Consider the following 112,944-nt stretch of genomic DNA (forward strand, 5'->3'; position numbering starts at 1 on the left):
GCCCGGGTGCAGGCGCAGCGGGTGAGTGCGCTGTCACTCGACCCGCACCGCCCGGCGGTGATGCTGCTGGCCCGGCCGCTGCCCGAGGACCCCGCCCGGGCGCTGCCGCTGGTGGGCCCGTTGGTGCCGGCCGAGGCGGGCAGCGTGCCGGTGTTTGCCAGCGAAGCCTTTGCCAGCCTGTACGAGGCACCCGCCGGCAAGACGGTGCAGCTGCCGCTCGGCGCGCAGGGGCACCAGCCGGTGCAGGTGCGTGGTGTGTGGCGCGACTACGCCCGCCAGCATGGCGCGGTGCTGATGGCCCTGGACGACTACCGCCGCCTCACCGGCGACATGAGCGTCACGGACCTGGCACTGTGGCTGGGACCGGGTGCCGACATCGCGGCGGTGGAAACCGGCCTGCGCCGCGCCGCCGGCGATGCGCCGCTGGCGCTGGCCACCACCGCCGAGCTGCGGGGCATGTCGATGCGGCTGTTCGACCGCAGCTTCGCCGTCACCACCTACCTGCAGGCAGTGGCCATCGCGATCGGCCTGGTCGGCATTGCCGCCAGCTTCTCCGCCCAGGTGCTGGCACGCCGCAAGGAATTCGGCATGCTGGCCCACCTGGGCGTGACCCGGCGCGAGGTGCTGACGCTGGTGGCCGCCGAAGGCGCGGTGTGGACCGGCGCCGGCGCGCTGCTGGGTCTGCTGCTGGGCCTGGGCGTGAGCGTGGTGCTGGTGCATGTGGTCAACCCGCAGAGTTTTCACTGGACCATGGAGATGACGGTGCCCGTGGCGCGCCTGGCCGCCCTGTGCGGCGCCGTGCTCGCGGCCGGCACCCTCACCGCGGCCCTGGCCGGCCGGGCCGCCGCGGGACGCGACGTGGCACTGGCGGTGAAGGAGGACTGGTGATGAAGCGGCGCCACTGGCTGCTGTATGCGCTGGCCGCGCGCCCGCTGTGCACGGCCGCCGCGGTGGACGATGCACAGGGGGTGACGCGGCGGGCGCTCGCCTTCCCGCGCGACCACGGCGCCCACCCCGAGACCCGCACCGAGTGGTGGTATGTCACCGGCCGCCTGCAGGCCGAACGCAGCGCCGACGTGTTCGGTTTCCAGGTCACCTTCTTCCGCTCGCGCACCGACGTGCCGGCTGACCACCCGAGCCGCTTTGCCGCGCGCCAGCTGCTGTTCGCACACGCTGCACTCAGCGACCTGCCGCTGCGCCGACTGCGCCATGACCAGCGCATCGCACGCGAAGGCTTCGGCATTGCGCAGGCCGCGCGCGAGGACACGGGGCTGGTGCTGCGCGATTGGAAACTCTCGCGCCAGGCCGCCGGCCGCTACCGCGCCGAGGTGGCCAGCGACTCCGCCGGCTTCGCCTTGCGGCTGGACCTCACGCCCACGCAGCCGCTGCTGCTGCAAGGCGACGCTGGTTACTCCCGCAAGGGGCCGCTCGAAACACAAGCCAGCCACTACTACAGCCAGCCGCAGCTTCAGGTGGCCGGCGAGCTGCGCCGCGACGGCCGCACCCAGGCCGTGGCCGGCACCGCCTGGCTGGACCACGAATGGAGCGACACCCTGATGCCGCCCGACGCTGTCGGCTGGGACTGGATCGGCATGAACCTGGACGATGGCGGCGCGCTCACCGCGTTTCGCCTGCGCCGCCCGGAGGGCAGCGGCCTGTGGAGCGGCGGCAGCCTGCGCCGCCCCGGCGCCGCGGCGCAGGCCTTCGAAGGCCCGCAGGCGGTGCGCTTCACACCGCTGCGGCACTGGACCAGCCCCGCCAGCGGCGTGACCTATCCGGTGCAGTGGCGGGTGGAGTCCCCCGCGGGCAGCCATGAGGTGCGTGCGCTGCTGGACGCGCAGGAGCTGGACAGCCGGGCCAGCACCGGCAGCATCTACTGGGAAGGCCTGTCCGAACTGGTCGACGCCAACACCGGCCGGCGCCTGGGCCAGGGGTACCTCGAGATGACCGGCTACGCGGGCGCGTTGCGGCTCTAGCGGGCGGTGTAGGCATCGCCCTGCACCGGGTTGCGCTGGCTGCTGGCAGCCGCGACAAGGGGGTTTCCCTAAAGTTCCCTCATCGCAGCCCGGGAGTTTCCCGGTGCTCGCCCGACCCGACAAACACGACAGGACCTTGTTTGAACGCCGCACCCTGGATCACCGCTGCCGCCCTGCTGCTCACCTGCGCCTCGCAGGCCGCGGCGCCGGTGACGCCAGTGCGCAGCATGGACCCGCAGCGCCTGGCCGGCACCTGGTACGAGGTGGCCCGGCTGCCCGACCTGCGGCAGGCCACGTGCGCCAGCGACGTCACCGCGCATTTCGAGCTGCGCCAGGGCGACCGGCTCAAGGTCACTCAGACCTGCCGCACGCCCACCGGCCGGCTGGAGACCGACGTAGGCCTGGCGCGGCCCGACACGCAGGACGTGCGCCACGCCGCGCGCTGGAAGGTCTCCTTCCTGCCCCGCTGGCTGCAATGGCTGCCGGTGGGCCAGGGCGACCTGTGGGTCGTGATGCTGGACCCCGCTTACCGTTTTGCAGTGATCAGCGAACCGACACGCCAGCACCTGTGGGTGATGTCGCGCTCGCCGAAGCTGCCGGCCGAGGACCTCGGCCGCATCGTGGACCGGCTCACCGCCGATGGCTATCCGACGCGGCAGCTCACGCTGACGCGCCAGTCCGCCGTCGTGCGGGAGATCGGTCCGGACCAGGCCGTGCCCTTCACGGGTCGGCCGCGGCTGATCGTGCGGCAGGCCGCCGCGCGCAACGCCGCTTAACCGTGAAAGGAGCTCTCACCATGAAGCAAGAACTCAACACCCTGACCCGCCCCGCCGCCCTGGCGGCCGCCATCGCCATGGCCTTCTCGCTGGCCGCCTGCAACCGCGCTGGCGACGACCGCACCGCCGGCCAGAAGGTGGACGCCGCCGTCGAGCAGACCCGCTCGGCCACCGACAACGCCAAGCAAGAGGCCAGCACCGCCGCCACCGACATCAAGAACGACACCAAGGCCGTGGCCAACGAGGCCAGCGACAAGGTGGCCGACGCTGCCATCACCGCCTCGGTGAATGCCGACCTGGCCAAGGACAGCGACCTGTCGGCCCTGAAGATCAACGTGGACACCAACAACGGCCACGTCACCCTGCACGGCAGCGCCCCCAGCGAGGAGGCCAAGCAGCGCGCCACCAAGCTGGCGAGCAACGTCAAGGGTGTGACCAGCGTGGACAACGAGCTGTCGATCCAGAAGTGATCGGCTGACGATTCCGCGGACCGGTTCAGCCCCAGTGCGGCTGCGCAGGTGCGGTGCGGCGTGGCGCCCAGCGGCCCACGCCGTTTTTCATGGGCGCCCGGGCGCCACGTGACGGGTTGCCTGTGTGCGACCATCGCCTGCGACACCGCACGCGCTTCCCGCCTTGACCGCTTCCGCCCTCTTCGCCCACCCCTCCTTCATTCGTTTCTGGGCCGGCCGGCTGGCCGGCACCATGGCCAGCCAGATGCTGATGGTGGCCGTGGGCTGGCAGATGTATGAACTCACCGGCAGCGCCTGGGACCTGGGCCTGGTGGGGCTGTACCAGTTCGTGCCCGCGCTGGCGCTCACGCTGGTGTCCGGCCATGTGGCCGACCGCTACGACCGCCGCCGCGTGGTGGCCGCGGCCCTCGCCTTGCAGACCCTGGCCGCCTTGCTGCTGGTGCTGGCCACCGGCCAGGGCTGGGCGAGCCGGTCGCTGATCCTGGGTGTGTCCTTCGGGCTGGGCGTGGCCAAGGCCTTCCAGATGACATCGCAGGCCGCGCTGGCGCCGCTGCTGGTGCCGGCGGCGCTGCTGCCACGTGCGCTCGCATTCAATTCCGCCGGCATGCAGGTGGCCATCATCGGTGGCCCGGCCTTGGGCGGCCTGATCTATGCGCTGGGCGCGGCAGTGGTGTACGCGGTGTGCGCGGCGCTGTTCGTCGCCGGCACCGTGCTGATGCTGAGCGTGCGGCACGAACACGCCCCCGGCCCGCGTGCGCCGGTGACACTGGACACGCTGTTCGCCGGCGTGCGCTTCATCTGGCAGCGGCCGGCGGTGCTGGGCGCGATCTCGCTGGACCTGTTCGCGGTGCTTCTGGGTGGCGCGACGGCGCTGCTGCCGATCTTTGCGCGCGACATCCTGCATGTGGGGCCCTGGGGCCTGGGCCTGCTGCGTGGCGCGCCGGCAGTGGGCGCGCTCGTGATGTCGGTGGTGCTGGCACGCTGGGCCATCCAGCGGCGCGTGGGCCATGTGTTGTTCGCTTCAGTGGCGGTCTATGGCATCGCCACACTGGTGTTCGGCGTGTCGACGGTCTTCTGGCTGTCCTTCGCGGCCTTGTTCGTGGCCGGTGCAGCCGACATGGTGAGCGTCGTGATCCGGCAGTCGCTGGTGCAGTTGGACACGCCCGACGAGATGCGTGGCCGTGTGAGTGCGGTGAACTCGGTATTCATCGGTGCGAGCAACCAGCTGGGTGAGTTCGAGTCCGGCGCCACCGCAGCGTTGCTGGGGCCAGTGGGCTCGGTGTTGCTGGGCGGCGCAGGCACCTTGCTGGTGGTGGTGCTGTGGATGCGCTGGTTCCCGCAGCTGGCGCAGCGGCAGCAGTTGACCGAGGCGCGTTAGATCGCCAGCGCAACGATGCGGGCCCGCACCAACGGGCCCTCCACGACCAGCTCCGCCACCGTCACCGGCAGCTTGAAGCGCCGCGGGCCGGCACTGCCCGGGTTGACGTAGAGCACACCATTGCGCTGCTGCACCAGCGGGCGATGCGAATGGCCTGACACGACCACGCGGATGCCCGCCGCGGCGGGGTCGATATCCAGCTCCTTGAGGTCATGGAGCACGTGCAACCGCCAGTCCGCCATCAGCACCGTTTCCGTGGCTGCGATCCCCTGGGCCCACGGCGCTCTGTCGTTGTTGCCACGCACCGCCGTCAGCGGCGCCAGCTCACGCAATGCCGCCAGGATTTGCGGCCCGCCGATGTCGCCGGCGTGGACGATGTGGTCACTGCCACGCAGGGCCTCCAGCGCCTGCGGGCGCAGCAGGCCATGGGTGTCGGAGATGAGGCCGATGCGCATCACAGGCGGTGCGTGCCATGCATCCGCTGGTGCAGCCTGCAGGCGCGCAAGCGCTGGACACCGCCCATCGCGCCCTCACCCGCCCTCGAAGCGCACGCACTGCTGGCGCACCACTTCGGGCAGGAACTGCTGTTCGCGCTGGATGTCGCGCAGCCAGGCCGCATCGCTGCCCAGCGGGTCGCGCAGCATGTCCAGCAGGTAGTGCAGGCCTTCCTCGGCGCCCAGCTCCACGGCATGCGCGCCCACGCGGTGGATGGTCTCGCGGATCAGCTCGCGCAGCGGCCGGTGTTCGGCGCTGATCGGGTCCACCACCTCGCCGTCCAGCCCGAAGCGGCAGGCCTGGAAGCGGTTGTAGGTGTAGACCAGGTAGTCGTCCTCCTGCGGCTGGAAGGGCCGCTCGGTCATCAGCCAGCGCGCCACGCACTGCAGGTACGACGCGATGGCTGCGGCCTTTTCCACCGTGAGCGGCGTGTCCATCACCCGCACCTCGATCGTGCCGAATTCGGGCTTGGGGCGGATGTCCCAGTAGAAGTCCTTCATCGAGGTGACCACGCCGGTGTGGTGCATCTTGTCGAAGAAGACCTTGAAATCATCCCAGGTGAGCAGGAACGGCGCACGGCCTGAGAGCGGAAACGCGAACACCGAATTGAGCCGCGCAGACTGGAAGCCGGTGTCATACCCCTGGATGTAGGGGCTGGAGGCCGACAGCGCGATCACATGCGGCACGAAGCGCGACATCGCGTGCAGCAGCCACAGCGCCTCGTCGGCATTCGGGCAGCCGATGTGCACATGCTGGCCGAACACGGTGAACTGCTTGGAGAGATAACCGTACAGCTCCGACACCTGGCGAAAGCGCGGTGTGTCAAAGATGCGGCGCCGGCTCCAGTCCTGGAAGGCATGCGTGCCGCCGCCGGCCAGGCGCAGGTCGAGCTGGCCGGCGCAATCGACCAGGGCATCGCGCACCTCGCGCAGCTGTTCGATCACCATCGCGTGGTTGGTGCAGATGCCCGTGGACAGCTCGATCATGCTGCTGGTGATCTCCGGCTTCACGTCGGCCATCAGCTTGCGCTTTTCGATCAGGCGCAGCAGGTCGGCGGCGCCGGAGGTGAGGTCGTAATCGTGCGAATTGACGATCTGCAGCTCCAACTCGACACCGAGCGTGAAGGAGTCGGAGGAGGCGAAGGTTTCTAGACTCATGGATGTTCGTTCGGGGTGCGGTGCGCTGCAAAGGCGTGGGCGGGCATCGAGCTCATGAAGACAGCCTCACGCATGAGCATCGGCCTCACCCGCGAAGCGCAATCCATACAGCAACACCAGCGGTCCCGCCAGCTCGACCAGTGCAATGGCGGCCAGCAGCAAAGGCATCAGCACCGCGCCCGGTTCCGGGTGCGCAGCCGCGAAGTCCAGCCCGATCAACCAGCCGGTCGCCGACAACGGCAAGGTGCCCGCCACCAGGCAGCCGGCCTGGCGCCATGACAGGCCGCTAGGGCGCGCAAGCACCGCCACCGCCACACCCTTGGCAGCCAGGCGCACCAGCAGCAGCACCGCTGCGATTCCACCGGCCAGCAGCACCATGTTGAGCGAGCCGGCCGAACTCACGGCCACGAACAGCACCAGCACCAGCACGCCGCCGGCGGTGCCGAAGTGGCGCGGCCACACCCAGGGCCGCTCGCTGCGGTTGCGCAGCCACAGGCCGGCCAGCAGCGGCACCAGCAAGGTGGACAGTTGCAGGGTCTTGGCGACCACCAGCGCCAGCAGCACGCAGCCCAGCAGCAGCACGGTGGAGTTTTCGTTGCGCAGGTCCAGGCGCCGCGCGATCGTCGCGATCGCGCTGCCCAACAAGGCGCCCAGCAGCAGCGAGCCGGCAAAGGACACCAGCGTGGGCAGCAGCGTGTGCTCCCAGCTCGCAGGTTCGCTGAGCACCAGCCCGGCGCTCAGCAGCTTGGCGGCCAGCAAGGCGTACAGCGTGTTGAGCGTGCTCAATACGATCAACCGCTCGGTCACCTGCCCCGCGGCACCCGACTCGCCCACCACCCGCAACACAACCGCGGGTGACACGCTCATCGCCACCACGGCAAAGGCGGCGGCCGCGCGCGATTCAATGCCCAGGAACAGGCCGGTGCTGTACACCGCGACGCCTGACAGCAGCGCTTCCAGCAGGCTGGTGGCCAGCAGGCGCTGGTTACGCCGCAGCCAGCGCAGGTTCACGCGCGCACCGGTCTCGAACAACAACAGGGCCAGCGCCACGTCGATCGCCAGCCGCAGCGACGGCTCGCTGCCCTTGGCGCCGATGTTGCCCACGGCCAGCACGCTGCCTATCGCGCAGTAGCCGATCAGGCGCGGCCAGCGCAGCAGGCGCCATGCGGCCTCGCCCAGCAGGGCAGCGAGCACGAGCAGCAGCGCCACACCCATCAAGGTGTCGGTGCGCAGCGCCCAGGGACGCGTGATCAGCGACCACAGCGCATCGGTCATTCAGAACCCCCTCGTGTTTGTTTAGGACCTGTTGACAGGTCCTCGGAGAAAACCGCGGAGGATGCGGCACTTGGCGTGCCTGAGGGGTCAGCGTGCGGTAACAGGCGCTTCAGCCCACCAGGCCGACAAATCGCGTTGCAGCTTTTTCAGGTCGGCCTCGCGGGTGTACATCATGTGGCCCGCCTCGTAGTAGTGGTGCGTGATGCGGCTGCGCACCTCGGGCGTGATGTCCAGCTGCGCGAGCGAATAGTCGCTGGCGCTGTAGGGCGTGCCCAGGTCGTAGTAGCCGCTGGCCACCAGCACGCGAAGGTGCGGGTTGCGGCGCAGCGCACGCGCCAGGTCGGCGCTGGTGCTGGCGAAGGCGTTGCCCTTGTCCTCGCCGCGGTTCCAGTTCCACTGCTTGTGCACGTCGAACGACAGGATCTCGTAGCGCCGGTCGGTCGGCAAGCCGAGCTCCGCGAAGTAGGCCTGCGCGGCCATGGTGTAGGGGCCGGCCAGGGCTTCGATGCCGGGATCGAACTCCCATTCGCGGCTGCGGCTGGCCGCCATCGGGCCGGTGACCCGCGCTTCCAGCCGGCCCACCATGCGGCCCTGGTCGCGCAGCAGCTCGAAGAAGAAGGTCTGGTCGCTGATGCGCAGGTTCTTTTCTTCCACCAGCGCGGGCTTCAGGCCGGTGAGCTCGGCCACACGGGCCACGATGCGGCGGCGCTCTTGTGCACCCAGCCGTGCGCCGGCGTGCAGGGCCTTGAGGTAGTCGTTGAGCACGAATTCCTCGGCGGCTGCGCGCGCGGCAGCGGGCGATTCGGCCTGGGGGCCCTGCAGCATGCCGTGGTACTGCGCCACGCAGGCAAAACCAGGCAGGAAGAGTTCATAGGGGAGATCGTTGCCAGGGGCGAACACCAGCGTCTGCAGGTCCATCGCGCAGGAGATCAGGATCAGGCCTGACAACGGCACGCCTTCGGTCTGCAGCTTGTCGGCCAGCGCGGCACCGCGCGTGGTGCCATAGCTCTCACCGGCCAGCAGCACCGGCGAGGCCCAGCGCTTGTGGCGGCTGAGCCAGTGGCGCACGGCTTCGGTGAGCGTGGCCACGTCGCCGTCCACGCTGAGCGCCTTCTTGCGCACGTCGTCGCTGGCGGCCACCGAATAGCCGGTGTGCGGCGGGTCCACGAACACCAGGTCGAAGTGCTCCAGCCAGGTCAAGGGGTTGTCCTGCACCGCATAGGGCGGGCGCGGCATGCTGCCGTCGTCCTCGATGCGCACGCGCTTGGGGCCGAGCGCCCCGAACTGCAGCCACACCGACGAAGAACCCGGCCCGCCGTTGAAGGCAAAACACACCGGCCGCTCGCCGGGCGTGGCGCCCTTGAGCAGGTAGGCGGTGGTGAAGATCGCACACTCCGCTTCGGCATGCGCACCCTCGATGCCGGCGGCATGCGTGGGCATGTAGGCGGCCGACACGGTGTAGTCCAAGGTACGGCCATCGGCCAGGCGCACGCTGGCGTCGTGCGTGACGGTGGCCTGCTGCAGCAGCCGGTCGACGAGCTCGCGCTGGCGCTTCCTGGCTTCTTCGGTGGCTGCGGGGGTGGCGTTCGCTTGTGGCGTCGTCGCTTCGCTCATGGCCGTTGTCCTTGCGTGATGACAGTGACGGACGAGTGTAACGAGCGTGCAATCCGCACGCCCCGGCGCGGCAGTTTTCGAGCAGAGGCCGGAATACGTGGTTGACGCTCACTTCATCGCAGCGCCACAGCGAGTACCTTTGCAGGCGCGCACTGGAGTCAGCCGAATGGTGGTGGCCGAAACCGCTTTTGTGAGGAACGCCCCGCTGCCCGGGTGGGCGCAGCCGCTGCCGTTGCCACCCGCCGAGCTGATCGCCGGCCGCCCGCCGGTGCTGGTGCACCTGGCCGACACGCAGCTGTGGGCGGGCGACACACCGGCCTACCTGGTGAACCGGGCCGAGCAGGTGGACGACGCGGGCGCCTTGAGCCAGATCGGCCAGATCGCGCTGCACTTCAACCCGGAGTACCAGCGCTTGCTGCTGCACCGTGTGGCCATCGTGCGCGAGGGCGCGGCGATCGACCACACCAGCAACGTGCCGGTGCGCTTCCTGCAACGCGAGGCCGGGCTGGAGCAGGGCGTGGTGAGCGGCGTGACCACGGCCAGCATGGTGCTGCCCGATGTGCGCGTGGGCGACACGCTGCACCTCACGTACACCATCGAAGGCGAGAACCCGATCTTCAGTGGCCACTACGCCGGCTGGGCCGGTTGGGACCAGAGCCACCCGGTGGTGCTGCGCCATGTGTCACTCACAGCACCCATGCAGCGACCCATCCGCTGGCAGTGGGTGGGCGACCGGCCAGGCGACCGGCCACTGCCGGTGGAAAGCGAGCACGGTGGCTTGCGGCGCCTGAGCTTCGAAGGCCGGCGCCTGCCCGGCGTGGCCTTCGAGCCCTACCTGCCGCGCGATGCCTATCCGCTGCGCTGGCTGCAGTTCAGCGAGTTCGGCAGCTGGGCCCAGGTGGCGGCCTGGGCGCGCGGCCTGTTCCCGGCCGATGCCCCGCTGCCCGCCGCGCTGGGGCCGGTGATGCAGCGGCTGCGCCAGCTGCCCACCCGCGAGGAGCAGGTGTCGCAGGCGCTGCAGTGGGTGCAAAACGAGATCCGCTACTACTCGGTGTCGCTGGGCGAAAGCTCGCACAAGCCGCACAGCCCCGCCGAGGTGGTGGCGCAACGCTATGGCGACTGCAAGGACAAGTCCTTCCTGCTGGCGCGCATGCTGCAGAGCCTGGGCATCGACGCCCACCCGGCCCTGGTGGCGGCGCAGACCCGGCAGGCGCCGCTGAAGCTGCTGCCCTCGCCCGAAGCCTTCGACCATGTGATCGTGCAGGTGCGCCTGAACGGGCGCGACTTCTACCTGGACGCCACACGGCTGGGCCAGAGCGGCCCGCTCGAACACATGGGCCAGGGCATGGAGGATGCGGCGGTGCTGGTGGTGGCGCCCGGGGTGACGCACCTGGCCCGTGTGCAGTCGCCCAACCGCGCGCAGCTGTTCGCCAACGAGCTGCATGAGCGCTATACGCTCGCACGCCTGGGTGAGCCGGCGTTGCTGGAATCGGAACAGCACTGGTTCGGCCTGGGCGCTGAATCGCTGCGCGTCATGCTGGGCCGCATGGACCCGCAGCAGCTGGCGCACTGGGCCCTGGGCCGCTATGACCGGCGCCATCCCGGCCTCACGCTCGAAGGCCCGCCGCAGGTGGTGCATGACGCGCAGCTCAACCGCCTGAGCGTGATGGCGCGTTACCAGGTGCCCCGGCCGGCCACCGAGTCCGGCGGCGAATGGAGCCTGCGTTTCCTTGCGTCCAACCTGCAGGGCGCGTTTGTCATCCCCGACACCCTGGCGCGCCAGCTGCCGCTGGCCGTGCCCTCCTTCCCGGGGCGCATGCATTACGTGGTCGAGGTGCGCTGGCCCGACAGCGTGAGCCAGGTGCTCACGCCCCAGACGGAGCGGCTGGACACGCCGCACTTCGACCTGCAGGTCACCCGCAGCATGCGCGGCCCGCGGGCGCGCGAGACGGTGTGGCTGCAGCCGCGTGTGGCCGCCGTGCCGGCCGCCGAACTGCCGCAGCTGCTGGAAGACATGCGGCGCATCGACGAGCTGGTGCACAGCCGTTTCACGGTGCTGCCGCAGGACGGCGGCGACACCGCTGCGGCCGCCCCGGCCAGCCTGCAGCAGCGCCTGGCCAGCCAGTTGCAGGCCCAGGCCGAGCGCAGCGGGCGCGCAATCGCCCGAGGCCATCTGCAGGCTGAGGACCTGGCGGATGCGCACTGCCTGCGCGCCGAGGCGCTGGCCGAGCTGGGCGACGGCGAGGCGGCCCTGCAGGACGCCGAAGCCGCGGTGCGCCTGGCGCCGGCGCTCGCACGCGCCTGGGCCTGCCGCGGCAAGGCCTTGTGGGCGCTGGGCCGTTTTGCGCCGGCGGATGCGGACTTCAGCCGCGCCTTGCAACTCGACGGCGAGCCGTTCACCAGCTATCTACACCGCGGCCAGGCCCGCTTCTACCAGGGGCGCTTTGAACAAGCGGCCGAGGACTTTGCCCGTGCGGCTGCACAAGCTGGCGAAGAGGCCCAGCGGCTGCATGCGCTGGTGTGGCAGGGCTGGGCGCTCAAGCGCCTGGGCCAGGCGTTGCCCGCGCAGCTGCAGGCCGCCGCCGCACAAGGCCCGCACACCGCCTGGCCGCGCCCTGCCCTGGCGCTGCTGGCCGGCACCCTGAGCGCCGACGAGCTGCTGGCCCAAGCGGGCAATGCACAGGGCGATGCCCGCACGCTGGCGCTGGCGGAAGCCTGGTTCACCGTGGGCCAGCACCACCTGGCCCACGGTCAGGCGCACCAGGCGCGCAACGCGTTTGAGAAGACGCGCGAAGCCGGCGTGATGCGCTACGCCGAACACGCCGCGGCGGGCTTCGAACTGCAGCGGCTGGCTGCAGTGCGCTGAAGCCCGCGCCGGGTTGACTCAGCGCACGAAGCGCCCGTTGCGCCCCACCATCGTCAGCTCGATGAAGCGTGATGCATTGCGGCCCGGCTCGTGGAAGCCGATCTCGAAACCGCCCAGGTCCAGTTTCTTCAGGCCGTACACCGCATCGATGAAGGCCGCGCGGCTGAGCTTGGGGCCGGCGCGCTTGAGCGCCTCGGCAAACACCCGCGCATTGATGTAACCCTCCAGCGCCAGGTGCGACGGCTCCAGCCCCGCGCCCTGCGCGCGCCAGGCCTGGAGGAAGTCGCGTACCACCGGCACCACGCCGTTGGTGGGCAGCGGCACCACCTGGGTCATCGCGATGCCCACGCCGTCGTCCTTCAGTGCGTCCAGCGTGGCTGCGGTGCCCATCACCGACAGCGCATACAGCGGCATGCCCTTGCTCTCGCGCCGGATCGCCTTCACGAACTGGATGGTGGGCTTGCCCGCCAGGCCGACGAACACCGCCTCGGGCTGGGCCTGGGCCACCTTGACGGCGGCCGCGTCGGCATCCGAAGCGTCGTTTTCCACCGTCACCGCGATCACCGCGGTCAACTTGCGCCGCGCGATCGCGCCCTGCGCGGCCTGCGCCACCTCGGCACCGAAGGAGTTGTGCTGCGACACGATGGCGATGCGCTTGATGCCCACGGTGGCCAGGTGCTCGATCAGGCGCTCGGTTTCCTCGGGGTAGCTGGCGCGGATGTTCATCACCTGCCGCATGCCGGCCGGCCGCGCCGAGGTGGCACCGGTGAGCGGCGTGAACAGTGGCATGTCGGTGGCCTTGAGCAGCGGCAGCACCGCCTCGATCATCGGCGTGCCCATGCAGCCGAACATCGCGAACATGCCGGGGTCGGCCATGAAGGACTTCATGTTGGCCAGCGACCGCTGCACGTTGTAGCCGTCGTCCTTGCCCACCAGCTCCAGCTGCCGTCCATGCACGCCGCCCGCGGCATTGATGGCCGCGAAGCACGCCTTGGCGCCCAGGTGCATTGCCTTGCCCAGCTCGGCCAGCGGGCCGCCCAGGTCCACCGACTGGCCGATGCGCACCGTGTCGCTGCCTTGCGCCATCGCGCGGCCGGCCAGGCCGCCGGCGGCCAACGCACTGGCTTGCGCCACGAAGGCGCGGCGGGAAATGCGGAATGCCGTGGAAGCTGCCATGTCGTGTCCTGCAGTGGTGACTGGCGGGCAGCTTAGGAAGCCGGTCACGCGAACATTGTCGTGAGGACGACAGAGGCGGGCTTCCCCGCATGGGGCATTCCCGGAGGGCGCCGCGGCCGTGGGCCGCAGTGCGATTTACGTCACGCCCTGGAAGCCGCCGGAGCGCAAGGTGATGACCAGCGTGTCGCGATGCGCGCCCTCGCCCACCGGCTGGATCGGCGTGGTTTCATGCACCACGCGGGCATCGTCCAGCAGCAGCGTGGTCCACGGCTGGCTCATGGTGAAGCGCAGCCCCTGCGGGCCATCGGCCTCGAACACCCGCGTCTCGCCGCCCTTGACCTGATGGCGCTGCACCAGCAGCACGGCCACCAGGTCCACGCCGTCGCGGTGCGCGCCTTCGGGCGTGGGGCGGCCGATGCCGTCGGTGGTGTCGATGCGGAAGGGGTGCGCCTCCACATACCAGGGCTGAGCGCCCTTGAGCGCACTGGCCCGTTCGGCCAGCACACGCAGCAGGCGCGGCCACGCCGGCAAGGCCAGCATCGCGGGGTCCATCGGCTCGAACCAGCGCTCGATGCCGCCATGCAGGGCGTTGTATTCGATCGGCTGCCAGTGCGCGCGATGCGGCACCTGCGTCACCTGCCCGCCGTCCACCACGAAGCAGGAATGCCGGCGCCGCCGATAACGCCCGCCGTCCTTCAGATGGGCATCGGGCGGCAGGTCGTTCCAGAACGGGCGCAACGCGTCGAGGTCGCCCCGCTGCAGGTCGAGCAGCTCACTCAGGCCGGCCGCATCCAGCACGGCATAACCGCGCTCGCGCAATTGGGCGTCCGCTTCGGCGGGCGGGCTGATCGGGGGAGAAAGCAGCATCGACATGGCGGGCGCAGTAGGAAGGTGAGAGCGTGGGTGCGTTGGGCGGTTTCAGTGCCGGCAGGCGGCGGCCAGGTCCATCTTGGGCTCATAGACCTGCGTGCGCACGTCGAGCAGGCCGAGCACCGTGTGGAAGAGGTTGTCATGGTGCGCCGGTTGCGCGGCGCGTTCACGCAGGCAGCGCGGGTCCAGGCCGAAGCGCTGCGCATAACCGGCGGACAGCCACATCACCATCGGCACCCGCGTCTGCTCGCGCGGCGCAATCGCATACGGCAGGCCATGCAGGTAGAGGTTGTTCTCCCCCAGCGACTCGCCATGGTCCGACACATACAGCAGCACGCTGTCCAGCGTGTCGGCCTGGGCGCGCAGCTGCGCGACCAATTGCGCCAGCACATGGTCGGTGTAGAGGATGGCGTTGTCGTACGCGTTGACGATCTGGTCGCGCTTGCATTGGCGCAGGTCGGCGCTTTCGCAGGCGGGCTGGAAGCGCCGGTACGCCGACGGGTAGCGCTTGAAGTACGCCGGCCCGTGGTTGCCCAGCTGGTGCAGCACCATGAGGTTGGGGCCGGTGGTGGTGGCGCGCAGGCGCTCGTCCAGCCCATGCAGCAGGATCTCGTCCAGGCAGCGTTCCCCGTCGCACAGCGCCGGATCGTCGGCCTTGCTCATCAGCTGCTGCGGCAGGCCCTCGCACACCCCCTTGCAGCCGGACTGGTTGTCGCGCCACAGCACGCCCACGCCGGCATGCTGCAGCACATGCAGCAGCGATTCGCTGCCACGGATGCGGCTTTCGTCGTACTGGCGCCGGCCCCAGGGCGAGAACATGCAGGGCAGCGAGGTCTCGGTGTTGGTGCCGCAGCTGTCCACCAGCGGAAAGTTGATCAGGTCGGGCAGCGAAGCGAGCTCCGGCGTGGTCTGGCGCGCATAGCCGTTCAGGCCCCAGTTGGCCGCACGCGCCGTCTCGCCCACCACCAGCACCACCAGCAGCGGCCGCGGGTTCACCGCGCCTGCCCAGCGCGCGCCCAGCGTGGCGTCGGTGCCGATGGGCGTTCGGGGCCTGGCGGCCGCCTGGGTGTCGGTGCGCAGCACGCTGGCCAGCGACACCAGGTAGTTGCCCGGCGTGATGAGGTAACGCACCTCCTTCTGGTTGCGTATCAGCGAAGACAGGTCCTGGAACACCAGCCACACCGCACCGGACGTGGCCAGCAGCGCCAGCAGCAGCGCACCGGCGCGCACCAGCGTGGCGCGCACCAGGCGATCGCGCTTGAGCCGCACCCGCCAGAGCACCAGCAGCGGCAGCCCGGCAAACAGCAGCAGCGTGGGCAGCACGCTCCAGCCCAGCAGCTCACGCGCCTCCTGCACGTCGGTGCGCAGCACGTTGCGCATCATCGACGGGTCCAGGAACACGCTGTACTTGCGCATGTAGTTCACCGCAAATGCCGTGGCGATGAACAGCAGCGCCAGCAGCGGCTTGGCGGTGTAGCGGTTGAGCAGCAGCAACAGCAGCAGCGCCTGCAGCCCGACCAGCCCCACCGCGCAGGCGGCTGCAAACAGCCAGGTGGCCGGGTCGTCCCAGGTGCGCCCGGCGAGCAGCGCGGCCCAGAAGCTGCCGTTGCAGGCGAGCGCGAAGAACAGGCTGGCCACCAGCGCCAGCGTTTCCACCCGCCACTGCGGGCGGGCAGACCACCAGCGGCCGCCAGAAGAAGACAGGAAGGAGGAGATCAAACCCGCAAGGGCCCCAGCGGCCCGTCCGACATGAAAGCCGGACAGCATACCGTCCAGCGCCCGGGCCCGCGGGGGGTCGTAACGCCGTCCGGTGCGTGCGCTGGCTACGCCAGGCCGAACTCCGCCGCCAGCAACTCGTAGGAGCGGCGCCGCAGCGCGGGGTCATGGGCCCAGGTGACGATCACCAGCTCGTCGAGCTCGTAGCGGTCTGCCAGCGCCCGCAGCTTGTCGCCCACCTGGCGCGCGGTGCCCACGGCGGCGTCCTGGCGCAGGGCCTGCACCTGCGCCTGCTCGGCCGTATCCAGCGGGCGCGCCAGCGCCTCCTGCGGCGACGGCAGCGGCCCGAGCCGGCCACGCGCACGGTCCAGGCGCCAGCGCTCCCGGCTGGCAAAGGCGCGCCAGGCGGTGGCCTCGTCATCGGCCGCGAGCGCAAACACGCAGAAGGTGGCCTGCGGCTGCGCCAGGCGGTCGCTGGGCTTGAAGAGGGCGCGGTACAGCTCCAGCGCCGGCCCGGCGCCCTGCCCGTCGGCAAAGAAGTAGGCAAAGGCATAAGGCCAGCCGAGGCGGGCCGCCAGCTGGGCGCCGTAGTCGGAGCTGCCCAGCATCCACAGCGCCGGCATGCCGGGCCCGCGCGGATGGGCAGTGATGCCACGCGACGGATGCTCCGGCGGCAGCTCGCTGCCCTCCAGCCAGGCCTGCAGTTCCTGCACCTGCTGCGGGAAACGTTCGGCCGCATGGCGCGCGTTGGGGTTGAGCGCCTGCGCGGTGCGCATGTCCGAACCGGGAGCCCGGCCCACGCCCAGGTCCACCCGCCCGGGCGCCAGCGCCTCCAGCACGCGGAACTGCTCGGCCACCTTGAGCGCCGAATAGTGCGGCAGCATCACGCCGGCGCTGCCGATGCGGATGCGGCTCGTCTGCACCGCGATCGCGGCCAGCAGCACCTCCGGCGCACTGCCCACGATGGCGGGATGGCCGTGGTGCTCGCTCACCCAGAAGCGGTGGTAGCCCAGCGTGTCGCAATGGCGCGCCAGCGCCACGGTCTCGCGGATCGATTCGTCTTCGGCCCGCCCCGACAGGGCGGTGGATTGGTCCAGCACGGACAGGCGCAGCGTCATCGGCCGAGGATGGCACAGGCGGCCCGGCCCATGCGCCAGCAGGGATGTGGCCCCTCGGCGCGGCGCGGCGACAATGCGCTTCTCTTCACGCGACTGCCCTGCCCGCCTGTGCCGCGCCAACTTGCCCTGTTCACCCTGCTGCTGTCCGCCCTGCCCGGGCTGGCCGGGGCCGCAGGTGCAGCCGCGCCGGTGCACCCGGCGCAGGCCCTGGTGCAGCGCAGCGTGGACGCGATGCGCTCGGACCCGGACGCCAGCCGCCGCCATGCCGAAGAGGCGCTCAAGCTGCTGGCCCAGCAGCCCGAGGCGGACCTGGAGGTGCGCGCCCGCGTGCAGCTGTGCGACTACTTCTCCGAGCGCGACGCGGCGCTGGCCGCCGCGCAGGTCAAGGCCGCCCGCGCGCGCCTGCCTCAGGCCAGGCGTGCAGGCCTGCAAGCCGGCCTGCTGGGCTGCGAAGCGGAGATCGAGGAATACAAGGGCAACTACGGCGCCGCGCTGACGCTGTTCGACCAGGCCGTGCAGACCGCCGAGGCGCAACACGACGGCGAGATGCTGGCCGACGTGCTCTACCAGCGCGGCTACCTGCGCGGCGTGCAAGGCGACTACGCGGCCGGCCTGGCCGACCTGCGCCGCGCCCGCCTCACCTACGAACGCCTGGGCATGGCCGCGCGGGCGGTGACCACCTTCAACGGCATCGCCATCCTCTACAACCGCCTGGGCGACCACGCCCAGGCGCGCCACTACTTCGAGCAGACCCTGCGCGCGCAGACCGCCGACGGCTCCAAGCGCGAGGTGGCCGTCACCCGCCACAACCTCGGCCGGGTGTACGAGAACCTCAAGCTCTGGGACAAGGCACGCGACGAGTTCGAAGCCACGCTGGACCTGAGCCGCCAGCTCGACTACGCCCGCGGCGAGGCTTATGCCCTGCGCGGCCTGGCCAGCGTGCGCAATGCCGAAGGCGAGCCCGCCGCGGCACTGGGCCTGCTGCAGCTGGCCGAGCTGCTGCAAAAGCGGGTGCCGGACGAACGCCTGCGCGCGCAGATCCTGCTGCAGCGGGGCGTGGCGCTGCGCCAGCTCAAGCGGCCCGCGGAGGCGCTGCCGGCGCTGGAAGACGCGCTGGAGATCTTCCGCAAGGCCGATTCGCTGCAGGAAACCGCTGCCACCCAGCAGGCGCTGGCGGCCACGCAGGCCGACGCCGGCGACTGGAAGGCGGCCTACGACACACACGCGCAGTACACCCAGACGCTGGAGCGCTGGCTGCGCAACCAGCTGGACCAGCGCTTCGCCACCCTGAAGGTCGAGTTCGACACCAGCGCCAAGGAGCGCGAGAACGTGCTGCTGCTGCGCGAGAACGCCGCCACCGAGAACGCACTGGCCCAGGCCCGGCGCGCCAGCCGGTTGCAGGTGGCGGTGATCGTGCTGGCCGGCGCTTTGCTGGTGGCACTGGGCCTGCTGGCCCTGCACCAGCGCCGCCATGGCCGCCTGATGAGCCGGCTGGCCCTCACCGACGAGCTCACCGGCCTGCCCAACCGGCGCGATGTGCTGGGCCGGCTGCAGGCGCTGCTGGCGGAGCGGCGCACCCGGCCCTGCGCGGCCGTGATCATCGACCTGGACCACTTCAAGTCGATCAACGACGACTTCGGCCACCTGGTCGGCGACGAGATGCTCAAGGCGGTGGCCGAGGTGCTGCGCGCCGCGGTGCCCGAGCCGGCCTGCGTCGGCCGCCTGGGGGGCGAGGAGTTCATCGCGGTGCTGCCGGACACCGGCGAGGCGCAGGCGCTGCAGGCCAGCGAAACCATCCGCGAGAAGATCCAGGCGCTGGATGCCTCGCGCTGGATGCCGGGCACGCGCCAGGTCACCGCCAGCCTCGGCGTGGCGGTGTCGCGGCCGGGCGAGGACGATCTCACCAGCATGCTGCACCGGGCCGACGAGGCGCTGTACCGCGCCAAGGCGGGCGGCCGCAATCGGGTCTTCGCGCAAGCGGCGTAGGCCGCTTGCGGCCTACGCCGCCTGGGCGGCTGTATGTTCAGCTCCCCCCCGCCCCCTCCGGGAGGGGGCTCCAGCATGACAGCGGGCTCCCTCCAGCCTCCCGCCGAGCGGGAGGCTCCAGTCAGTTCGACCATTGCCGTGTGACGCCTCGGTGACTGTGAGGCCGGGGGCGCGGCACTAGGATGCGCCCTCGCCGATCTCAAGGAGTCTTCCATGGCCAACCCCGCCTCCCTCACCAGCCACCAGGTCCGCCTGGCCGCCCGCCCCGTGGGCCTGCCCACGCCGGCCAACTGGCAGTTCACCGAGGAGCCGGTGGCCGAGCCGGAGGACGGGGGCATCGTGGTCAAGACGCTGGCGCTGTCGCTGGACCCGGCCATGCGCGGGTGGATGAACGAAGGCAAGTCCTACATTCCGCCGGTGGGCATCGGTGAAGTCATGCGTGCCGGCGGCGTGGGCCGGGTGGTGGCCTCGCGCCACTCGGGCTTTGCAGTCGGCGACACGGTGGCCGGCAGCCTGGGCGTGCAGACTTTCGCCCGCTTCGGCGGTGCGGACCTCAAGCGCGCCGGCCTCAACAAGATCGACCTGCAGCTGGGCACCGTGACCCAGTGGCTCAACGTGCTGGGCATGCCCGGCATGACCGCCTACTTCGGCCTCAAGGACGTGGGCCTGCCGCAGGCCGGCGAAACCCTGGTGGTCAGCGGCGCGGCCGGCGCGGTGGGCCAGACCGTGGGCCAACTCGGCAAGATCCTCGGCATGCGGGTGGTCGGCATCGCGGGCGGCGCCGCCAAGTGCGCCTGGGTGGTGAAGGAGCTGGGCTTCGACGCCTGCATCGACTACAAGGGCGGCGCGGTCAAGGACGGCCTGAAGGAGCACTGCCCCCAGGGCGTGGACGTGTATTTCGACAACGTGGGCGGCGACATCCTCGACACGGTGCTCACCCGAATCAACCGCAAGGCGCGCATCGTGATCTGCGGCGCCATCAGCCAGTACAACGCCACCGAGGCCGTCAAGGGCCCGAAGAACTACCTCTCGCTGCTGGTCAACCGTGCCCGCATGGAGGGCATGGTGGTGTTCGACTATGCCGACCGCTACCCCCAGGCGATCGCGGAACTGGCCGGCTACCTGAAGGACGGCCGCATGACCTCGCGCGAGGACGTGGTGCGCGGCGGGGTGGACGCCTTCCCCGACACCCTGCTCAAGCTCTTCAGCGGTGAGAACTTTGGCAAGCTGGTGCTGCAGCTGGCGGACGAGTGAACCTGCAAAAGCACGCGGCAGGGGGCTAGACTGCCCGGCACACCCCTTTGTGTGCCGCCTCCATGTCCCTGCCCGGGCCCCTGCATCTGCTCAGTGAAGCGCCCGCCGCGGCGCTGGCGCCGCATGCGCTGCAAGCCCTGGCCCTGCACAGCCCCAGCGGCCTGGCCTGGCTGGACGCCGACGGGCGGGTCCGCTGGGCCAACCCGGCCTTCCAGCGCATCACCGGCCAGGCCGCACCCGTCGGCCGGCGCATCGACACCCTGCTGCCGGGCGCCGACGAAGCCGGCGCGCCGGCACCCTGGCTGGCCCGGGCGCTGGCCGGCGAACCGCTGGCGGAGCCGGTGGAGCTCGCCTGCCGCCAGGCCGACGGCACCGCACTGTGGCTGTGCGTCGGCCTGGCCGCGATAACGCCCTCGCAGGCCGACGCCGGCTTCGTTGCCACGCTCACCGACCGCACCCGCGAGCACCAGGAACAACAGGAGCGCCAGCGCCTGGCCGAGCTGCTGGACATGGCCCAGGAGTTCGGCCGCATCGGCGTGTGGGAACGCGACATCCGCACCCTGCAAGGCCGCTGGGACCGCCATGTCTTCCGCTTCTGGGGGCTGAAGCCCGGCGAGGCCACGCCGCATTTCGACGAAGCGGCGAAGTCGGTCCATCCGGAAGACAACGCCGCCTCGGTGGTACGTGCCTCGCTGGAGCGCGCCGGCACCTATTCACACCGCTTCCGCGTGCGCGGCGCTGACGGCGTGGTGCGCCTGCTGCATTCGCAGTGGGTGGTGAACAACGGTTCCGACGGCCGGCCCGAGCGCGCCATCGGCATCATGATGGACGACACCGAGGTCTATGAGCTCGCACGCGCGGCCAGCGACGCGCACGAACAGCTCAACATGGCGGTGGACCTGGCCAACATCGCGATCTGGCGCCACGACCTCAGGACCAACCGCATGCACTACAACGCCCGCGCCTGGGAGGTGCTGGACCTGCAGCCGCGGCCGGAAGGGCTGACGCTGGACGAGGTGCGTGCCTTGATCCATCCGGAGGACCTGCCGCAGGTGATCGCGTCGGCCGAGCGTTCGCTGGCCACCGACCAGCCCACCGACATGGAGGCCCGCTACAAGCGCGCCGACGGCAGCTGGCGCTACGTGCTCAACCGCCGGGTGGTGCAGCGCGACGTCACCGGCACGCCGGTGGCCTTTGTGGGCGTGGCGCTGGACGTCACCGAGCAGGTGGAAGGCTCGCGCAAGGCCTACGAGCTGTCGCGCCGCCTGGAAACCGCCGCACGCGCCGCCCACATCGGCCTGTGGACGGTGGAGGTGGCCACCGGTGCCCTGGAATGGAACACCCGCACCTCGCAGCTGTTCGGCCTGGCGCCGGAGCAGTCGCCGCGCAGCTTCGACGAGTGGATGGAGCGCTGTGTGCACCCCGAGGACCGGCCGCGTGTGCGCGAGCTGGCCTTCGGCTGGATCAAGACGGGCGACGACCTGCTGCAGGTGGAATACCGCACCGTGTGGCCGGACGGCACGGTGCGCTGGCTGGTCAACCGCTCCGACGTGGACCGGGTGAGCCAGGGCCGCTACGTGTTCGGCGTGACCCTGGACGTGACCGAGCAACGCGCCACCATCGACGCCCTGCGCGAAGCCAGCGAGCGCTCCGCGCTGATCGCCCGCAGCATCGGCATGGGCACCTGGGAGGTCGACCTGCGCGACGGCAAGGCCTACTGGAACGAGCAGATGTTTGCGCTGCGCGGCCTGCGGCCCGGGCCCGAGCCGCTGCCGGCGGCAGAGCGGCTGGCGCTCACGCACCCGGACGACCGCCATCTGGTGATCAACGCGCTGGACGAGGCGCTGGCGAGCAACCGCCCCGCGACGTACGAGTTCCGTGTGCGCCAGCCCGACGGCAGCTACCGCTGGCTGGCGTCGCGCTCCACCACGGTGATGGACGAACAGGGCCGGCCGCTGCGCCGCATCGGCGTGAACTGGGACATCACCGACAGCAAGAACGCCGAAGCCGCCCGCCATGAAAAAACCCTGGCGCTGCGCGAGAGCGAGGCCAAGAGCCAGTTCTTGGCGCGCATGAGCCACGAGCTGCGCACGCCCTTGAACGCCGTGCTCGGCTTCACCCAGCTGCTGCTCGCTGAAGCGGAGCGGGTGGACCCGATCGTGCTGCGGCTGCGGCTGGGCCACATCCGCTCGGCCGGCCAGCACCTGCTGTCGCTGATCAACGACGTGCTGGAGCTGTCCAGCCTGGACTCCGGCGAGCTGCGCATGGCGCTGGAGCCGGTGCCGCTGGCGCAGCTGGTGGCCAGCACCTTGCCGCTGGTGGAGCGCATGGCCCATGAATACGGCGTGCGGCTGCATTGCGAGCCGCTGCCCGGCCATGCCCTGGCCGACACCATGCGGCTGCGCCAGGTGTTGCTGAACCTGCTGTCCAACGGCATCAAGTACAACCGGCCCGGCGGCCATGTCAGCGTGGCGTGTGGCAACGATGCGCCCGATGGCATGGTGAGCCTGCAGGTGAAGGACAACGGCCGCGGCATGTCGGCCGAGCAGCTGCTGCATGTCTTCGAGCCCTTCAACCGGCTGGGCGTGGAACGCGAGGGCATCGAGGGCACCGGCATCGGCCTGACGATCGTCAAGGCGCTGGTCGAGCGCATGGGCGGCCGCGTGGAGGTGCGCAGCGAGCCGGGCGCAGGCACCGAGTTCAGGGTGCTGCTGCCGCGCGCCGACATGGACGGCCGGGCCCGCCCGGCAGCCATCGAGCCCCCGCCCGCGGCCACCGAGCCGCCGCAGCCGCCTGCCACCCAGCGCCCACCGCGCAGCGGCCGCCTGCTCTACATCGAGGACAACCCGGTCAATGTGCTGCTGGTGAGCGAGCTGGTGGCCCTGCGCCCCGGCCTGCGCCTGGACGTGGCGGCCGACGGCGAAAGCGGGCTGCGCCTGGCGGCGGACATCCGGCCCGACCTGATCCTGGTGGACATGCAGCTGCCGGACATCGACGGCCACCAGGTGCGCAACCGGCTGCGGGTGGACCCGCGCACCGCGCACATCCCGTGCATCGCGCTGTCGGCCAACGCCATGCCCCAGGACATCGAGCGCGCGCTGAAAAACGGCTTTGCCGACTACTGGACCAAGCCGCTGGACTTCAAGGCCTTCCTGGCCGCGATCGACGCCTTGTTCAGCGCGGGCTGAGGCGGCCCGCTGCCGCCGGCTCGGTGGCCGCGAACCAGGGATGCTGGGGCACCTCGTTCGGGCGCAGCACCGGCGTCACGCAGCAGTCGGCCGCATCGAACAGCGGCACCCAGTGCGCCAGCGGCTGGGCAACGATCACCGCGGCCAGCTCGGCGCGCAGGGTGATGGCGTCGCCGCTGGCCGGGCGCTGGCCCAGGGACCAGTGGCGCTGGGCCCAGTCGGGCCGGCCCACCACGTCGCACAGCTTGGCCCAGAACTTCAGCTCCAGCGCGCCCACGGCCAGGTGGCGGCCATCCGCCGTGCGGTAGACGTTGTAGCAGGGGCTGCCGCCGGACAGCAGCCCGCGCCCTGGCCGGGTGGGCGCGCCCAGCGCACGCGCCTCGAAGCGCGAGATCACGTGGTGTTCCCACACCTGGCGTGTCATGGACACATCCACGAAGCGGCCCCGGCCGGTGCGCTGCGCGCCGATCAGTGCCGCCAGCACGCCCGACAGCGCCGCCTGCGTGCCGCCCATCAGGTCGGCGATCTGGAAGTTGGGCACCACCGGGTCGCCGTCCAGCGGCCCGTTCTGGCCCAGCACGCCGGCGAGTGCGATGTAGTTGATGTCGTGCCCGGCGCGCCGGGCAAACGGCCCGTGCTGGCCATAGCCGGTGATGGCACACATCACCAGCCGGGGGTTCACTTCATGCAGCACGGGCCAGCCCAGGCCCAGCCGGTCCATCACGCCGGGGCGGAAACCTTCGATCAGCGCATCGGCATCCCGCACCATCGCCAGCAGGGCATCGCGGCCGGCATCGGTGGCCAGGTCCAGCGTGTGCAGCGACTTGCCGCGGTTGAGGTGCTGGAACAGGCCGCTTTCGGCATCGCTGGCGCGGTCTTCCGGCGACAGCAGCATGTGGCGGGTGCCGTCGCCACCGGCGTCTTCGACCTTGAGCACCTGCGCGCCCCAGTCCACCAGCTGCCGGGTGGCCAGCGGGCCGGGCAGCAGGCGCGTCAGGTCGACGACCTTCAGGCCCTGCAGCGGCGGATCGTCCTGCATGCCCACGTGCGCAGGCCTATTCGAACCGGCCTTCGCGCAGCCACTTGGTGGCCACCCATTTTTCGCCTTCCACCACCGGCTGGCCGCCATGCAGGGTGCGGGTCATGGGGTGCGGGCGGTCGTAGCTGAAGAACACCGCATTGCCCTTGACGGGCGCCACTTCCAGGAACACATCCGGGAACACCGTGCCGCCGCCCTTGGCCGGCGCATTGAGGTACATCACGATGGTGCCCACGCGCTGGCCGCCCCGCTTGAGGATGGTGGCCGAGCCCGGCTGGGCGGGGTCGAAGTAGTCGTGGTGCGGCCGGTATTCCGCACCCGGGCCGTAGCGCAGGATCTGCAGGCCCTCGCCGTTTTCAAGCGGCCAGTTCACCAGCGCCGCGATGCGGGCTTCGATGCGGGCGCACAACGGGTTCTCGCCGCGCTGGAAGAACATGCCTTCGCTGGTGCGGGCGGCGTTGACCTCGCTGCCGCCGGTGTTGTTGTCCACGGTTTCCGAGCGCACCAGGCGCGGGCGCGACAAGGCCACCAGTTCGTCGCACTCTTCTTCGGACAACAGCCCACCGAACACCACCACGCGCGGGTTGCGCATCGTGGCGACGATCTTCACTTCGCGGTCGCCCGCCCACACCGCCCCCGGCGAATCGCGCAGGTCGGGCTCCGGCACGATGGACGGCGGTGGCAGGTTGTTCTGCCGGGCGTGCTCTTCCAGGTGCTGGCGCAAGGTATTTTCCAGCGCCTCGACGGCCACGTCCTCTTCCCAGCCGCTGGCCAGCATGGCCTGCAGCACGGCTTCGGGCTGGCAGCCGGCCTGGGCCTGCGCAACGATCCACTGGCGCAGTTCAGGGGTGACAGTCTGCGGGGTGCTCATGCCGCCATTCTGGCAGCATGAGCGGGCCGCTGGTACGTCTCAGCGCAAGGTGCTGGCGCTCTCGGCCGCAAAGTCAAGGAAGCGGCGCGGCGGGTGGCCGGTGAGCTGGGCCACGTCATCGGTGAGGCCGGCGGCCCAGCCCTCCTTGACCACATGGTGCAGGCTCATGAACCAGTCGATCACCACCGGCGGCATGCCCATCTGCTGCATGGCGGCCTGGGCGGCGGCTTCGGGCACGTCCACGTAGCGCATCGGGCGGCCGCTGGCTTCGGACAGGGCGGCGACCTGCTGGGCGTTGGTGAGCGCCTCCGGCCCGGTGAGGGTGTAGATGCGGCCGGCATGCACAGCAGGGTCGGCCAACACGGCGGCAGCACTCTCGGCGATGTCGCGCACGTCGATCATGCCGATGGCACCGTTGCCGTTGGGTGCATGGTAGGCGCCGGCCTTCAGCTGGTCGGCGTAGTAGTTGACCCAGTTCTGCATGAAGAAACTCGGGCGCAGCAGCGTCCAGCCCAGGCCGCTGCCCTGCACCAGCTCGTCGATGCGGCCCTGCAGCTGGGCGATGGCCACCGGGCTGGCGGCGTCGGCTCCCGCCCCGGAGGACCGCACGATGTGCTTCACGCCCGCCGCCTTGGCGGCCTGCACCGCGTTGCGGGCCAGCTCCAGCTTGTTGGGCACCAGCGGCAGCAGCAGGAACAAGGTGTCGAAGCCGCGGAACACCCGCTCCAGCGACGCCGCATCGGCGAAGTCGCCTTCCACGCTCAACACGCCGGGCACGCTGCGGCCGGAGGGTGAGGTGAGCACGGCGAAGTCGGCCTTGCGCTGCTGCAGCACGCGCACGAGTTCACGGCCGATGTGGCCGGTGGCGCCGGTGACGAGGATGCGGTGGCTCATGGTGTTTCCTTTGGAGGAAGTGGTGCGATGGGCTCACTGTAGGCAGCCGCCACCACGATCGGAAGACATAGAATTTCCAAAGATCTTCAACTTGTGGTTGAACGCATGAAGAACCTGCAGGGCCTGGTGTCCTTCGTGGAAAGCGCGGCCGGCGGCAGCTTCACCGCGGCGGCCGCGCGGCTGGAGCTCACCCCCGCGGCGGTGAGCAAGAACGTCATCAAGCTCGAACAGCAGCTGCAGGTGCGCCTGTTCAACCGCTCCACCCGGCGCCTGAAACTCACCGGCGAAGGCGAGGCCTTCCTGGCCAAGGCGATCGAGGCCCTGCGCCTGCTGGACGATGCGGTCAACGAGGTCACGCATGCGGGCAGCGAGGCCGCCGGCCGAGTGCGCATCTCCGCCGGCATCTCGTTCGGGCGGCGCCATGTGATGCCGCTGCTTCCGGTGCTGGCACAGCAGCACCCGCGGCTGCAGCTGGAGCTGAGCCTCGACAACCGGGCGGTGGACCTGGTGGCCGAGGGCTTTGACATCGGCGTGCGCGGCGGCTTCGTGCGCGATTCCAGCCTGGTGGCGCGGCGCGTGGCCCAGCTGCAGGTGGTGCTGGCCGCGTCGCCGGGCTACCTGCGTCGCCACGGGGTGCCCCGCACGCCGGCGGAGCTGGCGTCGCACCGGCTGCTGGGCGTGCGTTTCAGTTCAGGCCAGGTCGCGGTCTGGCGGTTTCGCAAGGGCACCGGCCGGATCACTGAGTGGGAGCCCGGTGCGCAGGTGTCGGTGTCCGACCCGGATTCGCTGGTGGACCTCGCGCTGGCCGGGCATGGCGTCGCGCAGATCGGGCTGCACCATGTGGCGCCCTACCTGCGCTCGGGCCGGCTGAAGGTGCTGCTGCATGGGCCGCACGATCCCGGTGAGCGCGAGATCGTGCTGCACTACCCGCACCGGCAGTTCCTGAGCACGCGGGTGCGCGTGGTGGTCGACGGGCTGCTGGAGCACTTCAAGGCGGCGCAGGACCTGCACCTGGACGTGAAGAGCCTGCCAGAGGAATGGCTGGCGCAGGCCTGAGGCGGCTGATGGGTCAGCCCGCAAGGCGGCGGCGGAACACCCAGCGGTCGGCGTCCGAGGCCGCCGCGTCGAAGGCATACCCCTCCAGCGCAAAACCTTGCAGCGCCTTGGGTGTTTTCGGCCGCTTGGTGGCCGCATAGCGCGCCATCAGCCCGCGCGCCCGCTTGGCAAAAAAGCTGATCACCTTGTAGCGCCCACCCTTCCAGTCCTCGAACACGCATTCGATCACCCGCGCCTTCAAGGCCTTGCGGTCGGCCGCGCGGAAGTACTCCTGCGACGCCAGGTTCACGATGACCGGCGACGCCTGGTCGGCCAAGCGCTGGTTGAGGTGCTCGGCGAGCGTATCGCCCCAGAAGGCATAGAGGTCCTTGCCACGCGGGTTGGCCAGCGCGGTGCCCATTTCCAGCCGATAGGGCTGCATCAGGTCCAGCGGGCGCAGGGCGCCGTACAGGCCGCTCAGGATGAGCACGTGGTCCTGTGCCCAGGCCAGCGCGGCGGGCCCCAGCGTCTTGCCGTCCAGGCCTTCGTACACGTCGCCATTGAATGCCCACAGCGCGGGCCGGCTGTTGCGCTCGCCGAAGCCCTTGGACCAGGCGGCGTACCGTTCAGCATTGAGCTCGGCCAGCACCGGCGACAGGTTCATCAGCTCGGCAATCTGCGCGGCGGACAGGCGCCTGAGCAGCCTGATCAGTTCGGCCGAACGGTCCACGAACGGCGGCGGCACGGTACGCGCCATCACGGCCGGGGGCACCGGGGTGTCGTAGTCCAGGGTCTTTGCCGGAGAGAGCAGCAGCAGCATGGGCGCGGATTATCGTCAGGCGCGGCTGACAGCAAGTGCAGCGCCGGCCGACAGCGGCGCAAAGCGCGCTTCGGTACGTTGAGGTGTTCTTGCCCCACAGGAGACACACCATGAACCCCAAGCCCGACGAGTCCAACCCCGACATGCAAGGCGAAGGCAACTACGTGGCCGGCCGGCACTACAACGAGGCCACCAAGCAGTTTGTCGAACAAGGCAAGGTGGACGGCGCCGCGGCCGCCGCCAAGCCTGAATCACCCGACGAAGCGCGTGACCTCGAACGCGCGGAGGAAGAAGGCAAGTCGCGCGCCAAGGGCGAGGATCCGCAGCTGAAGCCGAAGTCGTCCGGCGAGGATCAGCAGCGCCCGAAGTAACACCCCGCGCGCCGGGCCGTGCCCACTGGCCCGCACCGTAAGATGCGCGGCTTTGGTCGCAGCAGGAGCGGGAACGGTGGGCACGGGCACGGTGGGCAAGGGCACGGCGGGCAGACGGGGCAGACACGCACTGGCAGCCGCCATGGGCCTGTGCGCGGCCGGGGTGTTGCACGCCGCTGAAGACGCGCCCCGGGTGAACACCCTGCCTGCGTCTGCCCTGTTGGGCGTGGAGCGCCTGGAGCTGCCCGGCGGCGAACGCATGGGCCTGGTGGGCGCGGGATATGTGATGGAGCTGCGCCCCGGCTGGTGGCTGGGCCCGGCGGTGTACGGCGCGGCCACCGGCCGCCGCGGCGGCCTCTTCACCTGGGGCGCCGAAGTGCAGCGGCGCTGGCGCCTGGGCGACTCCTTCGGCATCGCTGCGGGCCTGTATGCGGGCGGTGGTGGTGGCGCAGCCGCGCCGGTGGGCGGCGGCCTGATGCTGCGTCCGCACGCCGACTTCATGTTCGATTTCGGTGGCTGGCAAGCCGGCCTGAGCGCGTCACACGTGCGTTTTCCCAGCGGCAACATCCGCAGCACCCAGTTGGGCCTGCAGCTGATGGTGGAAGACCGTTTCGCGTTCGCACCGCCTGGCCATGGCGGCGAGCGTGTGGCCTTCAGCGGGCGCGGCGGCATCGGCGCCGACCGCATGCACCCCACCGCGGGCGTCTACACCCACCGCAAGGACGCCACCGGCACGCTGGGCTACGTGGGCCTGCGCCTGGAACAGCAGGCCACGCCCGTGCTGGCCGCCACGCTGGAAGCGGCGGGTGCGGCCTCCGGCGGCGCCGACGGCTACATGGAGGCGCTGGCCGGCCTGTCGGCCCAGTGGCCGGTGTTCGGGCCCAGCTTGCGCCTGGGCGTGCGCGGCGCGGCCGGCCTGGCCGGCGGCGGCGCGGTGCACACCGGTGGCGGCCCGATCGCCAAGGCGGCCGTGGTGGCGCGCTGGCAGCCCAGCCCGGCGTATTCGGTGGACCTGGAAGCCGGCCAGGCCAAGGCCTTCAATGGCGACTTCAGCGCCCGCTATGCGCAGCTGTCGCTCGGCATGTCGCTGGGCGACGGCTCCCGCGGCGCCGCGGGCCGGGAACAGCAACAGACGCTGCATGACATGGAGTGGGGCTTCAGCCTGCTGCACTACGGCCGCGCGGCGCGCAAGGACGGCAGCGAACGTGCCATGCAGCTGGTGGCCCTGAGCTTCAATCGAGCGCTGTCGCCGCACCTGTACCTGAGCGGCCAGGCGCACAGTGCGGTGGCCGGCGGCGCGGGCGCCTATTCGGTGGGCCTGGTGGGCCTGGGCGCCCGCACCCGCATCGGCGAGCACTGGAGCGCCGGCGCCGAAGCGCTGGTGGGCGCCGCCGGCGGCGGCGGCGTGGCCAGCCAGGGCGGCGCGGTGGCCCAGCCGATGGCCTGGGTGGCGCGCGACCTGGGCCGCTACAGCCGGCTCAAGCTGGGCGGCGGCTGGATCAAGTCGCGCAGCGGCGCCTTGTCCAGCCCGGTGGCGCAAGTGACCTGGTCGTTCGAGTTCGGCACGCCTTAGGGCAGGCCGCGGTGCCTGCACGCCGGGCACAACGATGCCACTGCGTCATGCGGGCTGAAGCATCGCCCGCCATGGGCGCCGCGCCGGGCGGCTGCCTGGCATGACGAGGCAGACTGCATCGGTGTGCGCCAGCAGCTCCACCGTGCCGTCCCTGGGCAGGTTGTGGCCGCCGCCCGCGGCCAAGGCGATGCGCAACGCGACGCAGCGCTCGGCGATCCACTGCAGCGGCTCGCTGAGCTGCAGCCGGCCCTCGAGCAAGCTCAGGTGGCTTCCGGCCGAAAGATGCAGCGAGACACGTTGCCCGGCGTGCAGCACGAGGCGGGATGGGGGTTCGCAGGTGGGGGACATCGGCGTGGAAATGGCATGGGTTGAGAGGCCTCCACTGTGAAAGCTGGCCGGCCCGCGCAACAGGCACAGCGCGCAGGCGCTGTTGCGCAACAGGCCCCCGATGCGGGCCGCTGTTCCGGTGCGAATCAGCCGCTGCTGTATCTTGTCCAGCCCGCGATGCGCCTTGATGATCGCGGCGCACCTGCCTGAGGGCGCCCTGCCCACGACCCGTGTCCGAGCCTTCTCCCACCCTCTACCGCCAGCTGGCAGACCACTACCTCCAGGCCATTGGCAGCGGTGCACTGGCCGAAGGCGACCGCCTGCCGTCGGTGCGCCGGCTGATGCGCATCCACCGCGTGAGCCTGTCCACCGCGCTGCAGGCCTGCCGCCACCTGGAGAGCAGCGGCTGGCTGGAAGCCCGGCCGCGCCTGGGCTACTTCGTGCGGCGCCCGCGCCGTGGCCAGTTGCTGCCGGCCGCCGAGCCGGGCACTGCCACCGCGCCGGACCGTGCGGCCTACCTCGGCATCCACGCCAAGGTGTCGTCCTTCATCGCGAGCAGCCAGGAGTACCCGGTGCGGCAGGACCTGGCGATGGCCGTGTGCGCGCCCCAGCTGTACCCGGCTGCGGCGTTGGAAGCGGCTGCGCGCCAGGTGCTGCGCCAGACCCCGGCCTTGTTCAGCGCGATGGCCATCTATGGCGGCCATCCGCCCTTGAAGGCAGCGCTGGTGCGGCGCCTGCTCACCCAGGGCGTGCAGGCCGCGCCGGAGGACGTGATCGTCACGCACGGCTGCGTGCAGAGCCTGAACCTGGCGCTGCGCGCAGTGGCCCAGCCGGGCGACACCATCGCGGTGGAGTCGCCCAGCTACTACGGGCTGCTGCAGATCATCGAGAGCATGGGCTTGCGGGCGATCGAAGTGCCGACGAGCCCGCACACCGGCCTCAGCCTGGAGGCGCTGGAGTACACCCTGGACGGGCCGGACCCGGTGAAGGCGGTGGTCTGCATGCCCACCCTGCACAACCCGCTGGGCAGCGTGATGCCGGACGAGCACAAGCAGCGCCTGGTGGCGCTGTGCGCGCGCCGCGACATCGCGTTGATCGAGGACGCCATCTATGCCGACCTGGCCGATGCCAACAGCTCGGCGCCGGTGAAACCGGCCAAGGCCTGGGACCGCACCGGCCACGTGATCCATTGCAACTCGTTCAACAAGGTGCTCTCGCCGGGCCTGCGCCTGGGCTGGATGCTGGCGGGCCGATGGCATGCGCGGGTGGAGATGCTCAAGTACGTGCAGACCCGCTCGGTGGAGGAGTTGGCGCAGCGGGTGGCCACCAACTTCCTGGCCGGCAGCGGGTACGACCGTCACCTGCAGCGGCTGCGCGCCGCACTGCGCTGCCAGCGCGAGGACATGGCCGAGGCGGTGGCGCAATCCTTCCCGGAGGGCACGCGGATGAGCCTGCCGCCGGGCGGCATGATGCTGTGGGTGGAGCTGCCGCGCCCGCTGCGCTCGCAGCGGCTGTTCGAACGTGCGCTCGAGCGGGGCATCCGCGTGGCGCCGGGCTCGCTGTTCTCCAACAGCCAGCGCTTCGACCACTTCCTGCGGCTGAGCTGCGGCTCGCCGGTGACGGCGGACACCCGGCAGGGCGTGGCCGAGCTGGGCGAGATGGCTCGACAGCTGGCGGCGCCGTAGCAGGCCAGGCCCGGATCAGTGGAAATCCCGGCTGCGGGTGCTCAGGCCCTGCAGCAGGTGGGAATGGTCGACCAGCCTGCTGGCCACCAGGTGCTGCACGCCCTTGTCGTTCTGCCACACGCCGTAGACCGTCATCACCCTGGCGGCCAGCAGCGGCTTGCGCTGGGTTTCCACCACGCGCGGCCAGACGATCACGTTCACCTGGCCGGTCTCGTCCTCCAGCGTGACGAAGATGGTGCCGTTGGCGGTGCCCGGCTGCTGGCGGTGGGTGACGATGCCGCTGGCCCGCGCCAGCTGGCCATGGCGGAAGGTCTCGCGCAGCACCACCGCCGGCTCCACCCTGAAGGCCTTGAGCTGCTGGCGCAACAAGGCCATGGGGTGGGTCTTCAGGGTGAGACCCACGCTGCGGTAGTCGGCCATCGTCTCGTCGAACTGCGCGGGCGCGGCCAGCGTCACGTCGGCCTCATGGGTGCGGGTTTGCTGCAGCAGCGCGGTGGCACGGGTGTCGATGCCGGCCACATGCCAGGCCGCCTGGTGGCGGTGGCCGGTGAGGCCGTGCAGCGCGTCGGCCTCGGCCAGCAGGCGCATGTCCTTGGCTGTCAGGGCGGCGCGGCGCGCCAGGTCTTCCGGGTTGTCGAAGGCCCGCTCGGTGCGCGCGGCGACCAGCCGGCGCGCGGCTTCTTGCGAAAACCCGTTGATTCGCGACAGGCCGAGCCGCACCGGCATGGGCGGCGCGAAGAAGGCATCGCGCACCACGGGCCACTCGCCTTCCAGCGTGGACTCCCAGTCGCTCACCCGCACGTCCACCGGCCGCACCTCCACGGCGTGTTCGCGCGCATCGCGCACCAGCTGCGCCGGCGCATAAAAACCCATGGGCTGGCTGTTGAGCAAGGCAGCGAGGAACACGTCGGGGTGATGGCACTTGAGCCAGGAGCTCACGTAGACCAGCAGCGCGAAGCTGGCCGCATGGCTTTCGGGGAAGCCGTATTCGCCGAAGCCCTCGATCTGCTTGAAGATGCTTTCGGCGTAGTCGCGCTCGTAGCCCTTGGCCACCATGCGGCCCACCAGCTTCTCGTGGAAGGGGCCGAGCCCGCCCTTGCGCTTCCAGGCGGCCATGGCGCGGCGCAGCTTGTCGGCCTCGCCGCCGGTGAAGTCGGCGGCCAGCATGGCGATCTGCATCACCTGCTCCTGGAAGATGGGCACGCCCAGCGTGCGCTCCAGCGCAGGCCGGATTTCGCTGGTGGGGTAGTCGATCGGCTGGCCCAGGCGCTGCTTTTCGCGGTTGTTGAGGAACGGATGCACCATGCCGCCCTGGATGGGCCCGGGGCGCACGATGGCCACCTCCACCACCAGGTCGTAGTAGTTGCGCGGCTGCAGGCGCGGCAGCATGCTCATCTGGGCCCGGCTTTCCACCTGGAACACGCCCACGCTGTCGGCCTTGCACAGCATGTCGTAGGTGGGGCGCGGCTGGCCTTCGGGCAGCTCGTCCTCGTTGGGAATGTGGTCCATCTCCACCGTGCGGCCGAGCTTGGCGGACAGCAGGTCGAGCGCGCGGCGGATGGCGCTCAGCATGCCCAGGGCCAGCACGTCCACCTTCAGCAGGCCCAGGCTTTCCAGGTCGTCCTTGTCCCACTGGATCACGGTGCGGTTGTCCATCGCGCAGTTCTCCACCGGCACCAGGTGCGAGATGTTCTCGCTGGCGATGACAAAGCCGCCCGGGTGCTGCGACAGGTGGCGCGGCGTGCCGATCAGCTGCAAGGTCAGCTCGATCCACAGCTTCACCACCGGCGCATTCGGGTCCAGGCCCGCATCCATCAGGCGCTCATCGGTGATGCGGCGGCCGTCGAACCAGTGCTGGTGCTTGGTGACGAGCGCGATGCGGTCCTCGTCCAGCCCGAGCGCCTTGCCCACGTCGCGCAGGGCCGAGCGCGGGCGGTAGCAGATGAGCACCGCGGCCAGGGCCGTGCGGTGGCGGCTGTACTTGCGGTAGATGTACTGGATGACCTCTTCGCGGCGCTGGTGCTCGAAGTCCACGTCGATGTCGGGCGCCTCGTCGCGCTCGGCGCTCACGAAGCGTTCGAACAGCAAGGTGGCGCGCTCGGGGTTCACCTCCGTCACACCCAGGCAATAGCAGACGGTGGAGTTGGCCGCGCTGCCGCGGCCCTGGCAGAGGATCTTCTGCGCGCGCGCCCATCGGACGATGTCCTCCACCGTGAGGAAGAAGGCTTCGTAGCGCTTCATCGCGATCAGCGCCAGCTCCTTCTCGATGGTGTCGATGACCTTCGGCGGCGCACCGTTCGGGTAGCGCTTCGGCAGGCCCTCGTACGTGAGGTGGCGCAGCCAGCTCGTGGGCGTGTGCCCCGGCGGCACCAGCTCCTGGGGGTAGTCGTACTTCAGCTGATCGAGTGAAAACGCGCAGGCGCCCGCCCAGCGCACGGTGTTGTCCAGCCATTCACGCGCATACAGGTTGGCCAGCCGGCCACGATGGCGCAGGTGTTGCTCCGCATTGGGCTGCAGCAGCTCGCCGCAATCCGCCACCGTGCGCTTGCAGCGGATGGCGGTCAGCGTGTCCTGCAGCGGCTTGCGCGAGCGCACGTGCATCAGCACGTCACCCGCGGCCAGGATGGGCAGGCCGGTGTTGGCCTGGACCCGCAGCACCGTGTCGGTCAGCACTGCATCGTGCGGCCGGTCCAGCAGCTCCAGCGCCATGCCGGCGCGGTCACCGAACCAGGTTTTCAGCCACAGCGCGTGGGCCAGCACCGTCTCGAAAGGCTGCGATGCATCGGGCACCAGCAAGGCGCGGCAATCGGGCAGGCCGGCCAGCATGGGCGCGTCGGGCACCTTGCCTTCCACGTCGTCCGGGTGCGCCAGGTACTCGCCCTTCTTCGCGCGCCGCCGCGCGATGGTGATCCAGTGCGACAGGTTCTGGTAGCCGCGCTTGGACGTGGCCAGCAGCACCAGCCGCGCATGCGGCACCGGCGGCTCCTTGTCCTCGCGCGGCGGCAGCGTGAGCCGCATCTCGGCGCCGATGATCAGCGGAAAGCGCTGCTCCTTCGCTTCGTCATGCGCGCGCACCACGCCCGACAGCGAACACTCGTCGGTGATCGCGATCGCGCTGTAGCCCAGCTGCATGGCGCGCTGCACCAGCTCCTCCGGCCTGGACGCGCCGGTGAGGAAGCTGAAGTTGCTGCGGCAGTGCAGCTCGGCGTAGGCGGGCAGCGACATGAACGGCGGCCTTCAGAACCCCTCTCGCTGCGTGCGCAGGAAGGGCCGGTCGATCTGTTCGGCCAGCAGGGCGATGTCGCGCCGGGCCACACCCGCTTGCTCGAAATGCCCGGCCCAGCCTTGCACCACGCCACACACGCGCCGCACCTCGGCCGCGGCTTCGTCCTTCTTCAGCGCGAACAGGCCGTGCATCGACATCGCGTTGTCCAGCGTCGAATCGGCTTCATCCGTGCCCACCCGCATCTGCTGGTAGCCCAGCGCCTGGCCTGAGGGCAGCACGTCGAAAGCCGGTGAGAGCTCCCAGTGCTGGTTGGCATGGACCAGCAGCACATGGTTCTTCTCGTGGTCGTCGGTGTTGTCGATCAGGATGTTGAACACCATGCGGCGAAACAGCTCGCGCATCTGCTGCACGTTGACACCGCCTTCAGCCACGCCGCGGCGGCGCAGCAGCTGTGCGAGTTCCGGATACCCCAGGCGTTCACCAGCGGCCTTGAGCGCCACGCTAGCCGACAAGGCGTGGATGCGCCGCCCACCCTGGCGGTCGAAGCGCTTGACCGCCACCGCATGGCCATCGGCCAGGCGCAGCGGCCGGGTGATGGCGCTGCGGATGCCGGCCGTGGCCGCCAGCGTCATGGACGCATGCTCGATCAGCGGGGAATCGACCGCGTCGCCGTCGGAGAACTTCACCACCCACTGTTCGCCGTCAACCTCGATCAAGGCCTTGGGCCGCGCGCCGCCCATGGTGACACCGGGCGACACCAGCCGCTTCTGCGCTTCGGGCACCGGCTCGTTGTCGAGCACCTTGCGCACCAGCTCGTGGATGGCCTCGGTGTCGGCCAGCGTGGGCAAGGGCCCGAACCGACGCGGCGCGTATTGCTCGCCCGAAGTGGAGACCCCCAGTGCGCCAAAGCGTTCGTCGCCGGCGAAATACAGGAACTCCATCAACGACAGGCGCGGCGGCTTGTCGAGAAAGCGGATCAGGCGCTCGCCCCAGCGGTCGGGCCGGGCGTCGTCCACCGCGCCGGCGGCACTGTCCCGCTCTTGCGGCAGGAATTCGCCGCTCACCAGCGGCAGGTCCTCGCTCAGGGCAAAACCCTGGCGCAGCCAGGTGTCGCTGTAGCGCAGCGACACGCCGCGCAGCGAGCGCACCATCTGCAGCTCGCCCACCAGCACCGGCTGCTCGGGTTGTTGCAGCAGCCAGAGGAAGAGCGTGTCGCGAGGCTGGTAGGCAGCGAGGCCGTTCACGTGCTGCCCTCCTTGCGCCGCACGGCGCGCCGGCGCATGGCTTCCCGCACGTCGAGCTCCAGCGCACCCCGGTCCTTCTCGGGATCGGCCAGGTCCGGCAAGGCCGGCGCACGGCCCATCATCCACAAGGCCGTGGCCAGGATGCCGATGCTCACGCCGGGATCCCCCTGCTCCAGGCGGATCAGCGTAGGCACCGAGACGCCCAGGCGCTGGGCCCACACACGCTGCGATTCCTTGCGGCGGATGCGGGCGATGGCGAGGTGGTCACCCAAGCGGCGCAAGGCTTCAGCAGCGGCCGGCGGCAGGGTGGACAGGGCTTCGGAGGGTTTTGGCATTACATAGATATAGTTTTTTATGCCAGTTTGGTCAAGTTTATTTAAGTTCAACCAAACCTCCCCTGCAGGTACCAGCCGGAGCCCGCATCGTCGTCGTCCAGCGCTGTGGGCAGGCGGTCGCGGTAGATCCAGACCAGCGCGCCGTCGGGCCCCGCGGCGATGAAGTAGTCCCGCTGCGCCAGTGCGCCGTCCCACCAGCCGGTTTCTATGCGCTCGGGGCCGCTCAGCAACTGCAGCGGCTGGCCGTCGAGCAGGGGCTTGAACTGGCGTTCGGGCAGGGGCTCCGGCTCAGGTAGCAACCACACCGGCCGGCTGATGTGAGCCCGCAGGTCCGCGGCGGCGATGCTCCTCCCCAGACAACCGCTTTCAGTGGGCGTCGGCTGCATGGGAGCGAGCACGCCGCTGCACTCGGGCCGGTGGTCTGACTTCAACCTCAGCTGCTGCACCTGCTCGCGCCCCAGCCGGGCCTGCAGGCGCTCGATCAGGCGGGTGAAGCCTTCGCGCTCGCTGCGCGGCGTGGGAAAGAGTTCGTTGTTGGGTGGCGCACCTTTCACCACCTGGCTGCAGTGCAGGCTCAGCTCCAGGGTGGGCGCGGCCAGCACGGCATTCGCCAGGCGTTCGCGCAGCAGCAGTTGCAGGTGCTCAGCGTCGGCCGAGGGTTCGGCCAGGGCCACTTCCAGGGTGCTTTGCTCCGCCACCGAGCGGCCTTCGCGATGGCGCGGCTCATGGTGCATGCGCAGCAGGAAGCGCCCCACCCGCGCATGCTGGGCCTGGGCCCAGGCCACCAGGCGGCGCAGCAGCACGGCGGCGCCATACAGCACCTGCTCGGTGGTGTCGGCGCGGGCAAACAGCTCCAGCCGGCTGTCGAACACCGGCGGCAGGCTGATCCAGGCGCTGGGCTGCGGCTGCAGGCCGTAGGCGCGGTCCAGGTCCTGCAGCAGGCCGGGGCTGAAGCGCCGCGCCACGCCGGAGCGCGGCAGGCTGCGCAGGTCGCCCAGGGTGTGCAGGCCCATGCCCTGCAGCGCCTCCCAGTGTTCGCGCCCCGGCCCCAGCAGCCACACCGGCACACCATCGAGCCGCTGGGCCAGGGCCTTCAGGTCGGTGGTGTGGCGGCCGAATTCGAAACCGGCCTGCCAGCGCGCCAGCAGCAGCGCGCCCAGCGCCGTGGGCGCGGTAGCCACCTGCAGCGCATGGCCCAGCGGCTGCAGCGCGGCCTTCAGGCGCTGCAGCAGGCGCTGCAGCCCGCCGAAATAACGCAGGCTGGCCTGCACCTCCAGCAGCACCCCATGCCCGTCCTCCTGCAGGGCCACCGACGGCGTGAACGCCAGGGCGGCATGGCCGGCGGCCTGCAGCTCGAGGGCGTCGCGCAGGGGGTCGGCTTCACCCAGCACCAGCGTGGGCGCCAGGGCGAGCGCGGTGGCGCGCTTGTGGCCGGGTTTGATGCCGGCGCCGGCCGCCTTGGCGTCCAAGGTGGCGATGCGGTGATCGGCCAGCAGGGCGAGCGGCTGGCCTTGCTGTTCAGCGCCCAGCGTGCTGGCAAAGGATTCCAGCGACAGCAGGGGCAGGTGAACGGCGATCCAGAGCATGGGGGGCGCGCATGGGCGTCACAGGCGGGCCAGCGAGGGTGCGGGCATGTGCGGCGTGGTGTGCTCCACGGCCTGCTGCGGATCGGCGGGCGGCTGGGCCTGGCGCTGCAGCACCTCGGGCAGCACCGGCGCCAGCGCCAGCTGCAGCGGCTGCAGCAGGGTGGGCCCCCGGCGCTTGAGCACCCGCACGGCCAGCTGGTCGGGGGCCGACGGGCTGAGCTGCAGACGCAGCGGCGCAGCGCTGGCCCGGCTTTGCGCGCTGGCATCCCGCAGCACGAAGGCCGGGCCGTCATGCTGGTGGGCGGCCAGCTGCAGGCGGCGCATCACGTCAGCCCGCAGGCGCGCCGGCAGCCAGGCCAGCACCGCGCCCACATGGCCGCTCTTGAGCGCCTGCTCCAGCGCCCACAGCACGTCGGCATTGGGCAGCAGCTCGCGCGCGGCCCCGCGCACGCCGGCGCGGCCCTGCACGATGACCAGCTGCTGCACCGCAATGCCCAGCTGGGCCCAGCCCGGTGCGCACAGGCAGGCCGGCGGGTCGAACAGCATCACCACCCGGCCGGCGGCGGCCACCTGGCGCAAGGCCGGGGCCAGCAGCCGCAGCTCGCCGATGCCGGCATGCGGCAGCAGCAGCTCGCTCAAGGCGCGGCGCGGCCAGCCGCCACCCGGCAGCTCCAGGTCCAGCGCGGGGAAGCCGCTGGGCACGGTGTCATCGCGCCCGCGACCCAGCTGGTGGGCCCGCCACAGCGTGGGGTGGATAGCCTCCGGCGCCAGGCGCGACCGCCCTGCCGCCGGGGGCGCCGGCGGGGCGACGGGAGCAGCAGCAGGCGGGAACAGCATGCGCCAACTGTATGTTCATACAGGTGTTCATGCAAGTCGATTGATTGCCAAAAGCAACCTTTTGGGCCCAGAATCATCGCTTCCAGCCAAGGAATGCCATGTCCACCGCCCTGCCCCCCAGCAGCCTGTCCAGCCTGCCCGCGCCAGCCAGCCTGCCCACCCTCATCGCCCAGCGCGCCGTGCGGCTGCGCGCCTTCAACCGCTTCTACACCCGGCGCATCGGCGTGCTGCAGGAGCGCCTGTTGCACAGCGATTTCAGCCTGCCGGAGTGCCGCGTGCTGTGGGAGCTGGCGCACCACGACGGCGTGACGGCCGCCACCCTGGCGCGCGACCTGGACCTGGACCCCGGCTACCTGAGCCGGCTGCTGCGCTCGCTGAAGGAGCGCGGGCTGATCGACAGCCAGCGCGCCCCGGACGATGCGCGCCAGGCCCTGCTGCACCTCACCCCGACCGGGCGCGACGCCTTTGCGCCGCTGAACGAGCGCTCGCAGCAGGAATCCACCGCCCTGCTCGCCCGCCTGCCCGATGCCCAGCAGCAGCAATTGATGCAGGCCCTGCAGACGGTGGAAGAACTGCTCGGCGCAGGCGCGGCCCTTCCGCCCACCCCGGTGGTGCTGCGGCCGCACCGCCCCGGCGACATCGGCTGGCTGATCTCGCGCCACGGCGCGCTCTATGCCAGCGAATACGGCCTGGACGGCCGCTTCGAAGCCCTGGTGGCGCACATCGCCGGGCGCTTCCTCGAGCAGTTCGACCCGGCGCGCGAAGCCTGCTGGATCGCCGACCGGGCCGGCGAGCCGCTGGGCTGCGTGTGCCTGGTGCAGGCGCGCGACGAGGCCACCGGCCAGCCGGAGCCCGGCACCGCCCAGCTGCGCCTGCTGCTGGTGGAGCCCGCCGCCCGCGGCCTGGGGCTGGGTGCGCGCCTGGTGGCCGAATGCGAACGGTTTGCCCGCCAGGCCGGCTACCAGCGCATCCGCCTGTGGACCCAGAGCGACCTGCAGGCCGCACGCGCCATCTACCGCAAGGCCGGCTACCGGCTGGTGAGCACCGAGACGCACCGCAGCTTCGGCCCGGAGCAGGTGGCGGAGAACTGGGAGCTGGAGTTGGAGGAGGACGGCGAGGCGCAGAATCGCGCGCCATGAATTCGCCCTCCGGTGCCACTTGCCCCTGCGGCACCAACCTCCCCTACGCCGCCTGCTGCGGCCGCTGGCATGGCGGCACGCCCGCACCGGATGCGCAAGCGCTCATGCGTTCGCGCTACAGCGCCTTCGTGCTCGGCCTCACCGACTACCTGCTGGCCACCTGGCACCCGGGCACGCGCCCGGCCACGATCGCGCCCAACGAGCCCGGGCTGCAGTGGCTGGGCCTGCAGGTCAAGCGCCACACGCCGATCGACGCGGATCACGCCGAAGTGGAATTCGTCGCGCGCAGCAAGCTCGGTGGCCGCGCGCACCGGCTGCATGAGCTGAGCCGCTTCGTGCGCGAGGACGGCCGCTGGTACTACGTGGACGGCGATCTGCGTTGATGCTCGCGGCAGGCTGCGTCACACCGCGAGGCCGCCCGTGGCCCTGGCAGGCCGGGCGCCCGCGAGAGGCGCCACCTCGGCGAGGCACCGCCCCAGCAGCCGCGTCGCGGCATTGATCTGCGTCACCGACAGCGCCGCAAAACCCATCAGCAGGCCCGGCACCCGGGGCGCTCGCGCAAAGTGCGGCGCGATGGTGTGCAGGCCGAGGCCGCGCTCGGTGGCCAGGTCGACCAGCCGGCTGAACTGCGCCTGGCTGAAGCCGGGCAGCCAGGCCACCAGGTGCATGCCGCCGCCGCTGTCCTGCACCTGCAGCGCATCGCCGCAGTGGACCTTCAGCCCCTGCAGCAGCGCGCGCCGCCGGCGCTTCAGTTCCACCGACGAGCGCCGCAGGTGGCGGTCGTAGGCGCCGGTGGCCATCAGGTGGGCCACCGCGGTCTGCTCGATCGCGCTGCAGGCCAGGTCGGCCAGCATCTTGGCGCGCACCATCTCCTCCCGCAGCCCTTGCGGGCACACCACGAAGCCCAGGCGAATCGACGGCAGCAGGGTCTTGGAGAAGGTGCCCACGTAGATCACCCGGTCCTCGCGGTCCAGCGATCGCAGGGCGGGCAGCTTCAGGCTGTCGAAGCTGAACTCGCCGTCATAGTCGTCTTCCAGCACCCAGAAGCGGCGCTCGCTGGCCGCACGCAGCAGCGCCAGCCGGCGCGGCACGGTCAGCACATGGCCGGATGGAAACTGATGCGAGGGTGTCACCACCACCAGCTTCACCCGCTCGGGCGGCAGGCGCGCCGCATCCAGGCCCTCGGCGTCCACCGGGACGTGAAGCACCTGGGCGCCATGGGCCTGGAAACACTGCTTGGCGAGCTGGTAGTGCGGATCTTCCAGCACCACCGTGTCCTGCTCGTTGAGCAGCACGCGGGCGAGCAGCGTCATGGCCTGCTGCGTGCCGTTGAGCACGATCACGTCGTCCGGGTCGCAGGAGATGCCGCGCCGCGGGCCCAGGTGGGCGGCGATCTCGCGGCGCAGCGCCGGCAGCCCCTGCGAGCCCACGCCGCGCGCCTCGGTGTGCTGCGCCGCATGCGACAGGGCACGGCGCCACACGGTGAACAGCGCCATGTCGACCAGCGGTTCGCCGTATTGCAGGTCCAGCCGCAGCTTCTCGTTGCGCCGGCCCAGCGACAAGGGCGGCAGCGCGCGCAGGCGGGCCGCATAACGGGTCTGCGCCTCCACGCCGGTGGCAGCGCGCATGCGCCGCGGGCTGGGCAGCGTGTCGGCCACGAAGGTGCCTGCGCCCACGCGCGAGACGGCCAGCTGCTCCGCGCACAGCAGTTCGTAGGCCGCGAGCACGGTGTTGCGCGCGAGGCCGAGTTCGCCCGCCAGATCGCGCGTGGATGGCAAGCGTGTGCCGGGCGGCAGGCGCCCGTCCAGGATCGCGCGCTTGAGTGAGCGCAGCAGCTGCCCATACAGCTCGCCCTTGCCATCGAGTTCCAGCACCATGCGCAGCTCGCGAAGTGGTTCCACCAGCGGCGATCGTAGAGCGGGTGGCACGGAACCACCAGCCCATGCACGACGGGGCCGCTTGTCAAGCGGATTGGCTCCATGTGAGCTGCGCTCCAGTGGCACTTCATGAGGCCACCACCGCCCGGGACACTGCCTCGCTCAACAGCCGAGGATCCCCATGACCCACACTCTTTCGCGCGGCGCCTGGCTGGTGCACGCGGCGTTCGGCCTGGCGGCCGCGGGCCCTGCCTGGGCGCAGGCCGATGCGCCGCAGCCGGACACCCAGCGCGTCACCATCACCGGATCGTCGATCAAGCGCATCGATGCGGAAACGGCCTTGCCGGTGCAGGTGATCACGCGCGATGAGATCTCGCGCTCCGGCGTCACCAGCACCGAGCAGCTGCTGTCCAGCGTGTCGGCCATCTCCGCCATGGGCGCCACCACCAACGCGATGGGTGCGGGCAGCTCCACCGGCGGGCTGTCGTCGGTGTCGTTGCGCGGGCTCACCGCCGACCGCACGCTGGTGCTGGTCAACGGCCGCCGGCTGGCGCCCTTTCCCGGCGGGGCCAGCGCGTCGGTCAACGTGAACACCATTCCGCTGGGCGCGATCGAGCGGGTGGAGGTGTTGAAGGACGGCGCTTCCGGCGTGTACGGCAGCGACGCGATCGCGGGCGTGGTGAACTTCATCCTCACCAAGCACTTCGACGGCGTGGAGCTGAGCGGCTCGGCCGGCACGCCCACGCGCGACGGCGGCGGCAAGTCGAAAAAGGCCGGCATCGTGGCCGGCTTCGGCGACCTGGACGCGGACCGCTTCAGCGTGGTGGTGTCGGGCTCGCTGGAAAAGGAGGACCTGCTGTTCGCACGCGACCGCAGCTTCGCGCGCAGCGGCAACGTCTATCCGTACTACGAGAGCGGCGCCACCGGCCAGGGCAACATCGAGGGCGCCTGGATCCCGGGCATGACCTTGCAGGAGGTGGAGGCCAGTGGCGGCCCGCGTTTCTTCCGCTCGCCCAACAGCAGCTACGGCAGCCCGGTGGCCTGCGACACCATGGGCATGTTCCAGCGCGCTGCCGGTGGCTTCGAAGGCGCGCCGGTGTGCGCCTTCGACAGCGCGCCCTATGTCGGCCTGGTCCCCAAACGCGAGCTCGCCAGCTTCACGCTCAATGCCACCTGGCGCGCCAGCGAGTCGCTGGACGTGTTCGCCGACGTGCTGTGGGGCCGCAGCAAGGTGACGCAGAGCTTCCAGCCCAACCCCCTGCGCGCCTCCTTCCTGGAAACCGATGCGCTGTTTGGCGAACGCGGCGTGGACCCCGCGCTGCTGCTCTATCCGGACAACCCCAACTACCCCACCGCTTACCTGCAGGCTCGCGGCTTCACCGACCTGATCGGCCAGCCCTTGTCCATCACCTCGCGCGAAACGGTGCTGGGCAACCGCGTCAACCAGGACACCAACACCCAGCTGCGCGCCACCCTGGGCGTGAGCGGCCGCGTGGCCGAGCAGGACGTTGAAGTGGCGGTCTCGCACAACAGCAGCCAACTCGAAGGCCGCGCCGTCGGCGGCTATTTCTCCCAGGTGGCCTACGTGGCGGTGATCAACGACCCGGCCAACAACCGCCTGTGGAATCCGTGGTCACCGAGCGGCACGCAACCGGCCGAGCTGGCCGACAAGCTCAGGGCCACCGCCTACACCGGCCAGACGCTCAACGGCCAGGCCACCACCGACCTGGTGGACGGCAAGATCACCGGCAACGCCTTCACCCTGCCCGGCGGCATGGCGCAATACGCCCTGGGCTACCAGGGCCGGCGCGAGAAGTACAAGACCGAGCCGAGCGAGGCGCTCTTCTCCGGCGACATCGCCGGCCTGGGCGGATCGGTGGCCCCGGTGGACCGCTCGCGCAGCGTGCATGCGGTGTTCGGTGAACTGAGCGTGCCCATCGTCAAGCGCCTGGAGGCCACCCTGGCGGTGCGGGGCGACAAGTACAACGACGTCGGCTCGACCACCAACTACAACGGCAGCCTGCGCTGGCGCGCCACCGACTCGCTGATGCTGCGCAGCTCGGTGGGCACGGGCTTCCGCGCGCCCACGCTGGTGGATTTGTGGACCCCGCAGACCCTGGGCAACTCCGAGCAGTTCGACGACCCGGCCACCGGCCAGACCGACCTGCAGGTCAATGCGCTGTCCGGCGGCAACCCGGCGCTCAAGCCCGAGAAGTCGCAGCAGGTGCTGGTGGGGCTGGTGTTCTCGCCGATCCGGCAGTTCACCGCCACGGTGGATGTGTTCCGCATCCGGCTGCGCGACATCATCAACCTGCCCTCGGTGCAGGAGGTGGTGTCCGGCTTCCGGCGTGGCGACCCGGCCTATGCCGGGCTGGTGAGGCTGAGCCCCACCAACGAGATCCAGCAGGTTTCCACCATCCTCACCAACGCAGGCGATGCCAGGCTCTCGGGCGTCGACGTGGAGCTCGGCTGGCGCGACAGCTACAGCTTCGGCCGGCTGGATGTGAACCTGGTGGGCACCTACATGAGCCGCTTCGACGAGACCTCGCCCGGCGGCTTCGTGTCGCACAAGGTGGGCACCCTGGTCGATGACAACGGCGACCCGGTGCTGGGCGCGCAGAATGGCGGCGTGGTGCTGCGCTGGAAGCACACGCTCACCGCCAACCTGAGCCACGGCGCGTGGAGCGGCACCCTGGTGCAGAACTTCTACAAGGGCTACCGCGACGGCAACGACCTGGAAGGCCGCGCGCACTTCGTGCCCAGCCGGGCCACCTACGACGCGCAGGTGGCGTGGCACGGCTGGCGCGGGCTGAAGCTGGCGCTCGGGGTCAAGAACCTGCTGGACAGCGATCCGCCGGTCTACATCCCCGTGAGCAACCAGTTCCAGACCGGCTATGACGTCAGCCTGTACGACCCGCGCGGGAGGTTTGTGTATGTCAATGCGTCCTATCGTTTCTGAGCTCGCGCTGGCCGCGGCGCTGCTGGCCGCCGGCACGGTGATGGCCGAGCCCGCCTGCCGCGTGAGCGCGAGCGGGCCGCCGCCGCAGGTGGTCGAGCTCTACACCTCCGAAGGATGCAGTTCCTGCCCGCCGGAAGACCGCTGGCTGTCCGGGCTGAAAGGCCAGCCGGGCGTGCTGCCGCTGGCCTTCCACGTGGACTACTTCGACAACCTCGGCTGGCGCGACCGCTTCGGCGACGCAGCCCACACCCGTCGCCAGAAGGAGCAGCTGCGTTTCAACGGCGCACCCGCCGCCTACACACCCCAGGTGGTGGTGAACGGCCGCGACCGCCGCACCGCCAAGGTGGAGGCGCCGATCAATGCCGGCGTGGCGCTGACCCTGCAGCGCGAGGGCGACCGCCTGGTGGCGCAGCTGTCGTCCCAGGCCACCGCGCCGATCACGCTGGCCGGCTTCTGGGCCGCCACCGAAAACGATCTGTCGAGCGCGGTGGGCGCGGGCGAGAACGCCGGCGTCACCCTGCACCACGACTTCGTGGTGCGTGACTACCGCAAGCTCAAGCCCTTCACCGTCAAGCCGGGCGATGCCCTCACGCTGGACTACGCCGGCCTGGGCCACGAGGGCCGGCGCGCGGTGGCCCTGGTGTTGAGCGACGCAGCATCGGGGCGCCCGGTGCAGGCGCTGCGCTGGAGCCCCGGATGCTGAAGTCGGCCCCTTGGCTGACGGTGGGCACCGCCTGGCCGCTGGCCACGCTGGTCGCCGGCACGCTGGACCTGCTGTATGCCTGCGCGGTGAACGGCCCCAAGGGCGCGCCGCCGTTGCGTGTGATGCAGTCGGTGGCCAGCGGGCTGTTGGGCCGCGCCGCCTTCGAGGGCGGGCTGGCCAGCGCCTTGCTCGGGGTATGGCTGCACTTCGTGATCCTCGCCGTGGCGGTCGGCTTGTTCTGCGCCGTGGTGGCCCGGCTGCACGTGCTGGCGGCCCATCCGGTGTTGGCGGGGCTGCTGGCGGGCGCAGTGATCTTCGCCGTGATGAACGCGGTGGTGGTGCCGCTGTCGGCCGCGCCCTTCCGCACGCTGCACACGCCTTGGCAGGTGGCGCGGGACCTGCTCGCCCACATGCTGCTGGTGGGGCTGCCGGTGTCGCTGCTGGCGGCGCGGCCACTACGGTGATCCGTAGTGCCGCCAGCCGCCCGCAGGGCCTGCAGCGGCACCGCCACGGCAGATACTCGCAGGCTTCCCGCCACGGGCCGCGAGCACAGGCGAACGCATGATCTACTACTGGATGACTCGACGCGAGGCCGCCTCCCGGCCTGACGGTGAACGTGCAGCCCCACCCAGCCCTGCCCATCCTGCACCTGGACGAGCACATCGTCGCGATCGACAAACCCGCCGGTCTGCTGGTGCACCCGAGCGCCCTGGACGCCCATGAGGAACGCAGTGCGCTGAAGCTGCTGCGTGACCAGCTCGGGCAGCGCCTGTGGCCGCTGCACCGGCTGGACAAGGCCACCTCCGGCGTGCTGGTGTTCGCGCGCCATGCCGATGCGGCGCGCCAGTGGGGCCAGGCCTTCGAGAGTGGCGCGGTGCGCAAGCGTTATCTCGCGCTGGTGCGCGGCTGGCCGCCCGCGGCCGGCGAGATCGACCATCCGCTGGCACGCGACCCCGAGCTGCCCTCCACCGGCCAGCCGATGCTCGCCTCGCTCACGCGGTATGAGCGGCTGGCCTGCATCGAGTGGCCCTTCAGCGTGGACGGCCGCCATGCCAGCAGCCGCTATGCGCTGATGGCGGTGGAGCCGCTGAGCGGGCGGCGCCACCAGATCCGGCGCCACTTCAAGCAGATCGCGCATCCGCTGGTGGGTGACACCACGCACGGCAAGGGCGCCCACAACCGCGCGGTGGCGCAGTGGCTGGGCGTGCAGCGGCTGTGGCTGCATGCCGAGCGCATCGAGCTCACGGGCGGCGAGGGATTGCCGCTGGTGATCGAAGCCGCTGCGGGCGAGGAGTGGCGGCCCTTGCTGCAGGCCGCCTGAGCGTTACTTCAAGGCCTGGATCTTCTCGTAGAGCTCGCGCGGCCAGGGTGCGTCGGGGCCAGTGACCGCCGGCCGCACGGCGGCGGCAAAGGGCGCGCGGTCCACCTTGTTCACCACCTTGCCACGCTTGACGAACTCGTCGGCCAGCCGGTTCTCCGCGTCCAGGATCTCGGCGCTGGAGCGGGTGGACGCGTCCCACAGCACCGCCTCCAGCACCTTGCGGTCGTCGGCCGACAGGCGCTGCCAGGCCGAGCTGGACACGATGGTCAGCAGCGACTCGGTGATGTGGCCGGTGAGCGTGATGTACTTCTGCACCTCGTAGAACTTCTTGGCGTCGATGGTGGGCAGCGGGTTCTCCTGCGCGTCCACCGTGCCGTTCTGCAGGGCCAGGTACACCTCCGCAAAGGCGATCGGCGTGGGGTTGGCGCCCACCGCCTTGGGGAACATCATGAAGATCGGCGCATCGGGCACGCGCAGCTTCAGGCCCTTCATGTCCTCCGGCTTGGCGATCGGCTTGTTGGACGTCATGTGGCGCAGGCCGTAGTAGGTGTAGCCCACGATCTGGTGGCCGCCGGACTTGGCCTCGTACTGGTTGGCCAGGTCCTTGAACAGCGGGCTGGCGCGGAACGCTTCCCAGTGCGCATGGTCGCGGAAGGTGAAGGGCGCGGCCGCCACCGACAGCGCCGGCAGGGTGCGGCCGGCGAAGGCCATGCCGGTGTAGATGATGTCCACCGTGCCCAGGGTGAGGCCCTGGTTGATGTCGGTCTCCTTGCCCAGCTGGGACGAGGGGAACACGTCGATCTGCACCCGCCCGTTGGTGCGGCGCTTCACCTCGTCGGCCGCCCACAGCGCCTGCTTGTGGTAGCTCTCGCTGGTTTCGTACACATGGGCCCACTTCAGCTTGGTCTGCGCCGCGGCCGCGCCGGCCCAGAGCAAAGCGGAGGCTGCGAGTGTGGCGGCTGCCAGGCCGCGCAGAAGGTGTCGTTTGTGCATGGTGTGTCTCCTGGTGTGCTTGTCTTCTTCGGGTGGACGATCAGGCCAGCAGCCGCGGCAGCCAGAGCGAGATGGCGGGAATGAAGGTCACCAGCATCAGCGCCAGCAGCAGCGGTATCAGCCACGGCAGGATGGCCATGGTGGTGCGCTCCACCGACAGCTTGGCCACACGCGCCAGCACGAACAGCACCAGCCCCATCGGCGGATGCAGCAGGCCGATCATCAGGTTGAGCACCATCACCAGGCCGAAGTGCACCGGGTCGATGCCCAGCTTCTGCACGATGGGCAGCAGGATGGGCACGAGGATGGTGATGGCCGCGGTGGGCTCCAGGAAGCAGCCCACGAACAGCATCAGCGCATTGGCCAGCAGCAAAAACTGCCAGGGCTCGCTGGCAACGCTGAGGATGCCGCTGGCGATCATCTCGGTGGCGCGGGTGGCCGTGAGCATCCAGCCGAAGATGGAGGCTGCGGCCACGATGAAGAGCACGGTGGCGGTGGTTTCCACGGTGTCCATCGAGGCCTTGACGAACATGCGCCAGCTGAGCGACCGGTACCACACGCCGCCGAGGAACAGAGCCCACACGCTGGCCGCGATGGCACCTTCGGTGGCGGTGAACAGGCCGGTGGTCATGCCGCCGATCAGCAGCACCGGCGTCATGATGGGCAGCACGGCGTTGAAGCGGTAGCGCCGGTCGGCCAGCAGAAGCGCCGCCAAGGCGAGCGGGAAGCCGATGTTCAGGCTGATGCCTATGCGCGCCAGCGCCCACAGCAGCAGCGGGAAGGCCGCCACGATGATCAGCTCCACCAGCGCCTTGCCCACGCGCGGGCCGTTCCAGGCCACGTCGCCGCCCCAGCCCTTGCGGTGCGCGATGAAGGCCACCGTGGCCATCATCAGCACGGTGAGCACCAGGCCGGGCATCAGGCCCGCGAGGAACAGCGCGCCCACCGACACGTTGGCGAACATCGCGTAGATCACGAAGGGCAGAGAGGGCGGGATGATGGGCCCCAGCGTCGCGGAGGCGGCCGTGACGCCCACCGCGAATTCGGCCTCGTAGCCGTGCTCGCGCATCGCCTTGATCTCGATGGTGCCCAGGCCGGCGGCATCGGCGATGGCGGTGCCGCTCATGCCGGCGAAGATGACCGAGCCCACGATGTTCACGTGCCCCAGCCCGCCCTTGGCCCAGCCCACCAGCGCGAGCGCAAAGTTGTAGATGCGCGTGGTGATGCCGGCGCTGTTCATCAGGTTGCCGGCCAGGATGAAAAACGGCACCGCCAGCAGCGGAAAGCTGTCGATGCCAGCGACCATGCGGTGGATCACCACAAAGGCGGGCGGGTTGCCCTCGATGAGCACGTAGACCAGCGAGGCCGCCGCCATCGCGATGGCCACCGGGATGCCGGCGCCCATGAGCGCCAGGAACAGCAGCTTGAAGGCACCGGCGCCCATCAGTGCACCTCCATGTCGGGGTCTTCCAGCAAGGAGTTGCGCTGCTGCCAGTGGCGCCGCGCCACGCCGACGCCGCGCCAGGCCATCAACCCGAAACCGGCCAGTACCACCGCGTAGACGATGCCCATCGGCAGATCCACCACCGCCATGCGGCTGCCGCCGATGCGCGTGATCAGCTGCACGGTGAGCCCGCAAGCGCCCAGCAGGAACACCACGCGCACGATGTCCACCAGCGTCGCCATCACCCGCCCCAGCCAGCGCGGCATGAAGCGATAGCAGAAGTCCACCTGGATGTGGTTGTTGCGGCGCACCGGGATGGCCGCGCCGATGAACACCACGCCGATCAGCAGGTAGCGCGCGATCTCCTCGGTCCAGCTGGCCGAATCGTTGAGCGCATAGCGGGTGAAGAACTGATAGAAGACCACCAGGCCCAGCACCCAGAACAGCGCCACGGCCAACCAGTCCTCCAGCCGGTAGCGCTGCAGGTCGATCGCCTCGTCGCTCAGGTGGAACTGGCCGTCGGCGCCCAGCAGCGGCGCGTCGGCCGGTGCCTGCGCCGCAGCCGGCGCGGGCTCGTCCGGCAAGGGAGGCGCGGGGGCCAGCACAGGGCCGATGGAGCTCATTCGTGCACCTTCCAGCCGGAGGCAAAACGCAGCTCGGCGTTTTTCATGTGCAGCTGCATCGCGCTGCGGGCGGCGGCCGGCTCGCGCGACGCGATCGCATCGAGCAGGGCCTCGTGTTCCTGCACCGCCTGGCGCCAGATACTGCGGCCGACGAAGTGCGATTCCAGCCGGGTGTACAGCGGGCCGGTGCGCTGCTCCCACAGCTGCTGCACCAGCAGGAGCAAGGCTGCGTTGCCACTGGCCTCGGCAATGCATTGATGGAAGCGCTGGTCCGCGGCAATGCCCTGGGGCGTGTGGTCGGTGTATTCGCGCATCTCCATCACCGCGGTTTTCATGCGGTCCAGCTGCACGTCGTTGGCATGCTCTGCAGCCAGGGCGGCGCATTCGCTTTCCACCAGCCAGCGCGCCCGGATCACATCGAACGGGCCGGGCGCCGGCCGCGGGTCGGGCGTGCGGCCGGGCGTGGGCCGGGCGGTCACATACACGCCAGCACCGACGCGCACCTCCACCACGCCCTCCACTTCCAGCGCGATCAAGGCCTCCCGCACGGTGGGCCGGCTCACCTCCAGCCGCTCGGCCAGGTCACGCTCGGACGGCAGGCGCGCGCCGACCGGGAAGTCACCACCGAGGATCAGGCGGACGATCTGGTCGGCGATCTGGCGATACAGGCGCCTGGCGTCGGCTACGGCGGTGGACATCGATGACAGCGATTGGTCTGGCCATCAGTGTCGAACCAAGCCAAGACATCTGACAACTCGGCAGTTACGCCTAGGCAGAAACCCGGTAGTCGCCTGGGCGACGAGGCCGATGATGCCTGAACACATACGACAACATCATCACCAATGGTCTTACCAATCCACCGCATGACGGCGCCATGAGCGCTCGCCACCGCCTCCCGCCGGCGCACGATGAGCGAGCAGCACGGCTACGGGCCGAACGAGTTCGTGCCCTGGGCGCTGGGGGCGGTGATGTGAGCACCACCGCCCCGGCGGGCATCACACCCCGTTGAGGAAGGCCTCCAGCACGGCCTTGCGGCGCGGCAGGAACACGTTGTTCAACGCCGGCGAGATCTTGAAGCGCGAGAAGCCCTCGGGTGCCGTCTCACGCGCTGCCTCGGTCACGTGCACGAAGCCGAGCGACGCCGGCCACACCAGGCCGCCGCCCAGGTCCTTGCCGCTGCTCAACTGGTGGCAGCCTGCGCACGACATGGCCAATGAGCGCTGCACGATCTGCGCGGGCGTGAGCGTCGAGCCAGCGGCGGTGAGCTTTTGCTGGATGGCCGTGGCGAACGCCGGCGACTGCGCAAACTGCGCCGGGTAGTTGCTCTTGGTGGCGTGCTGCTGGTCGCCATCACCGGCGTTGAAGCTGCCCGGCAGTGCGTTCATGTTGAACGTGTTGATGTCGTTCACCGCCAGGGTGTTCACCACATTGAGAAACGATGTGCGGAAGTCCGGGCCCTTGGGATGCGCGTCGGTCTCGTTGAACAGCTGGGCGGCCGGTTGCCCATGGGCGGGTTGCGCAATCATCTTCAGGCGGTTGTTGACCAGGGCCATGCGGTACTCGCGCAGCGCCCAGTTGAACTGCATGAAGAGGTTGGTGCGGATCTGGCCCGGCGCGTTGGGCGTGGCAAAACCGTAGTGCGAGGCCCGCACCACCGGCTCGAAGCCCGGCAGGCCGGTGTAGAAGAAGGTCTTCAGGCGGTTGATGCGCTCGGTCTGGTCGGTCACCGTGCTCAGGTCGGCCCAGAACTGCGCCACCGGGCGGCAGCCAGTCAGGTCCACGCCGTTAGGTGCCGGGTTGGGCAGCACACCTTCGAAGATGATCTGCATGCGGTCGGTGGTGACCGTCTGGCCGCTGGTCTTGGCGTAGATGATGCGGTACTCCCCACAATCGGTGCCGCCCTGTTTGGGATCGGTAGCCAGGTCGAAGCGGTTGACCACCGCCACCGCTTGGAAGCTGTTGGGGCCGCCATCGGTCGGGTTGGTGCCCACCAGCCGACCCTCGGCGCGCGGGCAGTCGTACTGGAAGCCGTTCATGGTGGGCACGCCGCCCGTGGATTCGTCATTGCAGTGCCCGCCCTGGCCGATGCCGGGCGCGGGGTTGTGCAGATCCATCCACTGGTCGTAGATCTGCCGTGCCGTCATCGAATTGGGACTGCCCGCGGCCAGCGTGTTGAGCATCTTCAGGAACGGAAACGCCTGCACGAGCGCCACGTCGGTGACGATCAGCGAGCGGCGCGGATCCACTGTGACCGGCGTGGCGGCAGTTGTTACCGCAGTGGTTGCCGTGGTGGGCGACAACAGGCTCTTCTTGCCGGGCTTGCTGGTCTGGCCGCCGAGCGCGGCAATTTGTTCCAGCGTCAGCATGCCGATGCCATCGCGCTCCGCGTGTTTCTCCGCTTTTTTGTCGTTGGCTGCCACCGCTGGCAGCACGGCCAGTGCCACCGTGCAGGCGAGCATCAGGTGGCCCACCCCGCCGGCACGCCGGGGGTTCTTCTTTCTGGAATGCATGTTCATGGCGCCCGCTCTTTCTTTGGTCTACAAGCGGCTTCCTGCCCATCAGGAAGCCCAACACCGGCGTAAACAGGTGCAACCGATGTGCCGGTGAAACGCAGATGAACCCCCCGATTCCCGGGGGTCTGCGACGGCGGAGCGAGTGCACGCTGCCCTAGAGGGGCCGGTGGCCTGTGTGGAAAGTTAGGCGCCGGTTCTCACCGGGGCCATCCCCATGTCGCAGTTACCCCCGCAAACAGGTGGGCTCGCGCTCTTGCGCGCGATGAGCGAACGGCGCTGGCGGGTGCTAGGCCTCGGCGGCCTGCAGCAGCGCTTCGCGTTCGGCCACCAGCAGCTGGGTGGCGGTCGCGGCGGGCGCGGGGCGTGAGTGCAGGAAGCCCTGCACCACATCGCAGTGCCAGCTTTGCAGCATGGCCTCCTGCGCCGGCGTTTCCACGCCTTCGGCGGTGACCGCCAGGCCCAGGCCATGGGCCAGGCCGATGACGGTGCGCACGATGGTGTCGTCCTGCGCGCTGGCGCCGAGCTGGCTCACGAAGGAACGGTCGATCTTCAGCCGGGTGAGCGGAAAGCGGCGCAGGTACGACAGGCTGGCGTAGCCGGTGCCGAAGTCGTCGATCGACAGCTGCAGGCCGAGCTCGCGCAGGGCGTGCAGCTGCGCGATGCTGGCCTCGGCGGCGTCCATCACGCTGCCCTCTGTGATTTCCAGTTCGATCTGCGCGGGGTCCACGCCGGTGGCCTGCAGTGTGCGGCGCACCGTGGCCAGGAAGTCGGGGTGGTTGAACTGGCGCGGCGAGATGTTCACCGCCACCTTCACCGCGCCAAAGCCGGCGTCGGCCCAGGCCTTGGCCTGCTGGCAGCCCTGCTGCAGCACCCAGGCGCCGATGCGCACGATGAGGCCCGACTCTTCGGCCAGGGGAATGAACTGCGCCGGCGACACCATCTTGCCGCCGTCGTGCCAGCGCAGCAGCGCCTCGAAGCCGCAGAAGCGGCCGTCGGCCATGCTGCGCTGGCCCTGGTAATAGAGCTCGAAGCCGCCCTGCTCCAGCGCCTTGGCCATGCGCGCTTCCATGTGCAGCTTGTCGTGCTGGCTTTCGCCGATGCGCGCGTCGTACAGCACATGGGTGTTGCCAGGCTCGGCATGCGTGCGCAGCTTGGCCAGCTCGGCCAGCCGGGCCACCTCGTGCGCGGTGGGGGCGTCGGTGGGGCAATGGGCCGCGCCCGCGCCGATGGAGACGATGAGGTCCTGGTTGCCCACCTCGAACGGCACCTCCATGGCCTCGGCCAGCGCCTGCAGCACCGTGCGCACCCGCTGGGTGTCGCCTTCGGCGCAGCGGAAGATGGCGCCGAAGGTCACCCCGTCCACCCGGTACAGCGTGGCGTCATGGCGGCGCGCCACCGCGTCCAGCCGGCCGGCGATCTGGCACAGCAGCTGGTCGCCCTGCTGGTGGCCCACGCTGCCCACGATGAGGCCGAACTGCTTGACCGAGATCGACACGTTGCAATACGGCTGACCGTGCAGCGCGGTGGTGTGCGCCTCCATGGCGCGCCGGTTCAGCAGGCCGGTCACCGCATCGTGGTGGCTGGCGAATTCGAGCGCCTCGTTGTTCAGCGCCAGCTGCCGGTTGGCCTTGCGCGCCCGCAAGTACAGGCGCCAGGCCACCACGCCGCCCAGCCCCATGGCCGCCGCCAGCAGCAGGCTCAGCGTGCGCTCCATCGCCCGCCGGCCGATCTCCGCCGCCTGCAGCGCGTTCTGGTGTTCCAGCTGGTCCAGCTCGCGCTGGCGCTGCTGGAAGCTGGACTCGCGCTGCAGCTCGATCACCGTGCTGCGGCGGTCGCGCCGCGCCAGCTCGGTCTCCAGCATCAGCGCATCGCGCAGCCGCAGCCAGCTTTCGCTGGTTTCGCCGCTGCGCTCCAGCGCGGCCACGTAGCGGTTGAGCTGGATCAGCAGCTCGGCATCGCGCTTGCGGCTGCCCATGCGCGCCAGTCCGTCGTTGGCCAGCGCCATGCCCTGCTGGATGTGGCCCATGCGGATGTCCGCCAGCCCGATGTTCACCAGGGCCACGGCCAGGTGCGCGTCGTCGTTCTGCGCCTGCGCCTGCGTGCGGGCGCGCAACGCCAGGTCGCGCGCGGCGCCAAAGTTGCCGGCACTCTGGTGCAGCGCGGACAGCGTGAGCAGCGCATCCACCTCGGTGCCCATCCAGCCGTCGCCGCCGGCCTGGGAGTTCACCGGCACTTGCGGTCCGGCCGGCGCCTCCACCAGCGCGGCCAGGGTGGCGTTCTGCGCCTCGCGCCGCGCGCGTTCGCTGCGCCGCGTGTCGCCTTGCGCATCGGCGGCCAACGCCTCCAGCACCCAGCTGGAGATGCGCAGCGAGGGGTCTGTGGTGCGCGCGCCCAGCTCGCGCACCAGCGCCGCCTGGCGCAGCGCCACGCCGAGCTGGCCCTTCACGATGTGCAGGGGCACCAGCCCGAGGTAGGCCTGGGCCTCGCGGCGCGGGTTGCGCCCGCGGCGCGCGGCCACCACGGCGGCCTCGTACATGCGCACGCCCTCGTCGAGGTGGCCGTTGGACGTGGCCATGTCGGCCGCCATCATGTCAACCCAGTACTGCAGGTCCGGGCTGGGCACCTTGTCGGCCAGCGGCAAGGCGCTTTCCACCCAGCCGAAGGCCGCGCGCACCTGGCCGGAGAAGCTCAGCATCGCGGCCTTCAGGGTGTAGGCCGACGCCAGCGCCGCCGGGTCGTGCAGGCGTTCGCCCAGGTCGGTGAGTTCCTCGACGGCCGCCTCGGCCACCGACGGTTTGTCGATGCTGGCATGGGCATAGCCCCAGGCCGCCAGGAAGATGCGCAGGTCGTCGGTGTCGCCGGCGCGCGCGCCGGCCTCCAGCGGGCGCAGCCGCTCGATCACCTGGCCGGGCTGGCTGCCGAACTGCGCCTCGATCTCGAAGACCTTGTCACCGATGGCACCGGCCAGGGCGCCGCCCGTTGCGCCCAGCGCAGCGGTCAGCGCCACCAGCGCCCGCGCCGCGGCACGCAGCAAGCAGCGTCGCGGCCAGGCGGGCACGGAAGGCAGGTGGAGGGTCACCTCCGCTTATCGGCGCCCTGGCAGGCCGGCCGTAGCCGGGCCGGCCCTGGTGGACGTGAACAAGTGCGCGGCAGCGCGGCCGCCGCACGCGCCTACACGGTGGCCAGCATCAGCCGCCCCGGGCTGGCGCCGATGTGCAGCCCGTCGCTGCGCCCGGCCAGGTAACGCTGGTTCAATGCCTCCGGGGCCCAGGCCTGCGTGCGGCTGAAGCCCAACCCGGCGAGGGTGCGTTCCAGATCGGCGGTATCGAAGTAGCACTTCCACGGCTCGCCGCGCTCGGCCAGCTGGGTGGTGAGCTGCTCCATCGCCACGCGCATCGGCGCGGGCAGGCCGGCGAGCGGCGTCACGTATTCGAAGAGCACCGCGCTGCCCGGCGCGCAGCCGGCGATGAAGCGCAAGGTCTGCAGCACCGCAGCTTCGTCCAGGTACATGGTCACCCCCAGCCAGCTGAAGTAAGCCGGCTGGCTTGCGTCGAAGCCGGCCCGGGCCAGGCCGTCCGAGAGGCTGATGCGCTCGAAGTTCACCGGCACGAAGCTCAGCGAAGGTGGCACCTCGATGCCGGCCTCGCGCAGGCGCGCCTGCTTCCACACCTGCGTGGCGGGCAGATCCACCTCGAACATGCGGCCGGGCGCATCGGGGTGGCGGTAGGCGCTGGTGTCCAGGCCGGCGCCCAGCACCACGTATTGCCGCACGCCGCGGGCGCGGGCGGCAGCCCATTCGTCCTCTGCCAGCCGGCTGCGCACCACCACCGAGCTGCGCAGCCCCTGCGCCATCGGGTTGCGGAACGGCGCCAGGTTCGCCCGGAGCGCCTCGGCCTCCGCCGGGCCCAGGATGGTGAGCGCCAGCGGATCGTCCAGCACCCGCGGGCTTTCGATCAGCTGGTGCGCCGCGCGCTGCATGGCCACCATCAGCGCACTCGGCTTGGGGCCGGCATCGGCCTGCGGCATCGGATGGCCCAGCACATGGGCCTTGTGGAGGTAGGCGAGCAAGGTGTCGTCCATGCCCACGCCCAGGCGCAGCTCGGGCTCGCGCATGAAGGCCTCGCGCACCCGCGCTTCCAGCGCGGCATCGTCGCCGCAGTAGCTGTCGCGAAACAGCTGCTGCCAGCGCTGCACGATGGCTTGCACCGGCTGCGACCGGGCATCGGCGCCCGCTTCCATCTGCGCCCGCAGCTCGGCCACCAGCGCCGGCCAGGCGCCCATGTGGGACAAGGTGGCCAGCTGGCGCCTGAGCACCTCTTCGGTCTGCGCGGGCGTGAGCACCTTGGCGAACAGCGTGGTGCGTGCATGCGCGAAGGCCTGGCCGATCCACGCCAGCATCTCGGGCGTGATGCCCACGATGTCCTGCGCGCGGGTTTCCTTCAGCTGCAGGTCCAGCAGCTTGCCGGCCAGCGTGGGGTTGTTGTTGGTGGTGCGGATCACCAGGCGCATCCAGCGCCAGGCCAGGTCCTGCGCGGCCACCGTATCGGGCGGCTCCGGCCGCTGCATGGCGGCGCGAACCTCCGCGATCAGCGTGGCCCATTCAGCGTCGGCCGGCTGCGCGCCCTGCTCGTCGGCAGAGAGCAGGGCATTCAGTTCGTCGTCGTTCAGGTGTTTCTGGTACACGGTCATCAGCTCCAGGATGTTCAGCCAGTCGGCCGCGGGCGTGTCACCGCCTTGGGCCACGATGTCGAGCAGGTGTTGCAGGCGCTGACTCAGGCGCTGGGCCTGCAGCGCCTGCGCGTTCAAGGCGGCGATCTGGCGCTGCAGCACGGCCACCGGCGCACCGCCCGGCCCGTCCAGCGTGGCCTTGATCTCCGGCAGCGAGCAGTGCAGCTGCTTCAGCGCCTCGATGCGCTGCAGGCGGATCAGGTCGTCGCGGCCATACAGCCGAGCGCCACCCTCCGAACGCGCGGCCGGCGACAGCAGGCCGATGGCGTCGTAGTGGTGCAGCGTCCGGACCGTCAGGCCCGTCTTCTTCGCCAATTCCCCGATCTTCAGCCGCATGGCCCTCCCCGCCTTCTCTGCTGGCGCGACGATAGGCCCTGACGTTACGTGAGGTTCAAGCGGTTTCTGCGGCGAACCCTCGCGCGCCAGCCGGAAACCGGTGCGTCAGGGTTAGCACGCGCTGTGGTGCCCCGCGCCGCCGGCAGAATGAAACCGCTTTCAGATATGCGCTCACCCTGTCCTAGCGTCGTTCCACTGTGGCGCCGCGCCCTTGCCCTGCTGCTCAGCGCGCTGGCAGCCGGCTGTGCGGCACCGGCGCGGCCACCCGACCACCCGCCCACCACCCCGGCCGCTGCGCCGCTGGCCATGCACGTCTACACCACCGCCCAAGGCAACCCCCGTTTCATGGTGCCCAGCGCCGCTGCGGCCGCCACCCCCAGCCGCCAGCCGCTGGAGAGCGAAGTGGCGGTGTTCGTGGTCCGCAGCCAGCCCTACCAGACGGTGCTGGGCATCGGCGGCGCCATCACCGACGCGGCGGCCGACACCTTCGCCCGTCTGTCGCCGGCAAGGCAGGCCGAGCTGATGACCGCCTACTTCGACCCCGAGCGCGGCATCGGCTATTCGCTGCTGCGCACGACCATCCACAGCAGCGACTTCAGCGCCGCCAGCTACACCTACGTGGATGAGGGCGACAGCGCACTCGCCAGCTTCAGCATCGCCGCCGACCGCCGCGCGCGCCTGCCGATGATCCATGCGGCGCTGAAAGCGGCAGGTGGACGGCTCACCACCTACGCCAGCCCGTGGAGCGCGCCGGCCTGGATGAAGGACAACGGCAGCATGCTGCAAGGCGGCAAGCTCAAAGCCGAGATGGCGCCGGTGTGGGCGCGCTACATCACCAAGTTCGTGCAGGCCTATGAAGCTGAAGGCGTGCCTATCTGGGGCCTCACGGTGCAGAACGAGCCGATGGCCCGGCAGACCTGGGAATCGATGATCTACACCGCCGAGGAGGAGCGCGATTTCCTCAAGCACCACCTCGGCCCCACCCTGCAGGCGGCGGGCTTGAGCAGCCGCCGCATCATCGTGTGGGACCACAACCGCGACCTGATCGCCCAGCGTGCGCAGGTGATCCTGAGCGACCCCGAGGCGGCGAAGTACGTGTGGGGCGTGGGCTTCCACTGGTACGAAACCTGGGCCGGCGGCGAGCCGATGCACCGCAACGTGGCCGCCGTGCACGAGCGCTGGCCGCAGGTGAACCTGCTGCTCACCGAAGCCACGGTGGAACGCTTCAACCCCGAGCTGATGCGCTCATGGGCGAACGCCGAACGCTACGCGCGCCAGATGGTGGACGACTTCAACGCCGGCGCGGTGGGCTGGACCGACTGGAACATCCTGCTCGACGAACACGGTGGGCCCAACCACGTGGGCAACTTCTGCTTCGCCCCCGTGCATGCGGACCTGCGCACCGGCGAGCTGGTCTTCACGCCGAGCTACGCGGTGCTCGGGCACTTCTCCAGGTTCGTGCGGCCGGGCGCCCGGCGCGTGGGCGCGGTGAGCAGCCGCAGCATGCTGCGCAGCACCGGCTTCATCAATGCGGACGGCCGGTTGGCCGTCGTGGTGGTGAACACCAGCGACGACGCGGTGAATTACAGCCTGCAGGTTGGCGATCAGGCCTATGCGCTCGGCATCCCGGCCCACGCGATCCAGACGCTGGTCGAGTAGGCCGGCTGGGCGGCCTAACGCCGCCGGCGAAGCCAACGGCGAGCCAGCAGCAGCACGGCCAGCCCCAGCCCGGCCAGGCCGGCCGTGGCCGGCTCCGGCACCGGCGTGAGCACCAGGGCGACCGCGTCCACGCCCAGGTTCTGGATGAACACGTTGTCCACCTCCGCAAAGCGCAGGCGCAGCGTTTCACCCGCATGGGCCTTCAACAGGCCGCCCACTTCGAACTGGTGCAATGAATAACCGGACACCAGCGGATCACCCGGCTGTGTTTGCACCAGGTTCATCAGCACGCTGGTGCTGAACGGATCCCCCGCAGCGCTGAGCAGGTCCACCCGCACCTGCTGGTTGAGGTCCACGCCGGCGAAATCCAGGTGGCCGGGCGATACGAAGTCCGCCTCGCTGCGCACATACAGCTGGAACGACAAGGTCGCGCCGGCCGCCACCGTGGGCACGATGAAGTCCTGGTAGAGCACATGGCTGCCGGGGCCCGCCGCATCCGTCATCGCCGCCTGCACGCCCTGGGGCGGCGCGGGCACGCTGGCCCCGTTGACCGGGCTGGTGGTGCCGGCCTGCACGAAGAACGTGCCCTCGCTGCCCAGCTGGTCCACCACCGTCCAGCCGGTGAGGCCGGCTTCGAACCCCCCGTTGACGATCTGCGCCTGAGCGGCGCCGCTGAACACCAGCGCCGCTGCAGCCGCCAGCGCGAGACAGGAATGCTTGAGGTCGACCATGGGATGCTCCCTTGCGATGTGCAGCGTCACTGCTTGAGCGCGACGCGGTAGATGGCGCCATCGCTGATGGACACCACGTACAGCGCGCCGTCCGGCCCCTGCCGGATGTCCGGCGTGGCGCCGAAGCCGCTGCCCACGATCAGCGTTTCGCTTTCGGTGGGGTCGTACTTGGTGAGGTTGTCCGCCACCTTGTCGGCCAGGCGCGGGTCGGCGCTCGTGTCCACCTGCTGGCGGTTGGCCGTGAGGCGCATGCGGTAGAGCCGGCTGTTGTTGCTGACCGCGGTGCCTATCCACAGGGTGCCGTCATTGACAGGCCCCAGTGCGCTGCCGCTCACGAAGCCGGCCCCCGCGGGCGCCACCTCGAATTTCCAGCTGAAGGCAGGGTCGGTGTACACCGCGCCGGGCAGCATGAACATGCGCGACAAGGCCAGCGCCGGCGTGTAGGCGATGCGGGTCGGCGGGTAGCGCACCTGCTGCAGGCTGGCGCCGAACTGCGTGGTCTCGATCTGCTTGAACTGCGCAATGCGCTGCAGCGGCCCGGCCAGCTGGATCCAGCCGCCGTTCATGCCGGGCACCACGCGGTTGAGCTCGCTGAAGGCGTCGTCGGCGTTCTCGGTGAGCCACAGGCTGCCGCCCAGCGGATCGAAGGCCATGCCGAAGCCGTTGCGGTGGCCATAGGAGAACACGCGCTGCACGCTGGCCCCCACCTCGCCGCCCATGCTGGCGCCCGCCGCGAAGAACGGGTTGTCCCCCGGCACAGTGCCGTCGGTGTTGAGCCGGAGCACCACGCCGGACAGGTGGGCGTTGTCGGGCTGAGGGCCGCCGAAGGTGTCGTCCACTTGTGGCGCGGTGAGGAAGGGGCCGCTGGGCAGGTTCTGCATCCAGCCGCGCCGGCCGAGGTCACCCACAAAGAGATAGAGCTTGCCGTCGGGGCCGAAGCGCAGCTGGCCGCCGTTGTGGTTGCCGCGTTCGTCGCCGTTGTTGGTGCCGGGGTGGCCGGGCACCGCCACGTTGTCGGTCTGGCGTGTGCGCACCCGCAGCAGCGTCTGCTCGAAGGCCAGGCTGCTGCCGTTCCAGACAAAGCGGTCCAGGCGGCTGCCGAGCAAGGGCACGTTGGCCACCGCGGTGCTGTCCGCACCGGTGGTGCTTTCGGTCCAGTAGAGGAACACGTGCGGCACCGCAGGGAACTGCGGATGCAGGGCCATGCCGAGCAGGCCGCGCTCGGAATTGGAGTTGACCGGCAGGTCCAGCACCGGCAGTGGCTGCAGCACACCGTTGATCACCCGCCGCACCTGGCCGGTGGCCTTTTCGATCACCAGCATGTCACCCGGGCCGATGAACGCGAGGCCGATCGGCTGCGACAGGCCGGACACCGCCGTGGTGACCGCGAGCGCGGGGTCTGCGAGCGTGGGCGCCGCCTGCGCGGCGCTGCCGGTGCCCAGGCCGACAGCGGCCAGCCATGCCAACCAGCCGCGCGTGTGGCGGCTCCAAGCCGAGTGCTGCATGACGTCTCCCAGGAGGTGGGACTGGGCAGTATGGGCGCCGGTTCGGTGCGGCGCAATGCGTTCTCCCTAGGTCGTTGGCCGCGGTTACTTTTGCGTTGGCGTGCCTGCTGCGCCCACCGCATATGCAAGTGCGCATCGCTTCGTTGGGCTGGGCCGGCACGCTGCCTAGCATCCGCAGCTTTGCCACCGCATCGCTTGCCACCCCCATGACGACTGGCCTTCCCGCCCCTGTTCGACGCCGCCTTGTTGCAACCATTGCCCTGCTGGCGCTGGCGCCGCTGGCCCAGGCCGCCACCACCTTGCTGAACGTGAGCTACGACGTCTCGCGTGAGTTCTACAAGGACTACAACGCCGCCTTCGCGCGCCACTGGAAGGCCACCACCGGCGACGAGCTGGTGCTCAACCAGAGCCACGGCGGCTCCAGCAAGCAGGCACGCTCGGTGATCGAAGGCCTGGAGGCCGACGTGATCACGATGAACCAGGCGCTGGACATCGACATGGTGGCCGACAAGGGCCTGATTGCCGCCGACTGGGCCAGCCGCCTGCCGGACCATGCCGCGCCCACCAGCTCGGTCACCGTGTTCCTGGTGCGCAAGGGCAACCCCAAGGGCCTGCGCGACTGGGCCGACCTGGCCAAGCCGGGTGTGTCGGTGATCATTCCCAACCCCAAGACCAGCGGCAACGGGCGCTACGGCTACCTGGCCGCCTGGGGCTCGGTGATCAAGACGGGTGGCACGCCGGCCCAGGCGCGCGACCGGGTGCAGAAGATCTTTGCCAACGTGCCGGTGCTCGACGGCGGCGGCCGCGGGGCCACCACCACTTTTGCCCAGCGCCAGATCGGTGACGTGCTGTGCACCTTCGAATCCGAAGTGCAGGCCATCGTCGAGGAGTTCGGCAACCACTTCGACGTTGTGTATCCCGCGGTCACCGTGGCCGCGGAGAACCCGGTGGCGGTGGTGGACAAGGTGGTTGAGCGCAAGGGCACGCGCAAGCCCGCCGAGGCCTACCTCAAGTGGCTGTGGTCCGACGAGGCGCAAGCCATCGCCGCGCAGCACGGCCTGCGCCCGCGCAGTGAGAAGCTGCTGGCCCAGAACGCAAGCCGCTTCCCGAAGGTGCAGGCCTTCACCGTGGACGAGGTGTTCGGCAGCTGGCGCAAGGCGCAGGCCGAGCACTTCAACGACGGTGCGATCTACGACCAGATCCTCAAGCGGCCCTGATCTGGGCTCGCACGATCACGCGGCGGCCAGCTCGCGCAGCAATGCCCACGGGTAGATGCCGCGGTCGTGGCCGTCGTCGAACACCAGCTGCAGGCCGTAGTGGCCCGCGGGGGCGGCACCGGCCAGGCGGACGCGTTCATCGACGGGCGTTGCAAGACCCTTGAGCGCCGCACTGCGGCAAGCCGCGCAACGGCACTCGGCGCGCAACCGTGCAGCGGACAGTTGCACCGGCCCGTCGTGCCAGTCCAGCCGCAGTGCATCGGGCCGCAGTTCGATCGCCTCCGGTGCAAGCACGGTGTTCATGCGCCGGCCCCCTGCCCTTGCAGCCGCTGCAGCGCGATGCGCAGCGCCTTGCGCACTTCCGGGTCGGGATCGGCCTGCGCCGCCTGCAGCACCGGCAGCGCGCGCGCATCACCCACCTCGCCCAGCGCAATGGCCGCTTCCTTGCGCAGGTTGCCGGCCGGGTGCAGCAGCGCCTCGGACAGCACCTCCAGCGCCAGCCGGTCGCGCAGCTTCCCCAGCGAACGTGCCGCGCGCAGGCGCACCTGCCAGTAGGCATCACCCATCGCCTGGCGCAGCGCTTCGGCGGCGGCGGCGCTGCCTGCACCCAGCTTGCCCAGCGTGGTGGCGGCTTCTTCGCGCACCGCCCACTCGTCGTCGGCCAGGGCCACGTACAAGGCGGGCAGCACGGCGGCTGCATCCTCCGGCGAGGCGAGGCCAAGCGCACCGGTCGCGGCGCGGCGCACTTCCGCGTCCGCATCGTCGGCCGCCACCGCGGCCAGCAGCGGCAGGGCCTGCGCATGCTTGAGCCAGCCCAGCACGCCCACCGCCTCGCGCCGCACGGCGGCATCGGCATGCTGCAGCGCCGACAGCGCCGGCTCGGCCGCAGCGTTCACCCGCAGCTCCTTCAAGGCGCGCAGGGCCGCAGCGCGCACGGCGGCATCGGCATGCGAGGCCAACGGCACCAGGCGGGCGCCGCAGGCCGGGTCCTTCAAGGCCTGCAGCGCCAGCGCCGCGGACTCGCGCACCGGCGGTTCGTCCAGCAGCGCCGCGGCCAGCGCATCGACCGCGGTGGCATGGTCCCAGCCGGCCAGTGCGCGCGCGGCCTCGGCACGCAGCTCGGTGTCCGGGTCGGCGTTCAGCACGGCCGCCAGGTCGGGCAGCAGCGCTTCGTCCTCCAGGTCGGCAAAGTCCAGCAGGGCCACGCGGCGCACGCCGGGGTCGGGGCTGCGCAGGCGCTCGCGCAAGGCGGCGATGAGGGGATCGTCCACGACAGAGGAACTCATGCGGTCAGGTGGCAAAGCGCCAGGCAGTGGATGAAATGGAAGGCCCGAGCGGCGACAGGCGCTCCAGCGGGGGCGCGTTGCCGGCGTCCTGCCGCAGCAGGGCCAGGCAGCGGCGTTTCAGGGCCACGAAATCAGGCTGGGTGAGCAGGCTGGCATCGCGCGGGCGGGCGAAGTTGAGCGCCAGCTCCTCCACGATGCGCCCCGGGCGCGGGCTCATCACCAGCACACGGTCGGCAAGGAACAGCGCTTCGTCGATGTCGTGCGTGACAAAGACGACCGTGGTGCGCATGCGCGCCCACAGCGCGAGCAGCAGCTCCTGCATGCGCGAGCGGGTCAGCGCATCCAGCGCGCCGAAGGGCTCGTCCATCAGCAGCACGCGCGGCTTGTTGATCAGCACGCGGGCGATCTCCACCCGCTGCTGCATGCCACCGGACAGCTCGCGCGGATAACGCTGCTCGAAGCCGGCCAGGCCGACGGCGGCCAGCATCTCGCGCGCCTCGTGTTCACGCCGGTCACGCGCCACGCCCTGCATCTTCAGGCCATAGGCGACGTTGTCCAGCACCGTCTTCCAGGGGAACAAGGTGTGCTGCTGGAACACCAGGCCGCGCTGTGGGTCCGGCCCGCGCACCGGCGCGCCGTCGAGCAGCAGCTCACCACGTGCGGGCTGCAGATGGCCCGCCAGCGCGCCCAGCAAGGTGGACTTGCCGCAACCCGACGGCCCCAGCAGGCAGATGAACTCGCCAGGCGCGATGTCGATGGACACGTCGTGCAGCACCTCGAAGCGGCCGCTGTCGGCGCCCAGCTCGATGCCGAGGTGGCGGATCGCGATGCGGCCGCCGTGCACGTCGTTCGCTTGCGTGGGCACCGCGCTCATCGCGAACCCCCTTGCGGCCGGCTCCAGGGCATGAGGCGATGGCCGGCCTGGCGGATCAATGCGCTGCTGCCCATGCCCAGCGCGCCGATCACCAGCATGCCCACCACGATGCTCGGATAGCGCTGCACGGTGTAGGACTCCCAGGCGTAGTAGCCGATGCCGTACTGGCCCGCGATCATCTCGGCCGTGACCAGGCAGAACCAGCAGGTGCCCATGCCGATGGACAGGCCGGTCACGATGCTGGGCGCCGCGCCCGGGCCAATCACCTCCGTGAACAGCCGCCAGCGCGGCGTGCCCAGGCTGCGCGCCGACGCCACCAGCCGCGGGTCCACCGCTTCCACACCGTGGATGGTGTTGAGCAGGATCGGAAACAGCGCGCCAATGAAGGTGATGAACACCATGCTGCCCTCCGACGACGGGAACATCAGGATCGCCAGCGGGATCCACGCCACCGCCGGGATCGGCCGCAGCACCTCCAGCGGCGGCAGCAGCGCATGGCGCGCCCAGGCCAGCCGGCCGATCAGCAGGCCGAGCAGGATGCCCAGCACCGCCGCGATGCCGAAGCCGATGCCCACGCGCAGCAGGCTGCTCACCAGGTGCGACAGCAGCTTGGGCGACTGCAGCAGCTCGCCCGCGGCCTGCAACACGTCGGCCGGCAGCGGCACGTTGTCGAAGGTGACCACGCCGAGGTTGAGCTTGTGCGTGGCGGCCAGGTGCCACAGCAGCAGGCAGGCGACGATGGAGGCCAGCTGCGCAGCCGCGGCGGCCAGCCGCACGGCGCTGCGCTTCCACGCCGGGGCGCTGCGGCCGGGTGCGCGCTCGGCGGGCAACGAGCCCTGCAGCGGCAAGCCGGAAGGCGGGATGACGGCGCTCATGGCCTCAGTTCACCGTTTTCGCCAGCGAGGCCTGCAGGCCGGCAAAGTCCAGCACCTTGCCCTTGTTGGCGGCTGCATAGGCGTTGGCCGCGTCCTTCTGCAAAAAGGCACTCAGCTGGCCCTTGGCATCGGCCACATACCAGCTGGTAGGCGCCAGCAGCTTGATGCGGTGCATCAGGTCATGCACGTACACCGCCCGCGTCTTCTGGCCGGCGGCTTCGATCTTGCGCAGGTCGACCAGTGCGTTCTCGATGCTGGCGTAGTGGCGCACCTTGGGCTCGCCCTGCACCCACACCGCCGCGGCGCGCTGCACGTCGGTGATCGGCTTGCCGGTGAGCGCGTCGTTGGCCTTGAGCGCCAGCTTGTCGCGGTTGGCCAGGCGCGTGTCGTAGTTCAGGCCCGCCTGCTTGAAAGCGGCGCGGATGTAGCGGTCGTCGATGAAGCTGTCGGCTTCGAGCGTCGATTCACGGCCCAGCAGCTTCAGCGTGGCTATGGATGTCTTGAGCGCCTGGCGGTACTCGGGCTTCCACGTGAAGTCGCGCGTCTGCAGGCCCAGCGGGCCGTGGTACAGGTAGTTCACCGCGGCCTCGATGCCGGTCACCTTCTCGATCAGCTCGCTGTACTTCTCGGGCTCGGCGGCGATGAGGCGATCGGCTTCGATGGCCGCGCGCAGGAAGGCCACCACCACCTCGGGGTACTTCCTGGCGTACTCCTCGCTCACCAGCGAGCCGTGGTACGTGGGCGCGCTGGCCTGCGAGCCGTCATAGATCTTGCGGGCCACGCCGCGGTGCTCGAAGAGTTCGGCAAACGGCACGAAATCGGCATGCGCCTCGATCTTGTTGGCCTGCAGCGCGGGGCCGGCCACCTCGGGCGCCTGGGTGGTGATGGTCACGTCCTTCTGCGGGTCCCAACCTTGCGAGGCCACGGCGCGCAGCAGCATGCCGTGCGCGGTGGACGCAAACGGCACCGAGATCGTGCGGCCCTTCAGCTCGGCCAGCGAGGTGATGTTGGACTGGCGCGGCACCACGATGCCGTTGCCGCTGCCCAGCGTGCTGCCCGACAGCACCGTGATGAACAGGCTGCGCTTGCCCGCCTTGAGAAAAGCCGCGCCGTTGTTGGAGCCGGGAAAGTCGGCCATGGAGCCGATGTCCAGCTTGCCGGCCACCATCTCGTTGGTGAGCGGCGCGCCGGAGGTGAAGTTCTTCCACTGGATGTCGTACTGCACGTCCTTGTACTTGCCGTCGTGCGGCAGGTACTTCTCCAGCAGCTTGAGTTCGCGGATCAGCAGGCCGCCGGTGGCGCAGTTGATCGTGGTGTCCTGTGTGCCGATGGCCACGCGGATGGTCTCCGCGGCACCGGCCGACTGCAGGGTGAAGGCCAGCGCCAGCGCCAGCGCGGCCAGCGGCTTGAAGGGAGTGGGGATGCGGGTCATGGTGGTGGGCTCAACGAAGCAGATAGGGGATGTCGACGTGCACGGCGCCTGTGGGGCAGTCCTTCTCGCAGGGCATGCAGTACCAGCACTCGTCGAACTTCATGTAGGCCGTGCCCTTGACCAGGTCGATGGCCAGCACGTCCAGCGGGCACACGTCCACGCAGACGGTGCAGCCCTTGTGGGCGATGCACTTCTCGGAATCCACCGTGACGGGCACGGCGCTGGGGTTCAAGGCGATGGGAGCGATCTGCATGGCGGCTCTTGGGGTCAGGCGGGAACGGGGTCGGCGGGCACGGCAATGCGCAGCTCGCGGTAGGCGTTGCGCTCGGTGTCGGCGATGGGGACGATGTAGGGCTCGATCGCGCGCTTGAAGTGCGTCATCGCGCCGCTGTCGCCCTTTCTCAGCTGCGCATGGCACAGCCACTCGGCGTCGTTGCGCTCGGGGTAGTCCACCCGCGCGTGATAGAGGCCCCAGCGGCTTTCGGTGCGGTACAGCGAGGCACGCGCGGCCATCTCGGCGCAGTCCCGGATGGCGTGCACTTCCAGCGCGCGCATCAGCTCGTGCGGCTCGCGGGCCTTGAGCTGGGCCAGGTCCTCACGGATGGCCTCGAAGCGCTCCACGCCGATCTGCATCTTGCGCGTCACCTTGGGCGGCTGCAGGTAGTCGTTGACCATGCGGCGCAGCTTGTATTCCACCTGGCTGGGCGGCAGGCCCTTCTCGCGCTGCAGCGGCGCCCACACGCGCTGGCGCTCGGCCTCCACCTGCGCTGTATCCACCGCGGCGAATTCGTGTTCGGCGCAATAGGTCGCACTGCTTTCGCCGGCCAGGCGGCCGTACACGAACGCACCCAGCATGTAGTTGTGCGGCACGCAGGCCATGTCGCCGGCCGCATGCAGGCCGGGCACCGTGGTCTGCGCGTGTTCGTTCACCCACACGCCCGAGGCGGAATGCCCGCTGCACAGGCCGATTTCGGAGATGTGCATCTCCACCATGCGCTCGCGGTAGTTGGTGCCGCGCCCGGCGTGGAAGCGCCCGCGGCTGGGCCGCTCGTTGGTGTGGAGGATGGTCTCGATGGTCGAGATCGTTTCTTCCGCCAGGTGGTCGAGCTTGAGGAACACGGGGCCCTTGCCACCCTGCAGCTCCTGGAAGAACTCCCACATCATCTGGCCGCTCCAGTAGTCGCACTCGATGAAGCGCTGGCCCTCGGCGTTGGTGGTGAAGCCACCGAAGGGGCCCGTGACGTAAGCGCAGGCTGGGCCGTTGTAGTCCTTGATCAGCGGGTTGATCTGGAAACACTCGATGCCCGAGAGCTCGGCGCCTGCGTGGTACGCCATCGAGTAGCCGTCGCCCGCGTTGGTGGGGTTTTCGTAGGTGCCGAAGAGGTAGCCCGATGCGGGCAGGCCCAGGCGGCCGGCCGCGCCGCAGCACAGCACCACCGATTTCGCGCGGATCACGTGGAAATCCGCCGTGCGGCAGTCGAAGGCCATGGCGCCCGCGATGCGGCCATCGTCCGCGGTGAGCAGCCGCGTGGCGACCAGCCGGTTGGTGATCTCCACTCGCGTGCGCTTCAGCTGCCGGTACAGCACCTTCTTGATGTCGTGGCCCTCCGGCATGGGCAGCACGTAGCTACCCATGTGGTGCACCTTCTTCACCGCGTAGTCGCCGGTCTCGTCCTTCTCGAACTTCACGCCCCAGCGGTCCAGCTCCTCGATCATCGGAAAGCTGTTTTGCGCATACGCCATCACCGTCTTCTGGTTGACGATGCCGTCGTTGGCGATGGTGATCTCGCGCACGTATTGCTCGGGCGTGGCGTGGCCGGGGATCACCGCGTTGTTCAGCCCGTCCATGCCCATGCTGATGGCGCCGCTGCGCTTCACATTGGCCTTTTCCAGCAGCAGCACGCGTAAGCCCGGGTTGGCCTGCTTGGCCTTCACCGCGGCCATGGGGCCGGCGGTGCCGCCGCCGATGACCAGCACGTCCACTTCCTGTTCGATGGTGTTCATGTCGCTTCGTTGATGGGGAGGTCAGCCGCGCTGCAGGCGCAGGCGGTACTGGAAGGTGTCGCTGCGGCAGAGCAGGTGCTCGTAGTCCACCGGCACGCCGTGGCGGTCGTGCGTGAGGCGTTCGATGCGCAGCACCGGCGCGCCGGCGTCCAGCCCCAGCAGCGCGGCCACCGGCGCGTCGGCCAAGGTGGCGTCGATGGCCAGGTCGGCATGGCCCAGCGGGCGGCCGCAGTCGGTTTCGAGGATGTGGAAGATGTCGCGCGAGGCCAGGTCCGCCTGCTGCACCCGTTCACCCAGCGCCGCGGGCAGCCAGGTGAGGTCCACCGACACCGGCTGGCCGTCGAGCAGGCGCACGCGGCGGATTTCCAGCACCTGTGTGTGCGGCGCCAGCTGCAGCGCCCGCGCCACAGCGGCCTGCGCCGGCACCGGCCGCACATGCAGCACGCGGTTCAGCGTGTCGTGGCCGCGCGGCGCCATCGCTTCCGCAAAGCCCTGCAGCCGGCCCAGCTCCTGGTAGGGCTTGGCCTGCGCCACGAAGGAGCCCTTGCCCGGCACCTTGAAGATCAGCTGCGCATTCTCCAGGTCCGCCAGCGCCTGGCGCACGGTGATGCGGCTCACGCCGTACTGCGCCATCAGCTCGCTTTCGCTGGGCATGCGGTCGTGCGGCTGCCAGGCGCCCGACACGATGCGCGCCCGCAGCTCCTCGCGGATGCGGCTGTGCAAGGTGACCTGGGCCGGCGAGGCCAGGGTGGGCGCACTCATGAGGACGTGGTGGGACTGGTCATGTCAGGTGGGCTTCAGCGCAAGGCCTGTGCCACCTGAAAAGCCCCTTCACTGCTGGAAATGCAGCAGCATCGCGCCCCTCACTGCTGCATTTCCAACAGCGGCTGCACTGCACGCAGCAGCTGCGGTCCAGGCCGCCAACGCCGCGCGCTGCGTGTAGCGGTTCACCGGCTTGGCCAGCCCCAGGTTCTCCCGCAGCGTGCTGCCTTCATAAGCCGTGCGGAACAGCCCGCGCCGCTGCAGCTCGGGGATCACCAAATCCACGAACTCGTTGAGCGACTGCGGCAGCACCGGTGGCATCACGTTGAAGCCATCGGCCGCGCCGTTTTCGAACCAGCGCTGCATCTCGTCGACGATCTTCTCCGGCGTGCCCACCACCACCCAGTGGCCGCGCGCGCCGGCCAGGTATTCGTACAGCTGGCGCACGGTGAAGCCTTCGCGCTTGGCCAGCTGCAGCACCACATGCTGTCGGCTGTTGCGGTCCTTCTCCGGCTCGGGGTAGTGAGGCGGCGGCGCGTCCAGATCCCACTTGGAGAGATCGACACCCGGCCAGGCCTGCGCCAGCGTGGACAAGCCCACCGACGGATGGATCAGCTTCTGCAGCTCGGCCCACTTGCCCTCGGCCTCCGCCTGCGTGCGGCCGATCACCGGCGAGATGCCGGGCAGGATCAGCAGCTCGTCGCGGCTGCGGCCATACCGCACCATGCGGCCCTTCACGTCGTTGTAGAAAGCCTGTGCCTCGGCCAGGCTGGTCCACGCGGTGAACACCGCTTCGGCCGTGGCCGCGGCCAGCTCACGCCCCGGCTCCGACGAGCCGGCCTGCACGATCACCGGGTGGCCCTGCGGCGAGCGCTCGATGTTGAGCGGCCCCTGCACCTTGAAGTACTTGCCCACGTGATTGAGCGTGTGCAGCTTGTCGGGGTCGAAGTAGATACCGGAATCCGGGTCGCGGATGAAAGCGTCGTCCTCGAAGCTGTCCCACAGGCCTTTGACCACATGCAGGAACTCATGCGCCCGCTCGTAGCGGATTTCGGGGTCGGGGTGCTTGTCCAGCCCGAAGTTGCCGTGCACGTTGTCGGCCCCGGTGGTCACCACGTTCCAGGCCGCGCGGCCCTTGGAAATGTGGTCCAGCGACGCGAACTTGCGCGCCAGCAGGTACGGGTCCTCATACGTGGTGGACGCGGTGGCCACGAAGCCGATGTGCTGGGTGACCGCCGCCAGCGCGGCCCACAAGGTGACCGGCTCGAAGTGCGACACCCGGCCTTGTCGGCCGTGGGATTCGAGGTCGCCCTTGTGCCAGAGGCCCGGGCTGTCGGCCACGAACACCTGATCGAACAGGCCGCGCTCCGCGGTTTTGGCGACCTCGATGTAGTGATCGATGTTGACGCCCGAATCCACCTGCGACCCGGGGTGGCGCCAGGCAGCGACGTGGTGGCCGGTGGCCATGATGAAAGCGCCTAGGCGCAGTTGACGGGATGTGCTCATTGCTTGCGGGGTGGCTGAGGTCGGTTGAAGGACCGGGCGTTAGCGCAAGCGGCGTGCCATTGGGAGAGGGGGTTTGGAGGGGTGGGGGTGTTGGGGAGGCAGCAGGTTGGGTGGGTGGTTGTCGGACTTGCAGCCGCCTAGGTTGCCTAGCTGGAACGGCTCACGAACACAAGTGCGTCAGTTACGTTGACCGGCCAGCAACGCCTCTCTATCGTCAACGCGGGCATGCACTTGGCTTCGGAATACACAGGAAGAATTGCCAAGCCGCTCGGCTGATGCGATCCCTAGGCGGGTGACGTTTCCTGTCGTAACCTCCAGCTACATAACGACGCGTACCGCGGAAAGGGAGAAGTCATGCTCGTTGGGCTAGCACCTTATCGTCTTGCCGTGCTAGGCAGGCATTCGACCACGGTACCTACGTGGAGCGAAGATCGCCGTAGAGGGCTTCCGCTTTGGGCATATGAGCTGCTGAGAGAGAATATTGGGGTCGTGCATCAGCACGGCGAGGTCAAGCGTTCGCGGATTGCACGACTCGCGCGAAATCGGGATAGCTCCGTTGTAGCGGGCATCATTCAGACCGGAATAAACGGTTTTTCGGCGGATCTAGTCAATACAATCACCGGCGTTGTAAGCCACAACCGGACAACGGAGGAAGCGGAATTTATTCCGTTCTTCTTCTTGATAGTAAGCCCTCCCGGTCTTGATTTCGGACTCTTGCTGCTTCAGAAATTTGGGGCGCTAGGTGTAAAGGACTTTTTCGTCGAGCCCATCGTAGCCTCTTTCACCTCCGAAAATCCAGGAAAGCGACTTAGAGTTACGCGACAGGTACCAAGCGACCTAGCAGTAAGATTGTTGCAGAACTCGATCATAAAAAAGGTCAAACTTATAAAATATCAAAATGTTGGTGACCTCGTGGATTCCCTAGGCCGGGGATTTCGAGAAAACACTAGTTCGATAGAATATGTATTGACATCTAAAACAGCCGACGGCTTTCCGCGAACCAATCGTTTCCTCGACGCCTTAACAATGCGGCGCAACCCGGTCGCATTGTTTGCACTAGAGGGTTTCGAACACGACGCTGTCAAAATCGAGATCGAAGTAAATGGGCGTAAGAGAATCATTAACCTCGCGCGGCCGGACATTGTGTCCCCAGTAGTGGATGTTACGGATGACGTTACGCGAGGCCGCGACGGTCATCCAACGTGGCGTTCGTTGCTAACGTGTTTTTCGGACTACGCTGTGGACGCGTACCGCGACGAGGGGCACGAGTTGGACATCGACATTAATATGGTTCAAGACGAGTCGGCTCGGCGTTTGCTGCGTGGTGAATTGGCAGTACCGCGAGCGTAGTCATGTTGCACAAGTATTCTGCGAAGCAGATAGTTAGAGGGCAGATAAAGGCGCTAGTTGTGGGCGAGGCTCGGCCTTTCCGTGCTCTCCTTGTTTTTTTCGCACTTCCCATAATATCGCCGCTGGTTCAGTGTCTTCTCGGCCTCCATTTGACGGAATCGCTCGTCGGAATAGACATATCGGCGGCTGCGATTTTTGCAGGCCTTCTTTTAAATCTTCTGGTCGTTGTCTACGGACTGGCGCCGACGCAATCCGTGGGAGCCCTTTACGCTGACGAAAAGAGCGTATCCGAGCTTCGCGAGCTTGTGGAAATAACGTTTTATAGCATCTCTTATGCCGTTTTGATATGCGGCGTTTTAGTTGCTGCAGCAATCCTGGTCGTAACCGGGATTCAGTACGTTATGAGAGTTGCCGAGTTATTCGTTTACTACTTTGGTGCTCAGCTAATCCTCGCTATATTGCTTATTCTCCGGTTGTGCCACGGACTACTCGAGCACCGCCTTACTCCCATGGGGAGGTGGCGAGCACAAGAGTCCGATGAAATATGGAACAAAAAAGGCTAAGGATCGCTTTCTTTCGCTAAGGCTGGGTGGACGCTTCTGGCGCCGGGTCGGCCAAGCGTTCTTGAGGATGGGGGTGGCTACTTGGTGACAGCTTGAGAGGTGACTGCAGCTGCGCACCGGTCCTATGCTTATTCCATTCTTGCCAAAGCCCTGCCACCATGCCCTCTCCCATCCTCAACCTCCGCCCCCTCGGCTTCCCCTGGGAAACCATCGACCCCTTCCTCTTCTGCGTCCACCACGACGACGCCTATCCGCGCGGCAACGGCCGCTTCGGCCCGGATGCCTCACTCACAGGCCGCGACCTCGGCCAGGACTTCGCGGGCAAGGACGGTTGGCGCATGTACCACGGCACCGAGGTGCCCGGCTTCCCCGCCCACCCGCACCGCGGCTTCGAGACCGTGACCATCGTGCGCAAGGGGCTGATCGACCATTCGGATTCGCTCGGCGCGGCGGCGCGCTTCGGCGGGGGCGACGTGCAGTGGCTCACCGCCGGCCAGGGCATCGTGCATGCGGAGATGTTCCCGCTGCTCAATGACCAGCAGCCCAACCCGCTGGAGCTGTTCCAGATCTGGCTCAACCTGCCGGCGGCCAGCAAGATGGCGGCGCCGCACTTCACCATGCTGTGGGCCGAGGACATTCCGCACCGCGTGTTTGCTGACGAGCACGGTCGCCGAACCGAGGTGGCCTGCATCGCGGGCCGGCTGGGTGACGACACGGTCGCGCTGCCGCCGCCGCCCGACTCCTGGGCCGCGCGGCCCGAGGCCGACCTCGCGATCTGGACGATCCGCATGGCGCCGGGCGCGCAGTGGACGCTGCCGGCCGCCACCGGCCACGGCACGCGCCGGCAGCTCTACTTCTTCGCCGGCCAGCAGGTCCGCATAGCCGGCCAGGCGGTCACCTCGCATGCGGCCATCGAGCTGGCCGCCGGCTCGGCGGTGGTGCTGGCCAATGGCGACGCGCCGGCCGAGTTCCTGCTGCTGCAGGGCCGCCCCATCGGCGAGCCGGTGGCGCAGTACGGCCCCTTCGTGATGAACACCGAGCAGCAGCTGCACCAGGCGTTTGCCGACTACCGCCGCACGCAGTTCGGGGGTTGGCCTTGGGCCGACCAGGCACCGGTGCACGGGGCGGAGGTGGTGCGCTTCGCCCGCCATGCGGACGGGCGCACCGAGCGGCGGCCCGTGCCGGCTCGCGCCGATACGTAAGCCCGTTCACGCCCCCGGCGCCTCGGTTCCCGAGCGCTTGCATCTGGTGACAGGATTGCCCCATTCAGGGGGTGGGCCCGCCTCTGCTACGCGCCCACGCTCAGCGCCCCAATCACCAATAACGCCCCCTGGACGCGCATTGCGCCCCGCCGGCAGAGAGGCCCCAATGAACCGCAAGCTCATCGCTACGCTCGCCGCTTCCGCAGCCACCGCCTTCGCCAGCCCTGCCTTCGCCGCCCTCACGGCCACCGGCGTGGCCTGTGACGGCCAGTCCACCACCATGACCAGCCTCACCGGCTACATGGACTGCTCGGGCGCCTGGTCGGGCAACAACAGCAACCAGTCGGTCGACGTGGCCGCGCAGATCCTGGCCGACTGGGGCCTGGTGAGCCTGGTGTCCACTGACGTCACCGGCGGCAACACCGGCAGCACCGGCACGCTGAGCTTTGCCGCGCAGACCGGCGTGTTCGTGCTGGCCCTCAAGGCCGGCGATGCGTTCAGCCTCTATGAGCTGGACGGCTCCGCGGTGGCGGGCGGCATCAGCTCCATCAGCTACGACACCCTGGGCGTGGGCTTCTTCTCCGGGCCCAACAACAACATGCACTTCGGGCAGGGGCTGTCGCACGCCGACATCTACACCACCCCGGTGCCCGAGCCGGAGACCTGGGCGCTGATGTTCGGTGGCTTGGGTGTGCTGGCCTTGCTGAACCGCCGCAAGAAGCAGCCGGAATAAAGCCCTGCACCGGCGCTCGCGGGGCGGGAGCCCGGCCGCGAGCGCCCGCCGCTGCCTTGCGCCTGTCAGTGCGCGAAGGAAGGCACCGGCGCGATCCGCTGCGCGGCGGCGCCGGGCGGTTCTTCATCGCCTGCGTCGCCGGCCACGGCTGCGTCGCCCAGCAAGCCGTGCCGCTTGAGCAGGGTGCGCAGGGTATTGCGCGTGATGCCCAGCAGGCGCGCGGTCTGCACCTGGTTCTCGCGGCAGCGCGCAAACGCCTGCTGCACCAGGGCGGCCTCCACCGTGTGGAACAGGTCGCTCGGGCCGGCGGCGATCAGCCTGTCCAGCGCAGCGGCCAGCGCATCGGCCGGCTGTGCGGGTGTGGCGGGTGCCGGCGCGGCCCGTGGCGCCTCGGTGGCCGCAGGCAGCGTGGGCTCGTGCACCGCTTGCGCAGGCGGCACGGCCAGGCGCTGCAGCGGCGAGAAGCGGAAGTCCGATGCGCGCACCAGCCCGTCGCGGCACACGATGAGCGCGTAGTGGATCACGTTCTCCAGCTCGCGGATGTTGCCCGGCCACGGGTAGGCCAGCAGTGCCGCCTGGGCCTCGTCGGTCAGGCGCGGGTTGCTCAAGCGCAGCTTGGTGGCATACAGGCCGATGAAGTGGCGTGCCAGCGGCAGGATGTCGCCCGGCCGCTCGCGCAGCGGCGGCAGGCCCACGGTGGCCACGCTCAGGCGGTAGTACAGGTCGGCGCGAAAGTGCTGCGCCTCCACCGCATGGTGCAGCTCGATGTTGGTGGCGGCCACCAGCCGCACGTCCAGCGCAATCGCGCGGCGCGAGCCCAGGCGCACCACCTGGCGCTCCTGCAGCACGCGCAGCAGCTTCACCTGCAGCGGCAGCGGCAGGTCGCCGATCTCGTCCAGGAACAGGGTGCCGCCGTTGGCCGCCTCGAACCAGCCGGCCCTTGCCTGGGCTGCGCCGGTGAAGGCACCGGCCTCGTGGCCGAACAGCTCGGCGTCGATCAGGTTCTCGCTGAAGGCGCCGCAGTTCACCGCCACAAATGGGCCGGTGCGGCCGCTGCGCTTGTGGATGTGGCGCGCGATCAGCTCCTTGCCGGTGCCGGTTTCGCCGATCACCAGCACGGTGGCTTCGGTGTGGGCAATGCGCTCCACCTGCTCCAGCAGGGCCACGGAGCGCGGGTCATGGAACAGCAGCGCCTTGGCCCGGATGGACGTGGCCATGGCTGCCGCTTCGGGAAAGGTGAGCAGGGAATCAGCGGACATTGCCGCCACCATAGGACCCGCGCCCCTGAAAGCCAACGCAGGATTTGTGCTTTGCATATGCGCACCCCCGCTGCTAGGGGGGCCGCCACAGGGGGCAGGCTCCTGATAATCCGCCGCTTGACCCGCCACATCGTCATCATCGGTGCCGGCTTCTCCGGCGCACTCACCGCCGTGAACCTGCTGCGCCACAGCGCCGGCGCGCCCTTGCGGGTGAGCCTGGTGAACCTGTCGGGCCGCATGGCACGCGGCATCGCCTACGGCACCGCCAGCGCCGAGCACGTGCTCAACGTGCCGGCCGGCAACATGAGCGCCCTGGCCGACGACCCTGACGACTTCCTGCGCTACTGCCGCTGGGCCAACCCCGCGGTGCAGCCCTCTTCCTTCGTGTCGCGCCGGCTGTATGGCAGCTACCTCGAGGCCTTGCTCGACGCGGCCGAGCACGGCGCGCACATGGGCGCCTCGCTGGAGCGAGTCAGCGGCGAGGCGGTGCGGCTGGACCTGGCCGCCGGCGGCAGCGCGGCCACCGTGCACCTGGCCGATGGCCGCGCGCTGCCCGCGCACCAGGTGGTGCTGGCCTTCGGCCACTTTGCACCGCGCGACCCGGCCGTCGCCACGCCCGCGTTCTACGACAGCGCGCGCTATGTGCGCGACCCCTGGGCGCCCGGCGTGCTGGACAGCGTGGCCCCGGACGAGCCGGTGCTGCTGCTGGGCTGCGGGCTCACCGCGGTGGACGTGGCGCTCAAGCTGGCGCAGCTGCCGCGGCAGGCGCCCATCTGGTGCGTGAGCCGTCGCGGGTTGATGCCGCAGCCGCACCGCGAGCAGCGCGGCCACCTGGCGCCGCACGAGGCCAGCGCGCTGGTGGCCCACATGGGCCGCTCGGCCGCGAGCTACCTGCGCGCGGTGCGGGCCAGCGTGCGCCAGCATGAAGCACAGGGCGGCGACTGGCGCAACGTGATCGCCGCGCTGCGGCCGCACACGCCCGAGCTGTGGCGCCGGCTGGACACCGCGCAGCGCGAGCGCTTCCTGCGCCAGCTGCAGCCCTTCTGGGACGTCGCCCGCCACCGCTGCGCGCCAGACGCGCACGAGCGCTTCCAGCAGCTGCTGCAGGCCGGCGCCATCCGCCGCGTGGCCGGCCGGGTGCGGGCGTATGAAGAACGCGGCAGTGGTGTGGACGTGGCCCTGCAGCCGCGCGGCGAGGCCACGCCGCACACCCTGCACGTGGCCCGCGTGATCAACTGCACCGGGCCCAGCGCCGACCTGCGCCTGGCGCGCCACCGCCTGGTGCGCCACCTGCTGGCCGAGCGCCTGCTGCGGCCGGACCCCAATGGCGTGGGCCTGGACGTGAACGACCACTACGAGGTGGTGGGCCACGACGGGCAGGCGTCGCAGGTGCTGCACTACGTGGGCCCGCTGCTGCGCGCCCGCGACTGGGAGGCCACTGCCGTACCGGAGCTGCGCGTGCATGCGCATCGGCTGGCGGTGCGGCTGCTGCAGACGGCGTTCCAGCCGGCAGCACACGCTACATCGGCCGCATCGCCGGCTGAAGTTCATATCCAGACCCGGTAGATCCAGAAGGCTTCGTCTTCAGCAATGCGCTGGCGCAGCTCGGCCGGCGCAAAGCCGGTGACGCGGCGTGTCTCGCGGCACAAGTGGGACTGGTCGGCATACCCCGCGTCCGCGGCCACCTCGGCCCAACGCACCGGTGCGTCGCCCTGGGCCAGCGTGTGGAAGAAGGCCTGCTCGGCACGGCCGATGCCGCGCAGCTCGCGCATCGGCAGACCTGTCCAGCCCTTGATTCGCCGCTCGGCCTGCCGCAGGCTGCGGCCCACGCCCGACGACGCCGCGCGCATGGACAGCCCTTGCGCCCAATCGCGCAGCCGCGGCGTGCCTGGCGCGCTGGCCGCCGGCCGCGCCGCCTGCCATCGAGGCAACAAAAACTCCTCGATCAGCGCCACGCGCGACGGATCGTCCGGGGCGGCCAGCACAGCTGCGCCGAGGTGCTGCCAGTCGGCATCGAGCGCGGCCGACAGCGGCGCAAACCGATTGATCCACTCGGCGGGGTTGAGGCCGGTCATCGCCTGCACCGCATCGGGCAGCAGCATGAGCATCATGCCGTGGCCTTCCGGCGAGTTGCGCGAAATGGTGGGCCGGGTCACGGGGCCGCTGAAGTACACCTGCGGCACGCGCTGCCCCGGGCTTTCGGGGGCGGCCGGGTGGCCTTCGTCGATGAGCTCCGAATGCCCCTGGAAGAACCAGCCGATGGCGCACAGCGGCGAGGCCGGAAAGTGGTTGTACCGCCAGGCCTCGGGCCAGTCGCGGCCGATCCCCAGCGTGCTGCGGAACACCATCGCCCGCACGCAGTGGCTCAATGAGGCGCGCGGCAACCACAGCTGCACCGGCGCTCGATTGACAGCGGCCAGCGCGGGCTGAGGCGTCTGTGCGAGGTAGGCCATGCGCGGCAGTGTAGGCACTGTCGGCACCAGGCGGTGCGAAGCGCCGGCGATGTCGTGAACGTTCAAGACGCACCCCTGGGCCGGGGCTAGGCTGCGGCCCATGAACTCCTGGCTTGTGTTTTCCGCCGGCCTGCCGGGCCGCATCACCCGGGGCACGCGATGACCGCCGCGCCACACGCCCTGCCGCCCGGCCCGCCCACGCCATGGTGGGGCCTGCCGCTGCTACGCGAGATGCGGCGCGACTACATCGGCTTCGTGACGGCGCTGCAGCAGCGCTACGGCGATGTCAGCTTCATGCGCCTGGGGCCCGAGCCGGCCTACGACGTGTTCGACCCCGCGCTGGTGCGCCAGGCGCTGGTGGACCAGGCCGACCACCTGATCCGTTGGGAGCGCGGCATTCAGATCTTCGAGCAGGCCTTTGGCCAGAGCGTGCTGGTCACCGAGGGCAGCACCTGGCAGCGCCAGCGCCGCATGCTGATGCCCGGCTTCACGCCGCGCCGGGTGCAGGGCTACGCCACGCTGATGACAGCGGCCGCGCGCAACACGCTGGACGCTGCGGTGCCCCCCGGGCAGCCCCACGCCGAGGTGGACATCGGCGCGCTGATGTCGCAGCTGACGATGGACGTGATCCTGCGCACGCTGTTCAGCGCACCCGACCAGGGCGAATCGCGCGACGCGGCACGCGCCACGCAGGTGCTGGGCCGCGGCGCCATCCGCGAGATGTTCTGGCCCATGACGCTGCCCGACTGGCTGCCCCTGCCCGGCAAGCGCGCCAAGCGCTGGGGCTTGCGCACCCTGCGCGGCCTGGTCCGGGGCCACATCGCGCGGCGCCAGGCCCTGCCCGCCGGCCAGGCGCCCCAGGGCGACCTGCTGGCCATGCTGCTGGCCGCCACCGACGACCAGACCGGCCAGGGCCTGTCGGCCACCGAGGTGCACGACCAATGCATGGTGATGTTCCAGGCCGGCCATGAAACAAGCGCCACGGCGCTGCTGTGGTGGGCCTGGCTGATGGCGTGCCACCCCGCCGCCCAGCAAGCGGCCCACAAGGAGGTGCTGGCGGCGCTGGGCGGGCGTGAACCCACCGCGGCCGATGCGCCGGCCCTCGACTGGCTGGGTGCGAGCCTGAAGGAAGCGATGCGCCTGTACCCGCCCGTGGGCGCGCTGATGTCGCGCCGCGTGATCAAGCCCTTGCGCCTGGGACAGTGGCATGTGCCCGCCGGCGCGCTGCTGCGCATCACGCCCTGGGTGATCCAGCGGGACCCGCGCTGGTTTGCCGAACCCGGGGCGTTTCGGCCGGAGCGGTTTCTGTCCAGCGCGGAGGCGCCGCCACGCGGCAGCTGGCTGCCCTTTGGCACCGGGCCGCGGGTGTGCATCGGCCAGCACTTCGCGATGCTGGAGATGACCTTGGTGGCGGCCATGCTGCTGCAGCGCTACGAAATCCAGCTGGTGGCCGGCGAGCCGGTGCCGCAGCCGGAGATGAGCGTCACCGTGCGGCCGGCCGCGCCCCTGCGGCTGCTGCTGCTGCGGCGCCCGATGCCGAGGCCTCAGGGCGACGAGGCGGAGGCCGGCTCGGCCACCGCCGGCGCCCATGCCGGCTCTTCCACGTCGATGCGCAGCGTCAGCATGTCGGCCGGCAGGTCGGCGTAGATCCAGTCCTCCACGCCGTTGAGGCCGACCCTCGCCACGCCGTCGGGCGGCGCCATCGCCTGCTCCGGCACACCCTTGAGCGCACGTGCCATGTAGTCGATCCAGATCGGCAGGGCGAGCCCGCCGCCCGACTCCCGGCTACCCAGGCTGCGCGGGTTGTCGTAGCCCATCCAGGCCACGGCCACCACCGAGGGCTGGAAGCCGGCGAACCACGCATCCACCGCATCGTTGGTGGTGCCTGTCTTGCCGTACACGTCGGCACGCCTGAGGGCCTGGCCGGCGCGCGCCGCGGTGCCGGCGTGGGTCACCTCCTGCAGCAGGCTCTGCATGATGAACACGTTGCGCGCGGAGAGCACCCGGTTGTCGTCGCCGGCGCCGGACGGTGCGGGCGCTTCATAGACCACCTTGCCCTGCGCATCGGTGATGCGTTCGATCAGCAGCGGCGCCACCCGGTAGCCGCCGTTGGCCAGCACCGCATAGGCCGACGCCAGCTGCAGCGGCGTGGTGCTGCCGGCGCCCAGCGCCAGGGTCAGGTTGGCGGGCTGCTTGCTCGTGTCGAACCCGAAGCGCGAGGTCCACTGCAGTGCGTCGTTGATGCCGGTGCGCTGCAGCACCCGGATGCTCACCATGTTCTTGGAGCGCGCCAGCGCCTGGCGCAGCGTGATCGGGCCGTCGAAGTTGCCGTCGGAGTTCTGCGGCTCCCAGTTGCCTTCGACGAAAGGCGCGTCGTTGACCAGCGTGTTGGGCATCACGCCATGCTCCAGCGCGGCGGAGTAGAGAAAGGGCTTGAAGCTGGACCCGGGCTGGCGCCACGCCTGGGTGGCATGGTTGAACTGCGCGCGCCGGAAGTCGAAGCCACCCACCAGCGCGCGCACGCGGCCGGTGGCCGCATCGAGCGACACGAAGGCGGACTGCACCTCCGGCCATTGCGCCAGCGACCAGCTCACCTGCCCCTTGGCGCCCTTGCGCTCGACCACGCGGATCACCGCGCCGCGCCGCAAGGCCAGCTCGGCCGGCGCCCGCGGCTGCAGCGCGCGGCTGGCCCAGCGCAGGCTGTCGTCGTCCAGCGTGATGGCATCGCCGCTGGCCAGGCGCGCTTCCACCCGCTTGGGCTGCGCCTCGGTGACCAGGGCCACGCGCAGCTCTTCATCGTCTCGCTGGTACTTCAGTGCGCGGGTGGCGGCCTGCGCTTCGTCGCCGCCGTCGGGCAGGTCTTCATGGTCCTCCGGGCCGCGGTAGGGCTGCTTGCGGTCGTAGGCCAGCACGCCGCGGCGCACGGCGGCCCAGGCCGTCTGCTGGTCCTGCGAGACCAGCGAGGTGTGCACGCGGTAGCCCTTGGTGTAGGCCGCGTCGCCATAGCGCTCATGCACCGCCTGCCGTGCCATCTCGGCCACGTATTCGGCATGGATGAACGCCTTGAGCGGCGAGCGGATCTGCAGCTTCTCTTTTTCGGCGGCGGCCAGTTGCGCATCGTCGATCACGCCCACCACGCGCATGCGGCGCAGCACGATCAGCTGGCGCTGGCGCGCCTTGTCGAAGCTGGTGATCGGGTTGGCAAAGCCTGGGTTCTGCGGCAGGCCGGCCAGCATGGCCACCTCGGCCACACTCAGCGCGTCCAGCGGCTTGCCGAAGTAGACCTGCGCCGCGGCTGCAAAGCCATAGGCGCGCTGGCCGAGGAAGATCTGGTTCAGGTACAGCTCGAGGATCTCGTCCTTGGACAGCTGCTGCTCGATCTTCAGCGCGAGCATCGCCTCCTTGAGCTTGCGTTCCGTGGTGCGCCGGGTGCTGAGGAAGAAGGTGCGCGCCACCTGCTGCGTGATGGTGGACGCGCCCTGCGGCATGCCACCCGGCGTGAGGTTGGCCAGCACCGCCCGCAGCACGCCGCGCAGGTCGATGCCGTGGTGCTCGCGAAAGCGCACATCCTCCACCGCCACCACCGCGTCCTGCAGCAGCCGGGGCACCTTGGCGATGGGCACGAACTGCCGCCGCTCGGCGCCGAACTGGCCCAGCTCCACGCCGTCGCGGGTGAACACCTGCAGGGACTGCGCGGGCTCGTAGTCCACCACCTTGTCCAGCGCCGGCAGCTGCGGGTAGTACCAGGCGCACATCACCACCACGTACAGCAGCAGCAGGCCGGCGAGGGCCGCCGCGCCGGCAAGCACCTGGGCGGGCCGCGAAGCGGCGCGGAAGCGGAGGACGAGGCGGTGCAGGAAGGCGCGCATGCGGGAGGCGAACACGGGGCGGCGGGATTATCGGCGGGCGCGCATGCCACCACCCCGCCCCAGCGCCGCTCAGCCGGCCGTGGCGGCGTTGGCCTGCACCCAGCGCTCGTACGCCTGCAGGAAGCGGCCGAGAAACTCGCGCGTCGCCGGGTTCGCCCAGCCGCCTTGTGCATCGAACAGCTTGTCGGCACCGCCGATGTAGGCCTCCGGCTGCTGGAGCACCGGCACGTTGAGGAACACCAGCGACTGGCGCAGGTGGTGGTTGGCGCCGAAGCCGCCCATCGCGCCGGGCGACACGCTCACCACCGCGCCCGGCTTGCCGTTCCACACGCTGTGGCCATAGGGCCGCGAGCCGACGTCGATGGCGTTCTTCAGCGCCGCGGGCACGGAGCGGTTGTATTCCGGCGTGACGAACAGCACTGCGTCGCAGCCGGCGATCCGCTCGCGAAAGCGCGCCCAGGGTGCGGGCGGGCTGTCGGTGTCCAGGTCGGGGTCGTACAAGGGCAGGTCGCCGATCTCGACGATGGTGAGGCGCAGCGAGGGTGGCGCCATCGCGGCCAGTGCCTGGGCCAGCTGGCGGCTCAGCGAGCCCTGGCGCAGGCTGCCCACGAGCACGGCGACGTTGCGGGGTGAGGTCATGGAAGTCTCCTTTCGTTGGGGAAGTCAATCGGTGTGGGGTGGCAGGTCGAACAACAACAGCTCGGTCGGCTCGGCGTGATCTGCTGCAAGCTCGAAACGCTCGCCCTCGCGCCAGGCGACCGCATCGCCGGCGGCCAGGGGCGTGGTGTCCGCCGCCGGTTGCGGCCGGTGCAGCCGCGCGCTGCCGGTGGCCATGTGCAGGTACACGCTGCGGCCGGCGTCGGGTGTGAACCCGAGCCTGCAGCCCGACGGCAACGCAGCGCGCCAGACACGGGCGTCCTGGTCGATGCGCAGGCTGTCGTGCTGCCCGTCCGGCGATGCGATGAGCTGCCAGCGCCCCTGGCGGCCGGCGCGCTCGAAGTGTCGGTGGGCGATGCGGGGTGCGGTGCCGCGCTGCCGCGGCCGCAGCCACAGCTGCAGGTGATGGTCGAGCGACTGCTGCGAGGCGTTCATCTGGCTGTGCCGGATGCCGGCGCCGGCGCTCATCAGCAGCACCTCGTCGGGGCGCACGATCGCCTGGTGCCCCAGGCTGTCGGCATGCGCGATGGCACCCGACAGCGGCAGCATCAGGATCTCCATGTTGCGGTGCGGATGCATGGGAAAGCCGCTGCCGGGCTGGATGACATCCTCGTTCAGCACCCGCAGCGCGCTGAAGCCTTGCCGAGCCGGGTGGTGATAGTCCCCGAAGGAGAAGCTGAAGCGTGCGTCCAGCCAATCAGCGCGCAGGCTGCCGCGGGTGCCGGCCGGGCGCAGGTCGAGGGCTTGCATGGCGTGCCGTTCCTTTCTCGGTGATCCGTGTCAGTGGTGCGTGTCAGTGGTGCGTGTCAGTGGTGCGTGGTGCGGGGCACCAGGGGCATGGGAGCGGTGCGCTGCATCCACCAGAAGCCGGTGCCGATGAGCACCACGGCGGGCAGCAGTTGCCAGGGCAGGCGCTCGCCGAGCAGCAGCGTGCCGAGCAGCGCGGCGCACAACGCCATGGCATAGCCGATGAAGCTCATGGTCATTGCGTCCGCGCGCTGCTGCAGCCGGAAGAACAGCAGCATGGCCAGCGGCGCGGCGGCCATCTGCGCGGCGGTGTAGGGCCAGGCGGCGGCCGGCACGGCGGGCGCGCCGGTGGCCACCCAGGCCGGCAGCAGCATGGCCGCTGCGCCGGCTGCCGTGGCCACGCCCAGCCATTCGGCCGGCACGCCGGGCGGCAGGCGACGGGCGCGGAACACATTGCCGCCGGCCAGCGACAGCGGAATGGCCAGCAGGCCGATCGCCGCCTCCATGCTGAGCACGCCGGCCGAGACCCGCGTGCTCGCCAGCCACAAGGCACCGCTGAAGGCCAGCGCCACGGCCGCCAGCCGCTGCCAGCGCAGCGGCTCGAAACCGAGCAGCACCATCAGCCCGAGCGTGAACAGCGGCGGCAGTGTGTACGCAAACGCCGTGATGCTGGCCCCGGCTTGCGCGGCCACCCATGCCGACAGGCTGCTCGGCAGGGCACCGCCCAGCAGCCCGGCCAGCAGCCCGAAGCGCAGCAGCGGTGCCAGGGCCACCGGCGCACCATGGCGCCGCCAGGCCAGCGCACCCAGCACCACGATGGTGGACAGCGCCGGCCACAGGGCGAAGGCCAGCGGGGACGCGGCATGCGCCACCGCCTGCTTGCCCAGCGGCAGGCCCACCCCCAGCGCAAAGCCGGTGGCACCCAGCAAGGCCCAAGGGCGGGAAGCGGTCGTGGTCTGCAGCGGCATGGCGGTCTCCGGTGTGGATGAGACGCACTGTAGAAATTCCGCGCCGGCATTGGTTAGCATCGAACGGAACTTCACTGAGTCTGATCAGGAATCAATATGGCGATCTCGTCACTGCAGGGGCTGCGGGCCTTTCGAGCCGTGGTGGAGCTCAAGTCGTTCAAGCGCGCCGGCACGCGGCTGGGCCTGGGCGGCAGCGCGGTCAGCAAGCTGGTGGCGGGGCTGGAGCAGGAGCTGGGGGTGCTGCTGCTCCAGCGCACCACCCGCACCTTGGCGCTCACCGAGGCCGGCGCGGACTTCTACGACTCGGTGGTGCAGGTGCTCGACGAAACCGAGTCCGCCGTGGAGCGGCTGCGTGAACGCGGGGGCAAGCCGGCCGGGCTGCTGCGGGTGTCGGTGCCCACCTCGTTCGCCCTGCGCTGGCTGGGCCCGCGGCTGCCGGACTTCATGGTGCGGTACCCCGGCCTGGAACTGAACCTCTCATTGAACGACCGCTTCGTGGACCTGGTGGCCGAGCGCTTCGACTGCGCCTTGCGCGTGAGCACCACGCTGGAGGACTCGTCGCTCCACGCGCGCCGCCTGGGGCACATGCCGCGCGTGCTGGTGGCGGCGCCGCGCTACCTGAAGGCGGCGCCACCGCTGCGCACGCCGGCCGATCTGGCGGCCCACCAGCTGCTGGTGTATGCCACCACCGGCACCGGCAACCGATGGCCGTTCATGGCGCAGGGGCGGCAGCTCACCGTGCCGGTCACCGGCCGCCTGCAGGTGGACAACAGCCTGATGCTGCGCGAGGCGCTGCTGGCAGGCTTGGGCGTCACCCTGACACCGCACTTCGTGGTGGACGACCTGCTGGCCGCGCGCAAGCTGGTGACACTGCTGCCGCAGTGCATGCCGCCGGCGCACGCGGTGTTCGGCGTGACGACACAGCGGCGCCACCTGCCGATGAAGGTGCAGTGTTTCCTCGACTTCGTGGAAGCAGCCCTGCGTGACAGCGGCTACGGCGAGGCGGCGTAGTGCCGCGCCCGCGCGGGCTCAGCCGCCGCGATCCGCAGACGACTTCTCTTCAGCGCCCCCGCTGTCGCAGCGCATGGTGGCCGGATACGCCGCATCCTCCTGCGCCGACCTGGCCACGTCCTCGTCGCTCATCTGCCGCATCCACGCCGTCTTGCGATACGCCACCCGCAACTGCGCCTCGTTGAGCGCCTGTGCATAGGGCCGCCAGCGGGCGCTGCGGTCGCCCTGGCCTTCGTCGATGTTCATCACCCGCAGCCCGGCCGCGCAGCCGAAATCCAGCTGCGCCAGGTCCACCCAGCGCGGCGCGCGCTGCGCCGCGGTGCGGTAGTGCACCCGCCCGCGGCGCAGCTCGTACACGATCTGCCAGTGCGTGAAGCCGGGCTGCGCCACGTCGTCCAGCGTGGCGAACGCAGGCGCCACGCCGGCGGGCCGCTCGCGCAGGCGGTCGGCCGCGCGCACGAAGCGCGACAGCGAGCTGCGGTCGTCCGGCAGCGGCTGGGTGCCGCCAAAGCCGTTGAAGCGCTTCAAGTGGCTGATCGACTGCGCATAGGGGTCGTTGGCCAGCACGCGCACCGGCAGGTTCTGCCCCTGGTGCACCACCAGCCGGCCGTCCAGGAACTCCAGCGTCGCGCTGCGGCCGGTGGCGTCGGCCACCAGAAAGTGCAGCGGCGTGCGGCCGGCGATGCGCACCTCGCGCGCGGCCTCCAGCGCTTGCGGCAGGCTGTCGCTGCGGTCCAGCAGGTACTGGATGAACTGCAGCGTGGAGACTGCCGGCCGGGCGTCAGCGTCGGGGTAGCGGCTGCCGTCCAGCCACATCAGCTCGACCACCACGCCGGCTTCGTTCACCCCGCCGGTGGGAAAGCCCACGCCGTACTGGTTGAAGGTGAGGCTGCCATGGCGTGCGGTCCACGTGGCGGCCTGTTGGCCGGGGACGTCGGCCGACTTGCGCAGCCCGCGCGGGTTGACCACCAGCAGCGCCTCGCCGAAATCGAAGTCGTAGTTGCGTGCGAACAGCGGCCCGTCCGGGCCGTCGGTGACAAAGGTGGTGCAAGGCACCGCCGGCATGGCCATGGAGCAGGCCACCAGGGCCACGGCACCACGGCGTCGCCAGTAGGAAGGGTTCATGCCTGCATGCTAGGGCGGGCCATGCGCGCACCAGTGATCGGGATTGACGTGATGCAGCCGCGTGCGGCCCAGCGCCACAATCCCGCCATGTCCACCTCGGTTCGCGATCTCGTGCAACGGCGGCGCCGGCTTCGCCGCGTGGTGGAGCACATCGGCGGCGCACTCGCCGGCCCGCTTCTCACCATGCCCGATGACGACGACGCGCTCAGCCTGCGCACCCTGGCGGCGGTGGCCTGCTGGTCGCCGGAGCACTTTGACCGGGTGTACCGGCAGACGGTGGGCGAGCCGCCCTTGACGACGGTGCGACGCCTGCGGCTGCGGCGCGCGGCACAGGCGCTGTTGCAGGGCGGCCGCCTGGTGGACGTGGCCGATGCCGCGGGCTACGGCAGCACGCAGGCCTTTGGGCGCGCCTTTGCCCGGCAGCATGGCCAGCCGCCCTTGCAGTGGCTGGCCCGGCAGCTCGATCGGCGCGCGGCCGAGCCGCCGGCACCGCTGTTCACGTCCGTGGCCCTGCCCGACGGACTGCACTGGCATCTGCTGGACTACCAGGGTCCAGGCGCTGGCGTGAGCGACTTCTTCGATCGGTTCATCGACCGCCTGGTGCACAGCGGTTCACCGCGTGCCCAGTGGCAGGTGTTTGGCGTATCGCGCGCTGCCGCGGTGCCAGGTGCGTGGGATCGCCGTGGCGGCGATGTGAGCTTGAGCGCGGCCGTGCTCGGCAACCCGCTCACCCATGCACCCGTCGGCCTTGCCACGGCCCACGTGGCGCCCGGCCCGTATGCGCGCGTGGCGCTGGAGCAGGCAACGAACCCCTTGCTGGCGGACGCCCTGCACGACGCCGGCTGGCAGCGCACCGATGGCCCCGTGCTGCGCCACTACGACACCGACCCCGCACAGACGGTGGCACCCGAGCGGCGCGAGTGGCTTTACCTGCCGCTGGCCCGGCGCTGAGCGCGCGCCCTTCTCCACCCTTCATGAGCGCCGCCTGCTGCGTGGTAGACATGCGCTCCGGCAGGCGGCCAAAAGCGTCTATGCAATGGCTATCGGCTGTCAGTCTTCTTCAAGATCGAGGCCCTTAGGCGTTGCGTGCTGCCCTGGCCGGGGCTTTAATGCGTCACGCCTCAACACATTGCCACATGCCAGTACCACAGACGTTAAAAGATGCGCTTGTTCAGCAACGGTGTGTGCCCTTCGTTGGCTCGGGTGTCTCGATGGCGGTCCGCCTTACGGCAACCGGTGGACCGGCCTTCCCCAGTTGGCGACAGTTATTGGTCCGCTGCGCCGAGCGATTGGACGGTGAGAATAAGACTACCGAGGCCCAACTGATCCGAGCGGCCCTAGCGTTGGGAACGCCTGATTATCTCTACGCGGCCCGTAAAGCACGGGAATACTTAGGGCCGGTCTGGTTCAAGCTCCTGACACAACAAATTGACCCGGCGCCGAACCTTATAGATCTCACTTCGTTGGATCTCGCCCGAGCCGTCTGGAGCCTTGGAAGCAAATTGGTCGTTACGAGCAACTACGATCGCGTCTTACAGTGGGCCGCCCCGGACCAAAACGAACTTCAAACCTGGGACATCGAATCTAGAGCGGCAATGACAACCGCAATCGAATCGCTGGAACGTCCGACAGTTTGGTATCTTCACGGCCACATTCAGGATCCCACTGAGCTGGTTCTGACTCCTGATGGGTATGAAATACTTTATGGTTCGGTAGACACCGAATCGAGATATCGCGCCGCCATTCAAACACTACGCCACGCTTTAGCTACAAAAACGCTTCTTTTCATTGGCTTTAGTGGCGACGATCCGTACTTCGCAGCTCAAATTCGTCGCGTTGATCAAATATTCGGTGGAGCGGCTGGTCCACACTACATTCTTATAAAAAGGGGTACTCGCGTCCCCGACATTCCGGCATTTGAGCCGGTCTTTTTTGAGGATTTTGGTGCACCACTTTTGGAGCTTATCGGAGAGCTCAGCCTATGTTCACCCACCACAAAATTCCAATCGGAGGTAGACAAGGATTCGCCTGCACATTTCCTTTCTGCACCGCTGCTCTCTGAACTGACTGCGTCAATTCCGACGCGCGCAAACGAACGTCGCTCTGTCTCAGACATTAGCGACGTAAATAGTTTTAGCGACGATTTGGTATCCGAATTTCGTAGACAGTTGCGTCTCGATGCTCAAGAACTTTATCCTGCCGCTCTTACCAACGAGGAGTTTTTAGATCGGACGGGTTATAGACGCGGTAGTGCACTGACTATTGGCGGCGTACTGCTTTTCACGCCATCGCCATTTACAGCGTCAGTAGACCTAACCTCCGCAGTTGTCCAATGTGTTGTTTACGGCGGAGAGAGCAAGTCCTCCGAACGTATCCGTGCGCGTTTTTCTGGACCATTGCTGAAACAAATAGTCGAAGCTCGTGACTTCATCGCAAAGAACATCAGACGCGTCGAACTTCCCGCTGAGCACAGTATGCAGTCAGTTACGGAATATGAGTACCCTATGATCTGCGTCAGAGAGATGATTGCGAACGCTCTTTGCCATAGAGACTATAGTGACGCGGAGCGGATGACTCACCTTAGAATATTTGCTGATCGCATCGAGATTGCGAGCCCAGGGGAGTGGTACGGGGCGAAGCCGCCTGGCGCCGGGCCGCATCCTATTGATAAGTTTAAGAGTCAGTCTATTCAGCGAAATATGCCACTTGCACATGGCGTATCGATGGTTAGTATCGTTGAAATGGAAGGAAGCGGCATACCAACTTCTGTGCACAATTGCGAGAGCCGGGACGCTCCTATTCCTACTGTCTTGGAATCCGATGGGTTTGTGCAAGTCACCATATATCCACGCAGAACCTGGGACGCCAAAGTTGCGCAAGGGCGCGTTTACAGTCGAGTTAGTCCGGACATCGAGGCGCTACAGCAGATGTTGACGAGCGCAATATCCCGTAGCGATGAGAAGGGCCAGACAGACGCTCTCGTAAATCTTGCGCAAACCTATTTAGGAATAAAGTCGTTTGCGGAAGCACAGGAGTTCGCCCAGCGTGCCATCACGTTAGCGACGGCGGTTGGTGATCAAGCTTCTCTGAAGGCGGCAACATTCCTAAAAATTAAAGCCGACATGATGCTTAGGATGAAGCCCTCATGAGATGTTCTGCGGCTTCTCACCCAAACGCCACCGCATACACCGGCGGCAGGTTCAAGCCGACCACCCGCCAGCAGTCGCCCTGGTTGTCACTCGCCCACAACCCGCCGGTCGTGCTGCCCATCAGCAGGCTCTCCCCGTCCGGTGATATCGCCAGCCCGTGGCGGTACACCAGGTCATAACAATGCCGCTGCGGCAGCCCGGTGCGCAGCGTCTCGAAGCTGCGGCCGCCATCCCGCGTGCGGTTGACCACCAGCTTGCCGTCCACCGGGACGCGCTTTTCGTCCTTCACCGCGGGCACGAACCAGGCGGTGCCGCCCTCGGTGGGGTGCACGGCCACCGCAAAGCCGAAGCTGGAGACCGGCGCCTCCACCCGCTGCCAGCTGGCGGCGTTGTCGGTGCTGCGCCAGATGCCGCAGTGGTGCTGGGTCCACAGCACGTCGGGCTGTGCCGCGCAGCGCACCACGCGGTGCGGGTCCTGCGTGTTCTCGTTGCCGGCCTGCTCGGGCGGCATGTAGTCGGCGGTCATGCCCTTGGCCTGCACCGCCCAGGTGTCACCGCCGTCACGCGTGGTCCAGCAGCCGCCGCAGCTCACACCCACCAGCAGTTCGCCGGCCCGCTGCGGATGCGGGCAGATGGAGTGGATGCCCGGCACATCGGCGCCGCCGCCGAACCATTCGGTGCGCTGGGGCATGCGCCACAGCGGCTCCACCAGCTGCCAGCTGCGGCCGAAGTCCGCTGAGCGGAACAGCCCGCCCGGCAAGGTGCCGGCCCACAGCGTGCCGTTGAGGTCGGTTTCCAGGGACCAGATCTGCTGCAGCTTCCAGGCCGGGCCTTCCGCGCCTTCGGGCTGCTCGGGGTAGGTGGGCACGGCCACTTCTTCCCAGGTGTTGCCCGCGTCGCCGGACGCATGCAGCTTGACGCCGAAGTGGCCCAGGTTCAGCGCGGCCAGCATGCGGCCGCTGGCACCCGGTGGCAGCAGCATGCTCACCGGCTCGGCCAGGAAGTGCACCCGCTCGATGTCCCAGCCGCCGGGGCCGCGGTACAGCTCGAACAGGCCTTTGCGTGTGGCAGCCCAGGCGCGGGTGGTCATGGTGCGTCTCCTCGGGGGATGTGAAGCGGCATGCTCAGCCGCCGGACAAAGCCTGCAGCACATGCACCTGGCTGTGCGGCTGCAGGCTGTCAGCCAGGGCGATGCGGTCGGCGCTGCGGCGGCCGTCGATGAACACCACTACGTTGGGCCGCAGGTGGCCCTGGTCGTCGAGCACGTAGCCGCGCAGCCTGGGGTTCACCTCGAAGGCCGCTTCCAGCGCCTGGCGCAAGGTGGCGGCGGGGGTGTCGATCTCAGGCGTTTCGGTGAAGCGGCGGAGCTGCGGCGTGAAGGCGATGCGCGGCATCGGGCGATGATGCACCGCTGCTTCCGGCACCACCATCGGGTTGGCCCGGCCTATCGCCGCGCCGTCGACAATCGGCTGCCATGAGCACCGCCCGGCCGCTCCGAAGGTGCTCGCTCCCCCTCGGGGGGACGGCGCGCAGCGCCAAGGGGGTCCAATGAACACCGGCATCGTGCAAGCGGCCCTGGCGTATGCCGCCTGGGGCCTGTTTCCCCTGTACTTCCGCCAGGTGGCGCAGGTGCCCGCCTTCGAGATCGTGCTGCACCGCACCGTTTGGTCGCTGGTCTTTGTGATGGCCGTGCTGGCCGCGATGCGGCGCTTTGCCTGGCTGGGGCCGGTGCTGCGGCAGCCGCGCCTGCTGCTCGCCTTTGCCACCAGCGCGCTGCTGCTGTCGGGCAACTGGCTGATGTACGTCTGGGCAGTGAACAACGGCCATGTGATCGACGCGAGCCTGGGTTACTTCATCAACCCGCTGGTGTACGTGCTGCTCGGCTACCTGGTGCTGAAGGAGCGGCCGCGCCGGCTGCAATGGGCCGCGGTGGCGCTGGCCGGCGCAGGCGTGCTGTGGCTCACCTGGCAAGGCGGGCAACTGCCGTGGATTGCGCTGGTGCTGGCGGGCAGCTTCGGGCTCTATGGGCTGATGCGCAAGACGGCCTCGCTGGGTGCGCTGGAAGGCCTGGCGTTGGAGACCCTGCTGCTGGCGCCGATGGCGGTGCCGCTGCTGGCGGTGTGGACGTGGCGCGGCAGCAGCGCGCTCGCGCAGGCCGACGCGGCCACGGTGGGCTGGCTGCTCTTTGCGGGGCCGCTCACCGCCGTGCCGCTGCTGCTGTTTGCCTCGGGCGCACGGCGCATCACGCTGGCCACGCTGGGGCTGCTGCAGTACATCGGGCCGACGCTGCAGTTCATCACCGGCGTGTGGCTGTTCCATGAGCCGTTCCAGCAGGGCAAGCTGGCCGGCTTTGTGATGATCTGGATGGCGCTGGTGGTGTACAGCGCCGAAGGAATCTGGATGTCACGCCGGCGCGCGACTGCGCCGGAATAAGGGTCACGCGGCCGCCGTGCAGGCGCAGCTGGTACCACACGCTCTCGCCGGAGTGGCCGCCTGCCCAAGAAAGTGCTCCGTCAGCACCGCGGCGAACTGGCCAGCCTCGGGCGGCGCGGTGATGGTCAAGTGAACGGCATCGGCCCGGCGCACGAGGTCGAACTGCAGGAAGGCGCAGCACTCACGCTCGCTGGACACCAGCGCCTGCAGTTCACCCGCTACGCTCTGGGCATATCGAAGGCGCAGCGTACGGCCGACCTGCTCGTGGGACAACAGCGCCCGCTGCGCCAGCTGGCTGATGACCTCCAGCCGCGTGCTCAGGTCAGGCCCAGGCAAGCTGCAGGCGATGGTGGTGCTCATGCCACACCGCGCTTACCGGCCGCGCCCGTGTTGCTGCAGCCGCAGCCGGCCGACGAAGCCGCCTTCGGTGCACAGCGCGCCGCGCTCGCCTGCCGCCGGCGCGCCCACACCAGCAGCACCACCCCGCCTACAAGCGCGGCGACCGCAGCAGCCTCCCAGCCCAGCGCCCATCCCATGCCGGAGGCGGCCAGCCCACCCAGCAGTGGCACACCCACAGGAACGGCGCAGCACAGGCCGCACGCGGCGGCCACACCCAACAAACCCAGCACTTTCTTCATCCTTGCTCCTGCCTGTGAGGCGATGCCTCGATAGACTCACTCTAAAACCTCAAGTGACTTGAGATGCAAGGGGCTGCGATGAAAAAACCTGGCGCCGGCGCGGAGCTGACCATCGGCGTGCTGGCCGAGCGCACCAGCTGCACCGTGCCGACCATCCGCTACTACGAGGAGATCGGCCTCATACCACCCGCGCGACGCCGGCCAAGCGGGCACCGTGTCTACCAGGCGGAGTCGCAGGAACTGCTCAGCTTCATCCGCCACTGCCGGGACTTCGGTTTCGGGCTGGAGCAGGTGCGCGAGCTGGTGTCGCTGTCGCAAAGCCAGGAGCGTGACTGCTTCGAAACGCTGGACATCGCGCAGGCGCACTTGAGGGCGGTGCGCGCGAAGCTGCTCGAACTGCACACGCTGGAGGCCAGCCTCGCGCGCTTTGTCAAGGACTGCACCACCATGTGCGCAGGCGGCCCGGCGGCGCAGTGCTGCATCCTCAAGGACATGGCGCAACCGGCTGGTGCGCCCAAGCAGGCCGGCGGCTGTTGCGGTTGATCAGGCCGCCAGGCGAGGCTGGAACATGACGATGCCCATGCCGCACAACGCCACCAGCGCACCGGCCGCGTCCCAGGGCGTGGGACGCACCTTGTCAACCAGCCACAGCCAGGCAGCCGCGCTCACGCGCAGCTGCCCTTGTCGCCCTGCGGCTTACGAAACCGCGATCACCTGCGCGGCGGCGTTCACCACCGCCGCGATGCGGCCGATGTCGCGCAGCTGCTGGGTGGTGAGGCCTTCCTTCTTCAGCAGGTCGTAGTGGCTCTTCACGCAGAAGTGGCACTTGCCGACGATGGAGGCGGCCAGCGCATAGGCCTCGAACTTCTTCTTCTCCACGCCGCCGGACGAGGCATAGGCGTTCATGCGCAGCTCGGCGCGCACGGTCTTCAGCTCGGCGTCGTCGGCCATCTCGACGAACGGATACCAGGCGTTGTTCATGCCCATCAGCGCGGCCGCCACCAGCGCGGCGTTGGCTTCGGCGGCCGGTGCATTGGCCTTGAACACGTCCACCAGCGGCTTGCTCTTGGCCGCGAACGCCGCGGCCAGCGCCACGCCGATCGCATCCTCGGGTGCCAGGCTGGAGCGGGCGATCACGCCGTCGATGTTCAGGCGGATGTCCTTGGCGTAGTCGGGGATCAGTTCCTTGATCGAATCGAGGAATTCCATAGCGTTCTCCTATTGTTGTGGGGCAAAAAAAAGCCCGGGCGAACCCGGGCTTGGTGGCAGTGCTTACAGCGTGGCGCCGCCGACGCCGCGGTTGCACGGGCAGAGCTCGTCGGTCTGCAGGCCGTCCAGAAGGCGCAGCACTTCGTCCGGGCTGCGGCCCACGTTGAGGTTGTTCACGCTCACGTGCTGGATGGTGTTGTCCGGGTCCACGATGAAGGTGGCACGCAGGGCCACGCCTTCGGCCTTGTCGCGCACGCCCAGTTGGTCCACCAGCGAGCCGGTCACGTCGGCGAAGCTGTAGTGGTTGAGCTTGTTCAGATCCTTGTGCTCACGGCGCCAGCCGAGCTTGGAGAACTCGTTGTCGGTGGAGCCGCCCAGCAGCACGGCGTCGCGCTCGGCGAAAGCCTTGCTCAGCTTGTCGAAACCGACGATCTCGGTGGGGCACACGAAGGTGAAGTCCTTCGGGTAGAAATAGATGATCTTCCACTTGCCGGGGAAGCTCTTTTCGGTGATCTGCTCGAAAGCGGACACGCCGTTTTCTTCGTGGTTGTTGAAGCCGGGCTTGACGCCGGTGACGGTGAAGGCTTCGAGCTTGTCGCCAACAGTTTTCATTGCTGCATTCCTTGTGGTGATTGGGAATCGGGTGGGACTGGAGCGTCCCTGAGCGGGTCCCGATGCAGCAACTATAAGCTATCTATTTATATACTTCCATAGTTTTACGCTATATAACGTTTAGGTCGCCGTCGCTCGGCGTGCGCGCTCCCAGAACGCACGCATCGCCTGGAACGGCACGTTGCCGCTGCGCAGCACGAAGTCGTTGAAGTCACGCACATCGAAGCCGGGGGCCTTCCTGGCCTCGTCGCGCAGCGCCAGCAGTTCGTGCAGGCCCGTCATGTAGCCGCAGGCCTGGCCCGGTTTGGCGCAGTAGCGGTCGATCTCACCGTGCATCGACGCGGGGGTACGGCCGGTGCTCTCCACCATGTAGTGCACGGCCTGTTGATGGGTCCAGCCGAAGGCGTGCAGGCCGGTGTCCACCACCAGCCGCGCCGCGCGCATCTGCATGGCCTGAAGGTAGCCGAGCCGGCCCAGCGGGTCGTCGGCATACCAGCCCTGCTCGTCGGCAAGCTGCTCGGCATACAAGGCCCAGCCTTCCGAGCTGGCGTTGAAGCGGATCAGCGAGCGCACCAGCGGCCAGGGCGTGTGCTCGATGCCGTACGCCTCCTGCCAGGCATGGCCTGGCAAGGTCTCGTGGTAGGTGAGCGTGGGCAAGGCCCAGCGCGGCCAGTCGGCCGTGTCGCGCAGGTTGAGGTAGTAGCGTGAAGGCCGCGAGCCGTCCTGCGAGCCCGCCACCATGTAGGCGCCCGCGGCGCCGGCTTCGATGTCCGGCGGCACGCGCAGGATGGTCACCGGCGCCTTCATGGTCAGTTTCGACAAGGTGCCGATGCGCTCCCGCGCACGAGCCAGCAGCGCGTTGGCATGGGCGATGAGCTGGGCGCGGCCGGCCTCGGTCGAAGGGAAACGGTGCGCCGGGTCGCGCGTGAGCGCCAGCAGCCGCTGGGCGATGGAGCCCTGCGTGAGGCCCGCGGCGCGCAGGCCGGCGTCGATGCGCGCGCCCAGGTCCCGTGTCAGCGCCAGGCCCAGGCGATGGATCTCGCCCGCCGTCGACGTGCCGCAGGTCGAGACCTCCAGGAACCAGGCGTAGGACGCCTCCCCACCGGGCAGGCGGCTGACACCTCCCTCGGCCGGCGCCTGGGCGATCAGCGCTTTTGCGGCATCGCGCTGGCGTCGCAGTGCCGGACGCCATTGGCGCTCGACCACCCGCGCGGCACGGCGTGCGGCATCGTTCGCGTCGAGCTCCGCCGCACGCGCGCGCCTGGCCAGCGACTGCACCAGCTCGGATTCAGCCGCCGGCGGTTTCAGCGCCGCGTCCTGCTGGCGCACGATGAGCTCGAGCATGAAGGCAGGCGGTGTCGCGCCGCGGGCGTGGTCGGCCTGCAGGCGCTCGGTCTCTCCGTCCAGCGCCATGGCGAACGCGCCGAGCCGCTCGATGTAGGCGTCGATGTCGGCGCGGGTGGTGACGGGATGCTCGTTGACGAGGTGATCGGTGTCCTCGCTGAAGGCTCCGGTCATCTGTGTGATGGCATAGGGCGACCAAGTCTGGGACATCGTTGCCTGCAGCACCCGGTGCCCGGTATCGAACCTGGCGCCCTTAGCAGCAAGTGCATGCGCATGGAGGGTTGCATCCAGGGTCAGCAGCGCCTCGTTGTCCAGGCTCTGGCGCTCGACCGAGCGCAGCAGCGCCAGGCGTTCCGCGCAGCGGCGCTGCTGGCCCGCCATGCCCTCGGCGCTGCGGTCGTCCAGCTGGTAGCGCAGGCTGGCACGCGCGCCGCTGTCCAGGCCGAGGGCGGTTGCCTGCTGCGGATAGTCCTCCAGCATCTCTTGCGCACAGCGCTCCAGCACGTCGTGCAGCGCCGGTGCCGGGCGCCGCCCCCACCCGAGTGCCGGCGTAGCGGCCGCCAGGGCGGCGGTGCGGGTGATCAGGTCGCGTCGGCTCATCATCATCGTCATGCGTGTCCTTTGTGAAGAGGCACCAGTGCGCGCGCGCAGTGGTGGACAAGCAGCCGATTCTGTAGAGTGCCCGCCACCGCATCCAGCGCACGAATCGAGCACGAGCTGTGAAGAAAACTCACATGACGATGGATCCACCCAGCCTGCCACCTTTGGACGGCCTGAGGGTGGCCGTGCTGGCGGCGCGCATGGGCTCGTTCAGCGCTGCAGCCCAGTCGCTCGGCCTGACCCATGGCGCGGTGAGCCGCCGGGTGGCCTCGGTTGAAAGCTGGCTGGGCACGCCACTGTTCACGCGCGCCGGCCGCGGCGTGACGCTGACACCCGAAGGCCAGCGGCTGATCCGCACGGCCGAGCAGGCGATGGACGCGATCGGCCGCTGCGCCGAGCAGTGGCGCCCGCACCGTGGCCTTCAAACGGTGAAGGTCAGCGTGGTGCCGTCGCTCGCACGCCTGTGGTTGCTGCCGCGCATGCGCGCGCTGCAGGGCGAGCCCGCCGACCTGCGCATCGACCTGGACGTGGAGCACAGCCTGGCGGATGTGCAAGGCGGCCAGGTGGACCTGGCCATCCGCTATGGCAGCACGCCCGGGGAGGGGCTGGATGCGTGTGTGCTGATGCGCGAGCGGCTGTTGCCGGTGGCTTCACCCGAGCTTGCGGGCAGCCTGGGTGCGCGCCCCAAGGCCGCCGAGCTTCACCGGCTGCCGCTGGTCCATGACTCCGACCTGCGGCAATGGCAGCTGTGGTTCGCCGACACCGGCCTGCGCGTGCGCCCGCGCGGCCTGGACCGCCGCTTCGAGGACTACGACCTGGTGCTGCTGGCCGCGGAACAGGGCCTGGGCGTGGCGCTGGCCCGCCTGCCGATCGCCCAGGCCTGGCTGGACGCCGGCCGGCTGGTGCCGGTGAGCACACGCCGCATCGACAACCCGCTGGCGCACCAGCTGGTGCTGCGACGCGGCGAATCCCGCGAAGCAGTGCTGGAGGCCGCGCGCCGGCTGCGGCGCCTGGCCGGAGCCTGAAGCTTCAGCCGGCGGGCGTTTGCAGGTCGCCGGCCAGCAGCGCCAGCGTGTCCGGCGGGATCGCCACGTGGGCCGGGTAGGCGGTATGGTCGCAGCCCAGCTTGACCGCGGCGCCCGCCCTCACCGCCTGCCTGGCTGCCGGGGGAAACTCGAAGCGCAGGAAGTGCACCGACGAGGTTTTTTCGGCGTTCTCGCGGTCCAAGTCCTCGTCGGCAATGGCGTAGATGCGCGGGTGGCCTTCCACCTCCACGAACATGCGGTCCTCCACGCCGATCAGGCGCGCGAGCTCGCGCTTGCGCTCATGCACGTCGGGGTACTCCAGCAGCATGGTGGCCTTCCAGTTGCTGCCGTCGGGCACCAGCGGCGCATAGGCCTCGATCTCCTGCTGGATGCCCTCCTCCTCGAAGATGCGCTCCACGCGCAGCATCTCCTGGATCTGGTACCGGATGGTCTGCTCGTCCTCGAACTGCACGCTCATGTGCTCGCCCAGGCTCACGGTGCGGGCGCGCCGGTGCGCAATGATCTCGGCCTTGTGCGCCTTGCGGTGCTTGGCGTAGGCCTCCAGCGTCATCAGGCTGTCGGGGGTGATGGTCATGGACGGTGCCTCCTTCAGATGCCGTAAGCCTGGCGCATCAGGCTCAAGGGGTGCTGCAGGGCCTTGGGCGCCTGCCCCGCCTGCTGCATGCCCTGCGCGATGTGGTGGCCGGCCAGCGCGCAGTCGCTGCTGATCACGTCGGGCTCGTCCTTGGCCATGGCCTTGAACACGGGGCGGCCGATCTTCATGGCGGCCGGATGGGTGGGCGTTTTCACGCCATAGGTGCCGGCATGGCCGGAGCAGCGCTCCACCACGTTGAGCGTCACGTTCACGTGCATGCCGATCAGCTTGAACATCTCCTCGGTCTTGCGGCCGATGTTCTGCACCCGGCCGTGGCAGGGGATGTGGTAACTCACCTTGCCCAGCGGGTTGCGGAAATCGGTTTTGAGCAGGCCGTCCCGGTAGCGGCCCACCAGATATTCGAAGGGATCGAACATCGCCTCCTTCACCGCCTGCGTGTCGGTGCAGCCGGGGAACATCAGCGGCAGCTCCTGCTTGAACATCAGCGTGCAGCTGGGCACGGGCGTGACGATGGCGTAGCCCTCTTTTGCGTACCGCGCCAGCACGGGGATGTTGGCCTCCTTGTGCTTGGCCACCGATTCCAGATCACCCAGCTCGAACTTGGGCATGCCGCAGCACTGCTCCTTCTCGACCAGCACGTAGGGAATGTCGTTGTGCTCCAGCAGTTGCACCAGGTCGCGCCCGATGCCCGGCTCGTTGTAGTTGACGTAGCAGGTGCTGTAGATGGCCACCTTGCCGGGTGTGCGCTGGCCGTTGGTGACGGTGGTGGCCTGGCCGCGCTTGGGCACGCTCCAGCGGAAGCGCTGCTTCGCCAGCTCGGGCAGCCAGGCTTCGGGGTGCACGTGCAGCGCCTTGTCCATCAGCTTGCGGGCTGGCTTGGTGCGATTGACCGCGTTGGCCACCTGCACCACCACGGGAATGCCGGCGAACTGGCCGTGCACGTCGGTGGAGGCCAGGAACCGCTCGCCCCTGCTCACGCCGCCGGCCTTGAACTTGATGGCCTTGGCGCGCAGCATGGTGTGCGGGAAGTCCACCTGCCAGGGATGCGGCGGCACATAGGGGCACTTGGCCATGTAGCACAGGTCGCACAGGTAGCAGTGGTCCACCACCTTCCAGTAGTCATCCCGCTTCACGCCGTCCACCTCGCCGGTGGGGCCTTCGTCCACCAGGTCGAACAGGGTGGGGAAGCTCTGGCACAGGCTCACGCAGCGGCGGCAGCCATGGCAGATGTCGAAGATGCGGTGCATCTCGTCGAAGGCCGCCTGCTCGTCGTAGAACTGCGGGTTGTTCCAGTCAATCGGGTGCCGGGTGGGCGCTTCGAGGTTGCCTTCTCGAGTCATGGGACCCCTCGTCCGCAGAGTACTGCGGCCGGTCCCCCGAGGGGACGCCGGCCGGCTTGGGAGCGGCCCGGCGCTCGGCCGGCACGCACCCCCGTTAAACATGAACAAAGGGGCCTCGCGAGCCCCTTGTGTCGTGCGGATGCCGGGTGTCAGTCCACCAGCGCGTCCAGCGCCTTCTGGTAGCGGTTGGCGTGCGAGCGCTCGGCCTTGGCCAGCGTCTCGAACCAGTCGGCGATCTCGTCGAAGCCTTCGTCGCGCGCCTGCTTGGCCATGCCGGGGTACATGTCGGTGTACTCGTGGGTTTCGCCGGCCACGGCGGCCTTGAGGTTGTCGCGCGTGGGGCCGATCGGCAGGCCGGTGGCCGGGTCACCCACCTGCTCCAGGAACTCCAGGTGGCCGTGGGCGTGGCCGGTCTCGCCCTCGGCGGTGGAGCGGAACAGCGCCGCCACGTCGTTCTGGCCCTCGATGTCGGCCTTGTTGGCGAAGTAGAGGTAGCGGCGGTTGGCCTGCGATTCGCCGGCAAAGGCGTCCTTGAGGTTCTGCTCTGTCTTCGATCCCTTCAAGCCCATGATGGTCTCCTGGTGGTGGTGAGATGAAGCGCGCCGCGACGGGCCGCAGCGTCAACGACGGTAGCGCAGCGAACGGTGGCCTAGCAAGAGAAACCTTCAATGCGCCGAATAGACGCCCGCTATGCCCTGCCAGGCAGCTCCAGCAGGTCCAGCGCCAGGCGGTGCAACCGGGCGGTGGGGTTGGCCAGCTCGCGCAGCACGGTGAAGTGGTGCGCCCCGGGCAGTTCCTCGCACACCGGCACCGCCTTGGCCCCCCAGGCTTCGCGGATCAGCCGGGTCTGGCGCCGGAATTCGTCGCTCTCGTCGGCGCCCACCACGGCGCAGAAGCGGCCCTTGGGCGCGGGGAACCCCGCCGGGCTCAGCTTGCGCACCGACTCCGGCGCGAGGCGCAGGTCGCCCCGCAGGAACGGCGTGCTGGCGATCGGCGCCAGGTCATACAGGCCGGAGATGCCGAGCGCGCTACGCACCGCCTGGGGCGGCAGGCCGAGGGCGCGCCAGTTGCAGCTGAGCAGCATGGCAGCCAGGTGCCCACCCGCCGAATGGCCGGCCACCACGACGCGCCGCGGGTCGCCGCCGTACAGCTCGGCATGGCGCACCGTCCAGGCAACCGCCTGCACCAGCTGCAAGGCGATCGTCTCGATGGTGACGGCGGGGCAGAGGTCGTAGTTGGGCATCACCACCATGGCGCCGTCGGCCACGAAGGAGGCGGCCAGGAACGACTGGTCCGACTTGTCGAAAGCCCGCCAGTAGCCGCCGTGGATGAACAGCAGCACCGGCGCCTTGTGGCGCGGGGAAGTGAACACGTCCAGTGTCTGCCGCGGCCCGTCGCCGTAGCGCAGGTCCAGCCGGCGCGACGACCGCTCCCGGGTGAGCGCCGACGCCTGGCGCCAGCGCTCGAAGATGCGCTCATGGTCGGGCACCAGCGCCCGGTTGTTGTACTGCGAATCCAGCCACTCGGGGGTCTGTTTGGCCATGCGTTCCTCCAGCTGCGCGGTGCTGGTTTCTACCCTGCGCCGCGCTGCGCCGCCAGAGCGAAATCGCGTGGAAATGTGCTGCTAGAATCCGCCGCTGTCGGGGACGTAGCTCAGCTGGGAGAGCGTCGCGTTCGCAATGCGAAGGTCGGGAGTTCGATCCTCCTCGTCTCCACCACGACAACGATGCAAAACGGCCCCTCTCAGGGCCGTTTTGCTTTGCCGGGCCCCGCGCCTGCCTGCCCCGCCCTTCTACAAACCGAAGCAGCTCCGGCCCACGGCCGGGCCTAAACTGGCCGACGGCCGCACAAGAGGCGCCCGTCGGCACCCGGCGGCTCAGGGAGCTCATCATGGCGTTTCACCTAAAACGGCGCGTGCTGGCGGCTGCCGCTGCGTTCACCTTGGGCGCAGCCTCGGTGGCCCAGGCCACCCCGCTGTACAGCGTCACGCAGATCAGCGGACCAAGCCAGTGGGGTACCACTGCGCAGGCTGCCGTGAACAATCTGGGCCAGGTGGCCTGGGCTTACATCCCCAGCAGTTCGACCAACCTGTCCGACGGGGTGTCTTATCTGTTCACGCCGGGCGTTGGCAATACATCGCTCGGGCCAGCGCACTTCTGGGCGTCCGATCTGAACGATGGCGGCCTGGCAGTTGGGGCGGTGTACGGAAGCCTTTCCGAGTCGCACGCGGCGGCGCTGAACACCCGAACCGGCCAGTTCACGCAGCTGTCCAGCGACGTCGGGTACGCCAGCATGGTGAACAACCGGGGCGATGTGGTTGGTAGCCGCTATGTCCCAGGCGACGGCCCGCAGTTTGTGTCGCGTGCCACGTTGTATCGGCAGGACGGTACCTTCGTGGACCTGCAGGGCGACCTGTTTTCAGGCAAGTCCACCTTCGTCTCGGGGATCAACGACGCCGGCCAGATCTTGCTGTCTGCCAGCTTCTTCGGGCCTTTCCACAACGCGGTAGGCACGGTCGACGGCGGCTTCACCCCGTTGCCCGAGCCTACGGGGGTGCTGGGCGTCGCCGCAGGCCGGGGCCTGGCCGAGAACGGCAGCTTCACCGGCGCGATTCAAACGGTGGACGAGCGCGGCTTCATTTCCTATCACGCGTTCATCTACCAAGATGGTCAGTACGAGATGCTGCCCGAGCAGCCAGGCACGGAATACAGTTCCGGCCGAGCCCTGAACGACGCTGGCGTGGTGGTGGGAAATTGGTCCGACAACAGCGCCTTCGTGTATTCGCGCAGCACCGGCGCTGTGCCGCTGACGGGTTTGCTGTCGGCCGACTGCTCCATCAGCAGGGTGGAGGACATCAGTGACAGCGGCTACATCGCAGCGGTGGGCCGCTGCGGCGGCACCGGTGAGGGGCTGCTGCTGCTGTCGCCCGTCACCGCGCCAGTGCCCGAGCCTGCACAGCCAATGCTGCTGGCGCTCGGCCTGGCGGCCTTGCCCGTGGCGCTGCGCCGGCGTCCGTCACTCGCGCGGCGAACCAGCTCCTGACCGCCGCAGCTCCCGCTGCATGAAGAGGTACAGGCTCTCCACCTTCTCACGCGCCCAGGGCGTCTTGCGCAGGAACTTCAGGCTGGAGGCGATGCTGGGGTCGGTGGTGAAGCACCGCACCGGCACGCATTCGGCCAGGCGGCGCCAGCCGTAGTGCGCCACCAGCGCGGTGACGATGTGCTCCAGGGTCAGGCCGTGCAAGGGGTTGCGCGGCTGGGCCGGCGGGGGAGGTGCGGACATGCGGCAATTGTCACGCCGCACGCCCCGCACCGGCTTCAAGCCGCCTTCGTCAGCCGGGGCACCGCCCCTGGTGCATCAGGCCGAAGATGCGCTTGCCGCGGGCGTTCAACTCGTCCAGTTGTTTCACCAGCGGGCGGATCTTGTTGTAGGTGTTGTTGTCCACGTTGGCTTTCCATTCGTCGAGGTTCTTCAGGTCCTTGCCCTTGGGCATGTACTTCATCAGCTGGGACCGTTTGGCCTTGGCTTCGGCCGCCACTTCGTTGAAGTCCTTCTTCCAGCGCTTGCAGGCTTCGGCGTCGGCCTGGGCGAAGGCGGCGTGCGAAAGGGCCGAGAAGAGCACCGCGGCGAACACGGCACGGCCATGGGTGGGAATGCGGCGCATCGGCGTTCTCCCTTTGGATGTGGATGTGCTGGCCATCACAGGTCTGTCCACACCTTGATGTGGGTGTGCCCGATGTTCGTCACTTCCATGATGGCGCCCACGTACTGAAAGCGCAGTTCCTTGATCTCGTGGGGTTTCAGCTCGCCCTCCCACGGCTGGTAGAACGACGGCCCCAGGAGCTTGCGGCTGAGGTCGGTGACCCCGGTGCCGACCGGCCTGACACGTGCCTTGCCCGTGTACCGCTCGTCCAGGTTCTGGATGAACACCAGGGTGGCGCCATTGAAGGCCAGGGTGCCGAGGCGCACGCTCTCGCCTGCGCCGATTTCTGTTGGCTTTGACATGCTTGCTCCTCAGGCTTCGGTGGGGGAGTCAGCCTCCCGGAACTGCACACGCACGGGGATCACTTCGGACGAGCGCCCCAGCACTTCCGACACGAGCTCGTACGAGGCCTTGCCGAAGCGGCGGCGCTCGAGCTGGATGGCCTCCACCACCTGCCAGAAGAAGTAGAGGTAGCCGCCGCGCAGCTTCTGCGTCATCTCCACCGTGCGGCTGGCAGTCTGCTTGAAGGTGCCCTTGTCGGTGAGCTCCAGGCCGTATTCGATCTCGCCGGTGATCTTGGCGATGTCCGGGTAGCCCAGCTCGAAGCCCAGCTTCGCGGTCAGGCTGGACTTGCGCTCGCTGCTCAGCTCGAACTCCGACCCCGAGGTCACGGTGATGGTCTTCTCGATGTCCTCCTCGATCCGTTCGTAGTGGGTCACCTCCCACCAGCGGCTGCGTGTCATGCGGTAGTGCGACACCTGTTCGCGCTTGGCGCGCTGAAGCGCCTCGCGTTCCTTGAGCGCGTCCGGGTGGTAGGTGGGCAGGTCCTCGAACGCGAACATCGGGTCCCGCACGGCGTCGATCGCCGAAATGATGACCGGGGCGCCGATCGGCTCGGGCGCGGATCGCTCGGGCAGGTGTTGCAGCGACATGTCAGGCGGTGCAAAACGCCTGAACGCTTGTAGGGCCATGGTGTTTTCTCCCTTTCTTCGTTGATGAACGGCTCGGGGCGCGCGGCCCCTCACCACTGCACGCCGGTCTGCACTCGCGCGCCGACCTGCGAGCCCTTGTTGCCGGACACCGCCACGCTGGCGCCGACGTTCCAGCGCTCGGTGGCCTGGTAGGCGAAGGCCACGCCGAGGGCGGACTCGCCGGCAAAGTGACCCAGCGCAGCGCCCAGCCACTTGCGGCCGGCCGCCAGCTGCGGCAGCGACGGCATGGCCATGGCCTGCGCCACGCCGCGGGCGGCAAAGCGGCGGATGTCGCTGCCGGTGGCTTCCAGTTGCGCCACGTTGACCGCGTCGGTGGGCGCCGTGCCGGCGGCCACGTTGGTGATCTGGCGCTGCCCACCAGCACCGCCGTGGCCCACGCTCACGGTGTTGGGCCGGTCGGCCACCGCGCCCTGCCCCAGCGCCACCGAGTTGCTGGCACTGGCCAGCGTGTTGGCGCCCAGTGCCACCGCGTTGTCGCCGCTGGCCACCGCGTTGCTGCCGATCGCGGTGGTGGGGTCGGCCAGTGCCTGCGCACCGGCGCCGATGGCCACCGATCCCGCAAAGAGCGCGCGCGATCCCTGGCCGATCGCCTGCGCGCCGTCGCCTTGGGCCTGTGCGTCGATGCCCACCGCCACCGCGCCGGTGCCGCTGGCGCTGGCCGCAGCCTGGCCCTGCACGGCGCACTGCAAGGCACCGTTCACCGCCGTGCACACACCCAGCTGGCCGTTGACCACGGCCTGCAGCTGCACCGCCTGCTGGCTGATCTGCGCGCCCTGCTGCTCGATCGCCGTGGTGTGCTGCGTGAGCAGGGTGCCTTGCTGCGTGATCGCCGATTCATGCCGGGCGATGGCCGTGCCGTGTTCCGCGATCGACGAGCCGTGCTGGGCCAGCGTGGCCTGCTGCTGGCTGAGCTGCTGGGTGTGGGTGTCGATCGCGCCGGCGTGCTGCGCCAGCATCGCGGCCTGGCCGGCGATCTGGCCGCCCTGCTGCCCCACTTGCTGCTGCACTTGCGTGAGCGCGTTGCCCTGTTGAGTGACCTGCGCGTCCACCTGGGTGATGCGCGCATCCTGCTGCGCGGCCTGGGCGCTCAGCTGCGACACCTGCTGGCTCACCTGGCCGATCTGGGTGGCCTGCGTGGCGCTGGCCGCCAGCGCCGAGTTGGCCGTGGACTGCACCGCGAACAACTGGGCGCCGTTGACGGCCTGGTTGGAGCTGGCGTTCACCGCGCCCGCGCTCACGCCGGAGACCAGGCCGGCGGCCGTGATGCCGACGCCGTTGTTGTTGATGCCGCGCACGCTGGCCACACCGGTGGCTTCGATGTTGGCAACGTGGATCAGGCTGCGCTGGAAGCTGGCATTGCCGAGGGACACCACGCCGTTGCGGCCGTCATCATTGCTGCTCGCCCCCAGCGCCACCGAGCCGTCCCCCGAGCTGGTGGCCGATGTACCGATCGCCGCCGAATTGGCGGCGCTGGCCGCCGTGCCGGCCCCCACGGCCACACTTTGCACGCCGGTGGCGTTGCTCACCATGCCGAGCGCGGTGGCGTTGACGCCGGCCGCGTTGCTGCTCGCGCCCAGCGCGGTGGCGCTGGTGGCTCCGGCACTGCTGTTGCGTCCCAGCGCGGTGGCGCCGTCGCCGGCGGCGTTGCTCTGGGCGCCGGCCGCCAGGCTGGCCACGCCGCTGGACACGCTGTCCTGCCCCACGGCCACGGTGGCCATGCCGGTGGCCTGCGCATTGCGCCCGGCGGCCACGGACGATGAACCCGAAGCGGTCGCATGCGTGCCGATGGCCGTGCTGGAGCCGCTGGCCGCAGTGGCGGCCGGGCCCACCGCCACGTTGGACTGGCAATCGCCCTGCGCCACGTTGGAGGCCGTGCTGAACGCGGTGTAGGCGCCCGGATCGGTGCTGCTGTACTGGGTGCCGCCGGCACAGGTGTTGGGGTTGGTCAGGTCGGCCAGCGCGGGCGTGACGAGGGCCGCGTTGGCCAGCAACAAGGCCGCGGAGGCGATCGGCAGCCGCACCAGGCGGCTGGGGTGGCGGGCGACGCCGTCGTGTTGACGGGAACTGCGGTTCATGGGCTCCTCCTGATGGATCGACAAGTGGGTTGGCGGCCCGGACGCGGCCGCTTACTTGTCAATACGCAATCAGGAGGGGCGGCCTATCACCGCCCGCACAAAATTCTCAGAACAGCGCGCCGCCGAGGGATCCCTGCACGGTGGAGGCGGGGGCAGCGTTAGTTCCCATCCTCATGGCCAGGGCCCGGCGCGCCGCCTGTGCACCCGCCGTGTCCGGGCCGCCTTGCCGGAGCCAAGCAGCCAGGTAGCCTTGCACCTGGTCCAGCGGCACGCCGCGCGGCATGCCGGGCGGGCGAAGCTGCGCCGCCCGCTCCAGCGCCGGGCCGGCCGCGGCGTCGCCTTGCAGCAGCAGGGTGTACGCCAGGTCGAGCTGGGCCGACCAGGCGCGCGGGGACACCGGTTCGGCCAGCGCCTCGTAATACCCCACGTGGCGCCGCAGCCGCTGCGCACTGGCGGGCAGGTCGCCCCGCAGGCGGGCCAGCTCGCCCTCCAGCTGGTCCAGCCGGGCCGCCAGCTGCCGGTTGTGCGCCAGGTCCAGCGTGGTGTCGTCGCGCAGGCGCTGCAGGGCGTGGTCGGCAAGCCGGGCATCGTCCAGCAGCAGCCCGAGCCGGGCGATCTCCATCCACGCCTCGGTGCGGCGGTAGCCGAGCTGGCCCTGGGCCGCGTCCATTTCGGCCAGCAGTGCGTGCGCCTGGCTCACCAGCTCGGGCACCGGCTCGGCATGCGCCAGCGCAGCGGCCGGCAGCTTGAGCGCACGCAGCGGCAGCATCACGGCCGAATGCTGCACACCGGCCGCCGCGGCCGCCTGGTAGGCCGATTCGCGTTGCTGCAGCGCCTTGGCGAACTGCCCGGTCTCCAGGTAGTAGCGCGCCATCTCCGCATGCAGGCCCTCGGCGGTGTCGTTGCCCTTGCCGAGCACCCGGTTGATGTCGGCCAGCAGCTGCTGCGCCTGGGCCTCGATGTCGCCATAGTCGCCGATGCGGATGGGCAGCGCGATCAGGTTGCGGCGCATCGCAAACACCGAGCTGATGGCGCCGGGCGGCAAATGCGGCCAGTACTGCTGCGCCTGTTTCAGCAGGGCCAGGGCTTCGCGCAGCCGGCCCTGCTGCACGCGCAGCACCTGCTGCGAATTGAGGAACATCGCCCGCTCCTCGCTCCACTCGGTGAACAGGGCAAACGTGAGCCGGCGCGATGCGGTCATCGTGCGGTCGGCATCGTCCAGGCGCCCCAGGCGGCCATAGCAGTAGGCCAGCAGGCGCATCACCCGCTCATGCTGCCAGGACACGTCGCCAAACACCTCGGGCACCGCCGCGCGGATCGGCTCCAGCAGGGCCAGCGCCTTGTCAAAGGCCTGCAGCTGCGTCTGCACATGCGCCACCAGCAGCACCGACTCCAGCGTGCGTGCGTCGCCCGCGCCATACCGATGCCGCGCCAGCTGCAGCTGCTGCTCAGCCATCGGCAGCGCGATATCCGGCCGGTTGATGTCGCGGTAGGTGCTGGCCAGCACATGGCGCAGGCGCCACAGCGTGTCCGGCTCGGTGGCAAAGCGGCTGGCCAGCTCGGCCCGGCTGCGCTCCAGCAGCGCCAGCACGGTGGGCCAGTTGCCGCCGTGGTTGCTGGGGTTGGCCGAGGCCAGCATGTCGCTCAGGTAGCGGGTGACCTCGGCCGACTCGCGCGCCGCCTGCTCGGCACGTTGGCGCTGCCACAAAGCCACGCCCAGGCCGATGCTGAGCGCCAGCACCGTGGTGGTAGCTGCCAGCAGCAGCGGCCAGCGCCGGCGCAGCAGCTTGCGCAGCAGGTACAGCGGCTGGCCGACCATGGCCGAGACCGGCCGGTGCAGGCGATACCGCTGCAGGTCGGCAGCAAAGGCCTGCACCGAGAGGTAGCGCTGCTCAGGCTCCTCCCGCGTGGCCTTGGCGATCACGGCGGCGAGCTCCAGCCGATCCGCTGGCGGCAGCGCCAGCGGCTGCAGCAGTTCATCGAGCAGGCGCCCGAGGCTGTACACGTCGGTGGCCACGCCGGGCAGCCGGCCCGCGCGCTGCTCGGGGCTGGCGTAGCGCGGCGTCATGGCCACCGGTGCATCCGCGTCATCGGCCTGGCCCTGCAGCTGCGCGATGCCGAAGTCCAGCAGCTTCACCCGGCCTTCCGCATCCACCAGCACGTTGGACGGCTTGATGTCGCAGTGGATCACCAGGTGCCGGTGGGCATAGTCCACCGCCTCGCACACGCTGGCAAAGAGCGCCAGGCGCGCCGCCAGGCCGGCGCCGGCGCTGGCGCAATGGGTGTCCAGCGGCACGCCGTCCGCGTACTCCATCACCAGGAAGGGCTGGCCATCCGGCGTGGCGCCGCCGTCGAGCAGGCGCGCGATGTTGGGATGGTTCAGCGACGCGAGGATCTGGCGCTCGCGGGCCAGGCGCTCCAGCGCCTGCGGGGAGGACCAGCCGAGCAGCAGCTTCAGCGCCGCGCGTTGCTGGTAGTGGCCGTCGCTGCGTTCGGCCAGGAACACCCGGCCCATGCCACCACGGCCCAGCTCGCGCTGCAGCGTCCAGGCGCCGCAGCGGTCGCCCGGCTGCAGGCTGCTGCCCAGCACGCCGGCCGCCAGTGCCGCCACCGGTGCGCCGAAGCGGGTGTGCAGGGTGTCGTGGCGCAGCAGGTCCAGCACCTGCTCCACGGTGTCGGCCGCCGCGCCCATGCGCTGCAGGGCGGCGCGGGCCTCGTCGGCGCTGCCGCTGTCGCAGACCGCGTCGAACAGCGCCTTCAGGCGCTGGTAGTCGGTGCCCGGGTGCGGCTCGACGGTGCTAGAGTCCATCGGCAACTCACGCTTCCAGCGCGTCCCGTTTCAGTTGCTGGCTGAGCCAGGCGCGGGCGAAGCGCAGCTCCCGGTCCACCGTGGGCACGGACAGGTCCAGCACGTCGGCGATCTCCGCACGCTGCAGGCCACCAAAGTAGGTGAGCTGCAGGATCTGCGACGCGCGCTGGTCCTGTGCATCCAGGCGCGTGAGCAGCGCATCCAGGGTCAGCAGGTCCGCGATCAGCGACTCCTCGCCCACCTGGGACAGGGTGAAGGTGACGCGGGCCGCGTTGCCGCCGCGCTTGTCGGCCTGGCGTGCGCGTGCATGGTCCACCAGCACCGAGCGCATCGCCTGGGCCATGGTGCCGAAGAAGTGGGCGCGGTTGTCGAAGTCCGGCGGCGAGGCCATGATCTTCAGCAGCGCTTCATGCAGCAGGTCGCCTGCGGCCAGCGATGGCGTTTCCGCGCCGCGCAGGCGCGAGGCCGCCATGCGCAGCAACTCGCCGTGCACCTGCTGCATCAGGCGCGCAAAGGCTTCGCGCTCGCCCAGCCGCCAGGCATGGAGCAACTGTGTGATCGGCGGTGCGGACATCCGGGCAACGGCAGGAGTTTCGAGGCGCGATCGTAGCCGACGGTTGCCCGCACCTCCGCGCGCCAGCGCCCTGCATATCGATAGCCGAATCGATTCGTTCCGCGCAGCTGCGCGCTTGCCTATCGTCTGCCTCCAACACGCCCGCTACGGGCCTACAAGGAAGCCACACCATGAACATCGTCAGCCTGCTCGGCAGCCCCTCGGTCTGGTCACGTTCGGGCTGGCTCATCGAGCGCGCCAGCCGCCGCCTGGCCGCCGGTGGCGAGCACACGGTACGCACCATCGCCTTGCGCGAGCTGCCGGCCGAGGCGCTGCTGCGCGCCGAAGTGGGCCGCACCGGCCTGCGCGAGGCGGTGGAAGCGGTGATGGCCGCCGACGTGGTGCTGGTGGCCACACCCATCTACAAGGCGGCCTACAGCGGGCTGCTGAAGACCTTTCTGGACCTGCTGCCGCAGGACGGCCTGCGTGGCAAGACGGTGCTGCCGATCGCCACCGGCGGCAGCGCGGGCCACCTGCTGGCGCTGGACTACGCGCTCAAGCCGGTGCTGAACGCGCTGGGCGCGCGCCTGATCGTGGACGCCGTGTTCGCGGTGGACAACCAGCTCATGCCGCACGAGACCCAGGGCTACCTGGCCGAGGATGCCCTCATCCGCCGCCTGGACCGCGCAGTGCAGGCCGTGCTCGACGCGCATCCTGCGCCGGCGAGGCCGGTGCGCAGCCTGCCCACAACCTTCTCCCTCAGCGCGCTGGCGTGTTGACGGCCTGAGCCTCGCGCGCGGCCGCCAGCCGGCAGGCCGCGCCATCCGGACCCCTCTTCCACCGGGCGCCGTCCGCGCCCCGGGCCTCCCTTTGCCGAACGTTGCGACCACCATGAACACCATCCACCACACCACGACACGGCGCCGCTGGCTCCAGGCCCTGGCGGCCACCATCGCTGCATCGGCCGCCCTCAGCGGCGCCTCGCTGGCATACGCCCAGGGCCACAGTGCGCAGGTGCTGCGCATCGGCTACCAGAAGTACGGCACGCTCACTTTGCTGAAGGCGCGCGGCGATCTTGAAAAGCGCCTCGCGCCGCAAGGCATCGAGGTGAAGTGGACCGAGTTCCCCGCCGGCCCGCAGCTGCTGGAAGGCCTGAACGTCGGCTCCATCGACTTCGGCACCGTGGGCGAGGCACCGCCCATCTTTGCGCAGGCCGCCGGCGCGGACCTGGTCTATGTGGCCAACCAGCCGCCCGCGCCCACGGCCGAAGCCATCGTGGTGCCCAAGGGCTCCTCGGTGAGGACCGTGGCCGACCTGCGCGGCAAGCGCGTGGCCCTGAACAAGGGCTCCAACGTGCACTACCTGCTGGTGAAGGCGCTGGAAAAAGCCGGCGTGCCCTATGCCGAGGTGCAGACCGTGTTCCTGCCGCCGGCCGATGCACGCGCGGCCTTCGAGCGCGGCGCGGTGGACGCCTGGGTGATCTGGGATCCCTTCCTCGCCGCTGCGGAAAAGCAGCTGGGCGCCCGCGTGCTGGCCGACGGCACCGGCCTGGTGGCCAACCACCAGTTCTACCTGGCGGCCCGGCCGTATGCCACCCGGCAGCCGCAGATCGTGAAGGCGGTGGTGGACGAGCTGGCGCGCCTGGACGAGTGGGCGCAGAAGCGGCCCGCGGAAGTGGCCGCATTGCTGGGGCCGCAGATCGGGCTGGACCCGGCGGTGGCCGAGACGGCCGCGCGGCGCTTCGCCTATGGCATCACGCCCGTCACGCCGGCGGTGGCCGCCGAGCAGCAGAAGATCGCCGACGCGTTCCTGCAGCTCAAGCTCATTCCCAAGCCCATCCGCATCGCGGACGCCCTGCCCGGCACGCTGGGCGTGGCGCAGGCCGCACGTTGAAGGAGCGGCCGATGAACAGCAACGCCTCTTTCACCCGCCGTGCCGCGCTGGTGGTGGCCATCGCCGCCGCAGCCTGGAGCCCCTTGCCGCCGGCCAGGGCGGCGGACGCCACCGACGCGCCCGAACAACTGCGCGTCGGCTTCCAGAAGGGATCGATCAACCTGGTGCTGCTGAAGCAGCGCGCCACGCTGGAGCAGCGCCTGCCGCGCACCAAGGTGTCGTGGGTGGAATTCCCGGCCGGCCCGCAGCTGCTGGAGGCCCTGGCCGTGGGCGGCATCGACATCGGTGCCACCGGCGACACGCCGCCGGTGTTTGCCCAGGCGGCCGGCAAGGCGCTGCTCTACGTGGGGGCGGAGCCGCCCAAGCCGGAC

At 69.6% G+C, this 112,944-nt stretch carries 100 protein-coding genes and 1 tRNA gene (2 of these 101 only partly in view); 38 read left to right on the forward strand and 63 right to left on the reverse strand.

From position 1 onward, the window contains the following. From VPH43_RS12770 to VPH43_RS12790, 5 genes are all read left to right on the forward strand, one after another. A protein-coding gene (locus VPH43_RS12770) for an ABC transporter permease (RefSeq protein ID WP_328578084.1) crosses the window boundary here: on the forward strand, positions 1–888 show its 3' portion. The gene continues 1,623 nt to the left of window position 1, outside the view; 888 of the gene's 2,511 nt are visible here — the last part of the coding sequence; its start codon lies off the left edge, out of view; its stop codon occupies positions 886–888. Further along, positions 888–1,976 (forward strand): lipocalin-like domain-containing protein, encoded by a 1,089-nt coding sequence (locus VPH43_RS12775; protein ID WP_328578085.1) that lies wholly within the window; start codon positions 888–890, stop codon positions 1,974–1,976. The genes VPH43_RS12770 and VPH43_RS12775 overlap by 1 nt, the downstream gene beginning before the upstream one ends. Positions 1,977–2,116: 140 nt before the next feature. Continuing rightward, positions 2,117–2,752: a lipocalin family protein gene (locus VPH43_RS12780; protein ID WP_328578086.1), complete on the forward strand. Its 636-nt coding sequence runs from the start codon at positions 2,117–2,119 to the stop codon at positions 2,750–2,752. A gap of 20 nt (positions 2,753–2,772) precedes the next feature. Continuing rightward, positions 2,773–3,222, forward strand: coding sequence for a BON domain-containing protein (locus VPH43_RS12785; RefSeq protein WP_328578087.1), 450 nt, complete (start codon positions 2,773–2,775; stop codon positions 3,220–3,222). 163 nt (positions 3,223–3,385) lie between these two features. Next, the gene (locus VPH43_RS12790; RefSeq protein WP_328578088.1) at positions 3,386–4,600 is read left to right on the forward strand and encodes an MFS transporter; all 1,215 of its coding nucleotides are present in this window, start codon (positions 3,386–3,388) and stop codon (positions 4,598–4,600) included. On the opposite strand, the gene VPH43_RS12795 is transcribed toward VPH43_RS12790, so the two are convergent. The 4 genes from VPH43_RS12795 to VPH43_RS12810 all read right to left on the reverse strand — a co-directional run bounded on the left by VPH43_RS12795 (position 4,597) and on the right by VPH43_RS12810 (position 9,141). Next, positions 4,597–5,058 carry a metallophosphoesterase family protein gene (locus tag VPH43_RS12795; protein WP_328578089.1) on the reverse strand — a complete coding sequence of 154 codons (462 nt, stop codon included), beginning with the start codon at positions 5,056–5,058 and terminating at the stop codon, positions 4,597–4,599. The genes VPH43_RS12790 and VPH43_RS12795 overlap by 4 nt on opposite strands. 72 nt (positions 5,059–5,130) lie before the next feature. After that, positions 5,131–6,252 (reverse strand): YbdK family carboxylate-amine ligase, encoded by a 1,122-nt coding sequence (locus tag VPH43_RS12800; protein ID WP_328578090.1) that lies wholly within the window; start codon positions 6,250–6,252, stop codon positions 5,131–5,133. 66 nt (positions 6,253–6,318) lie between these two features. Beyond that, the gene (locus tag VPH43_RS12805; RefSeq protein ID WP_328578091.1) at positions 6,319–7,527 is read right to left on the reverse strand and encodes a cation:proton antiporter domain-containing protein; all 1,209 of its coding nucleotides are present in this window, start codon (positions 7,525–7,527) and stop codon (positions 6,319–6,321) included. An 87-nt stretch (positions 7,528–7,614) separates the two neighbouring features. Next, complete coding sequence (locus VPH43_RS12810; RefSeq protein ID WP_328578092.1) at positions 7,615–9,141, reverse strand: S10 family peptidase; 1,527 nt, start codon at positions 9,139–9,141, stop codon at positions 7,615–7,617. A gap of 166 nt (positions 9,142–9,307) precedes the next feature. Here VPH43_RS12810 and VPH43_RS12815 point away from each other — a divergent pair, with 166 nt between their 5' ends. Next, positions 9,308–12,007 carry a DUF3857 domain-containing protein gene (locus tag VPH43_RS12815; RefSeq protein ID WP_328578093.1) on the forward strand — a complete coding sequence of 900 codons (2,700 nt, stop codon included), beginning with the start codon at positions 9,308–9,310 and terminating at the stop codon, positions 12,005–12,007. Positions 12,008–12,025: 18 nt separating this feature from the next. On the opposite strand, the gene VPH43_RS12820 is transcribed toward VPH43_RS12815, so the two are convergent. The 4 genes from VPH43_RS12820 to VPH43_RS12835 all read right to left on the reverse strand — a co-directional run bounded on the left by VPH43_RS12820 (position 12,026) and on the right by VPH43_RS12835 (position 16,881). Then, on the reverse strand, positions 12,026–13,183 hold the full coding sequence (locus VPH43_RS12820) for an ABC transporter substrate-binding protein (RefSeq protein WP_328578094.1): 1,158 nt from the start codon (positions 13,181–13,183) through the stop codon (positions 12,026–12,028). Positions 13,184–13,318: 135 nt separating this feature from the next. Beyond that, entirely contained in the window at positions 13,319–14,056 is a 738-nt protein-coding gene (locus VPH43_RS12825) for a 2OG-Fe dioxygenase family protein (RefSeq protein WP_328578095.1), read from the reverse strand. Between the two features lie 45 nt (positions 14,057–14,101). Next, the gene (locus VPH43_RS12830) at positions 14,102–15,772 is read right to left on the reverse strand and encodes a phosphoethanolamine transferase (protein ID WP_328578096.1); all 1,671 of its coding nucleotides are present in this window, start codon (positions 15,770–15,772) and stop codon (positions 14,102–14,104) included. A 104-nt stretch (positions 15,773–15,876) separates the two neighbouring features. Beyond that, positions 15,877–16,881 carry an LLM class flavin-dependent oxidoreductase gene (locus tag VPH43_RS12835; RefSeq protein WP_328578257.1) on the reverse strand — a complete coding sequence of 335 codons (1,005 nt, stop codon included), beginning with the start codon at positions 16,879–16,881 and terminating at the stop codon, positions 15,877–15,879. 114 nt (positions 16,882–16,995) lie between these two features. Between VPH43_RS12835 and VPH43_RS12840 the strand changes: the two genes are divergently transcribed. From VPH43_RS12840 to VPH43_RS12850, 3 genes are all read left to right on the forward strand, one after another. Further along, positions 16,996–18,873 carry a tetratricopeptide repeat-containing diguanylate cyclase gene (locus tag VPH43_RS12840; RefSeq protein ID WP_328578097.1) on the forward strand — a complete coding sequence of 626 codons (1,878 nt, stop codon included), beginning with the start codon at positions 16,996–16,998 and terminating at the stop codon, positions 18,871–18,873. A 213-nt stretch (positions 18,874–19,086) separates the two neighbouring features. Then, positions 19,087–20,127: an NADP-dependent oxidoreductase gene (locus VPH43_RS12845; RefSeq protein WP_328578098.1), complete on the forward strand. Its 1,041-nt coding sequence runs from the start codon at positions 19,087–19,089 to the stop codon at positions 20,125–20,127. 62 nt (positions 20,128–20,189) lie between these two features. Beyond that, complete coding sequence (locus VPH43_RS12850) at positions 20,190–23,315, forward strand: PAS domain-containing protein (protein WP_328578099.1); 3,126 nt, start codon at positions 20,190–20,192, stop codon at positions 23,313–23,315. On the opposite strand, the gene VPH43_RS12855 is transcribed toward VPH43_RS12850, so the two are convergent. Genes VPH43_RS12855 through VPH43_RS12865 form a run of 3 tightly spaced genes read right to left on the reverse strand, consistent with a single transcriptional unit; the run spans position 23,302 to position 26,119 of the window. Then, positions 23,302–24,354 carry a CaiB/BaiF CoA transferase family protein gene (locus VPH43_RS12855; RefSeq protein WP_328578100.1) on the reverse strand — a complete coding sequence of 351 codons (1,053 nt, stop codon included), beginning with the start codon at positions 24,352–24,354 and terminating at the stop codon, positions 23,302–23,304. The two genes, VPH43_RS12850 and VPH43_RS12855, sit on opposite strands and share 14 nt — an antisense overlap. 16 nt (positions 24,355–24,370) lie before the next feature. Continuing rightward, on the reverse strand, positions 24,371–25,225 hold the full coding sequence (locus VPH43_RS12860; RefSeq protein ID WP_328578101.1) for a 2OG-Fe(II) oxygenase: 855 nt from the start codon (positions 25,223–25,225) through the stop codon (positions 24,371–24,373). A 39-nt stretch (positions 25,226–25,264) separates the two neighbouring features. Further along, on the reverse strand, positions 25,265–26,119 hold the full coding sequence (locus tag VPH43_RS12865) for an SDR family oxidoreductase (protein WP_328578102.1): 855 nt from the start codon (positions 26,117–26,119) through the stop codon (positions 25,265–25,267). 105 nt (positions 26,120–26,224) lie between these two features. Between VPH43_RS12865 and VPH43_RS12870 the strand changes: the two genes are divergently transcribed. Further along, positions 26,225–27,175, forward strand: a complete 951-nt coding sequence (locus tag VPH43_RS12870) for a LysR family transcriptional regulator (protein ID WP_328578103.1) — start codon at positions 26,225–26,227, stop codon at positions 27,173–27,175. A 13-nt stretch (positions 27,176–27,188) separates the two neighbouring features. On the opposite strand, the gene yaaA is transcribed toward VPH43_RS12870, so the two are convergent. After that, positions 27,189–27,974 (reverse strand): peroxide stress protein YaaA, encoded by a 786-nt coding sequence (yaaA, locus tag VPH43_RS12875; RefSeq protein WP_328578104.1) that lies wholly within the window; start codon positions 27,972–27,974, stop codon positions 27,189–27,191. 110 nt (positions 27,975–28,084) lie between these two features. Here yaaA and VPH43_RS12880 point away from each other — a divergent pair, with 110 nt between their 5' ends. Beyond that, a complete protein-coding gene (locus VPH43_RS12880) occupies positions 28,085–28,345 on the forward strand; it encodes a hypothetical protein (protein WP_328578105.1) in 261 nt (86 codons plus the stop codon). Between the two features lie 193 nt (positions 28,346–28,538). Continuing rightward, positions 28,539–29,918: a hypothetical protein gene (locus VPH43_RS12885; RefSeq protein WP_328578106.1), complete on the forward strand. Its 1,380-nt coding sequence runs from the start codon at positions 28,539–28,541 to the stop codon at positions 29,916–29,918. 45 nt (positions 29,919–29,963) lie between these two features. On the opposite strand, the gene VPH43_RS12890 is transcribed toward VPH43_RS12885, so the two are convergent. Next, the gene (locus tag VPH43_RS12890; protein ID WP_328578107.1) at positions 29,964–30,470 is read right to left on the reverse strand and encodes a hypothetical protein; all 507 of its coding nucleotides are present in this window, start codon (positions 30,468–30,470) and stop codon (positions 29,964–29,966) included. A 5-nt stretch (positions 30,471–30,475) separates the two neighbouring features. On the opposite strand from VPH43_RS12890, the gene VPH43_RS12895 reads away from it, so the two are divergent. After that, positions 30,476–31,930 carry an aminotransferase-like domain-containing protein gene (locus VPH43_RS12895; protein WP_328578108.1) on the forward strand — a complete coding sequence of 485 codons (1,455 nt, stop codon included), beginning with the start codon at positions 30,476–30,478 and terminating at the stop codon, positions 31,928–31,930. A gap of 15 nt (positions 31,931–31,945) precedes the next feature. On the opposite strand, the gene VPH43_RS12900 is transcribed toward VPH43_RS12895, so the two are convergent. Genes VPH43_RS12900 through imuA form a run of 5 tightly spaced genes read right to left on the reverse strand, consistent with a single transcriptional unit; the run spans position 31,946 to position 39,158 of the window. Continuing rightward, a complete protein-coding gene (locus VPH43_RS12900; protein WP_328578109.1) occupies positions 31,946–35,155 on the reverse strand; it encodes an error-prone DNA polymerase in 3,210 nt (1,069 codons plus the stop codon). Between the two features lie 12 nt (positions 35,156–35,167). Further along, positions 35,168–36,400 carry a type II toxin-antitoxin system HipA family toxin gene (locus VPH43_RS12905; RefSeq protein ID WP_328578110.1) on the reverse strand — a complete coding sequence of 411 codons (1,233 nt, stop codon included), beginning with the start codon at positions 36,398–36,400 and terminating at the stop codon, positions 35,168–35,170. Then, positions 36,397–36,735 carry an XRE family transcriptional regulator gene (locus tag VPH43_RS12910; protein WP_328578111.1) on the reverse strand — a complete coding sequence of 113 codons (339 nt, stop codon included), beginning with the start codon at positions 36,733–36,735 and terminating at the stop codon, positions 36,397–36,399. Before VPH43_RS12910 ends, VPH43_RS12905 begins: the two co-directional genes overlap by 4 nt. A 47-nt stretch (positions 36,736–36,782) precedes the next feature. Continuing rightward, positions 36,783–38,321, reverse strand: a complete 1,539-nt coding sequence (locus VPH43_RS12915; RefSeq protein ID WP_328578112.1) for a Y-family DNA polymerase — start codon at positions 38,319–38,321, stop codon at positions 36,783–36,785. Positions 38,322–38,339: 18 nt separating this feature from the next. Beyond that, positions 38,340–39,158, reverse strand: a complete 819-nt coding sequence (imuA, locus tag VPH43_RS12920; protein ID WP_328578113.1) for a translesion DNA synthesis-associated protein ImuA — start codon at positions 39,156–39,158, stop codon at positions 38,340–38,342. A gap of 98 nt (positions 39,159–39,256) precedes the next feature. Here imuA and VPH43_RS12925 point away from each other — a divergent pair, with 98 nt between their 5' ends. Beyond that, positions 39,257–40,297: a bifunctional helix-turn-helix transcriptional regulator/GNAT family N-acetyltransferase gene (locus VPH43_RS12925; RefSeq protein WP_328578114.1), complete on the forward strand. Its 1,041-nt coding sequence runs from the start codon at positions 39,257–39,259 to the stop codon at positions 40,295–40,297. Then, positions 40,294–40,680: a YchJ family protein gene (locus VPH43_RS12930; RefSeq protein WP_328578115.1), complete on the forward strand. Its 387-nt coding sequence runs from the start codon at positions 40,294–40,296 to the stop codon at positions 40,678–40,680. The genes VPH43_RS12925 and VPH43_RS12930 overlap by 4 nt, the downstream gene beginning before the upstream one ends. Positions 40,681–40,698: 18 nt before the next feature. Here the strand turns inward: VPH43_RS12930 and pdxR are convergent, their stop codons facing one another. Then, positions 40,699–42,198: a MocR-like pyridoxine biosynthesis transcription factor PdxR gene (gene pdxR / locus VPH43_RS12935; protein WP_328578116.1), complete on the reverse strand. Its 1,500-nt coding sequence runs from the start codon at positions 42,196–42,198 to the stop codon at positions 40,699–40,701. Positions 42,199–42,355: 157 nt separating this feature from the next. Here pdxR and VPH43_RS12940 point away from each other — a divergent pair, with 157 nt between their 5' ends. The 4 genes from VPH43_RS12940 to VPH43_RS12955 all read left to right on the forward strand — a co-directional run bounded on the left by VPH43_RS12940 (position 42,356) and on the right by VPH43_RS12955 (position 47,157). Further along, complete coding sequence (locus VPH43_RS12940) at positions 42,356–45,133, forward strand: TonB-dependent receptor (RefSeq protein ID WP_328578117.1); 2,778 nt, start codon at positions 42,356–42,358, stop codon at positions 45,131–45,133. Continuing rightward, positions 45,108–45,836, forward strand: coding sequence for a DUF1223 domain-containing protein (locus VPH43_RS12945; RefSeq protein ID WP_328578118.1), 729 nt, complete (start codon positions 45,108–45,110; stop codon positions 45,834–45,836). Before VPH43_RS12940 ends, VPH43_RS12945 begins: the two co-directional genes overlap by 26 nt. Next, on the forward strand, positions 45,830–46,300 hold the full coding sequence (locus VPH43_RS12950; RefSeq protein ID WP_328578119.1) for a hypothetical protein: 471 nt from the start codon (positions 45,830–45,832) through the stop codon (positions 46,298–46,300). Before VPH43_RS12945 ends, VPH43_RS12950 begins: the two co-directional genes overlap by 7 nt. 152 nt (positions 46,301–46,452) lie before the next feature. Further along, positions 46,453–47,157: a pseudouridine synthase gene (locus tag VPH43_RS12955; protein ID WP_328578120.1), complete on the forward strand. Its 705-nt coding sequence runs from the start codon at positions 46,453–46,455 to the stop codon at positions 47,155–47,157. A 3-nt stretch (positions 47,158–47,160) separates the two neighbouring features. Here the strand turns inward: VPH43_RS12955 and VPH43_RS12960 are convergent, their stop codons facing one another. From VPH43_RS12960 to VPH43_RS12990, 7 genes are all read right to left on the reverse strand, one after another. Beyond that, on the reverse strand, positions 47,161–48,150 hold the full coding sequence (locus tag VPH43_RS12960; protein WP_328578121.1) for a sialic acid TRAP transporter substrate-binding protein SiaP: 990 nt from the start codon (positions 48,148–48,150) through the stop codon (positions 47,161–47,163). 40 nt (positions 48,151–48,190) lie between these two features. After that, positions 48,191–49,594, reverse strand: a complete 1,404-nt coding sequence (locus tag VPH43_RS12965; RefSeq protein ID WP_328578122.1) for a TRAP transporter large permease — start codon at positions 49,592–49,594, stop codon at positions 48,191–48,193. Continuing rightward, positions 49,594–50,217, reverse strand: a complete 624-nt coding sequence (locus VPH43_RS12970; RefSeq protein WP_328578123.1) for a TRAP transporter small permease — start codon at positions 50,215–50,217, stop codon at positions 49,594–49,596. Before VPH43_RS12970 ends, VPH43_RS12965 begins: the two co-directional genes overlap by 1 nt. After that, positions 50,214–50,915: a FadR/GntR family transcriptional regulator gene (locus tag VPH43_RS12975; protein WP_328578124.1), complete on the reverse strand. Its 702-nt coding sequence runs from the start codon at positions 50,913–50,915 to the stop codon at positions 50,214–50,216. The genes VPH43_RS12970 and VPH43_RS12975 overlap by 4 nt, the downstream gene beginning before the upstream one ends. A gap of 297 nt (positions 50,916–51,212) precedes the next feature. Beyond that, on the reverse strand, positions 51,213–52,733 hold the full coding sequence (locus VPH43_RS12980; RefSeq protein ID WP_328578125.1) for a hypothetical protein: 1,521 nt from the start codon (positions 52,731–52,733) through the stop codon (positions 51,213–51,215). Positions 52,734–53,016: 283 nt separating this feature from the next. Next, on the reverse strand, positions 53,017–55,809 hold the full coding sequence (locus tag VPH43_RS12985; protein WP_328578126.1) for a putative bifunctional diguanylate cyclase/phosphodiesterase: 2,793 nt from the start codon (positions 55,807–55,809) through the stop codon (positions 53,017–53,019). 92 nt (positions 55,810–55,901) lie between these two features. Further along, positions 55,902–57,794 carry an SAM-dependent methyltransferase gene (locus VPH43_RS12990; RefSeq protein ID WP_328578127.1) on the reverse strand — a complete coding sequence of 631 codons (1,893 nt, stop codon included), beginning with the start codon at positions 57,792–57,794 and terminating at the stop codon, positions 55,902–55,904. Between the two features lie 165 nt (positions 57,795–57,959). Between VPH43_RS12990 and VPH43_RS12995 the strand changes: the two genes are divergently transcribed. Next, complete coding sequence (locus tag VPH43_RS12995; protein ID WP_328578128.1) at positions 57,960–59,453, forward strand: glycoside hydrolase family 30 protein; 1,494 nt, start codon at positions 57,960–57,962, stop codon at positions 59,451–59,453. A 14-nt stretch (positions 59,454–59,467) separates the two neighbouring features. Here VPH43_RS12995 and VPH43_RS13000 read toward each other — a convergent pair whose 3' ends face one another. Both VPH43_RS13000 and VPH43_RS13005 read right to left on the reverse strand, forming a co-directional pair. Then, positions 59,468–60,184 carry a PEP-CTERM sorting domain-containing protein gene (locus VPH43_RS13000; RefSeq protein ID WP_328578129.1) on the reverse strand — a complete coding sequence of 239 codons (717 nt, stop codon included), beginning with the start codon at positions 60,182–60,184 and terminating at the stop codon, positions 59,468–59,470. A gap of 26 nt (positions 60,185–60,210) precedes the next feature. Further along, positions 60,211–61,689: a PQQ-dependent sugar dehydrogenase gene (locus VPH43_RS13005; RefSeq protein WP_328578130.1), complete on the reverse strand. Its 1,479-nt coding sequence runs from the start codon at positions 61,687–61,689 to the stop codon at positions 60,211–60,213. A gap of 206 nt (positions 61,690–61,895) precedes the next feature. Here VPH43_RS13005 and VPH43_RS13010 point away from each other — a divergent pair, with 206 nt between their 5' ends. Continuing rightward, positions 61,896–62,906, forward strand: coding sequence for a sulfate ABC transporter substrate-binding protein (locus VPH43_RS13010; RefSeq protein WP_328578131.1), 1,011 nt, complete (start codon positions 61,896–61,898; stop codon positions 62,904–62,906). Positions 62,907–62,921: 15 nt separating this feature from the next. Here VPH43_RS13010 and VPH43_RS13015 read toward each other — a convergent pair whose 3' ends face one another. The 9 genes from VPH43_RS13015 to VPH43_RS13055 form a co-directional block, all read right to left on the reverse strand. Then, entirely contained in the window at positions 62,922–63,209 is a 288-nt protein-coding gene (locus tag VPH43_RS13015) for a DUF971 domain-containing protein (RefSeq protein WP_328578132.1), read from the reverse strand. After that, on the reverse strand, positions 63,206–64,192 hold the full coding sequence (locus tag VPH43_RS13020) for a HEAT repeat domain-containing protein (protein WP_328578133.1): 987 nt from the start codon (positions 64,190–64,192) through the stop codon (positions 63,206–63,208). The genes VPH43_RS13015 and VPH43_RS13020 overlap by 4 nt, the downstream gene beginning before the upstream one ends. A 4-nt stretch (positions 64,193–64,196) precedes the next feature. Continuing rightward, complete coding sequence (locus tag VPH43_RS13025; protein WP_328578134.1) at positions 64,197–65,066, reverse strand: ABC transporter ATP-binding protein; 870 nt, start codon at positions 65,064–65,066, stop codon at positions 64,197–64,199. Further along, on the reverse strand, positions 65,063–65,941 hold the full coding sequence (locus tag VPH43_RS13030; RefSeq protein ID WP_328578135.1) for an ABC transporter permease: 879 nt from the start codon (positions 65,939–65,941) through the stop codon (positions 65,063–65,065). Before VPH43_RS13030 ends, VPH43_RS13025 begins: the two co-directional genes overlap by 4 nt. A gap of 4 nt (positions 65,942–65,945) precedes the next feature. Further along, positions 65,946–67,373: an ABC transporter substrate-binding protein gene (locus VPH43_RS13035; RefSeq protein ID WP_328578136.1), complete on the reverse strand. Its 1,428-nt coding sequence runs from the start codon at positions 67,371–67,373 to the stop codon at positions 65,946–65,948. Positions 67,374–67,383: 10 nt separating this feature from the next. Further along, positions 67,384–67,626: a 4Fe-4S dicluster domain-containing protein gene (locus tag VPH43_RS13040; protein ID WP_328578137.1), complete on the reverse strand. Its 243-nt coding sequence runs from the start codon at positions 67,624–67,626 to the stop codon at positions 67,384–67,386. 14 nt (positions 67,627–67,640) lie between these two features. Next, a complete protein-coding gene (locus VPH43_RS13045) occupies positions 67,641–69,377 on the reverse strand; it encodes a fumarate reductase/succinate dehydrogenase flavoprotein subunit (RefSeq protein ID WP_328578138.1) in 1,737 nt (578 codons plus the stop codon). A 21-nt stretch (positions 69,378–69,398) separates the two neighbouring features. Next, positions 69,399–70,139: a GntR family transcriptional regulator gene (locus tag VPH43_RS13050; protein WP_328578139.1), complete on the reverse strand. Its 741-nt coding sequence runs from the start codon at positions 70,137–70,139 to the stop codon at positions 69,399–69,401. Positions 70,140–70,208: 69 nt separating this feature from the next. After that, positions 70,209–71,645, reverse strand: coding sequence for an LLM class flavin-dependent oxidoreductase (locus tag VPH43_RS13055; protein WP_328578140.1), 1,437 nt, complete (start codon positions 71,643–71,645; stop codon positions 70,209–70,211). A 489-nt stretch (positions 71,646–72,134) separates the two neighbouring features. Here VPH43_RS13055 and VPH43_RS13060 point away from each other — a divergent pair, with 489 nt between their 5' ends. The 4 genes from VPH43_RS13060 (at position 72,135) to VPH43_RS13075 (ending at position 75,493) form a co-directional block, all read left to right on the forward strand. After that, the gene (locus VPH43_RS13060) at positions 72,135–72,995 is read left to right on the forward strand and encodes a hypothetical protein (RefSeq protein WP_328578141.1); all 861 of its coding nucleotides are present in this window, start codon (positions 72,135–72,137) and stop codon (positions 72,993–72,995) included. Positions 72,996–72,997: 2 nt separating this feature from the next. Beyond that, entirely contained in the window at positions 72,998–73,558 is a 561-nt protein-coding gene (locus VPH43_RS13065) for a hypothetical protein (RefSeq protein WP_328578142.1), read from the forward strand. 158 nt (positions 73,559–73,716) lie between these two features. Beyond that, the gene (locus VPH43_RS13070; protein WP_328578143.1) at positions 73,717–74,760 is read left to right on the forward strand and encodes a pirin family protein; all 1,044 of its coding nucleotides are present in this window, start codon (positions 73,717–73,719) and stop codon (positions 74,758–74,760) included. 166 nt (positions 74,761–74,926) lie between these two features. Next, a complete protein-coding gene (locus VPH43_RS13075) occupies positions 74,927–75,493 on the forward strand; it encodes a PEP-CTERM sorting domain-containing protein (RefSeq protein ID WP_328578144.1) in 567 nt (188 codons plus the stop codon). Positions 75,494–75,558: 65 nt separating this feature from the next. Here the strand turns inward: VPH43_RS13075 and VPH43_RS13080 are convergent, their stop codons facing one another. Further along, a complete protein-coding gene (locus tag VPH43_RS13080) occupies positions 75,559–76,752 on the reverse strand; it encodes a sigma-54 interaction domain-containing protein (protein ID WP_328578145.1) in 1,194 nt (397 codons plus the stop codon). A 117-nt stretch (positions 76,753–76,869) separates the two neighbouring features. Between VPH43_RS13080 and VPH43_RS13085 the strand changes: the two genes are divergently transcribed. Then, positions 76,870–78,318 carry an FAD/NAD(P)-binding protein gene (locus tag VPH43_RS13085; RefSeq protein ID WP_328578146.1) on the forward strand — a complete coding sequence of 483 codons (1,449 nt, stop codon included), beginning with the start codon at positions 76,870–76,872 and terminating at the stop codon, positions 78,316–78,318. Here VPH43_RS13085 and VPH43_RS13090 read toward each other — a convergent pair. Next, on the reverse strand, positions 78,300–79,205 hold the full coding sequence (locus VPH43_RS13090; protein ID WP_328578147.1) for a helix-turn-helix domain-containing protein: 906 nt from the start codon (positions 79,203–79,205) through the stop codon (positions 78,300–78,302). The two genes, VPH43_RS13085 and VPH43_RS13090, sit on opposite strands and share 19 nt — an antisense overlap. A gap of 159 nt (positions 79,206–79,364) precedes the next feature. Here VPH43_RS13090 and VPH43_RS13095 point away from each other — a divergent pair, with 159 nt between their 5' ends. Continuing rightward, positions 79,365–80,852, forward strand: coding sequence for a cytochrome P450 (locus tag VPH43_RS13095; protein ID WP_328578148.1), 1,488 nt, complete (start codon positions 79,365–79,367; stop codon positions 80,850–80,852). On the opposite strand, the gene VPH43_RS13100 is transcribed toward VPH43_RS13095, so the two are convergent. The 4 genes from VPH43_RS13100 to VPH43_RS13115 are packed head-to-tail and all read right to left on the reverse strand — an operon-like array spanning position 80,750 to position 85,446. Beyond that, the gene (locus VPH43_RS13100) at positions 80,750–83,089 is read right to left on the reverse strand and encodes a penicillin-binding protein 1A (protein ID WP_328578149.1); all 2,340 of its coding nucleotides are present in this window, start codon (positions 83,087–83,089) and stop codon (positions 80,750–80,752) included. The two genes, VPH43_RS13095 and VPH43_RS13100, sit on opposite strands and share 103 nt — an antisense overlap. Before the next feature lie 54 nt (positions 83,090–83,143). Continuing rightward, positions 83,144–83,713: an NADPH-dependent FMN reductase gene (locus VPH43_RS13105; protein ID WP_328578150.1), complete on the reverse strand. Its 570-nt coding sequence runs from the start codon at positions 83,711–83,713 to the stop codon at positions 83,144–83,146. A 24-nt stretch (positions 83,714–83,737) separates the two neighbouring features. Beyond that, on the reverse strand, positions 83,738–84,481 hold the full coding sequence (locus VPH43_RS13110; protein ID WP_328578151.1) for a pirin family protein: 744 nt from the start codon (positions 84,479–84,481) through the stop codon (positions 83,738–83,740). A gap of 56 nt (positions 84,482–84,537) precedes the next feature. After that, on the reverse strand, positions 84,538–85,446 hold the full coding sequence (locus VPH43_RS13115) for a DMT family transporter (protein ID WP_328578152.1): 909 nt from the start codon (positions 85,444–85,446) through the stop codon (positions 84,538–84,540). A 96-nt stretch (positions 85,447–85,542) separates the two neighbouring features. On the opposite strand from VPH43_RS13115, the gene VPH43_RS13120 reads away from it, so the two are divergent. Beyond that, the gene (locus VPH43_RS13120; protein ID WP_328578153.1) at positions 85,543–86,457 is read left to right on the forward strand and encodes a LysR family transcriptional regulator; all 915 of its coding nucleotides are present in this window, start codon (positions 85,543–85,545) and stop codon (positions 86,455–86,457) included. 18 nt (positions 86,458–86,475) lie between these two features. Here the strand turns inward: VPH43_RS13120 and VPH43_RS13125 are convergent, their stop codons facing one another. Beyond that, the gene (locus VPH43_RS13125) at positions 86,476–87,582 is read right to left on the reverse strand and encodes a linear amide C-N hydrolase (RefSeq protein ID WP_328578154.1); all 1,107 of its coding nucleotides are present in this window, start codon (positions 87,580–87,582) and stop codon (positions 86,476–86,478) included. Between the two features lie 87 nt (positions 87,583–87,669). On the opposite strand from VPH43_RS13125, the gene VPH43_RS13130 reads away from it, so the two are divergent. Beyond that, entirely contained in the window at positions 87,670–88,533 is an 864-nt protein-coding gene (locus VPH43_RS13130; protein ID WP_328578155.1) for an AraC family transcriptional regulator, read from the forward strand. Positions 88,534–88,718: 185 nt separating this feature from the next. After that, positions 88,719–90,731, forward strand: coding sequence for an SIR2 family protein (locus VPH43_RS13135; RefSeq protein ID WP_328578156.1), 2,013 nt, complete (start codon positions 88,719–88,721; stop codon positions 90,729–90,731). A gap of 16 nt (positions 90,732–90,747) precedes the next feature. On the opposite strand, the gene VPH43_RS13140 is transcribed toward VPH43_RS13135, so the two are convergent. Together VPH43_RS13140 and VPH43_RS13145 are read right to left on the reverse strand one after the other, a co-directional pair. Continuing rightward, a complete protein-coding gene (locus tag VPH43_RS13140) occupies positions 90,748–91,821 on the reverse strand; it encodes a WD40/YVTN/BNR-like repeat-containing protein (RefSeq protein WP_328578157.1) in 1,074 nt (357 codons plus the stop codon). A gap of 34 nt (positions 91,822–91,855) precedes the next feature. Beyond that, entirely contained in the window at positions 91,856–92,125 is a 270-nt protein-coding gene (locus tag VPH43_RS13145) for a MoaD/ThiS family protein (protein WP_328578158.1), read from the reverse strand. A gap of 154 nt (positions 92,126–92,279) precedes the next feature. Here VPH43_RS13145 and rarD point away from each other — a divergent pair, with 154 nt between their 5' ends. Continuing rightward, positions 92,280–93,164: an EamA family transporter RarD gene (gene rarD / locus VPH43_RS13150; RefSeq protein WP_328578159.1), complete on the forward strand. Its 885-nt coding sequence runs from the start codon at positions 92,280–92,282 to the stop codon at positions 93,162–93,164. A 3-nt stretch (positions 93,165–93,167) separates the two neighbouring features. Here the strand turns inward: rarD and VPH43_RS13155 are convergent, their stop codons facing one another. Continuing rightward, positions 93,168–93,524, reverse strand: a complete 357-nt coding sequence (locus VPH43_RS13155) for a hypothetical protein (RefSeq protein ID WP_328578160.1) — start codon at positions 93,522–93,524, stop codon at positions 93,168–93,170. Further along, on the reverse strand, positions 93,521–93,802 hold the full coding sequence (locus VPH43_RS13160; protein WP_328578161.1) for a hypothetical protein: 282 nt from the start codon (positions 93,800–93,802) through the stop codon (positions 93,521–93,523). The genes VPH43_RS13155 and VPH43_RS13160 overlap by 4 nt, the downstream gene beginning before the upstream one ends. A gap of 78 nt (positions 93,803–93,880) precedes the next feature. On the opposite strand from VPH43_RS13160, the gene VPH43_RS13165 reads away from it, so the two are divergent. Next, positions 93,881–94,345, forward strand: a complete 465-nt coding sequence (locus tag VPH43_RS13165; protein ID WP_328578162.1) for a MerR family transcriptional regulator — start codon at positions 93,881–93,883, stop codon at positions 94,343–94,345. Here VPH43_RS13165 and VPH43_RS13170 read toward each other — a convergent pair whose 3' ends face one another. From VPH43_RS13170 to VPH43_RS13185, 4 genes are all read right to left on the reverse strand, one after another. Further along, positions 94,346–94,471 (reverse strand): hypothetical protein, encoded by a 126-nt coding sequence (locus tag VPH43_RS13170; protein ID WP_328578163.1) that lies wholly within the window; start codon positions 94,469–94,471, stop codon positions 94,346–94,348. Positions 94,472–94,498: 27 nt separating this feature from the next. Then, positions 94,499–95,011, reverse strand: a complete 513-nt coding sequence (locus VPH43_RS13175) for a carboxymuconolactone decarboxylase family protein (RefSeq protein ID WP_328578164.1) — start codon at positions 95,009–95,011, stop codon at positions 94,499–94,501. Positions 95,012–95,074: 63 nt separating this feature from the next. Continuing rightward, positions 95,075–95,623, reverse strand: coding sequence for a peroxiredoxin (locus VPH43_RS13180; protein ID WP_328578165.1), 549 nt, complete (start codon positions 95,621–95,623; stop codon positions 95,075–95,077). 120 nt (positions 95,624–95,743) lie between these two features. Then, a complete protein-coding gene (locus VPH43_RS13185; RefSeq protein WP_328578166.1) occupies positions 95,744–97,579 on the reverse strand; it encodes a DUF885 domain-containing protein in 1,836 nt (611 codons plus the stop codon). Between the two features lie 122 nt (positions 97,580–97,701). Here VPH43_RS13185 and VPH43_RS13190 point away from each other — a divergent pair, with 122 nt between their 5' ends. After that, a complete protein-coding gene (locus VPH43_RS13190) occupies positions 97,702–98,592 on the forward strand; it encodes a LysR substrate-binding domain-containing protein (RefSeq protein ID WP_328578167.1) in 891 nt (296 codons plus the stop codon). A gap of 4 nt (positions 98,593–98,596) precedes the next feature. Here VPH43_RS13190 and VPH43_RS13195 read toward each other — a convergent pair whose 3' ends face one another. From VPH43_RS13195 to VPH43_RS13210, 4 genes are all read right to left on the reverse strand, one after another. Beyond that, entirely contained in the window at positions 98,597–99,187 is a 591-nt protein-coding gene (locus tag VPH43_RS13195; protein WP_328578168.1) for a DUF3501 family protein, read from the reverse strand. A gap of 14 nt (positions 99,188–99,201) precedes the next feature. Next, the gene (locus VPH43_RS13200; protein ID WP_328578169.1) at positions 99,202–100,548 is read right to left on the reverse strand and encodes a (Fe-S)-binding protein; all 1,347 of its coding nucleotides are present in this window, start codon (positions 100,546–100,548) and stop codon (positions 99,202–99,204) included. Between the two features lie 149 nt (positions 100,549–100,697). Continuing rightward, on the reverse strand, positions 100,698–101,120 hold the full coding sequence (locus VPH43_RS13205) for a rubrerythrin family protein (protein ID WP_328578258.1): 423 nt from the start codon (positions 101,118–101,120) through the stop codon (positions 100,698–100,700). A gap of 116 nt (positions 101,121–101,236) precedes the next feature. Beyond that, positions 101,237–102,091, reverse strand: a complete 855-nt coding sequence (locus tag VPH43_RS13210; RefSeq protein ID WP_328578170.1) for an alpha/beta hydrolase — start codon at positions 102,089–102,091, stop codon at positions 101,237–101,239. 99 nt (positions 102,092–102,190) lie between these two features. Between VPH43_RS13210 and VPH43_RS13215 the strand changes: the two genes are divergently transcribed. Both VPH43_RS13215 and VPH43_RS13220 read left to right on the forward strand, forming a co-directional pair. Next, positions 102,191–102,266, forward strand: a tRNA-Ala gene (locus VPH43_RS13215). A 172-nt stretch (positions 102,267–102,438) separates the two neighbouring features. Continuing rightward, positions 102,439–103,590 carry a hypothetical protein gene (locus VPH43_RS13220; RefSeq protein ID WP_328578171.1) on the forward strand — a complete coding sequence of 384 codons (1,152 nt, stop codon included), beginning with the start codon at positions 102,439–102,441 and terminating at the stop codon, positions 103,588–103,590. On the opposite strand, the gene VPH43_RS13225 is transcribed toward VPH43_RS13220, so the two are convergent. The 7 genes from VPH43_RS13225 to VPH43_RS13255 form a co-directional block, all read right to left on the reverse strand. Then, complete coding sequence (locus tag VPH43_RS13225) at positions 103,564–103,830, reverse strand: VF530 family protein (protein ID WP_328578172.1); 267 nt, start codon at positions 103,828–103,830, stop codon at positions 103,564–103,566. The two genes, VPH43_RS13220 and VPH43_RS13225, sit on opposite strands and share 27 nt — an antisense overlap. Positions 103,831–103,879: 49 nt before the next feature. After that, positions 103,880–104,212 (reverse strand): hypothetical protein, encoded by a 333-nt coding sequence (locus VPH43_RS13230; RefSeq protein ID WP_328578173.1) that lies wholly within the window; start codon positions 104,210–104,212, stop codon positions 103,880–103,882. 35 nt (positions 104,213–104,247) lie between these two features. After that, the gene (locus VPH43_RS13235; RefSeq protein WP_328578174.1) at positions 104,248–104,553 is read right to left on the reverse strand and encodes a hypothetical protein; all 306 of its coding nucleotides are present in this window, start codon (positions 104,551–104,553) and stop codon (positions 104,248–104,250) included. A 9-nt stretch (positions 104,554–104,562) separates the two neighbouring features. Beyond that, the gene (locus tag VPH43_RS13240; protein WP_328578175.1) at positions 104,563–105,183 is read right to left on the reverse strand and encodes a hypothetical protein; all 621 of its coding nucleotides are present in this window, start codon (positions 105,181–105,183) and stop codon (positions 104,563–104,565) included. A gap of 89 nt (positions 105,184–105,272) precedes the next feature. Further along, positions 105,273–107,318, reverse strand: coding sequence for a YadA family autotransporter adhesin (locus VPH43_RS13245; protein ID WP_328578176.1), 2,046 nt, complete (start codon positions 107,316–107,318; stop codon positions 105,273–105,275). Positions 107,319–107,424: 106 nt separating this feature from the next. Continuing rightward, positions 107,425–110,127, reverse strand: coding sequence for a serine/threonine-protein kinase (locus tag VPH43_RS13250; RefSeq protein ID WP_328578177.1), 2,703 nt, complete (start codon positions 110,125–110,127; stop codon positions 107,425–107,427). Positions 110,128–110,134: 7 nt separating this feature from the next. Further along, a complete protein-coding gene (locus tag VPH43_RS13255) occupies positions 110,135–110,701 on the reverse strand; it encodes an ECF-type sigma factor (protein WP_328578178.1) in 567 nt (188 codons plus the stop codon). Between the two features lie 170 nt (positions 110,702–110,871). On the opposite strand from VPH43_RS13255, the gene ssuE reads away from it, so the two are divergent. The 3 genes from ssuE to VPH43_RS13270 all read left to right on the forward strand — a co-directional run. Further along, complete coding sequence (gene ssuE, locus VPH43_RS13260) at positions 110,872–111,459, forward strand: NADPH-dependent FMN reductase (protein WP_328578179.1); 588 nt, start codon at positions 110,872–110,874, stop codon at positions 111,457–111,459. A gap of 112 nt (positions 111,460–111,571) precedes the next feature. After that, the gene (locus tag VPH43_RS13265) at positions 111,572–112,573 is read left to right on the forward strand and encodes a sulfonate ABC transporter substrate-binding protein (RefSeq protein WP_328578180.1); all 1,002 of its coding nucleotides are present in this window, start codon (positions 111,572–111,574) and stop codon (positions 112,571–112,573) included. A gap of 11 nt (positions 112,574–112,584) precedes the next feature. Continuing rightward, positions 112,585–112,944, forward strand: partial view of a sulfonate ABC transporter substrate-binding protein gene (locus VPH43_RS13270; protein ID WP_328578181.1) — the beginning only. Its footprint extends 651 nt past the window's final position; the window shows 360 of its 1,011 coding nt (coding positions 1–360); the start codon lies at positions 112,585–112,587; its stop codon lies beyond the right edge, outside the window.

It is taken from the genome of Ideonella sp. BN130291, assembly GCF_036231905.1.
Taxonomy (GTDB): Bacteria; Pseudomonadota; Gammaproteobacteria; order Burkholderiales; family Burkholderiaceae_C; genus CAMLIZ01.

Coding starts and splice junctions, on each gene's coding strand:
- VPH43_RS13210 (WP_328578170.1), bottom strand. CDS start 102,091: ATGGCCAAACAGACCCCCGAGTGGCTGGATTCGCAGTACAACAACCGG.
- VPH43_RS13250 (WP_328578177.1), bottom strand. CDS start 110,127: ATGGACTCTAGCACCGTCGAGCCGCACCCGGGCACCGACTACCAGCGC.
- VPH43_RS12825 (WP_328578095.1), bottom strand. CDS start 14,056: ATGTCGATGCTGCTTTCTCCCCCGATCAGCCCGCCCGCCGAAGCGGAC.
- VPH43_RS13225 (WP_328578172.1), bottom strand. CDS start 103,830: ATGTCCGCACCTCCCCCGCCGGCCCAGCCGCGCAACCCCTTGCACGGC.
- VPH43_RS12880 (WP_328578105.1), top strand. CDS start 28,085: ATGAACCCCAAGCCCGACGAGTCCAACCCCGACATGCAAGGCGAAGGC.
- VPH43_RS13055 (WP_328578140.1), bottom strand. CDS start 71,645: ATGAGCACATCCCGTCAACTGCGCCTAGGCGCTTTCATCATGGCCACC.
- VPH43_RS13155 (WP_328578160.1), bottom strand. CDS start 93,524: ATGAGCACCACCATCGCCTGCAGCTTGCCTGGGCCTGACCTGAGCACG.
- yaaA (WP_328578104.1), bottom strand. CDS start 27,974: ATGCTGCTGCTGCTCTCTCCGGCAAAGACCCTGGACTACGACACCCCG.
- VPH43_RS12915 (WP_328578112.1), bottom strand. CDS start 38,321: ATGCTCTGGATCGCCGTTCACCTGCCCCTGCTGTCGCTGGAATCCTTT.
- VPH43_RS13110 (WP_328578151.1), bottom strand. CDS start 84,481: ATGCAAGCCCTCGACCTGCGCCCGGCCGGCACCCGCGGCAGCCTGCGC.
- VPH43_RS13115 (WP_328578152.1), bottom strand. CDS start 85,446: ATGCCGCTGCAGACCACGACCGCTTCCCGCCCTTGGGCCTTGCTGGGT.
- VPH43_RS12990 (WP_328578127.1), bottom strand. CDS start 57,794: ATGCGGCTGAAGATCGGGGAATTGGCGAAGAAGACGGGCCTGACGGTC.
- VPH43_RS12995 (WP_328578128.1), top strand. CDS start 57,960: ATGCGCTCACCCTGTCCTAGCGTCGTTCCACTGTGGCGCCGCGCCCTT.
- VPH43_RS12970 (WP_328578123.1), bottom strand. CDS start 50,217: ATGAGCTCCATCGGCCCTGTGCTGGCCCCCGCGCCTCCCTTGCCGGAC.
- VPH43_RS12950 (WP_328578119.1), top strand. CDS start 45,830: ATGCTGAAGTCGGCCCCTTGGCTGACGGTGGGCACCGCCTGGCCGCTG.
- VPH43_RS12860 (WP_328578101.1), bottom strand. CDS start 25,225: ATGAGCACCCCGCAGACTGTCACCCCTGAACTGCGCCAGTGGATCGTT.
- VPH43_RS12805 (WP_328578091.1), bottom strand. CDS start 7,527: ATGACCGATGCGCTGTGGTCGCTGATCACGCGTCCCTGGGCGCTGCGC.
- VPH43_RS13175 (WP_328578164.1), bottom strand. CDS start 95,011: ATGGAATTCCTCGATTCGATCAAGGAACTGATCCCCGACTACGCCAAG.
- VPH43_RS13050 (WP_328578139.1), bottom strand. CDS start 70,139: ATGAGTGCGCCCACCCTGGCCTCGCCGGCCCAGGTCACCTTGCACAGC.
- VPH43_RS12865 (WP_328578102.1), bottom strand. CDS start 26,119: ATGAGCCACCGCATCCTCGTCACCGGCGCCACCGGCCACATCGGCCGT.
- VPH43_RS13145 (WP_328578158.1), bottom strand. CDS start 92,125: ATGCCGCGCATCGCCTTCACGCCGCAGCTCCGCCGCTTCACCGAAACG.
- VPH43_RS13185 (WP_328578166.1), bottom strand. CDS start 97,579: ATGACGATGATGATGAGCCGACGCGACCTGATCACCCGCACCGCCGCC.
- VPH43_RS12975 (WP_328578124.1), bottom strand. CDS start 50,915: ATGTCCACCGCCGTAGCCGACGCCAGGCGCCTGTATCGCCAGATCGCC.
- VPH43_RS12980 (WP_328578125.1), bottom strand. CDS start 52,733: ATGAACATGCATTCCAGAAAGAAGAACCCCCGGCGTGCCGGCGGGGTG.
- VPH43_RS13105 (WP_328578150.1), bottom strand. CDS start 83,713: ATGACCTCACCCCGCAACGTCGCCGTGCTCGTGGGCAGCCTGCGCCAG.
- VPH43_RS12850 (WP_328578099.1), top strand. CDS start 20,190: ATGTCCCTGCCCGGGCCCCTGCATCTGCTCAGTGAAGCGCCCGCCGCG.
- VPH43_RS12800 (WP_328578090.1), bottom strand. CDS start 6,252: ATGAGTCTAGAAACCTTCGCCTCCTCCGACTCCTTCACGCTCGGTGTC.
- VPH43_RS13190 (WP_328578167.1), top strand. CDS start 97,702: ATGACGATGGATCCACCCAGCCTGCCACCTTTGGACGGCCTGAGGGTG.
- VPH43_RS13235 (WP_328578174.1), bottom strand. CDS start 104,553: ATGTCAAAGCCAACAGAAATCGGCGCAGGCGAGAGCGTGCGCCTCGGC.
- VPH43_RS12930 (WP_328578115.1), top strand. CDS start 40,294: ATGAATTCGCCCTCCGGTGCCACTTGCCCCTGCGGCACCAACCTCCCC.
- VPH43_RS13140 (WP_328578157.1), bottom strand. CDS start 91,821: ATGACCACCCGCGCCTGGGCTGCCACACGCAAAGGCCTGTTCGAGCTG.
- VPH43_RS12965 (WP_328578122.1), bottom strand. CDS start 49,594: ATGGGCGCCGGTGCCTTCAAGCTGCTGTTCCTGGCGCTCATGGGCGCC.
- VPH43_RS13035 (WP_328578136.1), bottom strand. CDS start 67,373: ATGACCCGCATCCCCACTCCCTTCAAGCCGCTGGCCGCGCTGGCGCTG.
- VPH43_RS13130 (WP_328578155.1), top strand. CDS start 87,670: ATGTCCACCTCGGTTCGCGATCTCGTGCAACGGCGGCGCCGGCTTCGC.
- VPH43_RS13090 (WP_328578147.1), bottom strand. CDS start 79,205: ATGGCCTACCTCGCACAGACGCCTCAGCCCGCGCTGGCCGCTGTCAAT.
- VPH43_RS12785 (WP_328578087.1), top strand. CDS start 2,773: ATGAAGCAAGAACTCAACACCCTGACCCGCCCCGCCGCCCTGGCGGCC.
- VPH43_RS13075 (WP_328578144.1), top strand. CDS start 74,927: ATGAACCGCAAGCTCATCGCTACGCTCGCCGCTTCCGCAGCCACCGCC.
- VPH43_RS13080 (WP_328578145.1), bottom strand. CDS start 76,752: ATGTCCGCTGATTCCCTGCTCACCTTTCCCGAAGCGGCAGCCATGGCC.
- VPH43_RS13255 (WP_328578178.1), bottom strand. CDS start 110,701: ATGTCCGCACCGCCGATCACACAGTTGCTCCATGCCTGGCGGCTGGGC.
- VPH43_RS12870 (WP_328578103.1), top strand. CDS start 26,225: ATGAAGAACCTGCAGGGCCTGGTGTCCTTCGTGGAAAGCGCGGCCGGC.
- VPH43_RS13020 (WP_328578133.1), bottom strand. CDS start 64,192: ATGAGTTCCTCTGTCGTGGACGATCCCCTCATCGCCGCCTTGCGCGAG.
- VPH43_RS13265 (WP_328578180.1), top strand. CDS start 111,572: ATGAACACCATCCACCACACCACGACACGGCGCCGCTGGCTCCAGGCC.
- VPH43_RS13005 (WP_328578130.1), bottom strand. CDS start 61,689: ATGCAGCACTCGGCTTGGAGCCGCCACACGCGCGGCTGGTTGGCATGG.
- VPH43_RS13200 (WP_328578169.1), bottom strand. CDS start 100,548: ATGACTCGAGAAGGCAACCTCGAAGCGCCCACCCGGCACCCGATTGAC.
- VPH43_RS12845 (WP_328578098.1), top strand. CDS start 19,087: ATGGCCAACCCCGCCTCCCTCACCAGCCACCAGGTCCGCCTGGCCGCC.
- VPH43_RS13165 (WP_328578162.1), top strand. CDS start 93,881: ATGAAAAAACCTGGCGCCGGCGCGGAGCTGACCATCGGCGTGCTGGCC.
- VPH43_RS12940 (WP_328578117.1), top strand. CDS start 42,356: ATGACCCACACTCTTTCGCGCGGCGCCTGGCTGGTGCACGCGGCGTTC.
- VPH43_RS12820 (WP_328578094.1), bottom strand. CDS start 13,183: ATGGCAGCTTCCACGGCATTCCGCATTTCCCGCCGCGCCTTCGTGGCG.
- VPH43_RS12815 (WP_328578093.1), top strand. CDS start 9,308: ATGGTGGTGGCCGAAACCGCTTTTGTGAGGAACGCCCCGCTGCCCGGG.
- VPH43_RS13040 (WP_328578137.1), bottom strand. CDS start 67,626: ATGCAGATCGCTCCCATCGCCTTGAACCCCAGCGCCGTGCCCGTCACG.
- VPH43_RS12945 (WP_328578118.1), top strand. CDS start 45,108: ATGTCAATGCGTCCTATCGTTTCTGAGCTCGCGCTGGCCGCGGCGCTG.
- VPH43_RS13010 (WP_328578131.1), top strand. CDS start 61,896: ATGACGACTGGCCTTCCCGCCCCTGTTCGACGCCGCCTTGTTGCAACC.
- VPH43_RS13070 (WP_328578143.1), top strand. CDS start 73,717: ATGCCCTCTCCCATCCTCAACCTCCGCCCCCTCGGCTTCCCCTGGGAA.
- VPH43_RS13125 (WP_328578154.1), bottom strand. CDS start 87,582: ATGAACCCTTCCTACTGGCGACGCCGTGGTGCCGTGGCCCTGGTGGCC.
- VPH43_RS13015 (WP_328578132.1), bottom strand. CDS start 63,209: ATGAACACCGTGCTTGCACCGGAGGCGATCGAACTGCGGCCCGATGCA.
- VPH43_RS13045 (WP_328578138.1), bottom strand. CDS start 69,377: ATGAACACCATCGAACAGGAAGTGGACGTGCTGGTCATCGGCGGCGGC.
- VPH43_RS13230 (WP_328578173.1), bottom strand. CDS start 104,212: ATGCGCCGCATTCCCACCCATGGCCGTGCCGTGTTCGCCGCGGTGCTC.
- VPH43_RS13245 (WP_328578176.1), bottom strand. CDS start 107,318: ATGAACCGCAGTTCCCGTCAACACGACGGCGTCGCCCGCCACCCCAGC.
- imuA (WP_328578113.1), bottom strand. CDS start 39,158: ATGCTGTTCCCGCCTGCTGCTGCTCCCGTCGCCCCGCCGGCGCCCCCG.
- VPH43_RS13180 (WP_328578165.1), bottom strand. CDS start 95,623: ATGAAAACTGTTGGCGACAAGCTCGAAGCCTTCACCGTCACCGGCGTC.
- VPH43_RS13025 (WP_328578134.1), bottom strand. CDS start 65,066: ATGAGCGCGGTGCCCACGCAAGCGAACGACGTGCACGGCGGCCGCATC.
- VPH43_RS13030 (WP_328578135.1), bottom strand. CDS start 65,941: ATGAGCGCCGTCATCCCGCCTTCCGGCTTGCCGCTGCAGGGCTCGTTG.
- rarD (WP_328578159.1), top strand. CDS start 92,280: ATGAACACCGGCATCGTGCAAGCGGCCCTGGCGTATGCCGCCTGGGGC.
- VPH43_RS12910 (WP_328578111.1), bottom strand. CDS start 36,735: ATGCCAAAACCCTCCGAAGCCCTGTCCACCCTGCCGCCGGCCGCTGCT.
- VPH43_RS12960 (WP_328578121.1), bottom strand. CDS start 48,150: ATGCACAAACGACACCTTCTGCGCGGCCTGGCAGCCGCCACACTCGCA.
- VPH43_RS13240 (WP_328578175.1), bottom strand. CDS start 105,183: ATGTCGCTGCAACACCTGCCCGAGCGATCCGCGCCCGAGCCGATCGGC.
- VPH43_RS12925 (WP_328578114.1), top strand. CDS start 39,257: ATGTCCACCGCCCTGCCCCCCAGCAGCCTGTCCAGCCTGCCCGCGCCA.
- VPH43_RS13220 (WP_328578171.1), top strand. CDS start 102,439: ATGGCGTTTCACCTAAAACGGCGCGTGCTGGCGGCTGCCGCTGCGTTC.
- VPH43_RS13000 (WP_328578129.1), bottom strand. CDS start 60,184: ATGGTCGACCTCAAGCATTCCTGTCTCGCGCTGGCGGCTGCAGCGGCG.
- VPH43_RS13095 (WP_328578148.1), top strand. CDS start 79,365: ATGACCGCCGCGCCACACGCCCTGCCGCCCGGCCCGCCCACGCCATGG.
- VPH43_RS13160 (WP_328578161.1), bottom strand. CDS start 93,802: ATGAAGAAAGTGCTGGGTTTGTTGGGTGTGGCCGCCGCGTGCGGCCTG.
- VPH43_RS13065 (WP_328578142.1), top strand. CDS start 72,998: ATGTTGCACAAGTATTCTGCGAAGCAGATAGTTAGAGGGCAGATAAAG.
- VPH43_RS12855 (WP_328578100.1), bottom strand. CDS start 24,354: ATGCAGGACGATCCGCCGCTGCAGGGCCTGAAGGTCGTCGACCTGACG.
- VPH43_RS13195 (WP_328578168.1), bottom strand. CDS start 99,187: ATGACCATCACCCCCGACAGCCTGATGACGCTGGAGGCCTACGCCAAG.
- VPH43_RS13135 (WP_328578156.1), top strand. CDS start 88,719: ATGCCAGTACCACAGACGTTAAAAGATGCGCTTGTTCAGCAACGGTGT.
- VPH43_RS13120 (WP_328578153.1), top strand. CDS start 85,543: ATGGCGATCTCGTCACTGCAGGGGCTGCGGGCCTTTCGAGCCGTGGTG.
- VPH43_RS12900 (WP_328578109.1), bottom strand. CDS start 35,155: ATGTCGCTGCCCGCCTACGCCGAGCTGCACTGCCGCAGCAACTTCAGC.
- ssuE (WP_328578179.1), top strand. CDS start 110,872: ATGAACATCGTCAGCCTGCTCGGCAGCCCCTCGGTCTGGTCACGTTCG.
- VPH43_RS12775 (WP_328578085.1), top strand. CDS start 888: ATGAAGCGGCGCCACTGGCTGCTGTATGCGCTGGCCGCGCGCCCGCTG.
- VPH43_RS12810 (WP_328578092.1), bottom strand. CDS start 9,141: ATGAGCGAAGCGACGACGCCACAAGCGAACGCCACCCCCGCAGCCACC.